Here is a 115343-nt window from a genome sequence, read left to right as displayed (position 1 = left end):
TGGAAACCGTTAACGAAAACTTCGGCTCAAGCGATCTTCAGGCCATTACCGCCAAGATGGTCGACAGCATGTTGACCTTCCCACCGGTTATGGTTTTGACAGCCAACGATCGACCAATCATGTTTGTCGATAAGATTAAAAACAAGACTTCTGAGCATATCGATACCGAATCGGTTACCGATTCGATCAGCAATAAACTACTGCGGTCGGGTAAGTTCCGCTTTATCGATATGACAAAAGTCGATGCGGTACGTAAGCAGTTGGATTATCAAAACAACGCAGGTATGGTAGACCCATCGACAGCGATTAGCTTCGGCCGTCAAATCGGTGCCCAATATATGCTTTACGGCAACCTATCGAGCATAGTTAAGCAAGATGGTAGCACTAAAGATGTCTACTACAAGATGACAATGCGTCTGATGGATCTCGAAACAGGCCTTATCGAATGGTCTGATGAGAAAGAGATCCGTAAAGTAAAGTCTAAGTCTTTCTTAGGTTTATAATCTTTAAAGTTTAATCGGTAGGATTCATCGCCGTGATGACTCACAAGCTCTTTTTAAGATGCCAGTCAGCCCCTGACTGGCATCTTTCTATTTACTCTAACAAGCACCCACTCTCGGCATCCCTATCGCACATAGTGCAAAAATAAGTTAGTGTATCGGGCATAAAAATAATAAGCCTAAGGATCTTTGCTGTGAATCTGCTGCGTGTCTGTTTACTCTCAATGCTCTCTCTCTCTATCATCTCCTGCAGCAGCACAGAAAAATCACAATCAGAGCACCGCGAAACAAACTCCTATATCAGCCAGCAGCAGGCTCAATCCCGCTCAGAAAGAGTCTCCGAGGTGAGTTATCAGCTGGACTTCACCTTAACCGGTCAGAGTGAATTTAGCGGGGTAACACGCGTCAATTTCACCCTCTCTGATACAGACTCCCCCCTGACCTTAGATCTCAACCAGGCCACAATTAAAAGCTTTATCATCAACGGTCATAAGATCTATCCGAGGTACAATGGCAGTTACTTCACCTTGAACCCCGGCCTGCTAATCTCAGGCAGCAACACCATAGAGGTCGCTTACACACGAAAGCACAGCACTAATGGCGAAGGTTTGCACCGCTTCGTCGATCCTATCGATGAAAAGGTCTATCTCTACTCCCATTTCGAGCCCGCTGCCGCGCAGCAGATGTTTGCCCTGTTCGATCAACCCGACCTGAAAGCGAGCTATCAGTTAACCGTCACCGCACCCAAAGATTGGGTCGTTATCAGCGCCATGAAAGAACTGAGCATAACCGCGACGGGAGAGAGTAATCGCTGGCATTTTCCGGCCAGTCCGAAATTGAGTCCCTATAATTTTTCACTCCATGCCGGTCCCTACCATGTATGGCAAGATAACAGTGGTAAGTACCCACTACGCCTCTTTTCCCGTCAATCTGTCGCAGAGCAGGTCACTCCCGAAGATTGGTTTACCTACACCCAACAGGGGCTAACCTTCTTCGACGATTATTTCGGGATCCCCTACCCCTTTAACAAGTACGATCAGCTGCTGGTCCCAGACTTTCTCTACGGCGCCATGGAAAATGCCGCCGCCGTGACCTTCAGTGAAAATTATTTCCTGCATAAGAATAAGATGACCTTAGCTCAAAAACAGAGTTTAGCCGGGGTTATCATGCATGAGATGGCTCATCAGTGGTTTGGTAATCTGGTCACCATGAAGTGGTGGAATGGTTTATGGCTCAACGAGAGCTTTGCCTCCTTCATGGCGACACTTGCCACCGCAGAAGCCACCGAATTCCCCCAGGCTTGGCGCAGCTTCTACGCCAAGGGGAAACAGAAAGCTTACGAACAGGATAGCCGGGTCACGACGCACCCTATCGAAGTGCCGGTACCCACCTCTCAGAGTGCCTTCGATAATATCGATGCCATCACCTATCAAAAAGGGTCTTCGGTACTCGTACAGCTCAACCACCTTTTAGGTGCTAAGGTGTTTAAACAGGGAGTACAAGACTACCTGAAACAGTACAGCTATCAGAATGCGGAGTTGCAAGATTTTATTGCCAGCCTTGGGAACACTGCCAAACGCGATCTCAGCACCTGGAGCGATGAATGGCTCGACCACGGCGGCGTAAACACAATAAAGGCCGAATATAGCTGTGAAGCGAACCGCATCACCTCATTCGCCCTACTGCAGTTTCCCGCAAGCAATGAACTACCAAAATTAAGAGAACAGAGAGTAAAGCTTGGCCTCTTTACCAAGGGGCGCCGGGAGCTTCATAGAAATGTCACGGTTCCCGTCACTTACAAAGGGGCAAGAACCGAGGTCAAACGTCTTATTGGATCCCGATGTCCTGATCTTGTCTATCCCAATTATCAGGACTGGGGCTATGTGAAAGTCATCCTCGATGACAAGTCATTCGAAACCGCCAAACAAGATCTCAACATGATGAAAGATCCTATGCTGAGGTCTATGCTATGGCAAAGCCTGTGGGATAGTGTGACCAGCGGTGTATTGCCACTGGATAAGTATCTGGGCACGGTATTTATTAATCTCCCTCATGAGCAAGATTACATCATCTTAGGTCAGGTGTTAGCCAATCTCTATCAGAGTAAGTCTTATCTTGAGCAGATGCTTCCGATCCATCGAAGCTACACAGGTAAAGTACTTAAAGGCCTGGCACAGATGAGCCTCAGAAATACCATGACAAACGCTGGCAACAGTGACTTTCAGCGCCGTTGGTTCGATGCGTATGTCCAGTTCTCACGTAGTCCACGCGCCTTAGCTCATCTTGAACAGCTGTTGCAAGGCCGAGCGTCGATCCGGGGGTTAACGCTGGATCAGGACACACGATGGAAAATAATTACTCAGCTCAATCGTTATGATCATAACGGCAGCCGAAAACTGCTTGAGAAAGAACAAAAATCCGATTTGAGTGATTCCGGGGAGAAGGCTGCCATTGGGGCGCTGGTATCGCGGCCAGAAGCCAGCATTAAGCGCCGTTGGTTATACCGTATCGAACATGGTCAAGCATTGCCTTTCTCTAAGCTCAGCACCGCCATGTCTCATCTTTACCCTAAAGAGCAGAAAATGTTGAGCGCCGCCACTTCAGAGCAGAGACTTGCCGACTTAGCAGAGATAGACGGGCGCAAAGACCCTGTCTTTATGCGAAGCTATGCCACAAATCTTATCCCGATCCAATGTGACCATGCGGGCATCGCCCTGCTACAGAAAGCTATCGATAAACACACGGAGCTGTCGATGGGGACCAGGCGGGCACTGTTAGAGGCGCACCAAAATGAGGTACGCTGCGTAATCATCAAGGAAAAAATATTGCACTAGGACCTGTTTGTTTTTCGAGCTTGAGTTTAGCTTATATGATGATAAAGTCGTAAAATTCACAATATTATTACGATTACAAGCATCGATACACCTACACAAAAGTGTAATCAACTGATATAAAACAATATTAATTATTGGCACATAGTTTGTATTGTACTTTGTATTGAGTAACTTCAATTACTTCTATTAGATTATATTTGTAATACAAAGACAGAAAAATAAGGAAATCAGGATTATGGGACCATTTGAAGTCATGGCTATTGCCATTGTCGCAGTTTTTGGCGTTAAGGCTTATAAAGAGTTTAATCATAGAAAAACCAGCGTCGATACCAGCGAAGTCGATGCACTAAAAGGTGAACTGGTTAAGTTGCAGGAAAGAGTGGCAACCTTAGAAACCATAGTCACAGATAAGTCTTACCAGCTCGGTGAACAGATAGACAGATTATAAAGGTCTAAGGTCTTAGGTCTTAAACTGAGAAAGCTCACTTCGCCCACAAAAAAGGCCATCACCTTAGGTGATGGCCTGACAAAAGCTTTAAACACTGGCTGTAAACATCAGCCTTAAACGAACAGGTGCTTAATGTTTTTCAGATCGCCCTTACCTTCCGCCAGCTCTTCCACTGAGAGCCCAGAGACTTCATGAGGGAAGACCAACCACTCTTCGGACTCATGGATGTAGTAATCAGGTTTTAGCGGTACAGAAGTATTTTTCGGCTTGTAATACGGGCAGGCAATACGCACATCTTTGGGCATATTAAAGCGCATCAACTCAGCCAGTTTCTCTTTAAGCGCATGGACACTACGGCCAGAATCGAAAACATCATCGACAATCAAGAGCCCATCATCAGCATTCGCATTCTCGACGATATAGTGCAAACCATGAACCTTGATCTGTTTACTCTGCTGGTTAATACCGTAGTAAGAGGAGGTGCGAACAGCAATATGATCCGTTTCAATCTCCTTGAAGTCGAAGTATTCCTGCACTGCGATACCTATCGGAGCGCCGCCGCGCCAGATACCAACAATGAACTGCGGACGAAAACCGCTCTCATAAACTTGCGCCGCTAAGCGAAATGAATCTTCAAGCAACTCTTGTGCTGTAATAAAGCATTTTTCCGACATCAGACCGTCCCCATCTTGTTATATTAGGTCAATTTAGCAGGTGAGAGCGGACATTCCAAAGACAGGAATGTACCGCAAAATAACCGGTTAAAAAATTAACAGGTTAAAGTGTAGGCACCGACCAGATTTTGGAGGCAAATTTTATACTAAAAGTGAGTTTTGTGCTGCAAATAAAGTGAAAAATTAGACACGCGGCGCTATTTTTAACTTTATTATTATCTCTGTACAACCCCCACACCTTTCCATCCATGGAGATAGTCGATGGGATAAACAGGTCCCTGTATAGAAAGCCACCCGAAGGGGTGGCTGGTTAGGAGCTTATTAGTGTAATGATGCGATTAGCTGACTGGCATGATTTGAGGTGAGCCAATTTGGCTGACGGCACTAAATAGCTTATCCATATCTTCACCGAACTCCGTCGATAAGATGGTATCGACGTAATGCCAATCACTGCGCACCTCTTCTGCGGTAAATGTTAGCACCATAAAACCGCGATCACGCAGGTTAGTGTACTTAAGTCCGTCGACCATCTGGGTGATCCCCGCCTCGGTTACCGCCTGTTGATCTTCCGGGATCCCTAAGTAAAACTCCAATCCGGGAGAGGAGACAGAACTGGTCGCAAATTCGACAGCAACGGCATCGCCAGCTGCGTCTGTAAGCTCATTAGCCCAGGCATTATGGGTATCACCCGCTATCACAACAAGATTTAACGCCTTAGACTTAGCCGTGGCTAAGATAACCTCACGCTCATAGGCATAACCATCCCACGCATCTAAGTTATAAGGCACATTTGGCATCTGTAGTAACGCCATCGCCTCAGGCGTTAACTTATGCTGATTGCCGATAAGGAAACTGTACTCGCTGGCGGTTAGAGTTGGATCGCTGGCTTGAGCTCGGGCAGCGAGTTGTGCTATCGCCCCTAACTCGGCAAACTCGGCAATGCTCAACTTCTGCATCGCGATCGCCGCCGGCAGTAACATCTTGCCCATCAATACCTGTTGACCCAACAGTTGCCACTTGCCCGTTGCGGTTAACAGGCTTCCCTGCAACCATTGCAACTGCTCCTGACCTAACATAGATCGATCACTGCTGGTCACATCGGACATAAACCTGGCACTATCCATGGCCTGAGTTGCCGGATCGATATAGTCGACATAGTCCAAAGGCTTATCTCTGGCTAACACACGAGTGTCTAACATATGCAGGTCTACCAGATCGCCAAAACTGAACGAACGGTAGATCTCCTCGTGATTACCTTCTCGCCACGGACGAATTGGTAACCACTCGAAATAGGCTTGCAGCGCCCCAATTTTACGGTCAGCAAAATCCCCTTCGCCTTCGTTATGATTCTCGGCGCCATCGGACCAGGCATCGTTAGCAATCTCATGATCGTCCCACACGGTAATAAACGGCACCTTTGCATGGAGTTTTTGCAAGCTGCCATCGCCACGATACTGGCCATAACGAGTGCGATAATCACTTAAGCTAAATAGCTCGCCTTCTGGCAGCACTTCACGACCTAGCTCGGCCGCATTCTCACTGGCATACTCACCACGGGCATATTCATAGATATAATCGCCAAGGTGGAGCACCGCATCCAGCTCCTCTTGCTGAGCTGCGAGCTCATAAGCATTGAAGTGACCGGCTGGAAAGTTAGCGCACGACATCACCGCCAGCTTAACCGAGTCCACGGCGCCTTGAGGTAAGGTGCGGGTCATTCCCGTTTCGGTGACAGTCTCTCCAGAGGAGAAGCGATAGTAATAACGGCTCCCCGCCGCTAACCCTATGGCATCAACCTTAACCGTATAATCTCGCTCTGCCGTGGTCGTGGTTTCACCGTTTGTCACCAGATCGGTAAAGCCTTCATCGGTAGCCACCTCCCAGGCAACTTTTACCTCACCCTCCGCCTCCGGTGTCACTCGAGTCCAGAGAATGATAGCGCTATGACTGGGATCGCCACTGGCGATGCCATGGACAAAACTGACAGGGCTAACATTGGTATCGTCATCGCTGCTACTGCACCCCATTAAGCCATATGACACAACTGCGGCGCCCACACCTTTGGCCGACATAGCCAGAAAATCCCTACGTGAAAAAGACCGTTTCATTATTATTATTCCTTTATTTTTTAATATCACTTGTAGTGGTAAGAGGTCTAACTTGCCTTTATTTTGTAACATCCATATGACATTTTCGCTACAAGAAAATTATTTAAAAATTATAATGTCGATAAAATTGTCTAATAAATACGTGGAATTAAGGCTATATTGACAGTAGCGAATAGATAAACGGTCAAGGGAGTAATAACGATGAAAGTAAGTGATATTATGAGCACTCAAGTGGTCTGTATTAGCCACAAGGCCAGTTTGAAGGATGCCCATGAGCTGATGCAGAGCCGAGGGGTACGTCACCTGCCTGTAATATCAGAATTTGATTCGAAGCTCGTCGGTATTCTTACTCATAAAAAGATGATTAGTACAGTGATGGCCATGATGCATAAATATGGCGGGAATGCGTTAGACAGAAAAGAGCGGGGACAACTCGTTGAAGACTTAATGGATACCGAGTTTCAAAAACTCACCGAAGATGAGCCCCTCTCTATCGTCGTAGAGTACTTTATCGAGAACAAGCTAGGCTGCCTTCCGGTGGTTGACACTCAAGGTAAGGTAGAAGGTATCGTGTCCTCATCTGACTTCGTCAAACTATGTGCAAGCCTGTTAAAAAACTAATATTATCAAACGACTAAATAATGCACCAACAAAAAAGGGGCTGAAATCAGCCCCTTTTTTTATTGTAGCTTAGTCATAGTTAGCCACGGGTACACTCTTCGAGCAGGTAGGCCAGATGACGATAAGGGACGCCGCTATGTTGAGTCAGGCCGACTTCACACATACGGTTAGCGTAATACCCCTCTTTCACATCGACCGGGATCAACTTCTTAATGTTGCGCAGTGCGCTGGCATTGATCTCTGGCTTATAGAGCCCCTTCTCACCCGCATAACCACAACATTCGATCCCCGCCGGACGGATCACCTGGTTACAACAGGCATCCGCGATTGCGGTCATTTTAGGTTCAACCTTCATGGTTCTGGCGCTACAACCAAGATGCAGTGCGGCGTGAGACTTCTTTTTAATAGTCAGTTTAGGCAACAATTTGTCATGCATAAACTCAACCAGATCCAATATCTCAACCTTCTCAGTCAGCGCTGCATCGCCGCCTAAGGTTCGCTTAGTACATGACAGCGCATCGATGATCACCGGAAACTTTCCGCCTTGTGTCATGGCAGAAACGGCCTGGATCAATTCGAGACGTTTCGCATCGGCATTCTTAAAGTCTCCCTTAGATTCCCACATCTGGCCACAGCAAAGATCGCGCGTCTTCTGTGGGGTGATCACGTTGTATCCTGCTCGCTCCAGTAGCGTCACCACGACTTCCGGCAGCGGTCGCTTATCGGTATCGACAGGTGTAGGCCCGAAGGTACGCCCACCACAAGCTGGGAAGTAGACCACCGTTTCCTGTCCGGGCTTAGCTGCAGAAACCTTAGGAAGTTTGCCACCTTTAGGAAAATCCGGATTCCAGTACGGCACTTCGCTGCTCACCATACGGCCCGCCTTCATCATGGCTCCTGTTATGCCGTCACCGGTGATCTTATGGATCACACCCAACATATCGAAACCGGTACTGATCACGCCATTTACCGCGCCGAAATGATTCGCCTGAAAATCGAGGAACTTTTGCTGACCACTAGTGATGGATGGGGTTCTGAGTTTACGCACCAGCTGACCCATCTTATTATCGACAGGACAGGCTATGGTACACAGCTGGCATGCCGCACAGGTATCGATAACATCATATTTGGCGGAAGCGCGCATTTCATCGGCGGCCTGTTGATCACCACTTTGCTCCAGACGAGCAATCTCACGCAATGTGGCAATACGCTGACGAGGGGTGAAGTTAAGCGCCGAGGTCGGGCAGGTCTTCTCACAGAAGCCACACTCAAGACACTTATCGACAAAGTCATCGACTACCGGGCAGGGCTTAATGTCTTTAACGTGGATTTTGGGATCATCGTTTAAGATGACACCCGGGTTCAGGATACCCTGGGGATCAAATAACTGCTTGATGCTCTTCATCAGAGTATAAGCATCCTCCCCCCACTCCATCTCAACATAAGGCGCGACCGCGCGACCGGTACCATGCTCGGCTTTCATCGAGCCGTCGTACTTGTTAATTACCATCTTGGCAATTTCGTCCATAAAGGCATGGAAATTGTCGATATCACCCTGAGTCGAGAAAGTTGGCGTGATGATAAAGTGGAAGTTACCTGCTAACGCGTGGCCATAGATGCAACCTTCGGGATAACCGAATTTGTGCATTAGCGCAGTAATATCACTCGCGGCGGTAGCCAGGTGTTCAAGCTCGAACGCCACATCTTCGATAATAACCGACGTGCCTTTGGGACGCTCACCCGCAACGATTGGGAACAGACCCTTGCGCATGGCCCAGTACTCGCCGTATACCGCAGCATCGCTGGTAAAGTTGATCGGACGTAGAAAATCAAATCCTTCGAGCTTGGTGATCACATCCTGGGTGTAAACATCCAATATATCTGCATCGTCGGCACGGGATTCGATCAACAGGATAGCTGACTGAGGTGGCAACTCAGATAACCAGTCAGGCATCCCGGGTTTGCCGGTAACGGCCTTGATGGATGGCCAGTCGAGTAGTTCGGCTGCCGCGACACTTTCGCCATTGATCAATGGGATAGAGCGGGCCGCATCTTCCATGTTGTGGAAAACGGCCAGGGCCGAAGCCTTAAATTTGGCTTCATTGACCGTGTGGTAGGTCACCTCGTTGATAAAGGCCAGAGTGCCTTCCATGCCAACCATAAGATGATTGATGATATCAAAGGGATCGCTGAAATCGACTAAGGCATTGATGCCGTAACCTGTGGTGTTTTTGATGGAAAATTTCTTACGAATTCTGTCGGCAAGCACAAGATTGTGGCGCGTAATATGAGCCAGTTGATACACTTCCTCAAGCATTTTCGGATGGGACTTGGCGAATGCGACCTTAGATTTTTTACAACCCGTATCAAGCTCGGTGCCATCGGCGAACAGCAACTTGGCCGACGCTATGGTCTGGTAACTGTTTTGCGCGGTACCACAGCACATGCCCGAGGCATTGTTGGCCACAATTCCACCAACCATGGCCGAGGCAATCGTCGCCGGATCCGGACCAATTTTACGGTTTAGCGGCGCTAACACAGCGTTTGCATCGGAGCCTATGACGGCAGAGCCAAGGGTGATCTGCCTGGCATCGTCGCTGACTTCAATCTTTCTGAAACCATCATGGCCCAGAATAAGCAAAATACCTTCACCAATGGCCTGACCGGCCAGGCTGGTGCCTGCCGCGCGGAAAGTCACAGGTGCATTATGCTCACGGGCAACGGCTAGAGTACGCTTAACTTCATCCATGTTCTCGGCATGAACAACGACTTCTGGAACAATTCTGAAGTAACTGGCGTCGGTTGACCAGGCGAAGCGACGAACATACTCATCCGTCACAGGTTTGTCACCCAGTTGCTTACGTAGATCACTGACTACTGCTTTATAATTTATCGACATTTGACACATCTCTTTATTCGCTATGATTAAGAGCAGTCAAAGCCGGAGTGTGGCTCTGACTGATTGAGTATTACTTTTTAGAAACCACCCCAGAGGAAGGCTATGGTGCCCGCAATCATGGCGTAGGCCAGGGCTACCGGCATAGTCTTACGGATAATTTCTGATTCTCTTCCCGCCATACCTACTACGGTAGCGGCGGCAACGACGTTCATCACACACATCATGTTACCGGCGTTAGCGCCAATTCCCTGTAGTGCCAGTACCATAGCTTGGTTCATGCCAATGCTGTCGGCGACGCTATACTGCAGGCCGGAGAACATCATGTTGGAGAAGGTGGCACTGCCTGACAGGAAGGCACCGAAGATACCGACGACAGGTGCAACCCAGGACCATACCGCGCCCATACTGCCAGCCAGGGTATCGGCTAGGGCGACTGGCATAGAAGCCAGCCCGGAACCGTTGGTGCCCGAGTTCAGGAAGATCTTAACCATAGGCACAGAAGCGCCCAGCGAAATGATGGTTGGAACCATAGAGCGGCACGATACCGTAACAGACTCTTTAATGGCTTTCTTATTCATTCTGAACAGGAAGAAACCCAAGATACACACGACGACGAAGAAGGCGCCTGGTGCATACAGGGTCTTGAATCCGGCACCCAACTCGGTACCCAGCAGGCCGGTCCACTTGACGTTGAAACTCAGCAACCATGATTTTAGCGGGCCAATAACACGAGATAGCACCAACAAGGCCGCCATGATGATATAGGGAGTCCAGGCGGCAAGCTGAGAGAACTGTGTTTTACCTTCAACCTTGCCAGCTCTATAGGATGGTGCTTCGGCAAAATCGTTCCAGGGAGTCTCAGGTAACAGGTAGCCTTTCTTGGCAACCGGGATAACGATAGCCATACCAACCAATGCACCGATAACCGATGGGAACTCGGGGCCGGCAACGAAGTTGATGATCCAGGCCGGTACGGTAAATGCCAGACCCGCAAACAGGGCAAACTTCCAGATGGCAAAGCCTTCGGCGAATGACTTGTTACGACCGAAGAAGCCGGTCAGTAAGGACACCATGACCAGCGGGATAAGCGTGCCGGTCACCATATCAATGGTGATCATATGCATAGCGATGAACTGAGCATAATCGGCAAAGTTGCCACCATGCTGAGCAATCTGTTCGGCGGCCATGTTAACTCCACCAGAAGTCAGTCCCTGCTCCATACCAAAGAGTACAGGCAGACCGATGGCACCGAATGATACAGAGGCTGAGTCGGCAATCAGGGCAACAACCGCTGCGGCAATGGGAGGAATACCCAGCAGTACCAGCAGAGGAGCGCCGATAGCAGCCGGTGTACCAAAGCCGGCACTACCTTCGATAAATGAGCCAAACAACCAACAGATAATGATGACCTGAACGCGGGCATCGGCACTGATATTAGTAAAACCTGCGCGAATGGTATCCATCGCGCCTGAATACTTAAGGGTATTAAGCAAGAACACGGCACCGAAGATGATACTCAATGGTGTCAGTGCGGCAAGTAATCCTTCGACGACGGATGCCGCCAAAAAGGTCGTATCCATCTGCCAGACAAACACGGCCGCCAGGCCGGTTAAAATTGCAGAGATGGGCATCGCCCGTGATGCGGGCATCTTCAGCAATACTAAAAATAGCATTACGCTGATCACCGGCGTTAAACTTGCGAGTAGTTGAATTAAGGTCATGCTTGCCTCTTATTATCCTGTTTTGTTACTTAGCGTTATTTCCAGACACTAACGGATTTGTTGACTCGTTTTTTATTGTCGTTTGCCTTGAGCGGTGACCTAAGATCAGATGCCCGGCAAACTTACTTGTTTATCTGAGGCTAATCATATGGCTTCGCGAGGGCATTTTTTATCCGTGTTTGCACCTAAGGCCACTAAGGGTTTACACGTAGAAGTACCGTTCCCCCCAAGTTCAGGCTTGCGCTTTTGAGGAAAGCGCACCGAGCAACTAGAGTTTTACCCCTACAATACAATAACTTGAAAAGAAACAACTAAGGTGTGAATAGCAAGTTGCAGAGCGTAACCCTAGAGGGTCGGCAATATGATTCAGATCAACTTTGTAACGATTAACCGTGAAGTGTGTTATTTATGAGTGTCGAATTGCGGTCGAGAGTTCACAAAATTACCCAGAAGCGAAAAATTAACATCATCCCATATGGGCAAAAAGTGGGACCAGAGCCAGACTATCTTCCACATTTTTTGATTACCCTCTCCTTTTTAGTGATTTTTGATGAGTCCGACTACATATTTTAAATATTTATGACTGTGAGCGCCTGATTAAGGTGCCGTGGCCAAGTTGAGTTATTTACCCTGTCTTTGATTTAATCCCCCTATATATGGGTATTTGTTGCTACTCGGTGGTTGATTAACTGTTAATATAACCTCCCAGTTTTGCAAAGGTCCTAATATAGAGAATAGAGGAGCAGTAATCAGCGATGAATATTAACCATAAGTTACAGCTAATCACCGTACTTCCACTCATTCTATCTCTGATACTGGTGCTGTTTGTGACTCAAATGCAGTACCGGGAGCTCTCCCAGCAGGTGGTCGACGTTTATCGGCAGAGTATTATTGATCACCGCAAAGAGGAGCTTAAAAATTATCTGGCGATCGCCAACGTGGCTATCCAGCATTTCAAGCAAAATCAGAACAATGACAGCCAAGCGCCTCAACAAACCCAGCAAGATGTTAAGTCTATGCTGTCCGATATGCGCTTCGGTAAAAACGGTTACTTCTTCGCCTACGATCTGAATGGTAAAAGCCTGGTCTTACCCGATCAGGAGTGGCGGGTCGGCAAAAACTGGCTGGACCTAACCGATGACAACGGGGTCCCCTTTATCCAGGAGTTAATCTCAGGAGCGAGAAAAGGCGGTGGTTACCTCACCTACCTGTTTAACCAGCCCTCCAATGACGGTCAACTGGGACAAAAACTTGCCTACGCCGAGGTATTGGGGCAGTGGGAGTGGATGTTTGGTACCGGCGTCTATATTGATGATATCGATGAGGAGGCGGCACTGTTAAGCACCTCTATGAGTCATCATATCCGCAACACCTCCATCATGACTCTGGTGATCGGTACCTTAGCGGTCAGCGCCGTATTTATCGGCGGCATCTTTATGCGTGTGGGTGAGAAACGGCTGGCAAATGCTAAACTAAGAACACTCAACGAACGAATTTATCAGACTCAGGAAGAGGAATGTAAGCGGGTTTCCAGAGAGCTGCACGATGGAGTTAGCCAAACTATTGCCGCGGCCCTTTTTGCTATGGAAACAGCACAGTTGAAAAAAGAATACGGCGGAGACTCCGGGCCGGAGCTGGAGAAGGCAATCACTATGACGCGGCAGATCATGCTCGATATCCGTAATATCTCGCACCAACTACACCCTAGCATCCTCGCAGACTACGGGCTGGGGGCGGCACTAAAAGAGTTGGGCAGTGAATTTTCCTTGCGTACCGGTATCAAAGTAAAGGTGCAACTACTATCGGTGCGCAAGCTTTTGTCAACCGAACTCAGTTGCGCACTTTATCGTATAGTGCAGGAATCACTGACCAATATTGAACGTCACTCGGGGGCAAAAAATGTGCTTATTTCGCAGACCCTCACCCCGGGATGGCTGACCCTGGAAGTTCATGATGATGGCCAGGGCTTTAACTATGAATGCTATGAGAAAAAATCGACCCCCTTTGAGGGAATAGGCCTGAGAAATATGAAGGAAAGACTGAGTTTTTATAATGGTGAGCTTAGGGTGGAATCAGCAATCGGCAAAGGAGTGACGTTGATAGCGCGTATTCCCCAAAGCGAGCTGCGTTATCAAGCCGATAGCACAACAGAGGTGGCATTATGATCCGCGTACTTTTGGTGGACGATCATCCCCTGTTTCGGGAAGGGTTACGGCATCGTCTGGACCTTGACTGCGACATAGAGGTACAAGCTGAAGCAGACAATGGCCTCCAGGCTCTGGAGATCCTAAAGGATACACAGATCGATCTGGTGTTGATGGATATTAATATGCCACAAATGGATGGCATGTATCTGCTTGAGCTGATTAAGGAGCAGGAGATGTCATGCAAGGTGGTGATGTTGAGCATGCATGACAACAAGGAATATATAGTGGCGGCAATGCGCCACGGTGCCGATGGCTATATTCTCAAGGATGTACCCGGTAAGGAACTCATTGAAGCGATTAAAAAAGTTGCCGCCGGTAAGCGCTATTTCAGTGCAGATGTCATAGACACCCTGTCACAGGAGCTCGCCAGTGGCAAACAAGTTCTGGTAACCCAGCGGGAACAGTTAGTTTTACGCTTGATATCGCTGGGGATGAATAATAAACGCATTGCGCAGGAGATGAATGTCAGTGTACGCACGGTCGAGACCCATAAGCGTAATATCAAACAGAAACTGGCTATAGACTGTACGGCCGGCCTGGTGCGTTATGCCATAGATCATGGCTTAGACAGGTAACACGGTTCACGCCCTGTTCTCATGGCCAACCTCTATTGAAAAAAATACCCGAAGCGGGGTCATGCTTCGGGGAAAACATGGCGAACCTGCCATGCTGTGGGAGTTAAGTAGGGGATGTTTTATCCTCATTTATGGTCAGAGGAACAAGGCCAACCATCCCACTGGATGACCTTTCGGAAGTTATTCTCTTGGGGGCTGATGGATGACAGCCAGTTTAAGTACTTTGTTTCCTGCCCTGCTTGCCTTATTGATAGGGGCAAGTGCGCGGACTTTCACAGGGAAAACCAGCGACATAAATTAGATTATGCCGCCCGCTATTAAAGTACGTACTTGGCCGAAAGCTGGATGTAATCAGAATCCGCAGTTTCAGTGGCTGATATATCAGCATCATAGTTACCGAATTCAACGCCCACGCTTAACTGCTTGCTAAGCTGCTGGATCAGGTTGATGCCGTAGTGGTTACGATCAGAGTCAGCACTCACACCATTGAAATCTTCTACTTCAGAGTGGCCGTAGTAAACGGTAGAGCGCAAATCGTCAGTCCAAAAATGGCGATAGGCAACGGTGTAAGCTTGCGTTGTCAGCAGATCACCACTGCCATCGGCATTAACCTTGTCGCCGGCGTTGTGACCTGGTGAAATATAACGACCCGCAGCGCCCGCGTTATAGGCGAAACGGAAATCATCTTTACCAAAGGTATTGATTTTACCGCTTATGCTGTAAGCCAACTGAGTGCCATCGGCATGACCAGCCACACCGTTGTCATCAAAGGTGCGAGCCAGCGCGGCAACGGCCACCTGACCAAAATCGCCTTTGAAAGTGTAACGAGCCACTACATCGGGGATACTCTGATTGTCATCGGTAGCGTTCGCCGGGTTTTCCAGCGCCAGTTCCAGCCCGCCATTGGTGTAACGTATCTGGCCTTGACGAATGAACACCTGACCTACGTGCGCTCCACCAAAGTCCAGCGCCTCGGCGATAGAGGCCAGTGGCATAAAGGTTGACCAAGTCTGGCCGACTTTCCAGTTCTTGTAAGAGATAAAAGCATGACGCATACGCGGCTCGTATGAGTTAGAAACTAATGCGTTACCGTCACTACCATAGAAATCATACTCGAGAAATCCCGCTAACTCGCCATTGGAGTACTTAACATTGAAGCGCGACTCTCTGGCCTGAATGCTGGTTTTATTGGTATCTGGCACGCCTGTACTGGAACCAATCCAGAAGTCTCGGTAAGCTTGGTCGCCGCTGACATTACGCAAGTCGGCTTTGAAGTAGCCACCGAAAGTTAACTTCGAGGTGTCATCAATTTGGACTTCGTAGCCGGCGAAAGAAGGTGCTGAGAAAAATGTAGCTACCACTAACGCTGTTTTAGTTATTCTGTTCATCAAGCTGCCTTTTGGGATCTGTTAATTTTTTGGTTGTTGCTTGCATGAAACGGTCACCAAAGATCCGTGCCAGCAAACTTATTGTTTATCCGCGGCTAACCATATGGGTTTATGGAGGGTGGGGTTATCGGTGTTTGCACCTAAGGCTGCTAAGGGTTTGCACGTAGAAATACCGATTTGGTCGGCTTCAACCTTACGATTTTTCAGAAAATATATTGGAGGGATATTATTTTTAACATTTAAATACATGCAGTTACAAAACGGTTAACCCCATGTGTCAGACCTGGTTACGAATGATAATTTCAGGCGAGTACCAATATGATGCAGATCAAGTTTATAACGATTAATTGTTAAATCTGTTATCGAAGAGTACCGAGAGGTGGCCGCAATATAGCCAAGTGACACTGAAGCTGAAATTCATACCGCAATAGATAGAATGATTTATCAGACCAGGAAAATCGAAAAGAAGGGAGCACCAAGCACCATAGCGATACCGGTAAAGATCATAGTCAGACTGGCAACCACCCCCTCCTCTTTACCAAACTCACTGGCTTTTGCGGCTCCCGCGCCATGTGCCGCGGCTCCGAGTGCTGCGCCTATAGCTAAAGGTGAATTTATTTTCGCCAGCTTAAACAAAGGCTCGCATACCAACATACCGATAATCCCCGTGAGCAGTACCAACATGGCGGTCAACTCTGGTACCCCGCCAAATGCAGACGTGGCTTCCATGGCAAACGGCGTCGACACCGAGCGCACTAAGGTACTTTGGGACAACTCTGGCGGCAGTGAAAATATCTGCATCAATCCCCATGATGAGAGGAGCCCTAACAACAGACCTGTCACCACGCCAATGCCAATCGTTAACGGATAGCTGAAAATCAATTTTCGTTCTCTATATATAGGCACAGAGAATGCGATGGTCGCAGGAGCCAACAGGGCCACCAGCCAATGAGTATATTCAAAATAGGCAGGCAGAGGGATTTTCAGACTAACCACAAACAGAACAATAACCACAGGTACAATCAAGATGGGGGCTAACCACCATACCCTCTTTTTCAGGTACAGCTGTTTAATCAAAAAGTAGCAAGAGAGTGTAAAGACCAAGCTGATCGCCGCTAACATTGACTGGGACATCTATATTACCTCTATCGCTTTTGCTGCATTAAGGCGTTTACTGTTCATCTTAGTTTCAAACCTGAAGACCCTATCGACCACAAATCCGGTACCGAGTAATACACAGACACTGCCAATCACTAATGTGAGCATCAAAGGAGCCGAGTATTGCTCGAATAGGCTTTCATACTTAATAATTGAGATAACAGGAGGAATGAAAAATAGCAGTAACTCACCCGTTAACCATCCCGCGCCAAGTTTGACCGACTTCTCAGGTACCAGCTTTAACCCCATTAACAATAACAGGATAGCGAGCCCCAACACGCTGCCAGGAACAGGAAGTTCCAAATAAACCGAGACCTGCTCCATCCCCCAGGCTAACAGACAAAATAGTCCGATCTGGATCAGTAATTGAAGAACCCCATAACACTTTTTAGTACGTTCAGCTGTCAACAAAGTAAAACCTAAACCTGAAACCTATGCGATAAACAGAGTTTACGCTTGCTAAAAAGATAAAAAAAATGAATATTAAGAATAGAAAGCATAACCAAAGGTAATACAAATGGATCTCAGAGTGATTGGCTACTTCATCGACATCGTCGATTCTGGCGGCTTTGCAAAAGCCTCTGAAAAAATCCATATCACTCAACCCGCACTCTCTAAGGCGATCATTGGGCTCGAGCATGAGTTGGACTTAACCTTGATCGAGCGAGGTAAACGCGGCACCCAACTCAAGCTGACATCCGCAGGTGAAGTGGTCTATCGCCACGGTATCGAGCTCTTAGCTGGAAGACATAGGATGCTCAATGAGCTGGCCTCTCAACGGGATTTAACCTCGGGAGAGCTAAGGCTTGGTCTGGCTCCGCTTGGCAGCGCCGAGCTTTTTGCTCCCGTGATAGCCAAGTTCAAAGACAGTTACCCTAAGATTGAGATGAATCTGTTCGTACGGGGAGGAGTCGAGCAAACCCTCGCGCTTCAAAAAGGAGAGATTGAGCTGGCAACGGGGATAATCTCATTCGACAAAGAGTTCGACGGGATCAGAATCCACGAAGACCCTATGGTCGTCGTCCTGCCCAAGAATAATCTCCTGGCTCACGAAGCCTCCCTTCAGCTTTGCCAAATATCCGACATAGCCCAGATCATGTTCGAACATGATTTTGCCCTTTATGGTCAGGTATTCGACGCCTGTGAGAAAGCGGGCTTCACCCCAAAAAATATCACCCGTGTGAGTCACCCCGATTTTGGTATCGCTTTGGTGGCTGCCGGAGCCGGCACTATGGTGCTTCCCAAGCTGATAGCCGAACGACATAGCGTAAGCGGTGTTGTCCATGTGCCATTGAAAAGCTCCGAGCTGTATTGGGAACTATCCCTATACTGGCAAAAAGGAAAGCAGCTCTCATTCGCAGCCCAAGCTATGCTTAACATGGTGAAAGAGCGGTTTGGTACCCACAAACAAAGCGCTGAAACCTGATAAGCATCGGCTGCTCCGAATGTAGATGACCGAGCAAAATGCCTGACCAATGCCGGGATGGATATCAGCTTCTGAACTTCTGGAATCCGGACACAATCAACAGGGCCAATGCTCCGGCTATGACGCCAAACACCGTATTTAGCAGGCTCGGTGTGATAAAGGCCAGTGTCGGCCCCACTGCGGCTAACTGCTCGACCCACTGGGCAATCGATTCAATCTGCACACTCACGGCATGTAGACCGTGGGTAAGAATCCCCCCTCCCACCATAAACATGGCGATAGTGCCGACTATGGTGAGGCCTCTCATCAGGTGAGGAGCCGCGTTCACAAGCCCACCGCCGAACCAGCGACCGAAACGGGTCAGCAAGCCAGAACCTTGTCTTTGACTAAGATAAAGCCCGGCATCATCTAACTTCACAATACCGGCGACCAAACCATATACACCTATGGTCATCACTAATGCGATAGCAGAGAGGGTAAATACCTGAGTCGTAAAACTACTCTCGGCAACGACCCCCAAGGTAATGGCGATTATCTCGGCCGACAGAACAAAGTCGGTCCGAATCGCCCCCTTGATCTTCTGCTGCTCATAAGCCTTAATGTCATCAATTTCGGGTAACACCTCTTCATCAGAGTGCTCTCCTGACTGCTTAGCTTTCCTCTTTGCATAACTGTGATGCAGCTTCTCGAACCCTTCGAAACAGAGAAAAAGGCCACCAAACATCAATAGAGGGATAATAGCCCAGGGGATAAAGGCACTGATAAGCAGCGCCGCCGGTACTAAGATACATTTATTACGTAGCGAGCCTAGGGCGACGGCCCAGACAACGGGTAACTCTCTATCGGCATTAACGCCCGACACCTGCTGGGCATTGAGTGCGAGATCATCACCTAACACACCGGCCGTTTTTCGTGCTGCAATCTTACTCATTACCGCGACATCATCCAGGATAGATGCGATATCATCCAACAATGACAACAGGCTAGCTCCAGCCATAAATATTCTCCAGATTCCCTTTCCCACAAGCAGACATATCAGAATAACTCTGACTGGGTCTAAATCTACTCCTGCAATCTTTTTTTTGCCACCGTCTTTGGCCTATAGTTAAATTTATAGAGTGCGTGACATTTTACTCCTACTTCCACGGTCTATTAGGTGAATGCAAATTAGCATTACCCACTGATGTATTAAAATGGACTGTTAATCATAAGGATAACCAATGAAATCTCTCGACTTACTCCGCTCTTTATACTCTATGGCATCCGTTGTTGAAGCAAGAGATGCCTACACAGGTGGTCATTGCTGGCGCGTCGCTCAACTCAGTGAACTGGTGGCCATTGAGATGAATCTGGATGAAAGAACCCGTCTGCGTATAGGTTTAGCCGGTTTCCTGCACGACTTAGGGAAAGTGGGGGTTCCCGATGCCATCTTGAATAAGACAGGAAAACTCACCGATGACGAATATGAGGTCATTAAAACTCATCCGAGTATCGCAGCCGAAGTGCTCAAACATCACCCCTTGGGAGATTTAGCGATTAACGGCGCTCTCGCCCACCATGAAAGACCCGATGGTAAAGGTTATCCCAACGGTCTGAGTGAAACTCAAATTCATTTAGATGCCAGTATTATTTCGGTTACCGACGCCTTCGATGCCATGACCTCTTACCGCCCCTACCGCAATGGGATGGGGGTCGATAAGGCTCTCGACATATTGCAGCAACACAGTGGATCTCAGTTCAATAGCAATGTGGTTGAACATTTCTGCTCCATCGATAGGCACGATATCGATGCCATAGTGTTACATAGCGATCACCATACTCCCATGCAGGTCTGCCCTAATTGCGGCCCGGTTGTCGTGGTCTACAAGGAGATGGAGCAAGGCGATATGACCTGCTGCCGTAATTGTGGCGGAGAGTTCAGCTTGTTTATCGAACAGGGTGTCAGAAGCCTCAAGCCAACAGGTGGGGTCGCCACTCCCGAACAGTTACAGCCGACAGCCGATCATAAACTGATTAGTCGTCTCGCCCACCGCGCCCTCCCCCTACTTAAAAAGGATCTGACCTGGTGGCAGAAGTTGGTAGGAACCGCAGGTAGCTCTAGTTAGCTTGCCATTGAGGAATACCGCTTCTCAAAAAAGCCGACCTGGTGGCTACAAACATGCAGGCACCGCCGGTAGCTCTAGTTAACCGAGTTAGCTCGAAAATGAGGGATTAGCACTGCAGTTTCAACCAAGTGAGCGTATAATAACGTCAGAATTTTTGAATATACTCCTTACAGGACGCTACCATGACACAAGATGAGATGAAAAAAGCCGCGGGTTGGGCTGCACTGGAATATGTCGAGAAAGACAGTATCGTAGGTGTAGGAACAGGCTCTACCGTGAACCACTTTATCGATGCCCTGGCAACGATGAAAGCCGATATCGATGGTGCAGTATCAAGCTCTGAAGCTTCTACCGAGAAGATGAAAGCATTAGGGATCCCGGTTTACGATCTCAACTCAGTCGACGAACTATCTGTCTATGTCGATGGCGCCGATGAGATCAACGCTCATATGGATATGATCAAGGGTGGCGGAGCTGCATTGACACGTGAAAAGATCGTCGCAGCAGTTGCAGACAAGTTTATCTGTATCGTCGATAACACTAAAGAGGTGGATGTTCTGGGTGAGTTCCCACTGCCGGTAGAAGTTATCCCTATGGCGCGCTCTTATGTTGCTCGTCAATTGGTAAAACTTGGCGGCGATCCTGTCTACCGTGAAGGTGTTGTCACAGATAACGGCAACGTTATCTTAGATGTGTACAACATGAAGATAATGAACCCTAAAGAACTTGAAGAGCAGATCAACGCCATCGTCGGTGTTGTCACTAACGGACTATTTGCCATGCGTGGCGCAGATGTACTGCTAGTGGGTTCTCCTGAAGGAGTTAAAACAGTTAAATAGACCGTTTTATTGCTTCTCAGAAGTGACTAGATTTTTAGGTACTAGAGCCTAGGAACTTGTTTAGCTAAGCCACCCTTTCGGGTGGCTTTTTTGTACATGGACTGTGTTTACTTGTCGGATAACAAGTTTCAAATATCTTTTTAGATTGGGTTCATTGGGCAGGTTTTGCTATTTGGTTGGCTCTCTGAAACCAAGGCTTCAATTTAATCTATAGCCTGCGGCTCGCCTAATGTGCAAACACTTCTGCGACACGCCGCAAGCACAATCCCTGTGGGCTCTGCGACATCATCCCTGATGTCGAAGGTCACAGCCGCGTTTACACCTGAATGTTCTTCTCTTCGAATTTGGTTTTGTGGAATTCTCAAGCTAACTCATTTCAGGACACCAATGAGCTAGAGATTTGACTCTAGTTTATGAAGTTTTGATCAGGAAAGCATGGCAATCGGATATGAGGTAACGCCGCATTAAGGTGTGAGCAACGCTGCCACCTAGCCTAAACCATTGCACCGTAAACACAAAACCCAACCTTGAACTGAAAGTGCCAAGCGTTGGGAGTCACTCTTAATTGCTTTATTAGAATTACCTTGTTAACGCTCTTATTTGAATTAAGTACTTTTCACCAAACGAAGTAAGCGCCCAATAAGTATTTTTATCTGCTACAGCCCTTTTTTTCTGACCGGTTATCATCAGCCCGAGAGCTTGAAATTGAACATGAATTTGATCTATTAATACAAAAGGTAAAACAATATCTTCATATTTTACTAAGTCTTTAAGTTCTTTAGGGATTGCATGATAATAAGCCAGCTTGATTTTTTCAGCTAATTCTTCTTTCGTGCACTCCCCAGACAAAACTGTACCACAATAGGAAAAAAGCTTATCCCAAGTAACTCCTAAATTAACAGACTCCCTTTCTTTCCTAGTTTTATCCGTGAATAAACCGAATGGAAAAGAATAAATATCACTACCACTTTCCAATTCATCAAAGTTAGCAGGTTTGGGGTCTTTAGATATCATCAGCTCCATTTCAAGCTCGGAAACTTTACTTCTCATTTTTTCCATCTCAGCTAACATTTTTTGATCCGCTGCATATCGACCTGGCACCCAACCATCAGAAGGGTGTTTCTTCTTTAGCTGGATAAGACTTCTGGATACTTTTCCTCCTAAATCATGAGCGGACACCCAAAATTTACAATGCTTTTCTTGTGCTTTACTCCGAAATAAATTTAAACGTTCTTTAGCTAGCTCTGAGGTTTCTACTTTACTTACTTTAAGTTCTTCAATACTTTCATGTACAAAACACATTACGGGTTTGCCTTGAAGAATGGCATAATCGAATTCCATTTCGGTATATCCAATACCTTCAACATTTACTGAACCATATTTTCCAGCGATGATTAACAAATAATAATCGCAATCATCAATAACTTCTTTTATTAAAGACCATGCATCTTCATCAGTGGCAGGAAACAACTCCATCCCTGCTGGAATACAATCTAGCTCCAATAAGGCATGAATAACTTCTTTACGCTCTTCGACTAAATCTTTATAGGTCGATGACACAAAAACTTGATGTTTCCTTTCCACGTTTAAACTCCTTAATTAAATTAGACAAGTAACTCTAACAGCTTATTCAATCGCAGCACGATAACGTTCTTGGCTGCTTGCTCAGTTAGCTAAAACTATCATCTACAACCCATTGCTGCAAAAGGATTATTATGCTCTTCGTGGAGAAAAACACTCAAAACTGTTCGGTATAAAGATGCGTGGGGTTTATGAGGCCTACATAAGACTTTACTGAATTTCACAGTAAGCTGATATTTAGCGGATAAAGCCTAATCTAAGAGAGAAACTTTTCTTTGAATATCCAGGTGTGGATGCGTCTGAGGGTATCGAAAACAGGGCCGAAAATGTTCCAGACATTTTTCGGCATTCCCTACGTCCCTGTAGGTCAGATGTTTTGGCAGATGTAACAAAGCTCAATCGGGGAGAACACCTTCTTGTGAATCATCAAGTGTGGATGCGACTGTGACCGTCCGTGACATGGATGTCACGGCCGAGACTATAGGGATATACTCGTGTCGTGTCACAGAAGTATCTGCACATCCCCTCGCCGGGCAGGCGTTAGATAATCATGAAGGTAAAACCTTCAACCACGTTTCCAATACCGACTCAGGCAGAAGCTAAATCAAAAAATGTAATCAGTCTTCATTCGAAGGCTAAAGATCATCCCTCTCCCAGCTTTACAAACGCTTCCGCGGCTGGGGTCAGGGGTAAATTCTTACGCCAGATCAGCGCCAGATCCCAGGTCAGCATGGGGGACATGGGTTTATAAACCAGTTTAGTTGAGCCTATTTTGTCACAGATGGGCTGAGGCAATATGGCGACGCCGACGTTGGACTCGACCATGGCGCCAATAAAGTCCCACTGACCACTCTGAGAGGCGATATTGAGCTCGACGCCATCCTCCCGGCTCAAACGGGTGAGTAACTTCGCCAGAGAAAAATCGTCGTTATAGAGCACGAAAGGCAAGCCCGCCAAATCAGGCCAGGTGATAGACTCTTTATCTGCAAGCGGGTGTTTTATCGGCAGGCACACCTGCAGAGGATATTCCTCTAATGGCTGACAATGAAACTCCTCGGCATGGGTGGTCGGCAGGGCCGTGAATGCAAGATCTAAACTGTCATTGAGCAGAGCTTCCTCGGCGCCATACCCGCCCAGCTCCTGTATCTGAAGCTCTATTCCAGGGTAGCGACTGCGAAACTCTGACAGCAAGGAGATGATGATCCCCCCCATCATGGGGCATACGCCGAGTCTCAATTGCCCCGTTTTAAGGCCCTTAAGATTATTGAGATCCTCCTGCAATCGATGCCACTGGCCCACTATCTTGCGCGAGCTGTTAACCAGCAGGTTGCCGGCTTCGGTCAATATCACCTTCTGATTATTACGAATGAGTAGCGGTTGCTCAAGAGTATCCTCCAGACGCTTTATCATCTTACTCAACGTGGGCTGAGTAAGATGCAGCTGCTCGGCGGCGCGGGTATAACTGCGGGTTTCCACTAACGTCAGGAAACACTGTAGATTCTTAATCGGTACATTCATGCATATTTGAAATTTACTTGATGGAATAAATTCATTTTACTTATAAACCGTGCTCACGTACTTTGACTTCGATCTTAAATACCGGAGTCATTATGAAAAAATTTGAAGGTTTGTGGGTAAGTGCTTTATTGAGTGCCGCCGCCCCTTTGGCCGAAGACAGTCCATTTCATCAATCACAAAAGCAGAGTGCAGATAAGAGTGGATCGGTGAAGCTTAACGACAAAATCGACGCCATTGCTGCGTAGGCTCTGCCGCCTGACAAAATGCCTGGGGCCTTCGAATGAGGGCCTGGTACATTTTTGTTGGCATTCTCTGGGGCATGTTGAAGATTTAGTCTTTATGCAGAGCCAAAGCTACCAGCAAAAAATATGAAATAATTCAGTGGCCCCGCCAGATACCAACTTCTTCCCTCTCCTCAAACAACTGATACCAGCTTATCAGTCAGCTTGAGTCGTGACCTATCTAGTTCTCTCATCATCTACCGGGCAATAGAATGTACAAATTGGTATAGAATTATCCCTTATCGTAATGCAACTCGCAGATTTTAGAGCTTAAGCGCTAACGTGTCTCTGCCTAAAACGTGTTTGTAACAGAGAACCTAAATCGAAGAGATACCTTTCTCGAAACCAGAATCAGGCGTAAACGCGGCGGTGACCTTCCGTGACAGGGCGAGGTTTCACATAGTGAAACTCACCAAGCGAGAGATAGGGATATCGAACTGGCATTTAAACATGGAGGTTGTTTGTCACGGCAGAGCCCACAGGGCCGAAAATGTTCCCTACATTTTACGGCATTCCCACCATCCATGGCGGTCAGACTGTACTTGCAACGATATCCATATCTAACAACCAGTTCGGCATCCATGCCGCTCGTTCATAAGAACAGAAACCATAGGTTTCTATTCACCGAGTCACCGAAGTGTTTGCGCATAAGCCTGCAGCAAGCAATAGACAACGATGAATTTATGAGTTCAAACATAGGTCACGAACATCAATTAAGTTTTGAGCTAACTAAAAAAGGATAAAGACGGTGTATCCTTACACCGACGAACTACATTGCCTCAATCTGATCCACCATCAACTGCAGGCTCTGATTGCCTCTGAACTCGTTCACATCCAGCTTGTACACCACCCGGGCATGTTTGATTGTTGCATCCGGCCAGGTGGTCAGATCGACGTTGAAGGCGATAGCATCGAGCATGGTCTGGCCACACTCGGTTTCCAACACCAACTTAAGATGTTTCTCACCCACAATGCGCTGCTGGATCACCTTGAAATAACCATCGAACAGCGGCTCGGGGAACTCTTGCCCCCAGGGGCCTGCATTTCTGAGCTCCCACGCTATATCCAGTTTCATCTCATCCGGGGTCAACTCACCATCGGTGACTAATTCGCCGGTTAACAGCTCGGGTTTTAACAGCTCTCTGACACTCTGGTCGTAAGCCTGCTCAAACGCGGGAAAATCTTTCGCCTTTAGGGACAAACCCGCCGCCATGGCGTGACCGCCGAACTTAAGGATCATTCCCGGGTGACGGGTATTAATCAGCTCTAACAGATCTCGCATATGCAGCCCTTTTATCGAGCGGGCCGAACCTTTTATCTCTCCCTCTCCCGCATCGGCAAAGGCAATCACTGGTCTGTGGTACCTGTCTTTGATGCGCGAGGCCAGAATGCCTATCACGCCTTGATGCCAGTCCTCTTGAAAAAGAGCAATCCCCCAGGGAAGCTCCTCTTCATTGAGCTCTACCGATGCCAGGCTCTTTAACGCCTCCTGCTGCATATCGGCTTCCAGATCGCGCCGCTCGGCGTTGAGTCCATCGAGCTCGGCCGCCATTCTTCTTGCTGTCATCATGTCGTCACAGAGCAGGGTCTCGACACCTAGCGCCATCTCGTCCAATCTACCCGCCGCATTGAGCCTGGGCCCGACAGCGAAACCAAAATCAGATGCGACAATACGCGCCGGATTGCGTTTGGCCACCTCCAGTAACGCTGTGATTCCCGCACGGCAACGGCCCGCTCTGACTCTCTGCAGGCCCGCTTCGACCAGAATTCTGTTGTTACTGTCTAGGGCGACCACATCGGCAACCGTGCCCAGGGCGACGATATCCAGCAGTTGCCCCAGATTGGGCACCACCAGGCCTTGCTCCTGATACCAATTACGCTTTCCCAGTTCGGCTCTCAAGGCTGACATCAGATAAAATGCCACCCCAACCCCCGCGATCGACTTACTCGCGAAGTTGCAATCGACCTGGTTCGGGTTAACGATGGCATCGGCATCGGGCACCGTTTTACCCGGCAGATGGTGATCGGTGATCACAACTTGCATACCTAAGGCTTTTGCCGCTTCAACGCCCTCTATCGATGAGATCCCGTTATCTACGGTGATCAATAACTCGGCCCCCTTGCTATGGGCGACGGCGACGATCTCGGGGCTCAAGCCATAACCATAATCGAACCGATTAGGAATGAGGTAATCGACCTTAGTGGCCCCCATCATAGTCAGGGCAAGCATGCAGACGCTGGTCGAGGTTGCCCCATCGGCATCGAAATCCCCCATGATGAGAATTGAACGCTGGGCCTTGATAGCATCGGCAATGATGGCTGCGCCCTCGGCAAGCCCTTTCATGGTATCGGGTCTTAATAAGCGAGCCAGTGTTAACTCACAATCTTCGGCTGAACTACCACGACTGGCGTAGATCTGTTTTAAGAGCGGCGAAAGAGTACTGGGAAGGTGACTATCATCGACCTTAGGACGGCGAACAATCTTATGGATCACTAATTTACTGCCTTATTCCGGGTTATATCGATTGCTTCAGTTCACTGAGAGTGGCGAAGAGCGTAGTGCTGAGAGATATAGCATATCAAACTGGTTTAGCTAAGACACAAAAAAGGCGAGCTAAGCTCGCCTTTTAATAGAAGCAACTAAAATTAATTGGTCGATTCTAATACTCGCAGTAGATCTTTAGGTGGTTGGTAGCCCGGGATCATGCTGCCATCTTCTAAGATAATTGCCGGCGTACCGTTAATACCCAGGCTCTGTCCAAGATGATATTGCTCTGCAATTTTTGCATCACATTTTGCCGTCTTAATGCTCTTACCAGCCTTTGCCTCGGTCATGGCAGTCAGAGGATCGGCTGCACACCATACCGCTTCCATCTCATCGGCATTGGCAGATGGGACGCCGCGACGCGGGAAAGCAAGATAGCGCACGGTAATGCCTAAGTCGTTATACTCATCCATCTGATTGTGTAACTTACGGCAATATCCACAGCTGATATCGGTAAATACGGTGACGACATGCTTCTCGTTTTTAGCCTTATAGACCAACATATTATCTTCGAGTGGCTTAATCATCTTCATACGAGGACCCGCCATGGCCGCCTCGGTCAGGTTTTTCATCCCTTTGTCTAGATCGTATAAGCTGCCGTGAAACAGTTTAGAACCATCTTTAGAGATATAAAGCACACCGCGGTCGGTTAAAGCTTCATATAAACCTGGAATGGGTGACTGCTGAAGCGAATGTACTTCGACGCTTAAGGTCTCAGTTAATTTTTGTTTTAGCTCTGCGCTGTTAGCAATAGTATTGGATTGAGTATTCGGTGCGGCAGCAGCAAAAGGGGCTAATACCACAGCTAAAATCAAAGAAAATGCTCGGGTAAACTTCATTAGATATCCTGTTCTTTGTAGGGTTTACTTATACCCAATCTACTCAGTCATTGCTGCTCGGGTATGTTCATAAAAGATTAGACCTTATTAAGGCCTGAAAAGTTACAATTTCAATGTAAATAAAGCAAATAATAACTGTAAGCAGATTAGTGCGTGCTTACTATACACTATGTATTAGCAAACTATGAAAGCTATCTCTGCGATAAAATCCCATTAATTATTCTTGTATGAGAGTAGGGTCACATTCCGGCCCGGTAACTTAATCCAGTACCTTAACCCAATACCTTAACCCAACAATGGCTTAGCCCCGTGGATGATGCTCAGAGTGTAACTGGCTCAGGCGCGCCTTCGCGACATGAGTATAGATCTGAGTCGTCGACAGATCGCTATGGCCAAGCAATAACTGTACGACACGAAGATCCGCCCCGTGGTTCAGCAGATGAGTGGCGAATGCATGTCTTAAGGTGTGAGGGGACAGCTCGGTAGAGACGCCGGAACGCAGGGCATAGAGTTTAATCCGATGCCAGAATGTTTGCCTCGTCATCATCACCCCACGTTTGGAGGGAAAAAGAACATCGCTTTGCTTCTGCTTTAACAGCTCGGCTCTCGCTCCCTGAAGGTAGTACTCGATATTATCGACCGCAAGCTCTCCCATTGGCACTAACCTCTCCTTGCCTCCCTTACCTATCACCCGAACCAAACCCTGGCGCAGGCTCAGCTGCTCCATTGTCAGACTCACGAGCTCGGTAACCCGCAATCCTGTTGCATAAAGTAGCTCTAACATCGCCTTATCCCGGCACTCTATCGAGTCCTCAACATCGGGCTCAGAGAGTAACCTGTCGACATCGAACTCACTGAGTGATCCCGGGAGCTTACGGGCAATCTTTGGCGATTTGATCTGCGCAGTAGGGTTAATCTCAATCTTCTTACAGATAACCAAGAAACCATAGAAGCGCCTGAGACTACTCACCAATCTGGCACTGCTGGTGCGGGCAAAACCCTGTTCGAAGCGGATATCCAGATAACCCCGGATCCCCTCTTGAGAAACTTCGGTCAATTGTTGGCCAGAGCGCTGAATATGGCGGTCAAAATGATTGAGGTCGGTTCGGTAGGCCGACAATGTGTTATCGCTCAAGCCGCGGCTCGACCACAAGTCATCGAGAAAGAGTTCGATCAGAGGATCGGGGCAATAGGTTTCTTCTCTTGACTCGGTCAATCTGTTTCCTTAGTGATTTAACATACTTGACAGAAATTTTAATAAAAAAGGCGTAGCTGAAAACAGCTACGCCTTATTATATACCCAAGCCACTTCAAAATGCTCGTTTCAGAGCTCCCGTAGGATAGCAGAACAAGGCAGTGATAGAAGGGAATGGTTAGTCCCTTTTCAATATCACTAACGCAGTGCAGGTATTCTACGGGAGCTCCCGAAGGGCAAGGCGAGAAGTAACATGTTTCTGCGTTATGAAATATTGAATTAGAATAACTAGTCCAGCAATTTCATGAAGACCACCACGGATGGTGGGAATGTCGTTAATGCAGGAGCAATTAACGACCTTGAACTCTGTCACTTCTCGACATGCTGAATCCTGCATGTCGAGGTTGTTTGGGTATATATCGCCAGGTTAGTGGCGAAAGGAAATCAGTTCAACAGTGGCTCAGACTTTGGCTTTTTAATGAACAGACAAGCCAGGATAGTCAAAGCGGTCGGCAGTAACCAGGCCATTCCTTCATTATGCAGAGGCATAAAGTCGGTCAGAGTGATATCGAAACCCGCAGCCTTCAGACCATCGATCACACCGAATAACAGAGCAACGCTCAACACGATACGATGAGAAAATTCCGGCATTGGGAACTTCTCGGTCAAGAAGGTGACGGCAACCAAAGCGATAGCCACCGGGTAGATGGTATAGAGTACAGGCACACTGATACTGATCAGTTGTGACAAACCAACATTAGCAACGGTTGCACATATCACACTGATGATAATGACAAATTTACGGTAAGAGATCTTGGTAAATAACTCATTAAAGAACTCGGAGCAGGCAGTAACCAGGCCGATAACCGTCGTCAGACAAGCCAGAGTAACTACGGCAGCCAGTAGTATCTGCCCCAGGCTGCCAAACTCATGATTCACATAATTGGTTAAGATCACACCACCATTATCGGCACCAACGGCGATATCACCGGCTGTCGCACCAAGATAAAAAAGTGAGATATAGACGAATGCGAGTCCGGCCGCGGCAATTAATGCAGCTCTTATCAGATACTTAGTCTGCTGCTTACTATCACTCACCCCTTTCCTGCGAAGGATATCGATGATCAGCATACCGAAGATCAGCGACGCCAGAGTATCCATGGTGTTGTAACCTTCCAGAATCCCTTTGGTTAACGGGCTCGACTGATAATCACCAACGGCTTGACCCACTTCAGCGCCGGGTAAGAGGAATACAGAAGCAGCTAAACCGACCAGCAGTATCAGCATGATAGGGGTCAGCACCTTACCGACACTATCGAGCAACTTACCCGGGTAGAGCGAGAGTAACATGGCGCCACCAAAGAAAATCACCGAATAGATCAGTTGAGATACATTCAGAGTGATCCCTGCCACCATAAAGGTCGCGCTACTATCTTCCAGGAAGGGCTTAAAGCCCATCTCGTAGGCGACAAGCCCGGCACGAGGAGCGGCAAAAGCAGGACCTATAACGATATAGATAGCGACGGCAAAAGCGGTGGCGGCGAACGCTGGCAAAAGCCCCATCACTTTACCGTTTGCTTTCGCTACGGCAACCAGCGTTATCAGAGGTAAGGTCACTGCGGTGATCAGGAAGCCAATCATGGCCAGTGTCATATTCTCACCAGCCAGGAAGCCGGCCAGAGGTGGAAAAATCAGGTTACCCGCTCCTAAAAAGAAAGCGAAGGTCATAAACCCTAACCCTAAGGTATCACCCATAGTCATCTGTTTATTTTGCACTTTTTGCCCCATCATCTTGTGTTTTTTAACGATCTCAAATTATTACGCCCATCACAGGCACCACTAACATAGAGATAAAAAATTGTGTGTAAACTTTCAATTACACGGGTCCGTGGTAAATTTGGCCGATACTTGGCGAGTTTATGAACAGAAGCGGGAATATCTGACGCTAAAATTGTTTAAAACTGGTTTACCTAGCCGAAACGGGGTTAGAAACCAGGTTCCGGAGGCATACTATTACCAAAATCATCAGAGTTTGACAAGGAAACGGCTCAAAACGGGAACAAACAGCATCGAAAACAAAACATTAAAACCACAAGTGCGCAACAAAGATCACTAAGCCCCAGCATTTATGGGCCCTGCACGACCAGATTAACAGTGACGCAACAAATTAAGAGCGCAGAAGCCTACTCCTCATCAGCCTCGCGATAGAGTACAATTCCCGCCAATTTCATACAGCAGTAAATAATCCTGATGGCCTTTACCTTTAAACAGTTTCATATAGACGATTTTGGCTGCGGCATGCCCGTCAGCACAGATGCCGTGATCTTGGGTGCCTGGGCCCCCTTGTCCGATGCGCAAAACATTCTGGATATCGGCGCCGGCAGCGGTCTACTCAGTTTAATGGCGACTCAGCGCAGTAACGCTAAGGTCACATCGATTGAGCTCGATGATACCGCGGTAAACGCCTGCCAAAAGAATTTTGAGGCCTCTCCCTGGACTTCCCGGCTTACAGTGAAGCACTCGAGCGTGCAGGAGTTCAGTAAGCAGCATCAAGAGAGTGAGGAGTCTCTGTTCGACCATATCATCTGTAATCCGCCTTACTTTAAAGGTGGCACCCAATCGCAAAATAGACTCAGGGCCCAGGCTCGCCATACCGATACATTGGATTTTTGTGCGCTACTCGAAGCTATCGGCTCCTTGCTTGCGCCAAACGGCACGGCCAGCTTGATTTTACCCAGCCAGAGTATGAGTGAGTTCGGGCTTGTACTTGCAGACTCCTCGCTTGAGTTTAGTCAGGTGACCGATATCTCAGACTCTCAGCGAAAAACACCACATAGGCATCTCTTCACCCTTTGTCATAAAAGCACCGATGCGTCGGCTAAGCCCAATGAAGGTGCCACTGAACATTTTTGTATCAAGGAGCTCGATGGCAGCTACACCGAAGAGATGAAGCTGTTGATCACCGGATTTTATCTGAAATACTAATGCCAATCGGCGCACTTTAACGACCCTGAGCCCCTTTTCCTCATTGGACTCAACTAATGATTTAAGTTAGTGCGATTAACCTTTATAATGTTCGGCTATTATTTATTGAGACGCTGCACATGCAATTTGAAGACCTCCTGCTTGACCCTATTTTACTAGAGTCATTGAAAGCCATGGGCCATCACAAGCCTACCACCATACAGCAACAAGCGATCCCATTGGCCATGGATCAGCGGGACATTCTTGCGCGTGCACCGACAGGTACAGGTAAAACTGCCAGCTTCCTGTTGCCGGCACTTCAGCATCTTATCGACTTCCCGAGACGCTTTTCAGGTCAGGCCCGAATCCTGATATTGACTCCAACACGTGAACTCGCGAGTCAAATCCACAGATATGCCTCTCATCTGGCTTCCGAATTGGATTTCAATACCGTCATCATCACAGGCGGAGTGCCTTACGGGCCTCAAGAGGATGCACTGAAAGGTAACGTCGATATTCTGGTGGCGACACCTGGCCGCCTGATGGAATACCTCGACAAGGGTCAGTTTAATGCCGAAGAGGTCGAAATGCTGGTCATCGATGAAGCCGACAGAATGTTGGATATGGGCTTCTCTGCCGCAGTCGAAACCCTAGCTATCGAGTCAGTGGGCCGTAAACAGACCATGCTGTTCTCAGCCACGCTAGAGGGCAGTGACGTAGGCCGCTTCTCTCATCAACTGCTGACAGACCCGGTAAAAGTTGAAGCCGAAGCACCGCGCAGTGAAAAGGCAAAGATACATCAGTGGATCCATATCGCCGACAATAAAGACCATAAATTCAATCTGTTATGTAGCATATTGCAACAAGAAGAGACAAAGCGTGCCATCGTCTTCGTTAAGACTCGAGAAGCGGTCGCTAGCCTGGAGGGTTTACTGCAGAAAGCCGGTATTCCATGTAGCTTTATGCGTGGCGATATGGAGCAGAAGCAGCGCTTCCAAGCCCTCGGACGTTTCACTAAAGGTGAAGTGAATGTGTTATTGGCTACCGATGTCGCCGCACGTGGTATCGATGTCGATGACATCACCCATGTGATCAATTTCGATATGCCTAGATCTGCCGATACTTATGTTCACCGTATCGGTCGTACCGGTCGTGCAGGTGCGAAAGGCACGGCAATATCTTTGGTCGAAGCCCATGACATTCGCGTCGTTGGTAAGATTGAACGCTACATGGATCAGCCACTTAAGCGTCGATTCATCAAAGATCTCAGACCTAAAAATAAAGAAGCTAAGCCACCGGGAAAGAACAAAGTAAAACCGACTGAAAAAACTTTCAGCAAGAAAAACAAAAAAAAGAAAAAAAAGTAAGCCTTACATGTAAGCATTTAGTTTCTAATTAAATTTTATTATGAGAGCCGCTATCAGCGGCTCTTTTTTTTGCCTGAAAAGAAACATAGGCAATTCGCGGCTAAAGCCGCTCCTACATGGAGATTGGCGATTCAGGAACCTCAAGGATCTCTTACCCTATAAGCCATCGCTTACAGTTCGTAACATTCATCCCTTCGAGGCCTAAAAATAAAAAAGAGAGTACTTTTAACAACTTCTAACTCATATTTTACGGCTCACCTCAGGCTCCCCTGTAGCAAATGATACATTTTATTTACAAAAACAGATGTATCCCGTCCTTCTACTCTGGTAATTTAGGGCTTAGAAGAATTTCAGCATGGAAAAGCGGGATAACAATGATAAAAACAATACTCAGGAGATTAACTCCCCTCTATATTCTTGTCTTTTTTGGCGTAGCCGCTTGGCTTCTCATTAGTACCAAGGAGGCTCCTGAACAGAAGGAGGAGCAGAAACCAGTCCCAATCGTCGATGTGGTTAAAGTGGAGCAGAAAACAGTCTCCCTGAACCTCCCATCATATGGTGTCGTCACTCCAAAGAACAAGACCCAACTGGTCACAGAAGTGAAGGGACGTTTGCTTACCATCTCTCCCAATTTTGTTGCCGGTGGTGTCGTGAAAAAGGGCGAACAGCTTGCTGCAATTGAACCATCGGATTATGAAGCAGATCTCAATCAAGCCCAGGCCAGCTTGGCCCAAGCGCAAGCAGCTTTAGAGGAGGAGATAGCCCGCGGTGAAGTGGCCAAGAATGATTGGAAAGGCTATGACGGTGGACTCCCGCCAGAGCTGGGGTTACGCCTGCCTCAACTCAAGAAAGAGCAGGCAAACGTTAAATTTGCCCAAGCCTCACTCGCACGCGCTAAGCGTAACCTTGAAAGAACCGTTATTCGTGCGCCTTTTGAGGGGATCATCAAGACAAGAATCGTAGATCTGGGCCAATACGTGACTTTAGGCACTAACCTGGGTGAGCTTTATGACACTCGTATTGCCGAGATCCGTCTGCCACTCGCCAATAACGACCTTGCTTATCTCGAATCGGTGGACAACCCGGATACTCAAGTCACCTTAAGTGCATCTCTTGCCGGAAAAACCGTGACCTGGACAGGAGATATCATCCGTAGCGAAGGGGTGATCGATGCCGAAAACCGTATGGTTTATCTGGTTGCCGAAATTAAAGACCCTTACCTGAGAGAGGGGCGTAAAGAGGGACAGCTACCACTTAAATATGGCAGTTTTGTCACCGCTATCATTAAAGGCCGCACCGTAGATGGCATCGTTCAACTCCCTCGCCATATTGTCCGTAATGGTCAGGTTGCCGTGATCTCAGCCGATAACATCGTTGAGGTTCGTGAAGTCAATGTCGTGCGTACCGATGTCAATAATGTTTATATTAAAGATAGCCTGCAAGACGGCGAGCGTGTCTCGTTAACTAAGCTGACAAATATTTCATCCGGCCAACTAGTCAAAATATTAGGTGAAGCGAGTAAAAATGGCACTAATCTTCCCGAAAGCGATATTGCAAAAGAGCAGCGTTTAGCCGCGGCGGGTGATCAATAATGGCGCCACAAACAGGGATAATGGCTTGGTTTGCCAGAAATACGGTTGCCGCTAATTTGCTCATGGCTTTCCTGATATTCGGGGGGCTATTCAGTAGTTTTTTTGTCATCAATAAAGAGATATTTCCCTCTTTTGAACTGAACTATCTGCAAATTTCTGTTGCCTATCCTGGCGCAGCTCCCCAAGAGATCGAAGAGGGGATCAACATAAAGATTGAGGAATCGATTCAGGATATTGATGGCATAAAAAAAGTCACCTCAGTCGCCGGTGAAGGCGTGGGGTCGGTGACGATTGAGGTTCAGGACAGCTATGATCCTCAAGATATTCTGGATGAAGCAAAACTCAGACTCGATGCCATCTCAACCTTCCCGGATAATATCGAAAAACCTAACATCTTCCGTATCAAACCAGAAAACAATGTTATCTGGGTCTCTGTCTATGGTGATCTCGACCTGCATGAGATGAAGGAGTTGGCTAAGAGTATCAGAGAAGATATCACTTCACTGCCTTCGGTAACTCGTGCAAAAGTCACTGGCGTCCGTGATTACGAGATAGGCATTGAAGTATCGGAAGATAAACTCAGAGAGTACGGGCTTAGCTTCGCCCAGGTAGCTAAAGCGGTGCAAAGCTCCTCAATCGATCTTCCCGGTGGTTCTATTCGGGCACAGGATGGCGACATCCTACTGAGAACCAAAGGTCAGGCGTACACCGGCGAAGACTTTTCTAAAATCGTGGTGTCGACCCGAACCGACGGTAGCCGAATTATGCTGCCACAGGTCGCCACGATTAAGGATGATTTTGAGGAGCGACTGGAGTACACCCGCTTTAACGGAAAACCCGCGGCGATTATCGAAGTCACCAGTATTGACGATCAAAACGCACTGGATATCTCAGCTGAGGTGAAAGAGTATATCGCCGAGCGTAGTAAGACTCTGCCCGCCTCTGCCAAACTTGATACCTGGGGCGACCTGACTCATTACCTCAAGGGACGTTTGAACATGATGTTATCCAACATGTTCTACGGCGCCGTGTTGGTATTTCTGATCCTCGCCCTCTTCCTTGACGTTAAGCTCGCCTTCTGGGTAATGATGGGGTTGCCGGTCTGCTTTTTAGGCACCGCATTATTAATGCCTATCGAACCGTTTTCGATGTCGATTAACCTATTAACCCTATTCGCCTTCATTCTGGTACTCGGTATCGTCGTCGATGATGCCATCGTGATAGGAGAGAGTGCCTATAGTGAAACCGAGCGGCATGGCCATTCCCTCGATAATGTCATTAAAGGCGCAAAAAAGGTCGCCATGCCAGCCACCTTCGGGGTATTAACCACCATAGCGGCCTTTATTCCCATGTTAATGGTATCGGGCCCTCAGGGGATCATCTGGAAATCTATTGGGATGATTGTCATCCTCTGTCTGGCCTTCTCCTTGGTAGAATCTAAGCTGATCTTACCCGCGCACCTGGCTCATATGAAGCCGAAAAAACCGAACCTTAACCCTAATGTCTTTGTGCGTTTTAAAATTGCACTTAACAATAAGGTCCAGCATTTTATCCACCATAAATATCGCTATTTTTTAGAAACCTGTATCAAGAATAGATATAGCGTTGTAGCCGTCTTTATTGGCGTGCTCATTCTTTCTATCGCACTGGTTGTGAGTGGCACGGTGCGTTGGGTCTTCTTCCCCGATCTGCCTTCTGACTTTATTCAAGTTCAGCTGGAGATGGAACCTGGCAGCTCTGAAGAGAATACGTTAAAGGTGGTGAAAGAGATTGAAGATGCGCTCTATACCATGAATCAACAGATAGAGGATGAAGTGGGCTATCCGGTCGTTAAGCACAGCTTTATCGACATGAGCTCGCGCACCTCAGCCTTCATCTTTGCCGAACTCACCAAAGGAGAAGATCGTGAAGTCGATGGGGTGAGAATCGCCAACCTCTGGCGTGAAAACATACCTGAACAGCTCTCGGTCAAGAAGCTTAATATCAATGCCAGCACCAATGATGCAGGCGCCGATATCTCATTCAGGCTCTCTTCCAGTAATTTAGAGCAGCTAGCGTTAGCCTCCGCCGAGCTTAAGCAGAAGCTTAAAACCTATGAAGGTATCTATGACATTTCCGATAACTATTCATCGGGAAGCCATGAGATCCGCCTCAATATTAAACCCGAAGCTGAAGCTCAAGGCCTGACCCTGTCGGATCTAGCCAGCCAGGTTCGCTACGGTTTCTACGGCTTCGAAGCGCAGAGGATATTGAGAAATAAGGAGGAGGTGAAGGTGATGGTGCGCTATCCGCTCGATCAGCGCCGCTCTGTAGGTCATCTTGAAAATATGATGATCCGCACCCCCAGTGGGATCTCAGTCCCCTTCTCTACTGTGGCCGAAATTGAACTGGGGGACTCCTACTCATCGATCACACGTGTCGATGGACGCCGTGCTATATCCATTATCGCCAATGCTGATAAAGATAAGGTAGAGCCATCTAAAATCGTCGCCGAAATTCAGGAGGAGTTTCTACCCTATTTAGAAGCTCAATACCCACAAATTTCGACAACGTTAGACGGTGGCAGTGCAGATGAACAGAGTGCACTAATTAGCTTAGTGCAAGGTTTCTTGTTCGCGCTATTTGCCATCTATGCCTTGATGGCGATACCGCTTAAATCCTATAGCCAGCCATTGATCATCATGGCCGTGATCCCATTTGGTATCATAGGGGCATTGTTTGGTCACCTGATCCAGGGCTTGGCACTCAATATCCTCAGTCTATGTGGCATTGTTGCGCTTGCGGGCGTCGTCGTGAATGACTCGCTCATCCTGGTCGACTTTGTAAATAAGGCGCGTGCACAGGGGCAATCGATAACCCAAGCAGCCGTTGACTCTGGATGCCATCGTTTCCGCGCGATTATCTTAACGTCATTAACGACTTTTGTGGGCCTTGTCCCCATCCTTTTGGAGACCAGTTTACAAGCACAGATCGTGATCCCGATGGCAACCTCACTCGCCTTCGGTATCTTGTTCTCTACTGTGGTGACGCTGATTTTGATCCCCTTGCTTTATATCGTACTCGACGATGCTAAGCGGCTTTTGTCATGGATAGGGAGAGCACTGCGACGTTTCTATATCTGGTGGTGGCAACCAAAACCCGCACATAGCCAAGATGATATGGCTTAAATTCTCTAAGAAAATAGAGATAGAATAAAAGGGAGGCATAGCCTCCCTTTTTCGATCTGACCGACAGTTTAGTTGCGGGAGATCCTATAGACTCATCACTATTATCCATCAGTATTGCTCCTCTCAATGACTCTCTCCAGCTCAATAGCTTCAACAACGGCCCCCACAAGCGAGGCTGAGAATAGCCCGACTTCCAATGAGCTAAGCTCAACACTGGTTTATGATATTCGAAACAGCCGTTACCTCAATATCACGGGGCGCTGCACCCTGCGCTGCCAATTTTGTCCAAAACATAATGGCAGCAAGCAGGTTCATGAATATCAATTAGATCTGAACCATCAGCCAAAAGCGGAAGAGATCATCCCATTGCTGGGCGATGTTGAGCGTTTCGATGAATATGTATTTTGCGGTTATGGCGAGCCAACCCTCAATTTAGACACCCTGCTCACCATAGCCAAAGAGATCAAAAACAGAGGAGGTTATGTCAGGGTCAATACAGATGGTTTAGGTAACCTTTTTCATAGACGTAACATTTTACCGGAGCTCGCGATTTGTGTAGATGCCCTCTCCATCTCACTTAATGCCGATACCGAACAGGCCTATATGGAGCACTGCCGACCTAAACTTAAGCACGCCTATCAAAGTGTCTGTGAGTTTATTCGTCTTGCCCCCGATTATATTAAGAGTGTTCAAGTCTCTGCCATCGACGGGCTCGAAGGTGTCGATATAGAAGCGTGTAGAAAATTTGTCGAGACGAGCGGAGCGGAATTTAAACACAGAATGCTCGGCGTCGTTGGATAGTAAACGATAAGACAAAATACCAGTCAAACCAAATGCAATGGATCTGAATCACATTAATTATCACTAGGTTAGAAGGGTGTAACTGGCAGTGTCTGAAATGTGGATTTATGCTAACATGAGCATCCATAAAATAAACAACATTAAAACTCTAAATGCTGACGCGAAAACTACCTCTGCTTATCGACGCCCAAGGGATCCATTGGTCTAATCAACGATTAATATCTGTTGGTACCCAACTGTGCCTATTGCTGCTTAGCGTCGTATTACTCAGTAACGTCATCATCACCCTGGGTGAGCGCAGATTGCAGGAAGACTGGGCCACTCAGAGATACAGCGAACTTCAGGCTGTAGGGACACTGATCGCCGATAAAGTCTCGTTTCAACAATTCAGAACCCAGATGTTTGCCAAATCTGAACTTCTCAACCGTTACCTGAATATTCCCAACATAGAGAGGCAAGATAAGTTAAAGAGCAATTGGCAGGTTATTACTAAGAATATTCCCGAATTACTGGATATTGCACTATTTGACCCCCAAGGCAGCTTTAAATTTGCCACCACAGATGATTTTAGTCATGATCCCTTGCCCCCCTCTTTGCTCGGTGGCTCCCGTAATATGGGGGGGAACGAAATCTATACTTCTCCACTGGAGTTTAGTCCTATCAATGGCAAGCTTGAACCCTATCTGTATCAACTAGCCTGGCTCGAAAATCCCGATCAGAGTATCAGGGGCTACTTAGTCACCTATAACTCGATGTCAAAAATGCTCAAAAGCATCAAGCCCGCCTATTCAAGCACAGAGTCTCCACTACTGATGTTAGATACGCAGGGACTGGTCTATGCGGGCGCCGATTCACGCCCCTCATTGAAGCGAGTCCCGGATACCATGGGAGGGAGCCTCAAACAAAGTTATCCTGCCCTTTGGCGAAAAATGGCCATGAGTAACTTCGGCCAATTCCACGGCGATAATGCCACCTTTGTTTATCTTAAGGTTGAACTGACAACACAATATGAAACCCGAAGAGAATATTTTCTGGTCTCTTATGTTCGTAACGATGACATTGCTGCAAACTTCTCTCAATGGCGAAGTATCCTTATCGGCGGAGCTACGGTACTCACCTTTCTGGCTTCGATGCTGATCATTCTCAGCCACTCCTATAGACTCGAGCAGCGCTCCAGACAATACAGTATAGAACTGTCAAACAGTCTCTTCCACAGGGATGTAGGCAGCATCATAGTCAACGATAAGAACCGGGTTATCTCGGCGAATCAGATGGCGGCTCAACTATTAGCCCTGCCCAATGATGATCTGTTGGATCGGAGTTTACAGCGGATCTTGCATCTGGAAGATGAAGACTACTCCTTGATAATGAACCAGCTACAACAAGAGAATGAATGGAAGGGTGAATTCGATGCAGGTTCTGAGAGTCAGGCAAAACTGATAGCTCACATCAAAACACAGCATACTCCGGATAAGAAAAACCAATATCTGTTGATCACTTTTGAAGATGTGACTGAGCTTAAAAAGGCACAAGATGAGGCCAACCTTAATCAACTTCTCAATGAAAGCGCGGTTGCAACGGCGTTGATCACAGCAGATGGAACTCTGCAAAGAACCAACACAGCCTTCGACGAACAGATCCAACTTAAAGAGTGCAGCAGCAAAAAGTTAACCGAAATATTGGACCATAATTTAGGCAATAAATGGTCACAGATTTTACAGCAGATCATTCTTCAGGGAAGTTGGAAGGGGCAGGTACTTTGCTCACCCAATAGCGTCGATAGTGCGTGTTTACAAGCGACCCTTAAAGGTAATTTAGACTCGTCCGGTGATATCGAATACATCGTCTGCACCTTCGAGCAAGCGACGCCCAAGGCCAGCATGCATGACAGCGGCGACTTAGTGCCTCACCGCACAACCATCCTAGTTAACCTAAGGGATCTCGACAGTTATTTTAAGTCTCTGACTGAATACAGCAGAGATCACTCCAGCCTCCTGCTTATCGATATCACAGCCGAGAGCATGCTCAGCCATATGAGTGATATTGGTCAATTGGAAAGCCGCCAGAAAGAGGTAGAGATACAACTTCTCAGAGAGCTACCGACAGGCTACCAGATGTCCCATTGGCAACTGGGCAAGTTAATCATCATACTGCCGGACACCGATGCCGATAATGCCCATCACTTCGCCATAAAATCTATGAGTAGTCTCAACGATATGGGATTAGGCGAAGGTATCTGTATGGGCATCGCCGCCTATCAGGATAACCAAAGTCTGGAGCAATACCTGAGTAATGCAGAGGTGGCGCTCAAACGCGCGAAACAAACGGGCGAACAGCGGATCTGTCAGGCATTTACGAGACTGAGTTGATTCCTGGTTCCTAGGAAATAGAAACTAGGAACTCGTTCGACAACTTAATCCATCTCCGGGATCCCATCGGGGAGATCACTTTGGCTCACATCTATTATGGTCGAGCGATTCATGGTGATCTTGTAGCGAGCATATTGAACCTCATCCTTATCATCTCTGACAGCCAAGATCATGTTTATCTGATATCTACGCTCGACAGAGTCATTACTGATTTTGCCATCTTGCTCTCTATAGATTTTGGCTTTACCACGCTCAAGATAACGTGCAAATGGCGCAAGGCTGAAGTTCACCTGTTCCTGAATCGTAGTGTATCCGGCTAAAAAATCTTTCTGTGTCACCCTGGTGTGTATGCCGTAATGCAGCACTTCAGCATCGAGTTTATTCTGGCTATGACGCCTCTTCAAAATCTCAGAAACCTTAGCAGGCAACTCCGCCGATTTCATAAAGTCCATCCAGACGAGTTGTTTCGCAATCGGAGCCTGACTAGTGGTATCCCTGAGAATGCGACTCCATTTAGGACGCCCTTTCTGAATCACTCGCCATAGAGCGTTACGGATATCTTCCTTAAATATTTCTCGAAATCCATAAATAACCGCTAGTGTCAGCACCAATGCTATCGTAAGCCCACTGAACACGCCCTGAGCCTTAATAATCAAGGCGGAAACGACCAACATCACCATAGCCGTGGCAAAGCCTGTGGTCATCTTCTTCAGGCCAACACCTAATACCTTAAATTCATCTTTTAATACTACGCCCTGTTGAATTAACCGCCTCAGTAATAGCATCTTATTAGAGATACGATTCGGATCTTCAACTGTGTGGAGTGAGTTATATCGTTTCGACTTTCTATGCTCATGTTCAGAGCGACACAAGCCGATGACATTCTCGACGATTTCGCTGAATTCGCTGCTTCTTGGCGCTCTCGATAACAGCTTCAATAATCGCTGTTCACAGAACCAGGAGAGGTAGTTATCTGCATTTTCAAAATACGATTTCCACTTAGGATCGCTGGGCTCATTACGACGGAACTTCTTCAGCAGTTGAATAACCAGCTCATAAAGGGCATTAAGTGCTCCATAAAACTCCTCAGCATCCTCTATCTGCCCCAACTCCTTGCTGTCTGTTTCGATGGCGACCGCAAATTGGTAAGCAAACAGGTTCAGATAGAGACGAAACTCTTCAACCGTACGCTTCTTCTGACTCGCGAAACGACTCTGCACCAAGGGAAGGTGTAAGGCGGAGGAGTAATATGAACGACGACCGGTAATGGCTGAGTGGTAATACTCCTCCTCATTGAGGCTATGTGGGCCAATACCCATCTCTTTAGGGAGAAAAAAATAGAGATCCAGACGTCGGTTAGCGCCCACCTTCATCTGGTGGATAAACTTAATAGAGAGAGATTCTTCCTGTTTGACTCGAATTTTAGCCACTGAACTCCTGAATATTGAGAAATTAAATCAAATAGTTACTTTTATTATAGCCTATCAGGACCGGTTGTTCTTTCAGATTTGACGCTGTGGCTCCTGAGAGTCACAGCAATATCGAGAAGCTTAGAAGCTGCTCATCAAACATTAAGATTCGACAGCGTCTGATGACGAGTGCCTCAGGCGACTAATGCACCAGACGACAGCCACAGACCGTATTACTAGGTTGAAACAGTACGATGGCATAATCCTTCTGCTCATCGAGATCTAATGTTTCAATACTCAGATTGTGCATCCCCTTATTATCCAGGTTAAAGGAGCTGACATAGGAGAGGTATTGCATATGCTCAGGCTGGCGCTGATCATCATTGACCTCGGACTCCTCTTTAGTCTTCACAGAAAAAGAGTACCTGTGGGCATCGCTATCGTATTTTAACAGATTCCCCTTCATGCGAATGTTACCCGCCAAGCTGCCATCTAAGTTGAAGTATCGGTAATTAAACTGTGCCTGCTTCCCCTTAGCAATCACATCGACGAGTAGATAATGACGTCCCTTATCGCTATCGCCCTTATGTCTATCGAATAGCTCAGAGCTGCAATTTAACATCAAGGTCTCGCTCGGGTTCAGATAACGATAGCTGATAGAGATACTGATTATCAGCAAGACTAAGATGATTGAGTTGACTCCCCAGAGTAATTTTCTATTCACAAAGCGCCACCTCATCTAACCAAGCTTCAGAGATAAATTGTTTCTGTTGGCGAAAGTCAGATAACTTAAGGTTTCTCACCACCGACTGGCCCAACTTCTCCCCTCTCATGGTGATATTAAACACCTGCTCATCATGGGATAAAGATAGATAGATATCTTGCCAGGGCGCCGAATAACACCCTTTGAATCCGGCAGAAAATTGCGTGATAACACTCATCAATGACTCAGTATTTGTCTTCGATTTAGAGTAACTGATTAAGTTTATCTGTTGACCGGACAAGAGAGTTATCGGAGTAACATTGTATGGTTCGGTAGTCGAACCACACTTTGAAAACTGGGTAACGAGTCCTATGGATGCGAATATACAGACAATCATCAAGGCCAGGATCAAGCCACGCTTGAGTTTGACCATCTGTGCCCATTGGGTACGTTTAGCTTCGCCCCGTAGCCGATAACCTTTACTCTTTACCGTTTCAATCAACTGCTCGTGTTCCGGCCCCAAGAAAGAGCGCAACATAAATACGGCGCGAGTCACGGAAGAATCACTTAAAGGGGGGTGCTCTTCATCGGCAGCACCTAATTTCTGCTTCGCAACAATCCTGTTACGATTGGCAATAAGTAACTTAAGTACTTGTAACTCGGCCCTGGGTAAGTGCCAAACATCGCCATTTTCCAGATTCGTTAGTTGCGCTCGCTCAATATCAAACTGACAACTGCCCAATTGCATATATCTAGATTCCTTAACAGATAACAATTAAATCATATTCAATAAAACTAATAATTTCTGTGATCCCCCCTATCTCCTATAAAAGTTCGCTAAAAAATATACACTTAGCGGCAAGATGATGACAATTTTGCGAACAAAATCACACTGTTGAATAGATGAAGAAGACTCTGAGTTTATATTCACAATGGACAAATTAACATGAATTTAACAAATATAGTGATCTGCACCTGTTTCACCACTGTAAAACCGATGTTAACAGCCACCTTCAATCTATAAATCACATCATTCCTGCTCTCATTTGATTCAAAAGATTTTTCTAATCAACCTCAATATTCATATGGCGAAGATCACACTATTTATAAATCTGACGGCGCAAACTTAACTCAAGTCAAACGGCGGCGAAGTCAACCCAGGCAGAGCCACTTTAAGTAAGTAAGCCATACAAAAATAACGCTTATTAAGTAAGGAATGATTATGACTATTAACAGACGACAAGCATTAACAAAAATCATCGGTATCAGCACAGCGGCCGCAGGTGCGACGCTTATGGGTACTTCGGCTTTCGCGGCGACAGATGAAGCCGGAAACTACAAATTAGCGCTAAAAGAAACGCTCAAGTATGTGCCACTCGACCCAATGACAGCGGCTAAAATCGCCTATGAAACACCTGGTGGCTGTATGCACCAAATTTTCCACTCTCTTGTTACTATGTTAGCCGACTCAGATAGTGAAGATAAAGCCAAGTTCGATTCTATTCCAACGGCACTGGCCGGATATGGTTGGGCAGGTATTATTGGCCAGGGCACCGTCTGCGGTAACATCAACGCAACCGGTATGCTGGTGAATATCCTTGGTGATATCAATGGTCAAAATGGGGCGGTTATCGGCTCATTATTCAGATACTACGAGAATACCGAACTACCTCTCTCATCTCCTGAGTTCGTCGCCGGTATCGGCTCTACTGCCGAGAAGACAACAGATGAAGTTGTCACCTCTTCTGTAGCAAACAGCATCCTTTGTCACTCATCTATCAGTAACTGGTCTAAGGCTTCGGGCAAGACCTTCGCCCAGAAGGGTGAGCGCTGTAAGCGTCTGTCGGCTTCTATCGCCTACCACCTTGTAGAGCTATTGAACCGCGCCTATGACGGTGAGGACCTGAGTGTCCTTCCTGAGGCTAAGCCTTCAGAAGAAGCACAAGCCTGTCAGAGTTGTCACGGCGTAGATTCAACGATGGGCTCAGCTGCCAGCGTTAAAGCAGATATGGAATGTACAACTTGTCATACTGGCCACTTCAACTAGAGGAGCGCGTCATGAAATATAAATTATTAAGCGTACTCTTAACCGGAGCGCTGCTGACTACAGGCTGTAGCAGTGACGATAACGATAACGATACTGTATTGCCTGAAGAGCCGGTATTGCCACCGGTAGCGACAACGATAGATGTTAATGAGGCTGCTACCATAGGGTTGAAACTAGCAACTTTTGATGGTGTAAGCGGCGCCTTAAGCTTTAGCCTCAGCGATGCCGATGAAATGGCTATCACTAACGCTAAAGACTATCGAATTGTCTACTTTGGTTTTCCCGACCATGATGATAAGTCAACTAAACCTAAAGCATGGAAACGTTGGCACCTGAGCAAGTCTTATCAGTGCGACAGTGAAGCCAACGAGTGCGAAGGCCTGCTGACAGAGACGGAAACGAAAGGAACCTACACCTTCGAGGCTCCGGGACTAGATTGGGATAGCGGTGCAACTCCTGGTGCGGTACAGAAGTATAAAGTTGCTATTGAAATAAAAGGAGCGTTAAGCAGCAGTGAGTTGGAGCTTCTTCCACCACCAGCTGTATAAGAGTAAATGTTTTAATGTGTTCCACCGATGGGAATTGGAGCTGCTTTACATAGCATGGTGTTTGTCGCCATCGCGAGCCTGGGTTCATCACCATGACTTAGTGTAAAGCAGTTCCCCATCGTTAAACGTTAGCCGCCTTTTATCATCAAATTGGCGACATATTAATTAGATTGCTATCGTCCCCACTTTGGAGAGGTATCCCCTCTCCTTTTTTTGTGCTCATAAATCCCTTCACTAATACAAAATACATTAACTGAGCCTAAAATAAGTTAACAGAGACAAAAGTGAGTTAACTGAGACATAAGTTGAAGCCGTCAGTCTCTCACAATTCTGGGCAGGCATATGCTTAAGGTCATAGGTCACGAGTCATAGTACATGGAGCATAAGCTATTGCTCATCACTCACATCCTTCTCTTTACAACCACAATATGAATTAAAGCATTGGCTGAACGGCTTAGTGAAGACTTGGCCCAATGCCCACAAACCAGATGCGATAAACTTGGGGGCTACGGAGATCATGGCTTTCGACTGCATTAAAGAATGACTTAACACCTTCTCGAAAGCTCTAGAATATGGAGCAAATACCAATCCGTATAAAGATGTGATCGCTCAGCGAGCGATTTAGCGCTTCTGAGGTAAGGTAACGAGTGAGGAACATAGTTATTCTACGTTTAAGCTCGTTAACACAGCATCAGGTGCGCTAAAACTCGCCTTTCAGGAGTGTTTTTGGCTGCCTACTTCTACGTTGAATGACTTTAGAAGGGATCACCATTCCCTCATTCATTCGCCTTGAATTAGTTTGCCAAAAAGACTCTGAGTAGATCACTTTCTTATACCGATTGGTATCATGCCTAACATCCAAGCCATTACAGGCAATGTTTATCGCGGTGTATGCTTCTGATGGAGTATTAAAAATAAAGGGGGGCTGGGAAGCGGCGCAGAGAGAATATAGCAATGAGTAAGTTAATTTAGCTCACAGGCCCAGATGCCATTACCGGGGTGAAACTGAATGATCGCATTGCCTTGCACTGCATTCATATCCAGTACATGGATATCGAGTGGGATAGAGTCGGGAGTATCTCCAGAGAGCGCGTTGCGACTATAATCGATGAGCCTGCTCATCCGCTCCGGAAAGCGGGGTGGAGAGATATGTGAAAGCAACTCGCCACTATCTAGTGTCAATCGATAGGTCATTGTCTCAAGGTCGAGATCGAGAAGTGTTCCTCTCATGATGATGCTGCTCTGTTCGATCTCCTCTTCGAGAAACCGGTACTGAAGTTCCATCCGCTTTCCTTTAGTGGTGATATCGATAACAACGTCCGTGGGTCTATCCTCGATGGTATTGTAGATATTCGCTCTGCAGGATGCGGTGAGGTTCTCGCCATTCATCACGTAGTAGTTAAGTCCCATACAGAAGCCGACAATCATCAAGAAGGTGATGATAAGTGGCCAGATTTTAACTTCATCTCTAAGGCTACCGGTAAAGCGATTAATCACAGATCCCAACTTTTTTTAACCAGGCATGATTGATGAAATTCCACTGTCCATCTATTGGCACTATCTTCAGAGTCTTCATTTCGGCTTTTCCACCAGTATCATTTCTAAGCGCAATACTGATAACGCCATTTTCCGGGTTATCAGAGGAGACAGATAAAAAAATCTGTCGCCACGTCGTAACAGAGCAGGTTTCGATAGACTCTATAAAATGATTATTCTGATAAAAATAGGCTAGTTCCTGCTCCTCTGAACTAAAGGATGGGAAATAGGAGAGGGTACCGGATTGTGTTGTCAGCACATGTTTATTTTCGGGCTTGATATCCACTGCAGGCTCAAAAAATGAGTAGATCAGAACTATCAATAATAAGATTTGAGCAACCAATATGCTGTAGTGCTTCTTAGAGATGCTTCTAAAAGGTGTAGAGGAAAGCTCGCCTGATTTAACCGAAGGCTTATTATGTAAGACATAACCTTGATCATCGACGCGTTCGATCAAGGAGGCATATCGCTTCTCAAGGTAAAAACAGATCCGCTCTATAGATTCGGTTAATATCTCTACCTTACGATTTTCGACAGGCATCCCCTGCAGTAATTCCTGAATAGAGAGCACCTTACCGCGATGTTTAACCAGCATCTCCAGCACAGAGAATTCAACTGCAGACATTTTCCAACTGGTGTCATTAATCAGATTGGACAAAGTCTTTCGACTCATATCAAACCAACAGCAACCAATTTGCATTTATCTGCCTCAAATCAAGTATATGGCAAAACATTGTAACCATTCCTAGCACGTCAATCTGTGATCGCAATAAGTTATGCATGAGCAAAGAGCAAATTCGTGACAAGGAACACGTTAATACTTTAAAATTAACAAGATAGCTATAGCTGAAAGGTTACATCGGTTAACTAAAGGTAAATAAACAGGGGGGGTAAAACTCATATTCAAGCTTAATTTTTACAATAAAAAAGCACCCGAAGGTGCTTATCAGATGTCACTTAGTATGACTTAAAATGCATACAGCAAGGTCATATTAGTTTCGGTATCTGTGCTTTTCTTATCGTCTAACGGCTCACTGTTATAACGGACAATAACGGCAAACTTCATCGCCAGTGCTCCGATAATGTTAGCTGTGATAGAAGTTTCCGAACGCCCCTCTAAACTGTCACCATAGTCAGCCACAAACATCTGCTTAAACTTTGAAGACTCTGTTATCTGCTTCTCAAAGTTAACCACACCATGAGCAACCCAGCTATCCTCAGTTTCGTAACCGGCAGCCGCAGCGCTTTCATCGTCCAGACGTTTATACTGATAACCCGGACCGACTTCAACATTGAAAAGGGTCTTGCCTGTATCGATAAATTTATGACCATAACCGGCAGAGACTGTAGATTTTGAATCGAAACCGGTAAATGGGTCTATCTCATGGTTACCGTTAACGAACGTATAGCTCTTTTCATCGAACTTATAATCCGCCTGAATTAAGCCGTAGTAACGCTTACCCGTCACCTCACCGGTGTCCTCTTTATATAAAGCTTCCAACAGGTACTGGTTTTCCCAGTTACCCAGTTCATGCTTCATATCAAGACGGCCTTTAACCGATGTGGTTTCGGTATTACCGGTAGTCAGCGTTGCACCCAGCTCGGCATCTCCGCCGAATGTTTTATCGCCTTCGACAAAGTTAGCACCCGCTTGAGCAGCAAAAGGTGCAGCCATTAAAATAGCAGATGCAATAAGCAATTTTTTCATTTTTATACCACTCCGAAAGATCATATCCCTTAAAATCGGCGCAATATTAACACTCACAAAACAGAAATGAAAATGCTTGATACAGTTCAAATATGACTTACTCACGAACGACACCTATCATATTGATAGTGCGGAATAAACTAAAAGTGACAGAAATAAAAATACCCGCACTAGGCGGGCATTTAAGATAAGTTGTCTTTTAGATTAGAACGACTTATTTAATCTGCGGATCAAGTTCACCTGACTGGTATGCTTTATACATAGCCTGCAGTGACTTAGGCTTAATCTTAGAGCCCATGCCGGCACAACCAAAGGCTTCATAGCGCGTAGTACAGATGTCAGCCATCGCTTCCATAGACGCCTTAAGGAATTTACGTGGATCAAATTCACTTGGGTTTTCTGCAAGGAATTTACGCACAGCTCCCGTAGATGCCAAGCGCAGATCGGTATCGATATTGACCTTACGAACGCCATGCTTGATACCTTCAACGATCTCCTCTAGAGGAACACCGTAAGTTTCAGGCATCTCACCACCGTACTCATTGATGACCTTGAGCCACTCCTGAGGTACCGATGAAGAACCATGCATCACCAGGTGAGTGTTAGGAATACGCGCGTGGATCTCTTTAATGCGGTCGATACGCAGTACATCGCCGGTAGGTTTACGGCTAAACTTATACGCACCATGACTGGTACCAATGGCAATAGCCAATGCATCGACATGAGTATCGGCAACGAAACGCGCTGCCTCTTCAGGTGTGGTTAGCATCTGGTCCATGCTCAAAATACCTGCAGCACCGATCCCATCTTCTTCACCGGCTTCACCCGTTTCAAGGCTACCCAAACAACCGATTTCACCTTCAACTGAGACACCACAAGCGTGAGCAAAAGCTACCGTCTTGCGGGTAACGTCGACGTTATACTCATATGAAGCAGGAGTCTTACCGTCTGCCATCAATGAACCGTCCATCATTACCGATGACATGCCTAACTGAATCGAACGCTGACAAATATCAGGATCGGTACCATGGTCCTGGTGAATACACACAGGGATATCAGGGTACTGCTCAAGTGCAGCGGCCATCAGATACTTAAGAAACTGAGGACGAGCATACTTACGTGCACCTGCCGAAGCCTGAACGATAACAGGGCTATCGGTCGCCTCAGCAGCTTGCATGATGGCACGCATCTGCTCAAGGTTGTTTACGTTAAAAGCGGGGACGCCATAACCATGTTCTGCAGCATGATCTAGCATTTGACGTAGGGAAATTAAAGCCATTTTTTACTCCAATAATAGGGTGATTGGCATCACCGAGGTCACTATCGTTTGGATTGATTTTTATATGCTTTAACCCATGAAAATGAATGAATAAAAGATCTGAAATCTCTTATCCCCACCTATAAAAGTGGTTCATTAACACGAGTAAAAGCACGGTTTTTTTTATTTTGGTTTAAACTATTTTGCTGATTTTTATTATTTTTTCAGCTGTTTACTTGCTCTGTATTTGCTATTCGCCGCGAGACTCAAGCATAGCAACGGCTGGCAACTCTTTTCCTTCGAGGAACTCGAGGAATGCACCGCCACCCGTTGAGATATATGAAACTTTGTCTGCAATATCGTACTTATCAACAGCCGCTAACGTATCACCACCACCGGCAATCGAGAATGCATCAGACTCAGCAATCGCTTGAGCGATACGCTTGGTACCTTCACCAAACTGATCGAACTCGAATACGCCGACAGGACCATTCCATACGATGGTTCCTGCATTCTTTAATATTTCAGATAATGCTTCTGCGCTATCAGGACCGATATCGAAGATCATATCGTCGCTGGTGACTTCACTAACGTCTTTAAGTGTCGCACTCGCTGTTGGGCTAAACTCACCGGCTACAACCACATCGGTCGGTACCGGGATATCGCCACCACGGCTCTGAGCGTTAGCCACAAGACGCTTAGCTTCTTCAATCAGATTGGCTTCGTAAAGTGATTTACCCACTTCGTGTCCCGCTGCTGCAATAAAGGTATTCGCGATTCCGCCACCAACAACAAGCTGATCTACGATGCCGGAAAGGCTCTCGAGAACGGTAAGCTTAGTCGACACTTTTGAGCCACCAACGATGGCAACTAATGGACGAGCAGGATTATCCATCGCCTTACCCAGTGCTTCAAGCTCACCGGCAAGTAGCGGACCCGCACAAGCCACAGGGGCATGCAGACCGACGCCATGAGTCGATGCCTGTGCACGATGAGCGGTACCGAAGGCATCCATCACATAGACATCACATAGTGCGGCTAGTTTCTTAGCTAAAGCTTCGTCGTTTTTCTTCTCACCGACATTGAAGCGAACGTTTTCAAATACAACAAGTTCGCCCACATTGGCTTCGACGCCATCGAGGTAATCGTTAGCCAGACGCACCGGGCACTCTAGCGCTTTGGTCAGGTAATTAACGACAGGTTGCAGTGAAAACTCTGCATTGAATTCACCTTCAGTCGGACGACCAAGGTGAGACATGACCATAACGGCGGCACCCTTCTCGAGTGCAAGCTTGATAGTAGGCAGTGCAGCACGAAGACGCGCATCACTGGTCACCACGCCGTCGCTGACTGGTACATTAAGATCTTCACGAATAAGCACTCGCTTACCTTGGAGATCTAACTCTGACATATTGATAATAGCCATTTTATGTTTCCTCAAATGTTTAAAATTAAAAGTTAAAGGTTAAAAATAAACTGGTTTCCTGAACGCCGGGACACAACACCAAGCCATCAGGTTAAAAATTTAGGTTCTAGGTTCTAGGTTCTAGGTTCTAGGTTCTAGGTTCTAGGTTCTAGGTTCTAGGTTCTAGGTTCTAGGTTCTAGGTTCTAGGTTCTAGGTTCTAGGTTCTAGGTTCTAGGTTCTGCATAATACCAAAGCTATAATGCTTTCACTCGTATCTGCTTTTCCTAGTACCTTTTTTTAAGCTCTTATCGCCTTTATCATCTCTAAACTGGTATCTAACATGCGGTTAGCGAAGCCCCATTCGTTGTCGCACCATAGGAGCAGCTTCACTAAATGGCCATCACTGACTCGGGTCTGAGTACCATCGACTATGCTGGATCTTGGATCGTGGTTAAAATCACACGATACTAATGGCTCATTAGTATAGCCTAAAACGCCCTTATAGAGGCCTGTAGAGGAAGTAGAAAGCACCCGATTTACGTGAGCAATGTCAACTCTTGATTCCAGAGTCACAGAAAGATCGATAGCTGTGACATTGATCGTGGGTACCCGCACCGAAATAGCTTCAAATTTATCTTTCATCTGAGGCAATATGCGCTCGATTCCTCTGGCTAACTTGGTATCGACCGGAATAATTGACTGACCTGCAGCGCGCGTTCTTCGCAGATCGACATGATAGGCATCGATCACTTGCTGGTCATTCATCGCGGAGTGAATCGTCGTTATGGCTCCGCTTTTCACTTTAAAGTGTTCATCTAACACTTCGATGACAGGCACAATACAGTTTGTTGTACATGAGGCATTGGAGACCACTGTATGCTCTGCTTTAAGAAGGTGGTGATTGACCCCATAGACAATCGTCGCATCGACATCGCTCGAGGAGGGGTGACTTATCAATACTTGTTTCGCACCGGCATGGACATGAGCTTCACAGCTTGCTCTGTCGGAAAACGCTCCCGTCGCTTCATAAACAATATCGATATCCATCTCCCGCCACGGGAGCTGACTAGGATCACTTTCATGTAAAAGCGTAATGGCATCATCACCGATAACCATTTTATGGCCGTCAGCATCGAGAGCAGCCTGAGATTGAAAGCGTCCGTGGGTCGTATCGTATTGAGTAAGATGAAGCATGGCTTCTGGTGTTGCGAGTTCATTGATGGCCACGATCTGAATCTGATCGCGTTTACCCGACTCGTAAAGAGCACGAAGAATTGAACGACCGATACGGCCATATCCATTGATTGCGACTCTGATCATTAAACTAATTCTATCCTTTCATACTCATTTTTTGATACAACAACGGCCTACCTTCCTAGGTAAGCCGTTATAACATGTGCATAGAGACTTAAAGAAACTGAAAGTCTGAAGTGCTCAATATTTTCGTATCTTTATCAGCAAAGGGATGCACTTAGTTATCAAGCTTGATAATCAAAGTGCATCACGATTTGCTTTGGCTAAAACTGATTAAAGGACTTTTTAAAATCTTTTTCAAAGCCCTTTAATTTGAGCTCTTTAATTTAGAGTCCTTTAGCCGTTTCAACTACATTCTCGACAGTAAAGCCAAAGTGCTTCATCAACTCTCCACCCGGAGCCGACTCACCGAACGTAGTCATACCAACCACAGCGCCACCGAATCCAACGTACTTATGCCAGAAATCGACGTGAGCCGCTTCGATAGCAACACGCTTAGTCACAGTGCTTGGCAGTACTGACTCTTTATATGCCGCATCTTGCTTATCAAACTCGTTAGTTGACGGCATAGACACTACACGTACCTTCTGACCCTGTTCTGTAAGCACTGCAGCTGAATCGATAGCTAACTGTACTTCAGAGCCTGTAGCGATAAGGATCAGATCCGGAGTACCGGCGCAATCGACTAAGACATAGCCACCTTTCGCCACATCCGCTAACTGCTGAGCGCTACGTGGTTGAGCCTTCAGGCCTTGACGGCTGAAGATCAATGATGTTGGCGCCTCGCGACGTTCAATAGCGTTCTTCCATGATACAGCCGTTTCAGCAGCATCACATGGACGCCACACAGTCATATTCGGAGTCATACGCAGGTTAGCCAATTGTTCTACAGGCTGATGAGTAGGACCATCTTCCCCCTGACCAATTGAATCATGGGTATAGACGAAGATGTTTTGAATGCCCATCAGCGCAGACATACGTACCGCGTTACGAGCGTATTCCATAAACATCATGAAGGTCGCACCGAAGTTGATGAAACCACCGTGCAGTGATACACCATTCATGATGCCGCTCATACCGAATTCACGTACACCGTAATAGATGTAGTTACCCGCGGCGTCATCTTGAATACCTTTAGAACCAGACCAAAGTGTCAGGTTAGACCCTGCCAGGTCAGCCGATCCGCCTAACATTTCAGGTAAGATAGCTCCGAATGTTGCGATAGCATTTTGTGATGCTTTGCGGCTGGCAATGCCTTCCGCTTTATCCTGACACTCTTGAATGAAAGCTTGTGCCTTCGTTTCGAAATCAGCAGGGAGCTCGCCGGTAATAACACGACGTTCATATTCACTGGCCAATTCAGGGAATTCAGCCTTATATGAGGCTAGCTTTTCATTCCACGCAGACTCTCTGGTCGCGCCAATATCTTTTGCATCCCAACCCGTATAAACATTTTCAGGGATTTCAAATGCGCCATGCTCCCAGCCAAGGAACTCACGAGTCGCTTGGATTTCAGCATCGCCTAATGGTGCGCCGTGACAATCGTGGCTACCAGACTTGTTTGGTGAACCAAAACCAATTGTTGTCTTACAGCAGATCATTGTTGGCTTATCGGTAACAGATTTAGCTTCTTCGATCGCCGCGCGGATAGCATCACTATCGTGGCCATCGACGTTAGCAATCACATGCCAGCCATATGATTCGAAACGCTTAGGCGTGTCATCGGTGAACCAACCTTCGACGTGTCCGTCGATAGAGATACCGTTGTCATCCCAAAATGCGACCAGCTTACCCAGACCTAAAGTGCCGGCCAGTGAACAGGCTTCGTGGGAGATACCTTCCATCAAACAGCCATCGCCAAGGAAGCAATAGGTGAAGTGATCGACGATGTCGTGACCCGGGCGGTTAAACTGAGCAGCCAATGTCTTCTCAGCAATAGCCATACCTACAGCGTTACTGATACCGGCGCCTAATGGACCTGTCGTCGTTTCAACACCCGGTGTGTAACCATATTCCGGGTGACCAGGCGTTTTAGAGTGAAGTTGACGGAAGTTTTGCAGCTCTTCGATTGGCAATGCATAACCCGTAAGGTGAAGCAAAGAGTAGATAAGCATTGAGCCGTGGCCGTTTGATAGAATGAAACGGTCGCGATCAACCCATTCAGGGTTGTTTGGGTTGTGCTTAAGGAAATCATTCCATAGCACTTCAGCAATATCCGCCATCCCCATTGGTGCACCTGGGTGACCAGATTTGGCTTTCTGAACGGCATCCATAGTTAATGCGCGGATAGCGTTTGCGAGTTCTTTGCGAGATGACATGCTCTCTCCTGCTTATTATTGGGGGGTTGCGGGCAATTGTGGACGCATATTTTCCCCTACTAGGCTGTGTGACGCAATTAAAATTCGCTCATATCGAAAATATTCAACACTTTCTTAATCGTAGTCAGTAAAACTAAGGTGAATTAATACCGTAACAACAAACTGTTAGCTTTTTTTTCAGGACGTTGAGTGAAAAGTCATCGGATCTCTTTTACTCGAAAAATTGAATAGGTAATCACAAACAAAGTTTATGATTAATAGACAGCCAAGCAAAAAATGAACAACCACTTAAATAACAAAGAGATAATAAAAACAGATGCCCAAGTTATCCTGAGCTTATGACAGGAATACTGAGCCTTACTCCACAAAATTTATCGAAAAGGGTGTCATCCGATCTGTTTTCAACTAAAATGGCCGTCTAGATGTAGATACTTCTACACACTTCATATTGTTTAACGACGAGATTTACCACCATGGCAAAGCACCTGTTTACCTCTGAGTCGGTCTCAGAAGGTCATCCTGATAAAATCGCCGATCAGATTTCTGATGCGGTACTAGACGCAATCCTAGAGCAAGATCCAAAGGCTCGTGTTGCGTGTGAAACATACGTAAAGACCGGCATGGTCATGGTTGGTGGTGAAGTCACTACTTCAGCCTGGGTTGATATCGAAGAGATCACCCGTAAGACGGTTCGCGAAATTGGCTACACTCACTCAGACATGGGCTTCGATGCCGATTCTTGTGCTGTATTAAATGCCATTGGTAAGCAATCGCCTGACATCAACCAAGGTGTTGATCGCGCAGATCCTAAAGAACAAGGTGCCGGTGACCAGGGTCTAATGTTTGGTTATGCCAACAATGAGACTGAGCTGCTAATGCCTGCCCCTATCACCTATGCTCACGCATTGGTTAAACGTCAGTCTGAAGTTCGTAAAGCTAAGACACTGCCTTGGTTGCGCCCCGATGCAAAAAGCCAGGTAACGTTTGCCTACGAAGACCACAAGATTGTTGGCATCGACGCTATCGTACTGTCGACTCAACATTGTGACAGTGTTAGCCAAGCCGATCTGATCGAAGGCGTGATGGAAACTATCATCAAGCCAGTTCTTCCGGCGCAATGGTTGAACAAAGATACTAAGTACTTTATCAACCCTACCGGTCGTTTCGTTATCGGCGGTCCTATGGGTGATTGTGGTCTTACGGGTCGTAAGATTATCGTTGATACCTACGGCGGCATGGCTCGTCACGGTGGCGGCGCATTCTCTGGTAAAGATCCTTCTAAAGTTGACCGTAGTGCCGCGTACGCAGCCCGTTATGTAGCGAAGAACATCGTTGCTGCCGGCCTTGCCGATCGTTGTGAACTACAGGTCTCTTACGCTATCGGCGTAGCTGAGCCGACTTCTATCAGTATCGAAACATTCGGTACCGGCAAAGTTTCTGAAGAGGCGCTAATCGCTCTCGTTCGTCAGCATTTCGACCTGCGCCCTTATGGCCTGACTGAGATGTTAGATTTGGCTCGTCCTATCTACCAGTCAACGGCAGCATACGGTCACTTCGGTCGCAATGAGTTCCCGTGGGAACGCACCGATAAAGCCGAAGCCCTTAGAGCCGATGCTAAGCTCTAATCAGCATTAAGCTATAGTCAGCGTTGAGCTAACAGTTAAGAAGCCGCCTTTGGGCGGTTTTTTTATGCCTGAAAGTTAGCGGGGTTGTAGCATGAGCTCAATTAAGTTCCTATTAAGCTGAGGGCCATTATACTTCGCCCGCTATACCACACAGGAAAGCCAAGACTGGTATTTGTATTGATATCACCTATTCGATAGAGTGAATTGATACAGCAAAATATCAACAAGATTCAGTAACAGAAAAGGATAAGCCATGGATCTCAATAGCGGTAAATTCATCATAGCGCTACTGCTAATAGGCACCTCACTCTATTGGGGCGAGTCCTGGTTATCTGAGCCCCCTGAGTCTGGTGATGTCAGTTCGAGTGAGGTCGCTCCTGTCGCCGCTACGGCTTCAGGCAAGGCGATAAACTTAAGTTCGGCTGAAAATATTTTGATTCAGCTGGCGCAAAACCGTCCAACCGAAGCGGCCAAAGATGTCAGACTAGGTTCGTTGGACGATCTTATGGCCCTGTTCGACTCGCTCGATTACAACACTCAAAGCTGGATTGAAGGTAATCGTGAAGTCCCACGCCTCACCTTCGAGCGGGTCAGCGACAGTTGGCATAAGACCTCCAATGAGATCCCCGTACAACAGAAGAAGATGGTGTTCTTTCGTCTGATGGCCCCCCTTATTTTGGTTGCCAACGAAAACATTCTATTAGAGCGTCAGATAGTCGAAACGGCTCAACTCAGCGACAAAAAGCTGCAAGCAATCGCGATCAAATACAAGGTGCTCACGAAGCAAGCAGCCCCCCTGAATGAGGGCCAGCGTCAAGCTTTGTTAGCGCGAGTCGATATCATGCCGCCTTCTCTGGTACTGGCCCAAGCCGCAGAGGAGAGTGGATGGGCAACATCCAGATTTACCTTAGAGGGGAACGCCTTCTTTGGCCAATGGGACTTCAGTGGAAATGGGATGGTGCCCAAACAGCAACGTAAAGAGCTGGGGAACTATGGACTGGCACGGTTCGATAGCCCACTGGCATCGGTTGAAGGTTATATGGTTAACCTCAACACTAATAATGCCTACCAGAAACTGCGCCATCTTCGCGCAGAACTCAGGCAGAACAAGCAAGCTATCACAGGAGTGTTACTCGCAGGTACCCTGGACAAATATTCTGAGCGAGGCCAGGCCTATATCGACGGGATCAGAGAGATGATCCGCTATAACCAGCTGGATCAGGTAGACCAGGCTTACCTCAGTAGCGCCGCTCCTCTTCATCTGATTGGTAAAAACCAATAATTTAGTTGGCACTATACTCTCCGCCTGACTGGTAAAAACCAGTGTTCCAGAAGGCACTACAGCCTTCATCTGATTCGTAAAAACCAATGATCGAGTAGGACACTATAGCCTTCGCCACAACGCCCTGCTGATCATCCTGACTTTGGTCGGCAGATTCATTCGGTTCAGATTGGTTGAGATGATCCCTTTGGTAAAGCGGGTCTTCTTGCTGTAATCAATATTCACATCGAGTACCACTGGAATATTCTCTTCAGACAAGGCCAGTGCTTCAGCTATCTTTTCACTTATCTCCTCATTGCTCTGCAGTCGAATGTACCGGCATCCCGCAGCCTCGACTAAGGCCTTAAACTTAAACTCGGGGAGTACAGTACAGGTCTCGGCATTGTAAGGGACTTTCTGCGCCTGGGAGATCTGAGCCAGCTCGCCGTCGTTAAAGATGGTAAAGATAGCCCCGATGCCGAGAGAGGATGCAGTAAAGAGCTCGGCCTGGGTCATCATAAATGCCCCATCACCTATGATGCCGACCACCTGCTTATCGGGGTTAGCAAGCTTAGTGCCTATGACAGCAGGGATCGCATAACCCATACAGTTAAAATCTGTGGGGCTGAAAAAATGCTTAGGAAGATAGCAAGGCATGAGCTCGGCGGTTAAAAAAGTATGGTTCCCGTCATCGGCAACCACATAGGCATCGTCATCGAGCGATGCTCTTAGCTGCTGAAAAAATGCCCCCGGATTGACTCTGTCGCCACTGTCGTGAGCTAACCACTCATCCATATAGCTCTTCTTATCCCGCTTGATTGCCTGTTCAATGACAGCGGCATCTTTCGCCCTGATATGCGTTTTTTGGAGCTTCTCCAACAAAGCGGCTAACACTGCGCCCGCATCTCCCTCGATGGCAACTTTGGCAGGGTAATTAGCGTTAAAAACGTCCGGATTAATATCGATATGGATCAGATTTTCCGGCACGGTCACCCCAAAGCTTCCCGTGCCAATCTCTGCAAAACGGGTACCTATGGCGAGCAGACAATCACACGCTTTAAAGGCATTGGTCGCAGCCGGAACCGCGGCGGGGCCAAAACCCATCCCGGTATGAAGCGGATGTTTGGCGGGGAATGCGCTGAGTCCCTGCAGGGTTGTCGCAACCGGAGTGCCAAGTAAGGCGGCAATCTGCTCGGTACATCCACTCGTCTCTACGCCCCCCCACCCCACAAATATGGCTGGATTTTTTGCGTTAGCTAATAGCGTTACCGCTTGAGTCAATTGAGCATCGAGTGAATGACTCAATGACTTTACCGGCGCCCGGTAGACTGGTAGGTCTGAGACCTCCCCCTTATCGAGCTGAAGGTTCACGGGGATCTCCACAAACACAGGCCCGGGTTCGCCATCATTGGCAAGTCTGAAGGCTTCAAAAAGTGTGGCTACCACCTCCTGATGACGAGTCACTTTAAAGGTTTTTTTCGTGATGGGCTCGAGCATCTTATGCTGATCCATGTCGTGCAGCTGGTAGGAATATTTCGAGTCGGTTCTCACGCCGCCGCTGATGACTAACATAGGGATGCCATCTAACGACGCTTCCGCAATACCGCTGGCGGCATGGGTGGCTCCGGCGGCGGGAACGATAAGTAATGTACCAGTACTATCGCTGCTTCTGCTGACGGCATCGGCCATAAAGGCCCCATGGCCCTCATGGGTCACCAGCACAGGTTCGATGCTGTCAGATTGTGCCAATTCATCATATATTTCAGTGTTATGCACACCAGGGATACCGAAGGTGTACTTAATATTTAGTTGCTCCAGTGCATAACGAACAAGCCAGGCTGCGGTTTTTTTCAATGTAATATCCTCGTTTTTTGTTTTTATTATTTATGACTGTCGATAATCGCAGCCGCCGCATTGCGGGCCGTTAAGATACAAGCCGACAGGAATGTTCCCTCTAAAGAGCGAACCCCGTTGGCACCGCCGCCACCAAACCCAGCGGCCTCGCCGACACAATATAAACCCACAATGGGCTCGCCTTGCCGATCCAGTACCTGGCTGGATAAGTTAGTCTGTACCCCACCAAGGCTCTTACGGCTAATCAACTTAAGCCTGATGGCAATAAGCTTATCTCTCTTTCCCGTTCCCACCGACAAGATAGGTCCGGGTTTACGGGTTCGCAACCTATCGGGCCTCCATTGTCTGGCATGGTTAATACGTCTTAGCTGCTCATCATTTTGCAACCGGGTATCGACCGTTCGTTGATCGTACAGAGTTATCTCTCGCGCCAAATCTACACTATCGATATAGCTTTGCTTTGTCAGGAGGTTCATCTTATGCGTCAGGTCATCGAGTGTGTCGGCACAGATGAAATCTTCACATTGCTCCGCCAACTCTTCCACTAAGCGGTGATTACCGAACAATATCTCATTGAGAAAGCTGAATATTTTTTTATCTCTGATCGAAGGGTTATGCTCAGCCCCCGATACCGCCAACTCTTTCACGGCTATGGTCCAGTTCAATACCTGCCAGGTCCAGGGCTTACTCTGCCTTGCGACCTGCCGACACAGATAGTGAGTGTCGAACCCGGTAACCAGAGGTTGTGGACCTATTCGCCTTCCAAGGTGATCGAGCCACAGGGCTGATTTACAGGGAATCAAGCTTAGACCATGCCCCTCAAATTCTGCCTGAGGATGTGCGATTCCAGCCGCATAATTCCACATCTTATCGACATGAGTTACCCGAGCTCCCAGTGCCTCAACCTCGTCATGAAGCAGGCCATCGGAGATGGGGTTGGCACCATTTAACAGCGTCTCTGGCACCTCTTCCCATGGGACATTCCAGTTTTGTTTCACCCTTTCACTGCTGCCATTGATACCACCGCAGGCAATGACGATATGAGAGGCTGAGATCGAAAAAATAGCCTTGCTCTGTTCATTTTCAACTTCTATGCCGACGACGGCCCCCTCATCATTAATGGGGCGCACAACCTTATGTCGGTAAAAAATATCGAGCTTTCCCTGTCTGATATAGGGGGCCAACTTAACCATTATGGTCTCTACTAACTCCCTGCCTGTCCCCCACAGCACATGATACCGGGGCACTGAATTACCGGGGACAAATAACCCTCGCTCCACCCAGTTAACCGCAGGCAAAAACTTCAGACCCAAGTGAGTTAACCACCGATAGACCTTTTCATTATTATGTTCGGCATACTCTTTTGCCCAAGCCTTAGGCCAGATATCACCTTCACCAAATTCGGCAAAACTGTGCCAATCCCGAAGCAGAAGGGTCGAGTCGTCGTGGATATTCATCTGCCTTTGCTGAGGGGTTCCGGACAATGCCATGCCACCGAATGCCCACCTGGCCAGGCCACCGATCCTCTCCGGAGTATCACGGTCGACAAGATAGACTGTCTGCCCATGCTCGAGTAATTCGAGAGCCGTAACCAGACCAGCGACACCGGCTCCGGCGATGACTGTATCGCATTGATAATTTTCAGCTTGTCTCATTCTCTTACCAGCTGCTAGCATATGGATGATATTTATACTGTTATGAATAGCACCTTCTGGCCATAGTAAAAATTACCTAATGGGTTAAATATGAAAAAAGTGTCCCCCGACAAGTTTATCAGTCGGCTCTATCGGGAGTCGTCGCGAGTATCACTCGAGGATTTTCCGGTGTGGGCATTAAGTTTTCTGCGACAGGTCATCAATTTTGATGGCGCTATCTGGGGAACGGGGCATGTCTCTACCAAGGCTTTCCATACACAAACCGCCATCGATATCTCGAGTGATATCTTCGACCAGTTGAAGGCGAACTTAGCCATCAACCCTATCTTTGAAACGCTCTTTTCGACTCAGGGAGGAGCGGTAGATATGCGTGATGTACTCCCGGATGAAGAGTTCTATGACTCCGCGCTTTATCACAACTGTTTCAAACCATTTGGCATTGAACGAATACTAAGCTCGCTGCATATTGATGAGCGAAGCGGTATTTTTACCTTGCTCACCCTCTACCGTTACAACCGGGAGGAAGGCTTTACAGCCGATGAGAAAAACATTCAGAATCGATTACTCTATCACCTGCTCAGCGCCGCTTCTCATCGACAACTTTTAGCTCTGAATGAACAGGAGAAAGACCTGAGCGATCACTGCTGCGCCATCTGTGATTGCGAAGGTATCTATCATAGTGTCGATTCAAGTTTTCTCGATACCTTAGAGTCTCACCTGCAAACACCCACACAGCAGAAGTTTCCATTCCCAATAGCGACACAGGATAACCGGTTCACCGAAGGAGAACTTCAATTCAACCAGACCCGAATGGGCGATCTCTACCGGATATCCCTACGGATAAAGAATCAGCTCGATGAGCTCACGACGAGAGAGAAACAGATCGTTGCAGGGGTTTGCAAAGGAGGGACTTTCAAACAGATAGCCCGGGATCTCGAACTGTCACCCTCAACCGTTTCTAACCACCTGTACCGTATCTACATGAAGTTAGGGATACATACCCGCAGTGAATTGATACTGATTGCCAACAACTGCGAATTTTCCCAGTACGACTAACCGTTGATAAGCCATCAATACCAGAGCCCAACTAGTAAACAGGCCCAAAAGGGGATAGTTTAAAGGCTCAAGGCCGCCTATTCGCAGTGATCGAAATGGGCACTTTCCATACACATAAACGACACTTGTTGCATCGTCATTACCGGAACATTAAGCTCCCTTAGTGATGACATCTCGATTTCGCTCTCCTCCTCACAACTGAGTAGAGCCGGGCTTGCTGCATAGTCATTGATTCGACCGCAATCGATCCATACCCCCTGCCATTTGACACAATAGAACACCTCGAGGCCAACATCCGATTTACGCTGTGCTTCATAGGCGACAGGCTTTAGCTCCGGTGGTTCTTCGCTCGAATGATTCGCGGACACTTCGGCGCTTAACACAGATACCACTAACTTAAGGTTATCGAACGCAGATAGAGTGACACCAACGTAGGGAGCCAGTAGGCGTTTAAGTTGCTCGTGCATGATAAACTCCTATTTATTTCGCCGCTAAAGCAAGCAGGTAATAGTCTCTGTCATCGAAGGTAAAGAAATCCAGCACCTGCATCGATGCCTTATTGGTATGAGCCGAAAATGATACCAAGTTATCTTCAGCGATAAACGTCAGCATAAACTGAAACCTGGGCTGAACCTGTAACTTAAGGTAGTTAACCATGGCCTCAAAAATCCCCTTACCTCGACAGGATTTTTTAATCCAAATGGGGCCATATTGACATGAGTTCGCTTTAGTTATTTTAGTACCGCCGACAGTGAAGTCGCCTAGTCTTCTCAGAATATTCCGGTACACAGGCCAGGATTCAAAGAATCGCCACCCACCAGCAATAACATAACCGACAATTTCCTTCCCTTCGCCATTATCCTGTTCGGCAACGACTATCCAATGCTCTGAAATAAGCAGTTTAAGCTCGGCCGAGCCAAACGTTTGCCCATCTAATCCATATGATTGCTCTGAGCCACTCAACTCATCGTTAAGGTTGGTTTGTTCAAGTTCTTGAAGCTGATTGAGATCGCCAAGATGAGCTAATCTGATATTCATCACTCTACTCTAGATTTGATAATGTAAATTTATTGAGATAGGGCTGATTATACCAGCCCTAGCCCACATTTATAACGCTTTCACTATCCCCTGTTTCTGCTGCCAATAGTTTGCATAAATCCGATATGGCTACCACACTTAACTAAATATCCACAGACCTTGGCCAGGGTTCCCATGCTTCCTGAAAATGTCGATACAAGTATCAGTTTACTTGAGAGTGACAATACCCAACTCAATTTAGTTCGCTGGATGCACCAATGTGAATTGATGAAACGCTATTATCAAGCCGATGTCGTATTTGTTATTCAAGAAACCAGCAGTGGTTTCGAGGTTATCGTCAGCTCCATCAGTCAGAACCGCTTATTAACCACCGGCACTCTCTTCGAACCCGATGATAAAATATTCCAGCGCCTGGTTCACTCACAGCCAGAAGGGTTGAATATCGACCTGACCAATCAAAAGAAATTAATTTTGCCGGATGTGTTTGCCAATGCGGACAATATGCTGACCCGCCCAATCTTATGGCCCGACGGGACTCACTTCGGTTGTATTTGCGTGCTCAACACCAGAATATCCTCAAATGAAACAAACTCCTTTATGCTTGAGCCTTTTCAAATATTATTGCAGCAAGAGCTCACCCTCTATTGCCAAACTCAGCGTATCGAGTCGCTATCGATGAGAGACAGAGAGACAGGCATGCTGAATAGGTATGGCTTTATCATGATGGCCCCGCGGCAACTCAGCCTCGGTCGGCGTTTTGGCGCATCCGCTGGCATAATATTTTTCGAGCTGTACCCAACGCCCCCTTTAGAACATATCGAGGATAAACATAACCGCTTATTAGGTTCCATTATCCAGGATACGATACGAACCGCAGACATAGCGGCGCACTATAGTGAGACACAATTTGTTGTTCTGGTATTTGTGGATTCGGAGCGCGACCTTATTCACATAGGTAAACGCGTAGAAAAACTGCTTTTTCAACAAAATGATAAGCTCAATGTAGACTCAAGCTGTAATTATTTCACCCCTGATTCGTCAGTAAAACTAGCTCCTATGCTGGAAGAGTCGAAAAAAGGACTCAAATCTGAGCTCCACAAACTTGAGGCGGCCCAAGTTAAAGCCAAGGCTTCACAAGAGACCCAAGCCGAACACAGAGAGGAGAATGATCGGATTAGCCACTAACAACTGTACAAAGTATGCACTTACCTCAATTTTAACTGCAACTCATCCGATGAGCATTTGAATGTGGATCTTTTTCAAAGAAACAACAAGTTTACATTTAGGTAACCACTTAAGTTGGGTATGCTAACACCAAGTTTTCGTTTACAACAAAAGTCTGACTGATCAATTTTTAAAGTCAGGGCACGGGTTATAAACGAGTCAGCATGAAAACACCATTAAGTGAGAAAGCCTATGTTAGCCCAAAGCACACATCACCTACTTTGGCTAAGGGAGCAAGATCATCCGGCTATTAGCCTGCCAAGGTGGCAACAACAAGTAGAGTTATTAAGTAATTTTTACCAATCCCAGGCTTGCCTGATCCTTCAAGTGGTCAACGATAGCGTTCAAATTGTCTGCGCCCGTCAGAGTCAAAACTTCCACTTAAACGGAGGCACAGGCTTTGAAGATGCCGGCTTGTTAGCCGTGATCCATAACTACGATGGCTACAACCTAACTAAGTCCTCAGGGGCTGACTTTACTTCTGAGCTTTCTCAATTTAATCAGGTGTTATCCCGCCCCATATTTTGGCCAGATGGCGAGCTATTCGGTTGTATCTTGGTCTGTGACCCGCTGCAGGCTAAATACCGTGAGCGATTAACCCCTCTCGTCGAAACTGCAACCTCATTGATCCAGGGTGAATTGAAGCATGTCTTTCTCATGCAGCAGGTAAAAATGCTCTCGGTACAGGACGAGCAAACCTGTATGCTCAACCCTTACGGTTTCAGCTTAATGGCTCCAAGGCAACTCAGTCTAAGCCGACGTTTTGGCTCCCACGCCGGGATCATTTTAATCGAAGAGATGATGAACGAGTCACCCGAGTCTTCCAAGGACGATGAGGGACAGAGAATACGCATGCTGGCCAGGATCATTCACGACAACCTCAGAGATGCCGATGTGTCAGCCAGAGTAGGTCACCGGCAATTTATCATCCTCTGCTTCATCGATAATGAATCTAATCTCGATGCCCTTGTTTCCAGATTGAAAAAGCAGATAGCTAAAGAGGATCCAAACTTAAAACTTGTTACAGGACAGAGTTACTTTACGCCAGATATTCAAATCAGTCTGGATCCTATGCAGGCAAAGGCTAAAGAGAACTTAAACATGAACAAACTTGAGCATCAGAAAACGACCCGCTAGCCCTATACTGAGTAGCCCTATATTGGCTCGTCTCGTTTCTTATCCTGTTCCCTTGCCCATTGTATAAAAATGACAATGGGAAAGGGTGACATCATCACCAAGCCTAAACCGATTAAACTCGATACCAGTACCATCCCGCTTATCACTAATGCCATGTCTGTAAATAAGTAGGCTAAAACTCCAATGATAAACATGAATAATCCTACCCAATGCATCACCTTTAAGGTTTTCATTGCTCTTTTAACTCCAAAAAAAGACTTATCGCTTTTTATATTGCACTAATATTGTCACAATATGGTGAATATTAATTTGGATCCCAGTAATGTCTATAAAATCATATGCGATTGCCGCAGCTCTCCTCGGTTTAACCGCCTGCCAAAGTACCATTGAAACTCAGCCACAAGATATTGCTCTTCAGGGAAGCTGGCATATTGAGGTGGTCACTGAAAAACCTGTTATCGATTACAGCCCGGCTCAACTCACTTTTGCTCCAGACGGCAAATTGACAGGCAATAACAGCTGCAATAACTTCTTCGGCCAATACTCGATTGATGGTAATAAGATAACGCTGACTCCTGCAGGCAGTACAATGAAAGCCTGCGTCGATGCATTAATGGATCAAGAGCGCAGAGTGATGGCAGCCATGCCTGAAGTTGCCTCCGGGGAGCTTGCCAAGGGTAAGTTACTTCTTAAAGATGCAGCAGGAAACACCCAGTTAGTTTTAAGTAAGATATAGCACTGACGCCCCTATTTAAGAACATTAAAAAAAACCGCCATTCGGCGGTTTTTTTTCTCACGATTTGATTAAGAGACTCTGCTCTGCATTAATTTTGTCTCAATCTCCCGGCAACTAGGCGCGCTCCACTCCCTTGAACTTGGTGTTCATGGCCGCTTCATCATTTTGTATGGCTAACTGCTCCGCTATCAATGCACTCTGTTCCATATCTGCATTATAGTGAGCGACATTAAGCTCACCTTCCGATTTAGCGATAACAGTCGTCGCCACTAAATCACCAGATACATTTACAACGGTGCGTGCCATATCCAGGACCCTATCGATACCAGCGATTAACGCAACCCCTTCGAGAGGTAAGCCGACGGTGGTCAGCACAAGAGTCAACATCACCAGACCCGCACCAGGTACACCGGCTGTACCAATAGAGGCCAGCGTAGCGGTTAAAATGATGGTGATGTAATCCACCCAGGTCAGGTCGATGCCAAAGGCCTGCGCAACAAACAGGGCTGTTACCCCCTGATAGAGTGCCGTTCCATCCATGTTGATGGTCGTCCCCAGTGGCAAAACGAAACTGGAGATCTTCTTGTTAATCCCTAAAGACTCACTGGCGCATTTCATGCTGGCTGGCAGGCTGCCAGCGGAGCTTGATGTGGTGTATGCCACTGCCAATGCGTTACTGATCCCCTTAAAAAACTGCACAGGATTGAGCTTAGCAAATACACTCAGCACCACACTGTAAAAGCCCACGACGTGTATGAAACAACCGATATAGACGGCAATAATGACTTTTATCAACGGCAGCAGCATCTCAATACCATACTCACCCGCCACCCATGCCATTAAACCAAACACCCCATAAGGCGCCAGCTTCATGATCATATCGGTTAACTTGTACATGGCTTCGGCTAAACTTTCAAACACCTTAATAGCCGGTTTTCCATGATCGCCGATCAACACTAGAGAGATACCTAAGGCGACCGCAAACACAATCACTTGCAAGATCTGTCCACTCGCTAAAGCAGCAATGGGGTTAGTCGGTACAATATTAATTAAGGTCTCCATCACTGAGGGCACTTCTTTGGCCACAGTAAGACTTGCATCGGCCTGCATTCCCAAGCCTGAACCTGGCTGCATAAAGTGTCCGACCGCTAGCCCTAAGGTGATTGCTATCGAAGTGGTACCGAGATAAAAAACAAATGATTTAAAACCGATCCTTCCCATCTTAGCGGTATCTTGCATGGAGGTGACCCCCACAATAAGAGAGCAAAATACCAGCGGAACTATCAACATCTTAATGGTATTAACAAAAAGCGTGCCTATCGGCTTTAGTACAACCGCTTGCTCACCTAAACCGAGTCCCGTGGCAATACCTAAAAGCATACCGATAAGAATTTGTAGCCAAAGAGGCACAGACATCCAGCGTGACCAGACACGGCCAACGATCGACGATTTTTGTTCAGACATTATTTTCAACCTTGAGTGTAGAAAGCGATAGAGTTTTGGATGCGTCAATTTGAAGAGGCGAGCCATTAAATCCGCTCGATAGCGAAATTTACAGGGCGACTAATGGATCAAACTAAAACGGGGCGAGATTTTACCATAGCCAGTAATAACCGAGAGTGATCAATATCAAGCAGAGAAGGCTTGCAACTCCTACCAGACAAGGAAAGTTAAGCGTCAGCCCATTACAACGTCAAGTGTGTAACAAACCAGAAACAGCATAGGTCAGGAATGACAATAAGTATAAAACAAACGTCTAAATATTAAGTAGAGTCATGCATCAAGCATCGAAAAAACCTTTGCTACCCTCATCATCAAATTTCATTTTATGTAGTGCAGCCGGAGGTTGTTCTCTCTCAATTAAATAACTCCAATAGGCATCATCGAAACCGCGAAATAGCTGATCGGTTCTGCCTTCAGATTTTAAAATTAACCACCACCATACCAGCCCCCACAGACCAAAAGTGAGTATAGTCAGCGCAAAGTGAACCACTTTATTCCTCTCATAACCAGGGGAACGCGCTTCATGGCTCCGATAAACGACTCGCTCATGACTGTTATTAACCACTCGCTCATGGCTGTTATTTATCAATTTTCCTGACAAATTACGATGTACACGGTATTTATGATGAGTCGCGGCCATAATCGCCTCCAGTTTTCCTCTCTACTAAAAAGTTTAGCAGAGTTAGACTTTAGTCGAATAAAAAAGACCAAATGACCTAGGGCCTGTTTATCTTTCGAGCTTGAATTTTGCTCAATCTCAATGGGTTTAGTGCAAGGCATCGAGCGATGACGCCTAATGAGTTAAGCGAAAAGCTCGTAACACAGCAATAAGCTCATTGAGATGAGCCAGTAGGGCAGCGTTTGTTGGCCATTTCTACTGCGTTATCGCTTATTTATGTAGAGTAACTACATCACACAAGCTACGCCTTGTATAAACGGTCAACAACTCGCTGCAAAAGCAACCATGAAAGGTCAACAGGCCCTAAAGTCCAAGCCAGCATAAAAGCTAAACAGGCGGTTATGGAACATGGTAGAGTATTCGAAAAAAATGGAGTCGATAATGAAAATAAGAAAAGGCCAACAGTCAGACCTTAGCGCTTTAATTCAGTTTAATCAGGCCATGGCCATGGAAACTGAAGAGCTTGCTTTAGATAGTAACTTACTAAATAAAGGCGTGAATACCTTACTTAGTCATCCCGAAAAAGGTTTCTATCTGGTCGCTGAAGCAGACAATGAGATCGTCGGTTCGCTCATGGTCACGTTCGAATGGAGTGATTGGAGAGCTAAGGACTACTACTGGATCCAGAGCGTCTACATTCGTCCTGAAAATCGTCGTCAGGGGATCTATGGAAAACTCTATCAAGCGGTAAAAGATATTGCAGAAGAAAATGGTGGAGCCGCGAGTTTCAGACTCTATGTCGAAAAGGAAAACACCAAGGCTCAACAGACATACCAAGCTCTGGGCATGGAGCAAAGTTACTATCTGATGTACGAAGAGAAGTAATTAAAGTATCCAACTGCCGGGTTTAAAGCCTAGGTTCTAGAAACTAGAACCTAGGGGCATTTTTAAGCACAGATGCTGGTGACCTTTATCGCTAAACCACCTTGACTGGTTTCACGATACTTAACATGCATATCCTTCCCCGTCTCGTACATGGTTTCGATCACCTTATCCAGGCTCACTGTGGGCTCACTGTTACGGCGCATAGCCATGCGAGATGAGTTGATAGCCTTAACAGATGCTATCGCATTACGCTCGATACAAGGTACCTGCACCTGGCCGGCTACCGGGTCACAGGTTAAGCCCAAGTTATGCTCCATACCGATTTCTGCTGCGATACACACCTGAGAAGGGCTAGCCCCCATGATCTCAGCTAAACCAGCGGCCGCCATCGAACAAGCAACACCAACTTCTCCCTGGCAGCCCACTTCGGCACCGGAAATCGAAGCGTTACGCTTATAGAGCGAACCGACTGCAGAAGCGGCAAGATAGAAGCGCGTATACTCTTGCTTGCCCATAGGCTGAATAAACTTATCGTAATACGCCATTACCGCAGGAATGATACCCGCAGCGCCGTTGGTTGGAGAGGTCACAACACGACCGCCAGCGGCATTTTCTTCACTGACCGCAAGGGCAAACATATTAACCCAGTCGATAATAACCATAGGATCTGAAGAGAGGCGCTCACCAGTAACCAGTTGACGATAAAGTGCAGGCGCTCGGCGTGGGACTCTCAAAGGACCGGCAAGCACCCCCTCAGTCTGACAACCTCTTTCGATACCCGCTTTCATGGTATCCCAAACGGCACCAAAGCCTTCATAGATGGCCGCTTCGCTGTGGAAAACCTTCTCATTTTCCATCATCAGCGCGCTAATACTGAGCCCTTCACGCTTACAGGTCTCAAGCAGCTCTGACGCATAGGCAAATGGGTAGGGAAGGATCACTTCATTAGCCGCAGCCAGTCCGAAATGCTCTTCATCGACAATAAAGCCACCACCCGTCGAATAGTAAGTCTTACTAAATGCACAAGTATCCCCAATCCAGGCGTGCAGTGACATACCATTTTCATGCAATGGAAGCGCATGTTCATGGAATGTAACTGAACCTTGTGGAAATGCGACATTGAGGGCTTCTTCACCTAAAGGTAAGGTTGAAGTCAGCTCAATCTGACGTATATATTCTGGAATAGACTCGATATCGACACTCTCGGGAAGGTTACCTCCCAAGCCGACTAAGATGGCGGTATCGGTATGGTGTCCCTTGCCCGTCAGGGAGAGTGAACCATAGATATCGACACTCACGCGAGTGATCTGTTTCAACTCACCGCGTTGACGTAACTCATCGACAAACTCTTTGGCGGCCTTCATCGGCCCGACAGTGTGTGAACTCGATGGACCCACACCTATCTTAAAAATATCAAATGCGCTAAACATAATAAACAACCTCTAAAAAAGCAGGAAAGGGTCAGTACTAAAACAGTACTGACCCTATAACAAGCATGATGAATGACTTAGAAATTAAGACAACATGCCGAATAGAATTGCCGTCATGGCTAACAGGCCTGCAATGACAACGAAGATGTTACTGATACGACCGCGATAAGCTTTCAGTGCCGGCACTTTGTAAACAGCATACATTGGCATCAGGTAAAGAATTGCGGCGATGATTGGACCACCTAACGCTTCAATCATACCTAAGATGCTTGGGTTGATGATGGCGACACCCCAAATGGTGAAGTACATGAAGCCAAGAATAAACTTATCCACTTTCTTACCAGAGACTTCTTTCTTACTGCTGGCCAGTTGCTTAGTGATAAGTCCTTTCAGACCTTCAGCAGCACCCATGTAGTGACCGAAGAAAGAAGACAGAATTGCAATAGTCGCAATGATAGGACCAAAGTAGCTCACAAAACCGCTCTCATGAACGTTTGCCAGATAAGATAGGATCGCTAAGTTCTGCTCTTTAGACTCTGCAAGCTGCTCGGGGCTTAGGGAAAGCACACAAGAGAAGACGAACAGCATCACGAAACCAACCAACATCATAGTTGTATTACGTAGAATCACATCGGCTTTATTTGATGCATTCTTACCGTGCTCACGCTTCAAAGAGACAGAGAACTGTGAAATGGCAGGAGAATGGTTAAAAGCAAACACGAGTACCGGAATGGTTAGCCAAACTGTACCTAAGAACTCTCCGGCAGCAGGCACCTGTGTCAGTGCATCCATCTTCCAGCTAGGAATAAGGTAGAAAGACATAAAGGCCAAAATTGCAACCAGTGGGTATACCAGGAATTGAGTCACTTTCAACATGAACTTCTCGCCGGAAACCATCACCGACATCATACCCAAGATAAGCACACCCGATAATATCCAACGTGGAGGTGAAGCCATTCCAAGTTGGTTAACGATGAAACTATCGATAGTGTTGGTAATACCGACACCATAGATCAAAACGATTGGGAAGATAGCAAAGAAGTAAAGTAAGGTTATCGCCTTACCGGCCCCAACACCAAAATACTCTTCAACTACGTGAGTGATATCGCTGCTCTCCCTCTGTGAAGAACAGACAAATCGAGACAAACCACGGTGAGCCAGATAGGTCATAGGACCGATGATGACCGCCATCATGACCAACGGCCAAAAGCCTCCCATACCGGCATTAATTGGTAGGAAAAGAATACCTGCACCTACCGCGGTGCCAAATAGACTCAACATCCAAGTTGTATCCTGACGTGTCCAACCCTGACGGCCAGCTTCTTGCACTTGGGTATTAATCGCTTCTTCTTGCATAAATATTACCTTTGAGGTGCTAATGACACCTTTGGTGTTCTTGGTATAAACAGTAACTTCGAGATGAATCGCTCACTTCGAAGTAAGAGCAAATTTCGGGGCAAGAATATAGATATGAAATCGTGAAAAATTGATCTAGAACCGGGTTTTGTAATCAAATTTCAGAACAAGCTGATATTGGGATCAATGTCTAATTTATGATGTTCTAAATTTTCATGTTACATCCACTTGAGCAACCTGGTTGAACCTGGGGTTAACATGGGAATCACATGTATTACCTATCGGTGATATTCTGGAATCAGAGATTTAACCCCGAGTTACGAGCGACATCGCAGAAACGGAGTATTTCGAGAAGCCACCCAGCAATCAAACCGTAAAGCTTGAGATAAATCACAGTTGTTTTCGCTATAAAAATAGACAGGGCTAGCGATACCCTCTGAAATAAGTTTTCATATAAAAAGTTCAACTAGCAGACATCGCTTTTAGTGACACTTTTAGTGACGGGGAGTAGTATATTTTTCAAAGAAGACCTAACCCCATGTTTTAGCTATGACTCACTCGAGTCAGACACGATAATCGACAAATAGGAAAGAGATAAACATGCAAGAGATCGCCAATCTGAAGAAAATAAGGGTGCTGATTGGTTCGACCAATCCGGTAAAGATCAATGCTGCCAAAGTGGCCATTTGTCAGATCTTTCCGGAAACACATATTGAGTGCATAGGTATTCACGCTCCCTCCATGGTTCCCGACCAGCCAATGACCGAAGTGGAAACCCGACAGGGTGCAATCAACCGAGTCACCTACTGCCAATCATTAGTCAATTCAAACGTTCACTCAGCAGAGCTGTTTGTTGCGATGGAAGGTGGAGTCGATAACTTTGAACATGGCCCGGCAACGTTTGCCTATATTGTTGTTGCCACAGCCAATCAAGTTTCCGTCGGTCGCAGCGCACTCTTGCCACTCCCCTCATGCATCTACCGCTCATTAGCCGCAGGTGAAGAACTTGGCGATGTCATGGATAGACTATTTAATACCAAAAATATTAAGCAACAAGGTGGGGCTATAGGACTATTGACTAAAGGGCACGCAACCCGTGAAAGTATCTATACTCAGGCACTCATCCTTGCCATGGCTCCACTATTAAACCCTGAGCTATATCAAGACTAATACCAATCAGTAATGACTTGCATTTTTACCGGTAACTCCCTAGTTTAGAGATAGAGTGTTTAGAGATAGAGTGTTTAGACTGAAATTATTTAGCTCATCGCCATATGCTATTCACCAGGACCGCCTTCAAGAAAAATCTGATTCGCAAATCACTTGCATTCTTTCTCATTACCCTCTAGGTTAGGCATTTAGATGTTAGTCGCAACTAATCAAGAGGGTTGGGTAGCAGTGTTGAATAGCAAAAGTGATATTTTTAGCAAAGACAAGGCTGAGCAGGTACAGGGCTCTGGCCTTAGAACACTATCGAGACACTTAGTCAGGCAATTAGGCATGCTCAATTCGGCGTGTGGCGATCTGCCACTCTCTCCGGTTCAAGCCCACGCGTTGATCGAGCTCAGGCATCAGGCAATTCCAATAAAACAACTCGCCCAAACACTCAACATAGATAAGTCTAATGCCAGTAGAGCCATCACAAACTTGGTGGAAAAAGGGCTTGCGCAAACTAAGAGCAACCCCAAAGACAGCAGAAGTTTACTCGCCCACCTGACCCCCCAGGGGAAAAAGTTGCTTCACAAGCTGGATCTGCAGCAAAACATTGTGTTCGAACAGATCCTGTCGCAACTTTCAACCGAAGAGACAAAACAGATAGAGAGTGCAATAACCCTATATCACAAAGCGATTTGCCGCTCTCAAGCTCAACAGGGATTGACCATCCGCGAGATAAAGCCAAAAGATGATGAAGCTATGGCTCAGATCATTCGCGAAGTATCTGCCGAATATGGTCTCACTGCTGACAAAGGCTATGGTGTATCAGATCCCACTCTGGACTCCCTCAGCCAGGAGTATCGAGCCGAAAATGCCTGCTACTGGGTGATAGAGGAGGATGGTGTATTACTGGGCGGCGGGGGGATTGCACCACTAAACGCTAAAGCGAACCCTGTTGAAAGTGATGGTATTAAATCAGAGCCTGAGTCAAAGAGCGCTTTCGAAGATGGAGTTTGCGAGCTTCAGAAGATGTATTTTTCACACCAACTTCGCGGTAAGGGGTTAGCGAGACGCCTCGCCTATCAGGCGATCGACTTCGCTCGTGAACGCGGTTATCACTCCTGTTACTTAGAGACCACTGCTTGCCTAAATGAAGCCGTTAAGCTGTATGAATCAATTGGCTTCGAACATCTGCAGTCTCACCTAGGCAATACCGGCCATGACGCCTGTGAAATGCCGATGTTATTGAAGTTAACGAAAAACTGAGACGACGCTTCGCTATATAAACCAATGCGATGCCCTAAGGGCTAATCGACGCTTCGCTGCAGAACCTAAGACGACGCCCTTCGGGCTATTGAAAAAGACTAAAGCTTGCGAAGCCGTCGAATGGGCACCGCCGCCTTCCAATATATCTAGTCTTTCCCCCAAAACCTTGTTAGCCTCAAATGATTCTCGTTGCGCAATTTGCGCCAAAATAGAGTGGAGATTTTATGGAATATAGACGTATCCCACATTCCAGCCTTGATGTAAGTGAACTCTGCTTAGGTACCATGACTTGGGGTGAGCAGAATACCCAACAGGAAGCTTTTTCCCAACTCGACTATGCCATAGGTGAAGGGATCAACTTTATCGACACGGCAGAGATGTATCCGGTCCCTCCCAAGGCAGAGACTCAGGGAGAGACAGAGCGAATATTAGGTAACTACCTTAAGAAAAGTGGCAATCGTAATAATCTTGTCATCGCCACTAAGGTCTCGGCCCCCGGTGGCAAGAGTGACTATATTCGACCGAATATGGCCCTGGACTGGCGTAATATTCATGAAGCGGTCGATGCCTCACTGGAACGACTTCAAATCGACACCATAGACCTATATCAGATCCACTGGCCGGACAGAAACACTAACTTTTTCGGTGAGCTCTCTTATCAACAGATCGATGATAATGAGAAACAAACCCCTATCATAGACACGCTTGAAGCATTGGCCGACTTGGTCAAGTCAGGAAAAATCCGCTACATAGGCGTATCCAATGAAACGCCTTGGGGTCTGATGAAGTACCTGCAGTTGGCAGAAAAGCACGATCTCCCCCGTGTCATTAGTGTCCAAAATCCCTATAACTTGCTAAACCGCAGTTTTGAGGTGGGCATGGCAGAGATAAGCCATCGAGAAGAGGTGCCACTTTTAGCCTACTCACCTATGGCATTCGGGGCACTAAGCGGTAAATACCTCGATGACCAATGGCCAGAAGGCGCACGACTGACCCTGTTTAAACGCTTTGCACGCTATACCGGCAGTCAGATGGCACTCGAAGCGACCAAGGCTTATGTCGAGTTGGCTAGAGAGTTCCATATGAGCCCAGCCCAGATGGCCCTGGCATTCGTTAACTCACGTAAATTTGTCGCCTCCAATATCATTGGCGCAACGAGTATCGAGCAGTTAAAGGAGAACATCGACAGCATCAATACCTGTATCTCACCCGAGTTACTTATTCGTCTGGATGAGCTGGCTCAGATTTATAGACTACCTTGCCCGTAAAAAGTAAGAGTAAAGACAGTTATAAGCTTTGAGTTATAAGCAGAGTCAAAAGCGGAGTCCTGAAACATACTCCGGCTGATTAGATAAAATGCGACGAGTGACTCATTAAGAGTCAAACATAAAAGCCACTTGCAATAGGCGTTGAGATCTCCGAAGATCACAACGCCTTTTTTGTTATGAACTAGCGGATTAAACCATGGACTTTACCCAGCTGCGTGCTCAATTCCCTACTCTCGAGCAGACCTTAGAGGGGTATCCACTGTGCTACCTGGACACGGCGGCCACCAGCCAGAAGCCCAAGCGAGTCCTGGATGCCATGGTTCAATATTATGAGAAAGATAATGCGAACGTTCACAGAGCCGCGCATCAACTGTCAAGCAGGGCCACGAGTCAATATGAAGCGGTGCGTGACACTCTTAGGCGCTTCATCAATGCAGAGCGCCGGGAAGAGGTAATCTTCACTCACGGCACCACCGAAGCTATCAATATGGTGGCCTATGGATTAACGACTCAGATTAAAAAGGGCGACCTAATCCTAATCGATACCGCGGCCCATCACGCCAATATCGTCCCTTGGCAGCAGTTGGCCCAGCGTACCGGCGCAATTGTCAAACCCATTCCTCTGACTGAAGATTGCCGCTTAGATGAAACAGCCTATGACACCCTGCTGCGAGACAAGCCAGCGATTGTCGCACTGAGCCATGTCTCTAACGCCTTGGGGACGCTCAATCCGGTTAGCTCCCTGATAGCTCGCGCCAAACAAGCCGGCGCGCTCACTTTAGTCGACGGCGCGCAGGCAATTGCTCATCTGGCTGTCGATGTCCGAAGTATCGATTGTGATTTCTACGTGTTCTCCGCCCATAAAATGTATGGCCCGACGGGGCTTGGCGTGCTTTATGGCCGTTATGAAATATTAGATACCCTTGCCCCCTTGATAAGCGGCGGTGAGATGATCAAATCCGTCAGCTTCGAGGCAACCGAATTCAACATTCTGCCGAACAGGCTGGAAGCGGGAACACCGCCGATCGCCGAAGTGATAGGTCTGGGCGAAGCCATTGCCTTTATCGATGAACTGCCGAGCGTTGAAACAGCCAGGCAGGAAAGTGAGTTAATCTGTTACTTACAATCACAACTCGAGCAGTTAGGCGACATCACCCTATATGGTGCTCATAAGGATAATATCGGTGCTGTGGCATTTAATCTGGCAGGGGAGCATCATCAGGACGTAGGGATACTATTAGATCAACAGGGTATCGCGGTTCGTTGTGGTCATCATTGCGCCATGCCATTGATGCAGAGTCTGCAGATCAAAGGCTGCTGTCGAGCGTCGGTCGGCGTCTATACCAGCAAAGATGATATCGACAACTTTATCACCGCACTCACATCGGTAAAAGAGTTGCTGTTATAATAAAATTTCAGGTTCCAGGTTCCAGGTTCTAGGTTCTAGGTTCTAGGTTCTAGGTTCTAGGTTCTAGGTTCTAGGTTCTAGGTTCTAGGTTCTAGGTTCTAGGTTCTAGGTTCTAGGTTCTAGGTTCTAGGTTCTAGCAAATTATTTTAATTAACAGCATTCAGGTCAAGTATGAGTCAAGCTGCACAGCCCGCCACAGAAGCTTTTTTAGCACTGAAACTCGACAGCAGTGAGATATTACCTCTGTTTGAGAACGCCAATAATTGGCAAGAGCGCTATCGTCAAATAATGCTGCTTGGGAAAACTCTGCCTAAGCTAGGCGAGGAGTTTCGTATAGAACAGGCTCAAGTCAGAGGATGCGAGAGTAATGCCTGGCTGTACCACCAAAAGATCGACAACAAACATTATTTCCTGGCCGACAGCGATGCCCGTATCGTAAAAGGATTGGTTGCTCTGCTGCTAGCCGCTTGTCATGGTAAAAGCTCAGAAGAGATAGCCAATTTTGATATAGAGGGCTACTTTGACCAGCTAGGATTAACGGGTCAACTTAGCCCGTCTCGCACCAATGGATTGTTCGCCTTGGCCAAGGCGATTAAGGCGTCAGCTTAGAAGCGAATGGCGCCCAATCGTTAGCCAATTTTTGTCATCTCGCTGATAACAAAGCTTGCTACCGCCCCCTCAACGGCTTTCAGGTATGCCTCAATATGACCACTAGCAAGGTGAGTCTGCAATAGTACCTTGCTTTCCCAGCCTTCATAAAACACAAAGAGTTCAGGGCGTTCGTTATCTTGATGCAGATCGTACTGCAGACAGCCTTGCTCCTTACGTGTCGGCTCAATCAGTTTCAGCAGCTCAGATCTCACGAGTTCCACTCGATCTTGTTTCGCTTCGATACGGGCAACAACAGTTAATACACTCATAATTCACTCTCTATACTTGTTCGAATTAGCAACAATTATAGAGAGCCACACTCAAAGATAAAGACACCAATATCCAGCACACTTTCAAAATATTTTTGTCAATAAAGAGTTGTTAGTCTTCCATAGTTAAAACAGAAGTTATAACTTCTGTTTTAACTCTTCATAGAAAGCCAGTGCTTCCTTATTACCAAGCTTTGCAGACATTTTTGCATCTCTGGCTGCAGCCTGAATATTACCTTGATGAAAGTATGCTCCACTGCGCTCAAGGTAGGCTTGATGATCTTTTGGGTATAAATTGAGGTAGATATCCCAGTAATAGATTATTTGTTTCCAATCCCTCCTCTTAATTAGCAGCCAATCCATGGAAAGGTAATATTGGTATTCATGAGGGTTATGCGTTATCGCTTTCTTCAGATCTTCCACTGCTGAGTCATATTGCTTTAACTCTATGTAAGCGAGTGATCGACTGTAATAATGCAAAGCATTGCTTGGCTCTTTTTTTATTGCATCATCAAGTTGGTCTAATGCCTTACTACGCTTGAATGCCACCGCTTTACCCTCACTCTGTTTAGCTAGTAAGGTTTCTATTCGCTGACGGTGCTGCTTAAGATCTTTATCATTTGGCATAAGTTGAGCGGCACGCTCAAAGTCACTCAAGGAGTTACTATATTGTTTCATTGCGCTATAGATTTTTCCGCGCCAATGGTAATACTCTCCGTACTCTCGACTCATACCAATAGCACGGTTTAGATCATCTAAAGCTTCTTGATACTTCCCTTGCCTATACCGACTCTTTCCACGATTTGCCAGCACTTCATCGTTATCTCCGTAAAGCAGTGCACGATCAAAAATACTCTCAGCTTGATCATAACGTTTCTGCAAAGAAGCTAGCTGACCAGCTTCCAGAAAGATGAGACCTTGTAGTTGAGTCAACTTTGGATTGTCTCTGATGAATTCAGAGCTCTCTTTAAAAAACAGCTCCATCTTCTCAAATGAGCCCCCCCATCTGGGGGTAAGCGTTCGCAAATAGATTGCTCGGACATAATATGATGCGGGTTTTATCTCAAGTGCTTTTTTAGCGATGATGGCAACTTCAGATTCATCGCCTAAACTATTGGCCATGGCAATCTGTAACCCATAGCTCACCATGGAGTCAGCGAAAAGATTCTGCACCAGTTCTAGCTGTTCTTTAGCTTCTAACATCACCTCTTTCATATTTGTAAGCTGATCTGCACTGGTATCTTTAATTGCCTTAGTGCCTCTGGCACGCCAAGCCGCGCCGTAAAAATATTCGGCCTTGGCTAAGTACCCATAATATTGACTGGGGTCATAAGTTATCCATTCATCCAATAAGCTAATGTAAGCATTGCTATCCAACCTGAAGGCTTTATAAGCGGTAAAGAGCTCTAGTTCCTTGTCATAGCTTAATTCGCTAGCTGACTGCAGATCTTCCAGCACAATATTAAGATATTCATACTTACGCTGACGCAGCAACTGTCTAATCGTTAAGGTGATCCCCTGAGATTGGCTCATACTTTGAAACCAACGAGTAGACTTAGACACTAACCGCTCTGCGGCTCTGCTTTCGGATATATGTTTTGATTGATTTGAGGGAGAGTCTGTTTCTTTAGGCTGCTCGACTGGCGGCTTATCACTAAAATGTACGACACCATCTTCGTCCACCCATTTATAAACTTGAGCGAGTGCTGAAGGTAGATAGAGCCCTAACAAAAAGCATGATAAAAGAAGTGAATGAATAGTTTTTAGTGTCATGGGTCATTCCTTTGACTAAGGTGCGATCCTACATCCCTAATATATTTAACTTATCAAGCCATTAAAACAGGTTCAATCTTTATCCCAACCAAAACATGACTCCACTTTATTCAATGTCTTGATACAAGCACGGGAAACAACAGGTTCCCATGCTTGGTGAAGGTAATCTATCTTCGGTTAGGGCGTATTTCTAGTTTCACGCTGGAACCATGATGTATCTCTTCAAGTTCTGCAGTACCTAATCGGAAATTCTTTATATTACCGTCTTGTATAACCACTCGCTGACGTCCATCTAAGTATTCAATGCTAATTTTAACCCCGTCACGACTATCGGAAACCACATCTCCAACTATGGCTCCACCAATAACCCCCACCGCAATGTCGCCCCAGCTATCCCCCGCTACCGCACCAGTCACACCACCAATCATGGCACCAGAGCCCGCACTGCTGGATCCTAAATCGATATGTTCAACCGCTGTAATATAGATAGTCTCAGCTAAAGCCGATAAAGATGTCATTGAGAGTAAAGCTGCGATAAGTAGTTTCTTCATCATATTCCTTATTTGGTTAATTCATAGCGTGGGTCATATGCCCAAGGCCTACACAAACAATTGCCTGCTGCGGCATAATCTAATTAAGAAAGGGTTACTACGCATTACTAGGAGACTTAGTCGAAGATAGCTGGTTGAAAAGAACTCATTGAAGAGGGCTCGTTGAATAGGGCCTCCCGAATAACCATAGACCCAGGTTTAGACAAGGTTCTGAGCCCAGATCTCTAACGGACTCAGATATAGATGCAAATTAATCTCCCATCCATGGCTCACAATAGAAAAAAATGTCACTATCGGCCTCAAGCAAACTCAATCTCAGAGATAACTCACCACCTATGCTCACCACTTTAGCCATTCAAAATTACCGCTCTTTACGTGAGATAAGAGTGCCTCTTAAACAACTCAATCTCGTCACGGGGGCTAATGGTAGCGGTAAGTCAAATCTCTATAAAGCGCTGCGTTTACTCGCACAAACAGCCCAGGGCGGAGTAGTTAATGCCCTGGCGTTGGAAGGTGGGCTGGATTCCAGCTTCTGGGCCGGGCCAGAAAATGTGACTAAAGGAATGCTCGATGGCACTACCGCTATCGAACCCACCGTTCGTCAACAAGCTAAACGCCTCAAACTGGGGTTTGCCGGCGATGAATACAGTTACCTTATCGAGCTAGGGCTTCCTAAGCCTGACTCGACAACCCTGTTTGGTTTAGATCCCCAGATAAAACGTGAGTCTATCTGGGTCGGTAATAAGTATCGTCCAGCCTCTGTACTGGTTGAACGCCGGGGAGCTTTGGTGAAAAACAGGGCCGAAAATAGCGGTCAAGCGGGCTGGCAGGTGTTAAATTTACATATGCAGCACGGTGACAGCATCTTCACCGAGCTTGCCGATCCCGAGCGTACGCCGGAGGTCATCAAGCTTAGAGATAACATCAGAGCCTGGCGCTTCTACGATCACTTTCGAAGCGATAGTGATGCGCCGGCACGTAAGCCTCGACTCGGCACTCGCACACCGGTATTGCATCACGATGGCAGGGATCTGGCTTCGGCTATTCAAACGATATTTGAGGTGGGTGACAGAGCAGGATTCGATGAGGCGGTTAGCGATGCCTTCCCCGGCGCCAGAGTGCATATCGAATATGAATCTAACGGCATGTTAAACGTGCGATTTAATCAAGAGGGGCTGTTACGCCCGCTCAATGCGGCTGAGCTCTCCGACGGGACACTCAGGTACCTGCAGCTCGTCGCTGCCCTGTTAACGCCCAGGCCACCCGAGCTGATGGTGCTCAATGAACCGGAAACCAGTTTACACCCGGATCTGTTACCCGCACTATCTCGTCTGATAGCCAAGGCATCACAACAGTGTCAACTATGGGTCGTCTCTCACGCCAACCGTTTGATCAACGCCCTCAATGAATTCGAACACTGCAATCTGATTGAACTGGATAAGCAGCTGGGGCAGACGGAGATAGTCGGTCAGGATATTTTAAGCAAGCCCAGCTGGAACTGGCAGAGCCGCACTTAACCACTGCCTCAAGGGCAAGAGAGGAAGAGCCGGGAGCTGCTGGTAACTCCTGGCTCGTAGCTCGTAGCTCGTAGCCCGTAGCCCGTAGCCCGCAGCTCCTAGCAATAATCCCCTATAGCGAGAAGTTTGCGATCGTCTTCTGAATACCGACCACATCGGTGCCCTTCTTAAGCTCTTTAACCAAGGGATCTTTCTGACCCGAGATCCATAACTTAAGCTCAGAGTCCATATCGAATCGGCCGGCAGTTTCAACTTCGAAATGGGTGATAGCCTTATAGGGAATGGAGTGATAGCTGACTTTCTTGCCCGTCATCCCCTGCTTGTCGATCAGGATGAGTCGTTTATTGGTAAAGACAAACATGTCCCTGATAACCTTATAGGCTAGGTGCAGCTGCTCGTTATCGCCCATAATTGGATTTAACTCTTCGGCTAGCTCCTCTAAATTAACTTCAGATGCATTCCCCATCAGTGAATCTAATAATCCCATCTTTCTTCCTTAAAAAGTGTTTGGCCACCTTGGTGCCCATCTGTATTGGATGAGTCTCAAGATAGCACATTCCGTTGGGGTTAATACCAATCGGTATAAGAGAATCAAAAAGCGTGAAAGTTTAACTGTGAACCGGATGGATTTTCGGAGCGATAAAAGCTGAGAAGAGTCTTAAGAATAGACAAATACAGTAAGATCAGAACAACCTATGGGGACACTCAAAGAATCACCATAGGTTGCCTTACGTTCGACAAGCCTAGCCTCTGCCGTCGCTCTTCACCTGGCGATTGGCGCCGACCACCATCATTTCACACTTAGGGCAGTCGAAAACCAGCTTTAATACATCTTTACCTATCTCAAGTACCATAGGATCAGCCTTTATGCCAGGCACCTCTTTTGGACAGAGGTTGAAGTTGAAGCGCAAGCAGTGTTTAGTCACCATCAATGGGACCTCTTCGGTGATACCGTTCTTCTCATAGGTATCCTCAATCTCAATCACACCATGCTGCTGATAGAAATCTTTCGATTTTTGATTGGCCACATTAGCCAGGTAACTAAGGTGCTTGGTCGGATACATGGCGTTTTGATTATGCTTCCAAGGCTGTGGCCTTTGATACTCATCGACTCGTGCTTGCTCGAGCGCCGCTACCGCATCACGGCGAAGTCCGTTAATCACCGAGGCAGGCGCAAACCAAACTTGCTCAGTCTCGACAGTGATCTCACGGGCAACAAAATCGGTACTGCCAAGTTTTCCTAACTGTTTACGTAGCTTTGCTCCAGCGCTTTCTGGTTCATTGGCAGCCTGTTTATCTAAAGCCAGAGTCACCACGCCCTGATGACCATAGATATCTGTCATTGTCAGCATGATGCCATCTGCGGTGTCTGTCAGCTTAATATCGACTTCGATAGAGCGCTTCGATGACTCTTTGGCTAACACCGCCTCGAAAGCCTGATCTCGGTTACGATAGATAGTCATACCCACTTCAAGATCGCCTGGCACAGCCAATACATGCAGTTTATTACCTTCGGCGCGATTGAGTCGTAACCCTCTCAGCTTATCATCGGACTGCTTGGCACTGGCATAGTTGGCGGGGAAGTAACATAAGCCATCACCATTATTAAAACTATGGGTAGAGTTAACCTCGATGTAATCTTTGCCTAAGGCCTTAACGGTGGCGACCTCTTCACCGATATATTTTGGTGAGCGAAAATCACTGACCCCCTGACTGCGCTCATGAACAAAGTAATCCGTTCGTCCACGGTTAAAGGTCTTCTCCGGATTTGGAGTGAAGTTATGCACGCTGCGCCCATGTGATGAGGCTTTCAATTCCGGACGTCGGGCGATGATCTTGTCCAACTCCTGCCTGTAATGGGCGGTCACGTTTTTCACATAGTTGATATCTTTGAGTCGGCCTTCAATTTTAAATGAGCGCACACCGGCATCGATCAAGGCTTCAAGGTTATCGGTCTGATTATTATCCTTTAGCGATAGCAGATGCTCATTTTCGGCAAGTACCTCGCCCTGACGGGTCTTAAGCTCGCCCGGAAGACGACACATCTGTGAGCATTCACCTCGGTTAGCGCTGCGATTACTGAATGCATGACTTAAGTTACACAGACCACTGTAAGCCACACACAGGGCTCCATGAATGAAGAACTCGAGTTGCATCTTGGTATGAGCGGCCACTTCGCGTATCTGACTCAGCCCCAGTTCGCGAGCCAGTACGACCTGAGAGAAACCAACCTGCTCAAGAAAAACCGCTTTTTCGGCGGTGCGGTTATCCATCTGGGTGCTGGCATGCAACGCGATAGGAGGAAGGTCGAGCTGCAGTACCCCCATATCCTGTACGATGAGGGCATCGGCGCCGGCTTCATAGAGCTGCCAGATCAACTTTTCAGCATCGGCCAGCTCATCATCCATCAAGATGGTATTGAGGGCGACAAACACCTGAGCATGGTATTTATGGGCAAAACTGCACAGCCTGGCGATATCTTCCACGCTATTGCCCGCCGTTGCACGAGCGCCAAAATCAGGGCCACCGATATAGACCGCATCGGCACCATGAAGAATCGCTTCCATACCAAATTCGGCATTTTTAGCCGGGGCAAGCAGTTCTAATCGGTTCGATATATGCGAGATATCATCGGGGGTAAAGATGGCAGCTTTGCTCATAAAAAGTCACTCAAAAGGTTAACGCGTAAATTTTGGTGGGATATTATAGCAAAGAAGTTTACTCGATTGGGATTAGCTAATATAAATTCATTTTTTAACCAAAGAAAGATAATACGAACTCACCCGGCTTTGCTCAGTAATGCACTGCTAACCATACAGTTTCGGTCTCTTCGCTGGTCCAGCTCACCCTATGTTTTCTATGTGCCTCAATATCGACATAATCACCCGCTTGCAGGTGTATAAGCTCACCATGCTCAAACTGTAACTTGGCTTCCCCCTTCAACACCATCACCCACTCGCTTCTATCTTGATCGTACCATTGCCCCTCAGGAGTCACATGAGCCTTAGAGATAATACGTTCGATTAACACCTTGTCGTTGCCGCCGATCTGCTCGAACACTTCCATAGAAAGGTCTGATGGAAGCTCACTCAAAATATTACTCTTATTCATATTTCCTCAATATCAAACTCATCATTGAATAGGCTATGTTAACGGTAAAAGACGTAAAACGATTAAAGAAAGATGGTGATCTCATCAAGGGATTTTTTCTGCATTGAGTGAGCCGGAATCGTCGCCCCTTTATCCGGATATCCGACGACAATCAGCATTCGCTGTATTCAACAAAACCCTCCAGAGGAAAGTGGGCTTCAGTTTCTGTCATCTCTCTTCCTTGTATTCTTATACTCTGTTTACCATAACTCAAAGAGAGCAAAAAACCAGCAAATAAAACCACAGCAACTTTTAGCGAGTAAGTCTGTACATTTTTCCTTCGCCGCTTTAGTGTTAACATTAAACAAACGAAACTCACACCTAAGGTTTACACTGGCTTCAACTATGCGGCGTGTTACTCTCACACTCATATCCACATTACTAGCAATATTATCAAGCCTATTGCCAGTACTCGCTGCACCTTTAGATACGTCAAACGTGTCTAAACAACCGATAGGTAGAGAGCTCCTCTTCTTTCAAGAGCAGCAGCCGCTCTGTGTTAACTCAGCCTTATCAAACTATCTGCAAGGGGGTTTTACAGCCTCTCATTCAAGGGTTCTCAGCTTCGGTATTGGATCTAAACCCGTCTGGTTGGCCTTTGATGTTGAAAATCCACTAACCTTCCCGGTTAATAGGCGGATCCAGATAGCGACATCCTGGCTGGACAGTGTCGACATTCACTATATTCCGACACAAACTACCGCATACAGTCAGATTTTGACTCAATATTCTGGTGATAGAAGTTCTTTCACCGACCGCAATTTAAACGATAGGTATTTCAGCTTCGACCATGACTTCACACCGGGAAAAACGACGGTATTAATTCGTATAGAATCTCCTGATCCTATGGTGTTGCCGATATACTTTTCAAGTCTGGATACAGCACTGGATAGATCCCAATTCCAAAGTTATAGCTATGGCTTCCTCTATGGTGCAGTACTCTGCCTGCTTATCTACAACCTGATGTTATTTATCGGGATGAGAAGCATCAGCTACCTCTTATACTCGATGTTTTTATTTGGATTTCTATTGATGAACTTGTCCTATACAGGCCATGGTTATCAGTGGCTATGGCCTGAGTTCCCACGATGGCAGCAGTGGGCAAACCCGGTATTGATGATGCTGTTCAATGTGACTGGCCTGCTGTTTGCATTACGTTTTCTGCGGGTAAAATCCTTCCTGCCGGGCACCTATAAACTCACCAAGCTTATCTGCATCCTGTTCCCTCTACTCCTGCTTATGGCCTTCATCGCCGACGATCAGGTTCTTGGGCTCATTTTTGCCTTCGACTTTATGCTTCTATTCTCATTTATGATGATACTGCTTGGTATCATGGCATTTAATGTCGGCAACCCAAGCGCTAAGGTATTTTTACTGGCATCGACATCTTCGATGACAGGTGCCGCCGTCACAGGTATGGCGGTTTGGGGCTTTATTCCATTTACTGACTTAACCTATCGCGCCGCGGAAATCGGCATTATTATCGACATAGTGTTATTGGCATTGGCGCTGGCTGTCAAATTTCGCGCCACAGAAAGAGAGAAGCTCATTGCCGAACATCAGGCCAAGATCGACCCTCTGACAGGACTCAAAAATCGCCGGGCCTTCTATGAGATAACTCCATCTTTCTGGAAGCAAAAGAGGACAAGAGTTGGAGTATCGATGATCATTATCGACATTGATTATTTCAAGGCCATCAACGACACATATGGTCATACTGTCGGTGATGAGGTTCTTGTTCAATTTGCAACACTATTGAACAAGAATCTCAGGCAGCAAGATATCGTAGCTCGCTGGGGAGGTGAGGAGTTTATTCTATTGCTTCCCAAGACTCGGCTCAAAGAGGCTTCGACTATCTCTAAACACCTGTGTGAGAGCATTTCAAAGCATGCATTTATTGCTGACCGTAATGAACTTCAGGTAACCGCAAGTATAGGGCTGGCACACGGGAGTCCGGCTCAGTTCACCTTAGAGCAACTGATTTCACTTGCCGATCAGCAACTCTATCGGGCCAAACAACGCGGAAAGAATCAAATAAGTTATGAAAATAGCCCAGATGTCCCAGGCGGAACTTGTAATTGACTAGGGAAGTTTAGCCATCAGCTTCTGATTTTCATTTTCGATATGCTTATAAAAATCACGGTCTGACAATTTTGATGCTGCGGCCTCATCGATCACCAAGACGGCGTCGGTGTGCAGTTGCAACGCAGAGGCGGGGCACGCGGCCATCAAGGGCCCTTCCACCGTAGCCAAAATGGCATCGGCTTTATTCTCACCCGTTGCCAATAACACCACCTTCTTAGCATCTAAGATAGTACCAATCCCCATAGTAATCGACAGGTGAGGCTGGTATTCATCATCGTGAAAGAATCGGGCATTATCTTCGATAGTGGCCTTGGTTAATGTCTTTACACGAGTACGTGACATTAAGCCTGACGAGGGCTCATTGAACCCTATGTGTCCATTACGGCCTATACCCAGCAACTGAATATCGATACCGCCGGCGGCTTTTATCTTCTCCTCATAACCCACACAGGCTTCGAGTGGATTCTCGGCATCTCCGGGTGGAACGTAAGTTTGTGCCTTAATGATATCGATATGGTTAAACAGCTGCTCATTCATGAAATAACGATAACTTTGTGGGTGTGTCCCCTTCAGCCCCAGATATTCATCGAGATTAAAGCTGGTCACATCCTTAAAAGAGATCAACTCAGCATCACATGCCTCGATCAGACCTCGATATAATGAGACCGGTGTCGATCCTGTCGCCAGGCCTAAAACAGAATTCGTCTTCTTTTGTAATTGCTTAATAAAGATATTAGCGCCATAAGCAGCGACTTCGGCACTATCTTTTAAAATGACGATTTGCATAATTTCAGAACCACCCACACCCAGTTAGACACATAACCAATACTTTATAACATTACTATAACCTCAAATGACAACGCTGTCATTACTAATTGTAAATCGAGTGACAGACCCTTAACCCAAGGTGGTAACAAACGATTTAGAGAGTTCCCCATTATCTTTAATTCGCTCACGGCTCCCCTCCTATTCTCTGTTCAGGTTATACTCTGTGCAGCTCTAAACAGATGACTAAACCATAGATGCCTGAAAATAAACCGCTACCAACGAATAACGATACCTCTTATGAGTTCAATACTGAGTGTCTGTCGATAAGGGATGCTTCTCAACCCCATCACCACTATAAAATTTTCAAGCCCTATGGCTACCTGAGTCAATTTGTACCGGAAAGAAGAAAGAGTAAAAAACTGCTGGCAGAACTAGCCCTATTCCCAGCCGGCACAATGGCAATCGGCAGACTCGATCATGACTCTGAGGGGCTACTGTTATTGACTACCGATGGCATGGTCAGCCACCAGGTTCGCAGTAAAAAAGTAGAAAAGGAGTATTATGTGCAGGTTGATGGCGACATCGATGACGCCGCAATACTGAAGCTACAAACCGGGGTCGAGATTGGCATCAAAGGCGAAAAATATCTCACCCTGCCCTGCAAAGTTTTTAAACTGGAGAATGAACCCGAATTACCGTCTAATGGACGTAAGCCTCGTGATCCTAAGCATGGGCCAATGAGCTGGGTATCGATCACTATAGGCGAAGGAAAAAACCGTCAGATAAGAAAAATGACGGCGGCGGCTGGTTTTCCAACTCTTAGGTTGGTCAGAGTGAGAATTGGCAATATTCATCTCGATAGGATGCAGTCCGGCGAAGTCATTCTACTGAAAAACCCTGAGAGTATCTGAAGCCTTAGCATCTAAACTGTTGTAACAGGACTCTTGTGATCAGTACAAAAATTGCTGCAACGCTTCGGGTAACTGAGGCCTGCTATAGAGGTATCCCTGCACTTCATCACAGCCGCTTTCACGTAAGAAATCGGCTTGTTCCTCAGTTTCAACTCCCTCCGCAATAACTTGTAAATTCAAGGCATGGCCCAGGGCAATCACAGCCTTAGCGATGGCGGTGTTATTAGCGTCAGAAGGTATATCCCTGACAAAGGACTGATCGATTTTTAACTTATGAATAGGCAGTTTTTTCAGGTAATTAAGTGAAGAATAGCCGGTACCAAAATCATCGACAGAGAGCTCAATGCCTAAGTCACCTAACACCCTGAGATCACGAATAGCCACTTCGGGATCCGACATCATAAAGCTCTCGGTAACCTCAAGCTCCAACGACTGAGCAGGAAAGCCTGTCTCATTCAGGATCTGTTTGACCTCTTCAACAAATGAGCTCCGCTTTATCTGTTGACCGGCGATATTCACCGCAATACGACCAAATGTTTTGCCCTGCTCGATCCACTTAACGCCTTGCAGGCATGCGGCTCTCAGCACCCAGCTGCCAATAGCATTAATCAGACCTATTTTTTCCGCGATGGGAATAAATACCCCAGGAGAAATATCGCCTAAAACAGGGTCTCGCCACCTAAGTAAGGCCTCGAAACCCACAGTTTTAAGACTGTTAAAGTTAAGTTTCGGCTGGTAAACCAGGTGGAAGTTCCCCTCCTCCAGAGCCATATGCAGTGCACTTTGCAGCTTAAGGTGCTCTCGTGACTCTAAGGTCAGCGACTCGGTATAAAAAGCATAACTGTTACGACTGTCCTGCTTAGCCCTGTGTTTAGCAGCATCCGCATTTCTTAACAGTGTATAACCATCCTTACCATCATGGGGGTAAACAGAGACGCCCATACTGGCAGTCAACCTGACCTGATCGTTCTCCCCGACAGAAAAAGGCTGTTCGAACGCTTCCCTTAACTTACTCAGGGCTAAAGTGAGCTCTTCACTGCCTCCGCCCCCTGGAAACAACACGACAAATTCATCGCCGCCAATACGCGCCAGTGTATCCTCGGCGCCTTTTTGAGCCGTTAACCTGTTGGCCAGCTCCACCAAGATTTCATCACCCATAAGATGACCGAAACTATCATTGATCTGCTTAAACAGGTCCACATCGATAAACACGATAGCCAACTGAGAGCCTTGATACTGAGCATGACGGAGCTCCTGCTCAATCTGGGCAGTTAACGTCATCCTGTTAGGCAGGTTGGTTAAAGGATCATGGTAAGCAAGGTGGGCCAGCTGCTCTTCATTTTTCTTCTGCGCCGAAATATCTGTAAACACGGCAACGAAATATCGCACCAACCCATCATCACCAAGCATCGAGCTAAGGGTAACCAACTGCGGGAAGATGGCGCCATTCTTGCGTCGATTCCAGATCTCACCGTGCCATCTCCCCTTGTGCAACAAACCTGTCCACAGGTCATCATAGAAGGCTTTATCGTGTCGACCGGAGCTGAACATGCTGGGATTTTTACCTAACACCTCCTCCCTCGAATACCCGGTAATTTCAGAGAAAGCCCCATAAGTTTCTATGATCTTGCCATCCCGGTCGGTGATCATCACCCCTTCGACAGAGTTTTCAAATACCCGTCCGGAAAGCTCTAACTGCTCTTGTACAGCCTTATGTTGAGAGATATTTCTGGAGAGTCCTATGACCCCCTTAAGGCAACCATCATCTGTCACCACAGGAACTTTTGCGGTCTCTAACCAGTATCTATCGATTTCGGCATGTTGTCCCTCACACTCACCAGCCGTGATCTGCTCGCCCTTATTAATGGCTTCCGTATCGGCTTGAATAAACTCTTCAGCTAAATCGGCAACAAATAACTCTTCATCCGTCTTGTTCATGATCTCTTCACGGGTTTTCCCCCATGATTTTTCGACGCTTCGGTTGAAAATGACGTAACGTCCTTCAATATCTTTCATCCAAACATGTTCTTTCAAACTATCGATAAAGAGCTGTAGATCGATAACATCCCCGTTAGAGACACGACCTCTAACCTGAGATTCTTGGCAACGATACTGACGATAAAGCTCAGCCAGTTGTAGTTCTATATTGTCCGCAGTAAGCCGTGCAAGTTGCTTGGTTTGTACTAAACAATCCGTCGGTCCCTCGGCTTTATCGGTTTGTTCGATTAAGTAGAAAGAGAGCTCACCAAAGATGGCTTTCGATGGCCATAGTAAGGCAATAGAGACCCTTTCACTGGTTTCCTTAATATTGAGAGAAATGGCTTCGTAAGAGGCGGTGTCTTCATCTTTTAGCCCTGCACTGATTTTCGCACATAGTTGATTCTCTGCATCCACGACACTCAATACGCCCACGCAGTGAGAGATGCGGGTAATAAGGTCAATTGACGCTTGCCATTTTAGCCAAGTATCTTGAGGAACGTTAATATCAATCATGAGGAAACCAACTTAAACAATGTCTTACTTAAAAACAGATAAATGACGATTAACAGCAGTACAAACCAATGATTATTACTCTTTACACTATAAAAATAGGAGTGAAACTTCAACTAAGAAAAGAATAATAGGAATATTTCAAATATCAGCGGGAAGCAGAAAAGAAAAAACCAGCGATTAAGCTGGTTTTCTTTTATAAGCCTTCCCACAATCACTAAGCAATATCTCTAAGCAATAGTGCGAGGCTTGAACTCAACTAGATGCTACCCCTGAGGACGCATAGCCGGGAACAGGATCACGTCACGAATCGTGTGAGTGTTCGTAAATAACATCACCAGACGATCGATTCCGATACCTTGACCCGCAGTTGGTGGTAGACCGTGCTCTAGCGCAGTAATGTAATCTGCATCATAGAACATAGCTTCATCATCACCGGCATCTTTTGCATCGACCTGTGCCTTGAAGCGGTTGTCTTGATCTTCTGCATCGTTGAGCTCAGAGAAACCATTAGCGACTTCACGGCCGCCGATGAAAAACTCGAAACGGTCAGTGATGAAATGGTTATCGTCATTACGACGTGCAAGCGGTGAGATATCCGCAGGGTAACCGGTAATAAAGGTAGGCTGCATAAGCTGAGTCTCAGCGGTTTCACCGAAGATCTCTTCAAGAAGCTGACCACAGGTCCAGAACTTCTCGATAGTCATGCCCAGGCTCTTAGCCAGGTTACGCATAAATTCAACGTCTTTCACTTCTTCGTAAGTCATAGACTGAATAGTGGCGTTGTCCGGGTTGTACTTCTTGATTGCATCCAACATGCTTAAACGTGCATATGGACCACCAAAGTCAACAACATGCTCACCGTATGGCAGTTTTGGAGAACCACACAGTTCGGTGGCAATAGAACTTAGCATCTCTTCGGTAAGATCCATCAGATCTTTATAATCTGAATACGCCATATAGAATTCCATCATAGTGAACTCTGGGTTATGGCGTGGCGACAAACCTTCGTTACGGAAGTTACGGTTAATTTCGAACACACGCTCGAAGCCGCCAACAACAAGACGTTTAAGGTAAAGCTCTGGTGCAATTCGAAGATACATAGCGATATCGAGTGCATTGTGATGCGTTTCAAACGGACGAGCCGAAGCGCCACCAGGAATGGTGTGCATCATAGGCGTTTCAACTTCCATGAACTCTTTCTTAACCATGAAGTTACGAATAGCAGAAACCACCTTTGAGCGCATTATGAAGGCTTCACGAGACTCTTCATTAACGATCAGATCGATGTAACGCTGACGGTAACGCGTCTCCTGGTCAGTTAGACCGTGGAACTTTTCAGGCAATGGACGTAGCGCCTTTGTCAGCAACTCATACTCTTCCATGTTCACATAAAGATCGCCTTTACCCGACAGGTGAAGCTGACCAGTCACGCCGATAATGTCACCAATATCTAAGCCCTGGAACTTAGCTTTAAGATCTTTTTGAACATCTTTTCCGGCATAGGCCTGAATGCGTCCACTGACATCTTGAATGACCAGGAAAGGACCACGCTTTGCCATGACACGGCCAGCGATACTGCGCACAATGCCCATGCCTTCAAGCTCTTCTTTGGTGTTATTACCAAATTCAGCCTGAATGTCTGCCGCTTTGTGTTTACGATCGAAGGTATTCGGGTGACCATTTGCAGGGCAGTTTTCACGAATGTGCTCAAGCTTGGCACGTCGCTCTGCAATTAATTTATTCTCATCTTGTACTTGTTCAGTCATCTTCTTCTCTCGTAAATGTTACAGATCACACGTTAAAATTAATTAGTTAGCTAATTCAGCTAAATATCACTTATAAGCCAGATTTCAGGCTGGCTTCGATAAACTTATCCAAATCGCCATCGAGGACACTTTGGGTATTACGGCTCTCTACGCCGGTACGCAGATCTTTAATACGTGCATCATCGAGTACGTATGAGCGGATCTGGCTGCCCCAACCGATATCAGACTTAGAATCTTCGGCAGCTTGTTTGTCGGCATTTTGTTTGAGCATCTCTAACTCATACAACTTGGCTTTAAGCTGTTTCATGGCAGCATCACGGTTCTTATGCTGCGAACGGTCATTCTGGCATTGAACCACGGTATTCGTCGGTACGTGAGTAATGCGAATCGCCGATTCTGTTTTGTTGACGTGCTGTCCACCAGCACCCGAAGCACGGTAAGTATCTATTCTCAGATCTGACGGGTTAATATCGATCTCAATCGAATCATCAATTTCCGGATAGACAAATACTGAACAGAAAGAGGTATGACGCTTACCCGAAGAGTCAAATGGTGACTTTCGCACTAAGCGGTGTACCCCGGTTTCCGTTCTCAAAGAACCGAAGGCATATTCACCGGTAAACTTGATGGTTGCACCTTTAATACCGGCCACATCGCCATCGGTAACTTCAATCAGTTCAGGCTTATAGTCATGGGCATCGCCCCAACGAAGGAACATACGTAGCACCATATTGGCCCAATCCTGAGCCTCTGTGCCACCCGAGCCGGATTGAATATCCAGATAACAATCTGCAACATCATGAGGACCGGAAAACATACGACGAAATTCGAGTTCTTCGAGTCGTTTCTCCAGACCGTCGAGTTCTGTACTGGCATCATCGAAGGTCTCTTCATCATCCTCTTCGACTGCAAGCTCAACTAAGTCCTGAACATCTTCCAGACCCGAGTCCATGTCATCGATAGTCTTAACAATGACCTCTAAAGAGGAACGCTCTTTACCTAAAGCCTGGGCATTTTCCGGATTGCTCCATACTTCAGCACTCTCTAATTCCGCACAAACTTCTTCCAGACGCTCTTTCTTAGCATCGTAGTCAAAGATACCTCCGGAGTAGAAGGGTGCGCTCGGCAAGGTCTTTGATTTTAAATTTAACCGGATTTACTTCAAACATAACTCTTCTACTTAAAATAAGTTGGGCAGAGACTGCAAACCCGCTATTTTAACTCAATAGAGGCATTTCGACCAGAGCATGTAGGAGATGAATTGCGGTTATTTCAACCTTTATTTTCACTCAGTTAAAATTGCTTCCCTAAGCACCTTTTCTCTAATTCCCTCCTTAATCAATAGCTAATAAAGGCACAAACCTTAAATCTCCTGTCTATACTTCCAACATGACCGAAAATACTCCCACATGCTGCTATCACGAAGATGAAGGCTTTTCCTGCTCAGAACCCGCAGGAAGCTCTGGATTGTGCTATTGGCATGACCCTAAGATCATTAAAAATAAGCCTGAGGATATCCATAATTTAGAGCTGTTCGCCCGAAATGGCGGCATGCTCAGGGGCTTGGCACTTAAACGTGCCAAACTGCCCGGCATAGATCTGGTTAGGCATCATCAAAAAGTAGGTTTCGATATGACTCACGCAGAGTTATATCGTGCCGACCTTCAAGGTGCACATCTATTCAACCTCAATCTTCATAAAGCCAGTTTAATGAAGGCGGATCTCAGAGACTCGAATGTTCACTGCGCAAACTTAGTAGGGACTAATCTATTGGGTATCAAGTGGAATGGCGCCAAGATTGAGAACATCACCACCGGGACAAAATTAAAACAAGAAACGTTAGCCTTGGAAGCCGTACGTGTGGGTGAAAAAGAGATAGCCAGAGATTATTTTGAGCAGGCAGAAGAGATCTATCGCGACCTTCGTAAAGCCGCCGATCGCGAGGGGCTGTTTGCAATGTCGGGTGACTATATCCGCAAAGAGCTCACCATGCGCCGCCATCAAATGCCCAAATATAGCTTCCACCGAATTATCTCAAAAATGATCGATCTGTTCTGTGGTTATGGTGAAGCACCGTTACGGGTGATTGGGTTTTCAATGGGCCTGATTATTGTCTGCGCTATTTTCTATCTTTTTACCGGCTTGAGTTACGACGGCAAGATACATGTATTCCAACTGAGCAATGACTTTGCCAGCAATTTATACCTGTTTTTCAACTGTATTTACTACTCGGTGGTGACCTTTACGACTCTGGGATACGGTGACTTTACCCCTATCGGATTCTCCCGAGCCATTGCAGCGATAGAAGCATTTACCGGCAGTTTCACCATCGCCCTGTTCGTGGTGGTATTTGTGAAAAAGATGACAAGATAAAGAGGGAACCAGATTCTGGCCTTGGATTGTACTCTCTGCTCATGACTCCTGGCTAAGCCTTCGCTGCCGCCCTCCCAAGATCTGGATCACATTGCGAATCGAGACACTCGACCAAACCCCGCAATCTACACACACTTTGTGAAGGTCTTTGCAAAATTAGTATTTGATAATACTGCTTAGACCTGATCCACAATGAGCCATGGTTATACTCATTGGAATTAAAAATGACCTCTTTATCGCTCGCGCTTTGCAGAGCACTCCCTCCCTACACATAAAGAGACCTCATTGTACCAACAAAGAAATGCCAACTAAGAAACTTGCTCCTGATAGCTAATGAATAACGAAGGCTGATACGATGAAAAAGCTGAAAATCGATGGTACCTTGCTATCGGCTCATCCCGAAGAACTCCTGATTGACATAGCAAGAGATGCGGGGATAGCGATCCCCAGTCTTTGCGAGCGGCCAGGCACGGGTAAACACAAGAGTGGCAGTGAAGAGAAAAGCCACTGCAACCTCTGTGTAGTTGAGATCCATTCTCAAGAGACGACTACAGAGGAGGAGGCCAATCCCTCAACCGTAAGGTCCTGTGAAACGACATTGGGTGAGCTTTGTGCCAGTGCCGCAACCGACATGAGCGCAGGCAGCGAAACTCAGATTGAAGTTGTCACTCAATCGGCCTACCTTAGCCAGCAGCGACAAGCCTCGTTGACAGAAATATTAAGTGACCACTTTGCAGACTGTGAGGCCCCCTGCCAACAAGCCTGCCCGGCAGGCGTCGATGTACAGTCATACCTGTTTCATATCGCACAAGGCAACCATAAAGAAGCCGTAAAGGTGATTAAGCAGACCCTGCCACTCCCTCTGTCTATCGGCAGAGTATGCCCCGCATTTTGTGAAACCGAGTGCAGACGAGGCCTGGTTGATGAGCCTGTAGCAATAAGACAGCTCAAGCGACATGCTGCAGACCTGGATATCGAAGACAGCGAGAGCTATGTGCCACCTAAGTCTCCGGCAACAGGGAAAAAAGTCGCCATTATAGGCAGTGGACCCGCAGGTATAACGGCCGGATATTATCTGTCCAATTCGGGACACGATGTCACCATCTATGAGTCAATGCCAAAAGCCGGCGGCTGGTTACGCTACGGAATTCCTGAATACCGTCTCCCTAAGGCGATACTCGATAAAGAGATCGACCTGCTGTGTAAAAACGGTTTAAACATCCAGACTAACATCAGGCTGGGTGAGCAGATCCACCTTAAGCAGCTTGTCGATGATTTCGATGCAGTATGCTTAGCCATAGGCGCACAAAAAGCAGTACCGATGAACTATCCGGGTATCGATCTTGAAGGTTGTTACTTAGGTGTCGACTATCTAAAAGATCACTGCACAGAAAAGCGCTACAGGACAGGAGATAAGGTGGCCGTGATCGGAGGGGGAAACACCGCCATAGATTGCGCGCGAACCGCAAAGCGTGACGGAGCCGATGTGACCCTCATCTATCGTCGCACCCGTGACGAGATGCCTGCCGAGCCTTTTGAGATCGAGGAAGCCGAACACGAAGGGATTAATTTCCATTTCCTGACAAACCCCATAGAGAATCACAGTGATCTCCATGGAAGAGTAGAGAGTGTCACCCTGGAAAAAATGGCATTAGGGGAACCCGATGCGACAGGAAGAAGGGCTCCCATCGCTACCGGAGAGCATTTTACCCAAGCCTTCGATACCGTTATTCCAGCCGTTTCACAGATGCCGGATATGGAGTTTCTTAAACACCCGGAAAGTCAGCTCACCACAGGGAAGCTGGCTCTTACCCGCTGGAATACATTCGAAGGTTGCGATCATACTATGTCGGCGGGCCTGTCATCAGGCATCGATAAACTCTTTGTATTAGGTGATTCCAGAACGGGACCGGCTACGGCCGTCGCAGCGGTGGCCGACGGCAGAAAAGCCGCTCAGGCTATCGAAAAGTTGCTGACACAAGGTCTGGCCTGTGAGCTTAGCCCGAAGCAGTTCAATGCCACTAAATCCGGTGACAACACTGAGTTGTCGTCGGCACTTTATCCTGATATAAAGCAACGACCTAAGGCCAAGATGTTAGAGCTCGGCCTGCAAGAGAGAAGCTTTAATTTCAATGAAATTGAACTCGGCTTCGAGCCCGATCAGGCGATGCAAGAGGCAGCCCGATGTCTTGAGTGTGCATGCCAGGCCAATACCGACTGTAAGCTGCGCGACTATGCGACCGAATACAAGGTTGATTCCACCTCCCTCACCAATAGTGAACCGGCGGACGCACCGAGACAATTCAGTATCGATACCAGCAGCCCTTTCATTACCTTCGATGCTAACCGCTGCATCAGCTGTGGTGCCTGTGTGGAAGTTTGTCAGGGTCAGGATGGCCATAATGCCATCAGCTTTGCGCCCGATAACTATCAGGCTCTGCCAACCGAAATTGCAGTCCAACAGTGTAAACGCGCCCCTCGTGCAGGCTTTAGCGCTTCGATGAATGACAGTGATTGTGTGCAGTGTGGTAGCTGCGTTCAAGTCTGCCCAACTGGAGCCCTGGTCGATGCGCGGGATAAAACTCAGGGAGTAAGGATTGAGCTGAAGCAGGTATCGACCATCTGTACCTACTGCGGTATAGGTTGCAGGCTTAATATGCATGTCGATGAAACCGAAAATAAAATTAAGCGGATCACCGGCGATACCCGCTCAGTCGTCAATGAGGGGATGTTATGTGTCAAGGGCCGCTTCGGTTTTGACTTTATCTCCAGTGAACAGAGGCTGACTCATCCGCTCATTCGAAAAGAGGGAAAGCTGGTTCGAGCTTCCTGGAGTGAAGCTTTCGATTATATCGGCAGTAAACTCAGTCCCATTATCGAAAAACATGGCGGTAATGCGCTGGCCGGACTCGCCTCGGCCAAAGCGACAAATGAAGATAACTATCTATTTCAAAAGCTATTCAGAAGCGTTATCGGCACGAATAATATCGACCACTGTGCCAGATTGTGTCATGCATCGACCGTTACCGCCCTCTATGACAGCTTAGGCAGCGGAGCCATGAGCAATGATATTCCGGGCATTAAAGAGTCCGATCTGATCTTCATATTAGGCTCCGATACCAGCAACGCCCATCCAATCATCGCCTCACGGATTAAGACGGCTATTCGTGACCATGGTGCCAGACTAATCGTTGCCGATCCCAAGCGAGTAGATATTGCCGATCACGCTCGCCTCTACGTCAAACAGAGACCCGGCACTGACATCATGCTGCTCAATGCTATCATGCAGCAGATCATTACCAATAACTGGCACGATCAGGCCTATATTCAGGACAGAGTCGATGGATTTAGCGCCCTTTACGACGAGGTGATGAAGCCAGACTATAACCTAGGCAATGCAGAACTTATTACCGGCGTTGATGCAGCAGATATTGTCGCTATCGCACAGATGATAGGAACTGCAGAGAAGACGGCGGTCTATTACGCCATGGGGATCACCCAGCATACTTCAGGCCATGACAATGTCACCGCAATTTCCAATCTGCAGTTGCTCTGCGGGAACATAGGTGTTCGTGGCGCAGGCATTAACCCACTGCGAGGTCAGAGTAATGTTCAGGGAGCATGTGACATGGGCGCGCTACCGAATTATTTCAGCGGTTATCAAAGAGTCGATGATCCTCTGGTGCAGCGTCAATTCAGACAAGCCTGGAACAATCAGGAACTCCCCAACCGGGAGGGCATAGCAGCAACTGAGATGATGCTTTCAATTCTCAAGGGAGATCTGAGAGCACTCTACATTATGGGTGAGAACCCGGTACTGAGCGATCCCGATCAGACTCATGTACTCGAAGCTTTGCAGGCTGTAGAGTTTATGATTGTGCAAGATATCTTTCTGACTGAGACCGCCGAGCTTGCCGATGTGGTACTCCCGGCCCTGACGTTCGCAGAAAAAACAGGACACTTCACCAATACCGAGCGCCGGGTACAGCAACTGCAAGTAGCAGTAAAAGCTCCGGGAATTGCTATGGACGACTGGCAGATAGTACAACAAGTTGCCAACCGTTTAGGCGCCGACTGGCACTATGAAGATGAGAAAGCGATATGGCATGAGATAACTCAGGTTACCCCTCAATACCGGGGGATTAGTTGGGACTCAGTCGACATTAACACTGAACATGGCATCAAGGGAGTTCAATGGCCCTGCCCGACGCAGAACCATCCAGGCACTCCTGTACTGCATACCAGCCAATTCACCCGTGGCCGGGCACAAATGAGGCCTGTAAGCCATACGCTTCCCCCGGAGATGCCGTGTAGCGAATATCCGCTTATCCTTTCAACCGGCCGCTTACTCGAGCAATTTCACACCGGAACCCTCACTCGAAAGACGGCGGGACTGGATGAGCTTGGTGCACCAAAGGTGATGATATCTGTCTATGACGCTGAGATATTAGGGATTAATAATGGCGATATGCTAACGATCTCATCTCGCCGTGGGGAGATTGAAATCGCGGCCTTTGTGACTAAACGAGCCCAAGCGGGAGTGTTGTTTTTACCCTTCCACTTTGCAGAAGCGGCAGCCAATAAACTGACCATCAATGCACTCGATCCTATCGCAAAGATCCCCTCGTTTAAGATCTGTGCCATCAAAGCGGAAAAGCTTGAACCGGCAATGGGGTAACGCATTTCAGAGCGTGACATAAACCATCAGCAAAAAAGGGAAGCTAATCGCTTCCCATTTTTTTGTCACAAAGCTTAACGACTACACCTTAAACTGCCCGACCAGATCGCCCAGGTTATCTCCCTCCTGCGCCAGCTTCTGACTCACACCAGAGGTACTCTGACTCGAACTCATCAACTCATTGACGATATCCTGAATCGCAAAGACGTTACGATTAATCTCCTCGGTCACTGAACTTTGCTCCGTTGCTGCGGTAGCGATCTGCGTACTCATATCATTTATCGACGTCACGGCCGATGTCACCGCACCCAAACTCTCAGAGATGGCTCTTGATGACTCAACCGAACGCAAACAACTCTGCTGACTCGCATCCATGGTACTCACAGCTTGTGAGACAAGGTTGTGAAGTTCACTAAGCATCTCATTAATCTCTAATGTGCTGGCCTGAGTCCTGCTGGCCAGGCTGCGAACTTCATCGGCAACCACGGCAAAACCTCGCCCCTGCTCACCGGCTCTCGCCGCCTCTATGGCTGCATTTAACGCCAATAGATTAGTTTGCTCGGCAATACCACCAATCACGGTTAAAACACTATTAATTTTCTGAGATTGTTCACGCAGGGAGTTAATATGCTCGGCAGCCGTGTCTATTTCAGCCATTAGTGACGATACTTCGGTTAATGAAGTATCAACACAGTCCTGAGCCGTGGTCACATCTCCGGTTGCGGCGAGTGTTGCTTCAGCCACTTGAGAAGTATTTTGTGCTACCTCACTCGCGGTCGCTGACATCTCGGTGATAGCAGTGACCACCTGATCAGTCTCATTGTTATGGTTAGCCAACTGCTCAGCCATCACCTGTGTCTGTGTATTAATATCATCTGCGCCACTCTTGACCTCTAGGGTGACATTGGCGACATCCCTGATGATCCCCTGCAGCTTGTCGACAAACAGGTTAAATGCCCGGCCAAGCTGCGCAATCTCATCACGCCCCTCAATATCGAGTCGCTTAGTAAGATCTCCTTCCCCTTTGGCAATATCTTCTAAATTGGTCACCATATTTCTTATGGGGTGTACCATACGTTGCGCCGCAATAAGCACGCCCACTACTGTCAGCAAACCTAAAACCAAGGTAATAACCAGTATGGTTATCGCTTTACTCTTCATATGTTCGGTGAGCGTTTGTTGGAAACCGGAGATCTCCGCTTCGATATCATCCATATAAGCCCCGGTACCTATCATCCAGTTAGTATTGGGGATCATCGCGGCATAACTCACCTTAGGCACCAACTCGGTTACACCGGGTTTTTTATGGTGATAGTGGAAAATGCCATCGCCACTTCTGGCGGCATCCAGCAGACCGACTATGACTTTCTTGCCATTGGGATCTGTCATCCCAATATTATTCATCCCCTCTTTCTCAGGCGTTGCACCGTGAAAGATGTTGATCCCCTGCTCATCATAGATGAAGAAATAGCCCGACTTACCGAAACGAACTTTACGCAGTGCAGCTTTCGGATCTCCTCTCTCACCCAGGGATAGTTGGTAAGCCACGATTTGGACGGCTATCTCAACCTCCTCTTGAAGCTGGTGCTGACGACTCTCAAGCAACTTTTCTCTGAAAGAGACAATATCTTGCTCTAAATTACTCGACTCAATCTGGTAAGAGAGGGCCATCAAACAGGTAAAGACTAACACCAAAGGAAGCAGTGCGAATAACAACAGTTTATTTTTCAAACTCATGTTTAGCATCTCTATACTCTCCCCACATGAACTTTTTTGTAATAAATACCCATAGTGAATAAAGTATAGATGATATGTACATTTGGTTATGTTTTAAGCAAAGATATTCAGTCTTAAGAATGAGGATTCGAAAGAAACCAGAGCTGTACGAATTAATACAGTGGCATTTTATCTACATTATCGAGAAGGACTCTCTTTCCTAAAAGCCTTTCAACCCAGGTAACCACCTCTTTCGAGGTTGCTCTGAATGTCGTTAGCTTTCCGCCATAAAGGCTCAATATTCTTGGGTGGGAGATGCGCTGTAATTGCAATATTTCTCTCGGACTCTCAAATGCACTACCACTGTGTTTGGGTAAGACTCTTACACCACAGAAAGTCTCGACAATCAGCGCCTCAAGTTTTTCCACACTGCCTGAACCGGGAAAATAATGCCGATAGATACCCAGCAGGTAGAATTGCTCTTCACGAGTTGGCTCAGGTTGATGAACTAAGCACTCAATGCTTGTTTCTGTTGTTCCCAGTAAGGTCTTTCCCTTCCATGGCATAACAAACACAACCCTTTCATCGAAACATGACTCTAAGTACAAAATCCCATCGGGCGGAGAGATATCGAGTAGGAGATGGGTTCCTTGAACCAGCTCAACCTCCTCTTTCACCATAGGGGGAGCGACGCAGTCCAGAACCTCATTAACCCAGGGACCCGCTGCATTGATAACCGATGAAGCCTGTACCACGAACTCCTGATCCAGATGTGTATATTTCACCTCACAATCATCAGGCCTATGGGTTATTGATTCACAGGTAGCATCTTGTAATACCTTTGCTCCCAATGACTCAGCACTTTTAATCACGGCTTGTGTTAACGCTTTATCATCGGTTTGCGCATCCCAGTATTGAAATACGGCCCTTAACCCCTGGAGCTTTAATCCTTTGATCTTTGACCATTGGACTGCGGGAAGACTCTTGAAACGCCCTAAAGGATCGAACTCGCTAAGTAATGCATAGAGACTCAATCCGGCCCGGACAGTCCACTGGTTGCGATGGCTATTGCGATAGACGGGAATGTAGAAAGGAACGGGCTTAACGAGAGTGGGGGCAAGGGTAAGCAAACGTCTGCGTTCGGCCAAAGATTTTCGAACTAAAGGAAACTGTCCGGTCTCCAGATATCTCAAGCCACCATGGATAAGCTTACTGGAATTAGCCGAAGTTTGTCCTCCCACCTCCCCTTTCTCCAGTAGCAAGACACTGAAACCTGAAGCGACAGCGCACTGAGCGATACCAGCCCCATTGATTCCACCACCAATAATGATCACATCCACTTTTCCCACGACATCTCCTTATGGAACCCGACACTAAGCAAAGCAGGCTTACACTCAAGATAGCATGAACTTTAAGCATTAATACCAATCGGTATAACTCAACTGTTATGACTTTTCGACCGCAAGTTCATGATAGACCTGATCACATAAGCTTTTAAGCTGCACTAACGACTCCATAGGTGTTCCCACTTTACAGCGCATTAACTCAGGAATTTCCATTGCAGACTCTCTTAAAGATTCCCCATCTTGCGTAATATGCAGCACCCTGACTCTTTCATCTTTTTCACTTCTTCCACGGCTAATCAGCCCCTTTCCCTCTAACCTTTTAAGTAGAGGAGTGAGAGTGCCTGAATCGAGGTGAAGTTTATCGCCTAAGGTTTTAACGCTGATCCCTTCATGCTCCCAAAGAACCAACATGGCCAGATATTGCGGATAAGTAAGATCGAGTTTATTGAGTAGAGGTCGATACGCCCTCACCATGGCATTTACTGCACTATATAGTGAGAAACAGACTTGATTATCCAGTGACAATGGATTGCTATCTTTTTCTGTAGTCATATTGAAGTAAAGATGTTGATTCAGTTGTGCACAATATACTTCTATCTAACCCGTAAATCGATCACTTTGCCCAAAAAACACCTCTCTTTTCGAGAAATAATGTAAATTTTCAGCCCACTTTTCATCTTCTTCGAAGCCATGCATCTACCGCCAAAAAAAACTTTCACTTAAAGAGGGTACTGATTCAGACTGGTGTGAGTGCCTGTCAGCTTTCTGACTCCTACAATAACAAGATAATTAACCTCATCAACCGATAGAAATTCTCATCTTCCTTTAAATTGATTTTCCTCCTGCATTAGCTTAAATTTGCGCCTAAAATATGGAATACACTTAGCAAAAAATGGTAAGCCAACACTCACATACCAGATAATTGCTTCAATGGAGTTGAAAATGAAAGCAGAAATCGCTGTTTTATTTCTGATGTGCACATGGAATGTTGCCGCGCAATGCGACAATAATATTTACCTGACCTCTATCCCCTATGCTAAAAATAGCTCCTACTTTCCATCTGAATATTCGAAGAAGCTGGATGCAGTGCTTGAACAAACCTCGGCCAATAAAGGGTATCTGTTACTCGAGTTTCAAGTCACAGAGCAGGCAGATAACGAGAGTAAAAAATACAATATGTGGCTCGCAGGTCGCAGGATAAACAGAGTAAAAGAGTACCTGACAACCTTGAGCTATCCCTCACCTATCGTCAGCAAAATACTAACGGCGAGCACTCACGATAGACGTGATGTCAGTATCAGCTGGTGCAAGCTTTCAGAAAATCAGAGCTCGACTGCTATCGCCGCTCATGGCAAGCGGAAGGTCTCTGAAAGCGATCTGAATCACGCCCCGGACTAACATTAATCGTAGCGATGTGACCAAAATCAGCTTCATCCACCCCGTATCCCATCATAATAGATACCAGATCCTGTGGTTAATAAACACAAGTACAGTCGTGCTTAGTTTCCGAAAAGGATTAGGCACGACTTTGGAGTGAGCGACTCACAAACCCCGAATAAGTTTAATATTTTTTTATTAAACAAGCCTCAGTTCCCAAATCCGAATGTTTCGAGATTTAGGTTGCAACTATTGAACACAAATTTATCTATTAAGCTAACAAAGCGTAAAATATTAGCATATTCCATTATTCTCGATTGAGACCATCCCATGGGAGGGAACATGGCCAGAACCATACTATTGCTTATTTTTTTCTGCCTCAGCTCGTTTTCCACAGCCAGTTATGCTGTACCTACAACTTCAGAGGCAACCCCGCCTCAAACTTGGCATTATGTGAATGCAGATGGTGAACTCAAGGTAAAGCTCTACTTTTTCTGGTCTAAGACTTGCCCTCACTGCGCCGAAGCCCATCCATTTATCGACTCACTTCCCCAAAGATACCCCTGGATAGAGCTGGAGTCCTATATGGTTTCAGAGCCAGGCTCTATGAATAAATGGAAAGAGATCTCAGCATTAACTGAGACAGAGGCAAGATCGGTTCCCTATATGGCATCGTGTGAAAAAGCGGTGATTGGTTACAGCAGTGAAGCGGTTACGGGGCAGTATTTGCTTCAAAACCTCAAGACCTGTTATCAATCTTTAGGCGGAACACTCGATCCTAACGAGACTTATCAGCCGGTCGCCTCAACGGCAACAAAGGATGCCCCTCTTTTCGGCACTTGTAGTGATAGCAGTGGAGATGAAGCTGGTGCTGGTACATGCGATCTGGGGTTAGCAGAACCCCAAGCTCACACCAGCTCAGTTCAACCGGTAGAGCTGCCCCTGATTGGGGTGGTAAACCCGGAGCAGCTGTCCCTGCCTCTGTTGACCGTTGTACTTGCTGGCGTGGATGCCTTTAACCCTTGTGCCTTCTTCGTACTCCTGTTTTTGCTTTCGATCATGGTCAATGCAAAGAGTCGAACACGCATGCTCATCGTCGGCGGAATATTCGTTTTCTTCTCAGGCTTTATCTACTTCCTCTTTATGATCGCCTGGTTGAATATATTTGAGCTGTTAGGCGCTGGCAGCGATGGTGGAATGATTATTCTCGGAGCGGGTATCCTGGCCCTTATCGCCGGTATGATTAACTTGAAAGACTACTTCTATACCAAGGGGGAGGTATCGCTCTCCATGTCGGCAGAAAACCGAACCGGGCTTATCAAACGGATGGGGAAGCTCACCAATGCCAGTTCAATGGCGGCAATGATAGCCGGTACCGTTGTCCTGTCCATTCTCGCCAACGCATATGAGCTACTCTGTACCGCTGGATTCCCGATGATATATACCAGTGTACTGGCAATGCATGAGTTACCGGATATGGAACGATACCTCTACTTAGCTTTTTATAATATCGTCTATGTCATTCCACTGGCGGCTATTGTTATCGCCTTCAGCGCAACCTTAGGCAAGCGCAAGCTCACCGAAAAGGAAGGACAAACTCTTAAGCTGATGTCAGGCATCATGATGGTAGGGCTCGGCGGAACGCTAGCAGCAGATCCCACCGCTCTGCAGAATGTCGCACTTGCTATCGGTCTTATCCTAAGTTCGATTCTGCTTACATTCGTCATCACGATGACAAGAAAGACATTGGCAAAATCTAAGGGTTAAAGCTCTGCTTTAATGCTTTTTAACTGCTAAAAAAGGGTGCCCTTCGTCCGGCACCCTTTTTGAGCATTAATCGGATGTTCAAAATATTCGTCCGCTCATATTAAAGTTTCCCCATATACGGCCGATAAACACCTATCTAGATAGTAGGAGAGCAGCATGGCAGTAACAATCGGTACCCCCAATTTAGAACCTAATATGAGCAATGGAAGTGTCGGTGTGAAGGTGGCTCAGCTGGCCAAGGGACAACAGGAAGCCGAAGGTGAGATTGCGCTCCAACTCATTCAAGCTGCACTGCCTGAGACTCCGGCAGCGCCTGTCGGAAATTCAGGACACAATGTAAATATCAAGGTATAAACAGGTAATGAAAGCTCAGTCATAGAAGCCGTTGACCAGCTATAGGTGAACGGTTTTTTAGTTTCCCCCCCATAAAACCAGCTTATGGCATTCACCACTGCCCCGGTAATATCCCCCAAGAGATTAACCTTCAACGTATCGGTCCCTGCCCGTTGATTTAGCTCTATAAAGTAAAGTATCGGCTTTAGAGATAAAATCATCGGCGCTCATCCCCTCCCGCCATTGACATACGCCCTGTGAGACGGTGATATAATGCCCTAACTCTGAATCGGGGTGGTCTAATTTTATGCCCGCAAGTTTATCTCTGACTTTTTTCGCAATCTGGCAACCACCACTCAAACCGGTATCGGGAAGCAGTAACACGAACTCCTCCCCCCCATACCTGGCAGCGAGATCTCTCGGGCGGTGACAGATAACGGCTAGCACCTTAGCGACCTCAACCAGACATTCATCCCCCACCTGATGACCAGAGCTATCATTGAGACGTTTAAAATAATCTATATCGATAAGGATAAGGCTCAAAGGGTGATTGTTTCTCTCTGAAGCCCTGATCTCCTGTGACAGTATCTCATCGAAATGACGACGATTGCTGATATTGGTTAAACCATCGACCAGTGCCATCCTTCTGAATTGCTTTAACAAATATTGTTTTTCCACATCCCGGACGATCGCCTTCTTGAACCAGGAATACAAGACTTTCTGCCCCGTCACTAATATCGCCAAGATACAAAACAGTTTCGTCACCGGAAACAGTGGGTTTGCAGGTATTTCAATGAACCGAATAAAGAAACTAGATAGCATCAGAGGCAACACTGCCATGAACATGACTCTTCTATCGGGAAATAGTGCGATCGCAAAAGTCAGCACTAAAACGTCTACTAATGCCTCAACACCTGTCAACGAGGCGTGTCCTGCATACATCTCCCCCCCAGTATAAAACAGTTGCCAGATCACAAATATCCAGGCCGCTTCTAACATGAATAGATAGATGTTCAGCCCCCTATTTGAGATTTCGATACCCTTAAAAATCCAGCTCACCGCAGTACCGATTAAGGCAACAACCACAACAGGCGAAAGCAAAACACTAGTCTCTCGTATGCTGAGCATTGGAGAGGGTTGCATAAGCATATTCACTAAGAAGACTGTGGCTAAGAAAAGTGATATCAAAGCCGCCGACATAGCTCCCTTGACTAAATAGAGATGGGACTCTTTTTTTAGCTGAGGCTCAAATGATGGAATAGTGATGTTAGAAGCGATGGTTTTACACCCTTTAAAAAAACTCGTTAAACCATGATTTAATCTGTTGTTTTTTAATCAGACATGAAGTCATTATAGGCAGGTTAGAAAAAACAGCCAAACTAAGCTGTTTATTATCTAACGAGTGTCTGTAAAACAAAATAAGCCAACTTTGATAGCTGGCTTATTTAAGGTTAAAGCGGTGATAACTGTTAGGCGGCAACCTGTTCCTGCTCGGGTTCGCTATGCCTGATAAGGTAATCAAAAGCACCGAGAGAGGCAGTTGCGCCACTGCCCATGGCAATAATAATCTGCTTGAAAGCCGAGTTAGTTACATCACCGGCGGCAAAGATACCAGGCACGGATGTTTCACCTTTACCATCGACGATGATCTCGCCTCTGACGGTCAGATCGATAGTGTCCTTTAACCATTCAGAGTTCGGTATCAAGCCAATTTGAACGAAGATACCGGCAAGCGCTACATGATGAGATTCACCCGTTGCTCTGTCTGTATAATTGAGACCGTTGACACGCTTACCATCACCATTGACCTCGGTTGTCATCGCCTGAGTGATGATCTCAATATTACCCATTGAAGCCGCTTTACGCTGCAAGACCTCATCGGCTCTTAACTTAGTGTCGAACTCCAGCACGGTGACATGCTCGACGATATTAGCCAGATCGATTGCCGCTTCTATGCCTGAATTACCACCACCAATAACGGCGACACGTTTACCTTTAAACAGCGGGCCATCACAATGCGGGCAGTAAGCCACACCTTTACCACGATACTCCTGCTCACCAGGTACATTCATTTCACGCCATCTTGCGCCCGTCGCCAGAAGTACAGTCTTACTCCTGAGCACCGCGCCATTCTCCAGCTCCAGTTCGAACAGTTCACCGGACTTAAGGCTTAGCGCTCTTTGGTTATCCATGATATCGACATCATATTCATGAACATGGGCCTCGAGATTTGCCACCAGCTTAGGGCCTTCGGTGGCCTTAACTGAGATAAAGTTTTCAATACCCACAGTTTCGGCAACCTGGCCACCAAATTTGTCGGCCACGATCCCGGTGCGCAACCCTTTACGTGCCGCGTAGATAGCAGCCGATGCTCCAGCCGGGCCACCACCAACGACTAAGACTTCGAAAGGCTCTTTTTCCGCCAGAGCCTCTGCCTGACGGGCTACGGCTCCGGTATCAATTTTATTTAAAATTTCAGTTAAGCTGATACGCCCTTGAGCGAAGAGTTCACCATTAAGATAAACAGAAGGTACGGCTAAGATATCTCGCTCAAAGACCTCTGTTTGAAACAGAGAACCGTCGATCATCACGTTGGTGATATTCGGATTGATCGCCGCCATCATATTGAGTGCCTGCACAACATCCGGGCAGTTCTGGCAACTCAGAGAAACATAGGTTTCAAAATGGTATTCGCCCGACAATGCCTTTATCTGCGCAATAATCGCATCATCCAGCTTTAATGGGTGACCACCGGTATGAAGCAGAGCTAAAACAAGAGAGGTAAACTCGTGCCCCATAGGCAGGCCGGCAAACGTAATATCTGTCATGCTCTCTGCATTAGTCACTTTCATCGATGGCATACGCTTGCCTTGGGCTTCAGAAATGCTAACTAATGGTGACAGACTCTCAATGTCCCGGGCTAATAATCTGAGCTCTTGGGCTTTAGGGCTGTCATCTGCAGACACGACAAGTTCAACTGGGCGCTTGAGGTTTTGCAGATAGGTGTTCAGTTGATTTTTAAGATTCGCATCTAACATGATAACTCCTAAAAATTGATACTACTCTCTTTGAGTATCAATGAATAAAATGGGATATAAAAATGACAGGCTCGGTCATAGCAGGGGGGTTGTCCGAGCCGGTTTGGAGATGAAATATCACTGAAGTGAAAGTTAATCAGTCACTCAAGTGGCCGGTAGTTTGGAGGTATATACTGGGTATATCTACCGGCTAATGGTTTATTTAGATCTTACCGACCAAGTCAAGTGAAGGTGCAAGAGTCTCAGCACCTGGCTGCCATGCTGCTGGACAAACTTCACCGTCGTGAGTAGCAACATACTGAGCCGCTTGGATTTTACGAACAAGTTCAGCCGCGCTGCGACCAATACCCAGGTCATGAACTTCACTGACTTTGATTTGACCTTCAGGGTTGATAACGAAAGTTCCGCGAAGTGCTAAACCATCTTCTTCAATCATCACGCCGAAGTTACGTGTGATAGCACCCGTTGGGTCACCAATCATTGGATACTGGATCTTGTTGATTGTATCTGAAGCATCGTGCCACGCTTTGTGGGTGAAGTGTGTGTCGGTCGATACAGAGTAAACTTCAACACCCATCGCCTGCAATTTCTCGTAGTGGTCAGCCATGTCACCGAGCTCTGTCGGACATACAAAAGTGAAGTCAGCAGGATAGAAGAAAACAACTGACCATTTGCCTAACATGTCTTGCTCAGTAACTGGTACGAACTCACCTTTGTGGAATGCTGTTGCAGAGAATGGTTTGATTTCGGTGTTTATGATTGATTGATTCATTTAAAGCTCCGTTAGAGGTTATTAATTCTGTCGACTGACCCTGTATCTGTTTGTCAGTTCGTTTTCGATGTGAAGATAATAACCAAGAGCATTAATTAAAGATAACGAGTAAAACCTATTATCCTAATCGGTTTTTCAGAACAACTGAGTTTAATGAACAGTTTGACGAATAAACAGACACAAACATGCACTTTATGACTAAAAAACAATTGAATTGGTATTATTCCCAAATATCGAAGCGTGTCAAAGAACGTCCCAGGGTAAAATCCAATTGCTGTGACAAACTGTGCGCCTTGGTTTTTAACCCACTGCTGCTGATCTCTCTTCGATTCTTACCCGCAAGCACCACCCAGTTTCCGCCGCCAGTCAAGCAGGCCCTAACCTCGCAGAAATGTTTCTGTAGCAGGCTCAGCAAAACGCGGTTTTGGCTATGTTCCTTCCAACAATTGAGCACCAGAAACCCGTCGGACTTGATCAATGATGCCGAGTTTTCGATAAACGCTTCCGACAACTGGCTCTCATCCACACCGTCGGCACCATAAATGTCGGCAAAGATAACATCGGCCTTTTTATGATCACCTTCCTGAAGAAACTGTGCAGCATCTTGATGGATGACGGTGAACTTCTTGCCAATCGGTAATTGAAAAAAGCGTTTAGCCAGCTCAATCACTTTTGATCTCAGCTCAACCGCGGTGACTTTAATACCGGTATCGAAATGACGAAGCGCATGGATCAAACCACCACCACCAAGACCCAAAATAATCACGCGCTTAGGCTTTATAAATAACAGGACTAAAAGCATGGCTTGCAGATAAGTATGCTGAGGAATATGAGGCTCAAGCTTAAGTAGCTTACTCTGCTCATCGTTGTCACCAAAGGAGAGAACACGCATATGTTTATCATCTAAGACCAGCAATGGCCCATGTTCATCTTCACATCGGTGAAGTACTTCTAAATCTGTCATGAGGTCTCCAAAAATTCGGCGTGTATTATGCGCCAAAACAGCTAAATTACAAAATTTCCGGCTCCCTCAACTCGTCTAAAATTAACTGTTCACGGAGAGCAACAAGCGTTAACTGCATGGCCAAAAGTGATGAACAAAAGCACTGGTTCTATCAATAAAAAACCAAATGAAACAGATTTGATAACAGCCACGCAAAACAACACAGCAATCATCACCAAATTTCAACCTGACATTGTGAACCTGCTCCCCAACATTAAAATTTTTGTCATTACAATCTTGCCACTTTCCCATCAACGACTCTCGAAAACCTGGAATATGATGAAAAACCCCCTTATTTCGCTCACTCTCGCCGCCCTATTAACCAGCCAACTGACAGGCTGTATGGGGCAGATGGGGCTCAGCGCGATGCTTACAAAAGGTAATTTGAGCGCAGTAGATAACCGCTATGGCAGAGCCGGACTATTCGTCTTGCTTAGCCCAGTCTATGGTTTAACCGCAACCGCAGATCTATTTATCTTCAACAGCATCGAATTTTGGACAGGAACCAACCCCATCACCAAACGCTCTCCAGCGGTTGTTGATATGCCGGTAGAAGCGATTTTTAAGGTTAATTCACATTTAAATAAAGAACTCACGACAGCGCCACTTCCAGAGGTGAAGCTGACCAATGCCACCATGGAAGCAACCGATGAAGAGACTTTAGTAATGACTTTGACCTTCGATGATGGCAGTCAGCAACAGATGTCAGGACATAAACGAGGGGAACAGGTCGATTTCTATCTCGATAATGAGTTTATCGCCAGAGTCAGTGTCGATGAGTTGGCCAGCTACTCCAGTCCGGCAAAGGCGTAGGAGTATCTCGATTAGGGCCACACTGCGTGGCCCTTCATTAATATATTAAATACTCTCGATGAAAAAATGGCTTAATGACTTAAGCAAGCGATGGAAGAATGCCACAAACTTCTGATACATCTGCATTGCCAATAAACAGTGAGTGAAACTTACTTAAGCAGACGATGGAAGAATGCTACAGCTCCCTGATACATCTGAATGGCTAGTGCAGGATCATGACGAGCCTCACCATCACGCATAAAGGCATGTTGTGCGTTAACCTCGAGCCAACTGAAATTCCTGTCAGTTTTTTCAAGGTTGGCATAAACCAGCTTACGCCCTTCGCTTGATACATGGGGATCTTGCTTACCCCACACCATGGTCAACTCTCCCTGAATATCTTCTGTTCGGGAAAGCGAGTCATTCCCCTTCTCACAAGGGATGGTATTAGAGTGAATATCCGTAGCATAAAGACAGAAAGCCGCAGAGATATCCGGATTAATGGCAGCACGATATGCTAAGTGGCCACCAATACAGACCCCCATACTTCCCACATAGCTGGTACAAAAAGCCAGACTTCTCGCGAAGTGAACCAATGCCTCGGTATCACTATCATGATGCTCCAGTGGTTTGGCAAACTTATCTTCATTGCCTTTATCTTTGCCTGCATCATCATAGGCTAAGACTGTACCTATGGGGTTCAACTCATGAAACACTTCAGGAACAAGCACCACAAAGCCATGTCCGGCCAGCAGAGTGGCAGCTCTTGCGATGGGCGCCGTCTGCTGAAATATCTCTGAATAGAAAATAATGGTGGGAAACTGCCCTTCTGCGCTCGGACGATACAGATAGGTACGCATCGTTCCGGTAGCGGTGGGAATATCGTGGATCTCTTGAGTGACCATCATAATGTTAAACCCTCGGCTGATAGATTAATCATTAATCTATCAGCCAAATATCAAGATGTCAGGTAAAACTATTCGATGAACCTTGTTTTAAAACAGCTCGTTCGGACAGGTCTCCCCTTTAACTAACTGCTCCACATTCATCAAGCTCGTATAGGCAATCGAATTTAGCGCCTCTTGAGTCAGGAAGGCTTGATGGCCCGTGAAAATCACATTATGGCAAGCCGATAATCTTCTAAATACATCATCTTGAATGATCTCATTCGATTTATCTTCGAAGAAAAGTTCTTTTTCATTTTCATAAACATCTAAGCCAAGCGAACCCAACTGACCAGTTTTAAGTGCTTCCATGGCATCAAATGCGTTAAGTAACCCACCCCGGCTGGTATTTATCACCATCACACCAGGCTTCATCTTCTCGAAGCTTTCTTCACATAACAGGTGATGATTAGTCGGAGTCAGAGGGCAATGAAGGCTGATAATGTCGCAAAGCGGATACATCTCATTTAGCGAGATATAATCGATGCCTAAATCTATCACGGCCTGATTAGGAAATGGATCATGAGCCAGCACTTTACAACCGAAGCCCAGTAAAATCTTGATTGTGGCTAAACCGATTTTTCCTGTGCCTATCACTCCCACTGTGCGGTTATGCATATTAAAGCCGACTAAACCTTCTAATGAGAAGTTCGCATCCCGGGTTCGTTGATATGCCTTATGAACTTTACGGTTCAGAGTGAGCATGAGAGCTATAGTGTGTTCTGCCACGGACTCAGGAGAGTAAGCGGGCACATTTACCACCCTGAGCCCTAATCTTTTGGCGGCATCTAAATCGACATTGTTGAAGCCGGCGCAGCGCATCGCTATTATTTTAGTGCCATTCGTGGCAAGTTCGACTAACACCTCTTCACAGAGTGAGTCGTT

General features: G+C 46.7%; 93 protein-coding genes (2 of these 93 running past the window's edge). 40 read left to right on the top strand and 53 right to left on the bottom strand.

Annotation, left to right across the window (positions count from 1 at the left end; all coding sequences use genetic code 11):
- The 3 genes from lpoB to SSED_RS04695 all read left to right on the top strand — a co-directional run.
- Positions 1 to 503, top strand: the 3' portion of a protein-coding gene (lpoB, locus tag SSED_RS04705; protein ID WP_190273192.1) for a penicillin-binding protein activator LpoB. The gene continues 91 nt to the left of window position 1, outside the view; the window shows 503 of its 594 coding nt (coding positions 92-594); the start codon falls outside the window, past its left edge; the stop codon is at positions 501 to 503.
- 191 nt (positions 504 to 694) lie between these two features.
- The gene (gene pepN, locus SSED_RS04700; RefSeq protein WP_012141260.1) at positions 695 to 3334 is read left to right on the top strand and encodes an aminopeptidase N; all 2640 of its coding nucleotides are present in this window, start codon (positions 695 to 697) and stop codon (positions 3332 to 3334) included.
- A gap of 235 nt (positions 3335 to 3569) precedes the next feature.
- The gene (locus SSED_RS04695; RefSeq protein WP_012141259.1) at positions 3570 to 3782 is read left to right on the top strand and encodes a hypothetical protein; all 213 of its coding nucleotides are present in this window, start codon (positions 3570 to 3572) and stop codon (positions 3780 to 3782) included.
- Between the two features lie 113 nt (positions 3783 to 3895).
- On the opposite strand, the gene SSED_RS04690 is transcribed toward SSED_RS04695, so the two are convergent.
- Together SSED_RS04690 and SSED_RS04685 are read right to left on the bottom strand one after the other, a co-directional pair.
- Positions 3896 to 4456 (bottom strand): phosphoribosyltransferase, encoded by a 561-nt coding sequence (locus tag SSED_RS04690; protein ID WP_012141258.1) that lies wholly within the window; start codon positions 4454 to 4456, stop codon positions 3896 to 3898.
- A gap of 338 nt (positions 4457 to 4794) precedes the next feature.
- On the bottom strand, positions 4795 to 6564 hold the full coding sequence (locus SSED_RS04685; protein WP_012141257.1) for an alkaline phosphatase D family protein: 1770 nt from the start codon (positions 6562 to 6564) through the stop codon (positions 4795 to 4797).
- Between the two features lie 201 nt (positions 6565 to 6765).
- Between SSED_RS04685 and SSED_RS04680 the strand changes: the two genes are divergently transcribed.
- Complete coding sequence (locus SSED_RS04680) at positions 6766 to 7185, top strand: CBS domain-containing protein (RefSeq protein ID WP_012141256.1); 420 nt, start codon at positions 6766 to 6768, stop codon at positions 7183 to 7185.
- 79 nt (positions 7186 to 7264) lie between these two features.
- On the opposite strand, the gene SSED_RS04675 is transcribed toward SSED_RS04680, so the two are convergent.
- Both SSED_RS04675 and SSED_RS04670 read right to left on the bottom strand, forming a co-directional pair.
- On the bottom strand, positions 7265 to 10084 hold the full coding sequence (locus SSED_RS04675) for an FAD-binding and (Fe-S)-binding domain-containing protein (protein WP_041421541.1): 2820 nt from the start codon (positions 10082 to 10084) through the stop codon (positions 7265 to 7267).
- A gap of 77 nt (positions 10085 to 10161) precedes the next feature.
- Positions 10162 to 11805 (bottom strand): L-lactate permease, encoded by a 1644-nt coding sequence (locus tag SSED_RS04670; RefSeq protein ID WP_012141254.1) that lies wholly within the window; start codon positions 11803 to 11805, stop codon positions 10162 to 10164.
- 755 nt (positions 11806 to 12560) lie between these two features.
- Between SSED_RS04670 and SSED_RS04665 the strand changes: the two genes are divergently transcribed.
- Both SSED_RS04665 and SSED_RS04660 read left to right on the top strand, forming a co-directional pair.
- The gene (locus tag SSED_RS04665) at positions 12561 to 13970 is read left to right on the top strand and encodes a cache domain-containing protein (protein ID WP_012141253.1); all 1410 of its coding nucleotides are present in this window, start codon (positions 12561 to 12563) and stop codon (positions 13968 to 13970) included.
- Positions 13967 to 14587 carry a response regulator gene (locus SSED_RS04660; protein ID WP_012141252.1) on the top strand — a complete coding sequence of 207 codons (621 nt, stop codon included), beginning with the start codon at positions 13967 to 13969 and terminating at the stop codon, positions 14585 to 14587. Before SSED_RS04665 ends, SSED_RS04660 begins: the two co-directional genes overlap by 4 nt.
- 317 nt (positions 14588 to 14904) lie before the next feature.
- Here SSED_RS04660 and SSED_RS04655 read toward each other — a convergent pair whose 3' ends face one another.
- The 3 genes from SSED_RS04655 to SSED_RS24810 form a co-directional block, all read right to left on the bottom strand.
- The gene (locus SSED_RS04655) at positions 14905 to 15975 is read right to left on the bottom strand and encodes a DcaP family trimeric outer membrane transporter (RefSeq protein WP_012141251.1); all 1071 of its coding nucleotides are present in this window, start codon (positions 15973 to 15975) and stop codon (positions 14905 to 14907) included.
- A gap of 444 nt (positions 15976 to 16419) precedes the next feature.
- Entirely contained in the window at positions 16420 to 17109 is a 690-nt protein-coding gene (locus tag SSED_RS04650) for an LrgB family protein (RefSeq protein WP_012141250.1), read from the bottom strand.
- Positions 17110 to 17544: a CidA/LrgA family protein gene (locus SSED_RS24810; RefSeq protein ID WP_012141249.1), complete on the bottom strand. Its 435-nt coding sequence runs from the start codon at positions 17542 to 17544 to the stop codon at positions 17110 to 17112. It abuts the gene before it with no gap.
- A gap of 106 nt (positions 17545 to 17650) precedes the next feature.
- Here SSED_RS24810 and SSED_RS04640 point away from each other — a divergent pair, with 106 nt between their 5' ends.
- On the top strand, positions 17651 to 18559 hold the full coding sequence (locus SSED_RS04640) for a LysR family transcriptional regulator (protein WP_012141248.1): 909 nt from the start codon (positions 17651 to 17653) through the stop codon (positions 18557 to 18559).
- A 64-nt stretch (positions 18560 to 18623) separates the two neighbouring features.
- Here the strand turns inward: SSED_RS04640 and SSED_RS04635 are convergent, their stop codons facing one another.
- Positions 18624 to 19556: a DUF808 domain-containing protein gene (locus SSED_RS04635; RefSeq protein ID WP_012141247.1), complete on the bottom strand. Its 933-nt coding sequence runs from the start codon at positions 19554 to 19556 to the stop codon at positions 18624 to 18626.
- Between the two features lie 223 nt (positions 19557 to 19779).
- Between SSED_RS04635 and SSED_RS04630 the strand changes: the two genes are divergently transcribed.
- On the top strand, positions 19780 to 20664 hold the full coding sequence (locus tag SSED_RS04630; RefSeq protein ID WP_012141246.1) for an HD-GYP domain-containing protein: 885 nt from the start codon (positions 19780 to 19782) through the stop codon (positions 20662 to 20664).
- Positions 20665 to 20846: 182 nt separating this feature from the next.
- The gene (gene rpiA, locus SSED_RS04625) at positions 20847 to 21503 is read left to right on the top strand and encodes a ribose-5-phosphate isomerase RpiA (RefSeq protein ID WP_012141245.1); all 657 of its coding nucleotides are present in this window, start codon (positions 20847 to 20849) and stop codon (positions 21501 to 21503) included.
- 203 nt (positions 21504 to 21706) lie between these two features.
- Here rpiA and SSED_RS24805 read toward each other — a convergent pair whose 3' ends face one another.
- A complete protein-coding gene (locus tag SSED_RS24805; RefSeq protein WP_185826767.1) occupies positions 21707 to 21868 on the bottom strand; it encodes a hypothetical protein in 162 nt (53 codons plus the stop codon).
- Positions 21869 to 22082: 214 nt separating this feature from the next.
- Positions 22083 to 23087: a DUF4062 domain-containing protein gene (locus SSED_RS04620; RefSeq protein ID WP_012141244.1), complete on the bottom strand. Its 1005-nt coding sequence runs from the start codon at positions 23085 to 23087 to the stop codon at positions 22083 to 22085.
- 441 nt (positions 23088 to 23528) lie between these two features.
- Here SSED_RS04620 and SSED_RS24800 point away from each other — a divergent pair, with 441 nt between their 5' ends.
- A complete protein-coding gene (locus tag SSED_RS24800) occupies positions 23529 to 23687 on the top strand; it encodes a hypothetical protein (RefSeq protein ID WP_190273191.1) in 159 nt (52 codons plus the stop codon).
- 39 nt (positions 23688 to 23726) lie between these two features.
- On the opposite strand, the gene SSED_RS04615 is transcribed toward SSED_RS24800, so the two are convergent.
- Complete coding sequence (locus SSED_RS04615; RefSeq protein WP_012141243.1) at positions 23727 to 24602, bottom strand: LysR family transcriptional regulator; 876 nt, start codon at positions 24600 to 24602, stop codon at positions 23727 to 23729.
- Between the two features lie 92 nt (positions 24603 to 24694).
- On the opposite strand from SSED_RS04615, the gene SSED_RS24795 reads away from it, so the two are divergent.
- On the top strand, positions 24695 to 24847 hold the full coding sequence (locus SSED_RS24795; protein ID WP_190273190.1) for a hypothetical protein: 153 nt from the start codon (positions 24695 to 24697) through the stop codon (positions 24845 to 24847).
- A gap of 805 nt (positions 24848 to 25652) precedes the next feature.
- Here SSED_RS24795 and recJ read toward each other — a convergent pair.
- The 4 genes from recJ to brnQ all read right to left on the bottom strand — a co-directional run bounded on the left by recJ (position 25653) and on the right by brnQ (position 31250).
- Entirely contained in the window at positions 25653 to 27377 is a 1725-nt protein-coding gene (gene recJ, locus SSED_RS04610) for a single-stranded-DNA-specific exonuclease RecJ (RefSeq protein WP_012141242.1), read from the bottom strand.
- Between the two features lie 152 nt (positions 27378 to 27529).
- Positions 27530 to 28267: a bifunctional protein-disulfide isomerase/oxidoreductase DsbC gene (dsbC, locus tag SSED_RS04605; RefSeq protein WP_012141241.1), complete on the bottom strand. Its 738-nt coding sequence runs from the start codon at positions 28265 to 28267 to the stop codon at positions 27530 to 27532.
- Positions 28268 to 28568: 301 nt separating this feature from the next.
- Entirely contained in the window at positions 28569 to 29483 is a 915-nt protein-coding gene (xerD, locus tag SSED_RS04600; RefSeq protein WP_012141240.1) for a site-specific tyrosine recombinase XerD, read from the bottom strand.
- 423 nt (positions 29484 to 29906) lie between these two features.
- Complete coding sequence (gene brnQ, locus SSED_RS04595; RefSeq protein WP_041421973.1) at positions 29907 to 31250, bottom strand: branched-chain amino acid transport system II carrier protein; 1344 nt, start codon at positions 31248 to 31250, stop codon at positions 29907 to 29909.
- A 462-nt stretch (positions 31251 to 31712) separates the two neighbouring features.
- On the opposite strand from brnQ, the gene SSED_RS04590 reads away from it, so the two are divergent.
- The 6 genes from SSED_RS04590 to SSED_RS04565 all read left to right on the top strand — a co-directional run bounded on the left by SSED_RS04590 (position 31713) and on the right by SSED_RS04565 (position 41722).
- Entirely contained in the window at positions 31713 to 32447 is a 735-nt protein-coding gene (locus tag SSED_RS04590) for a tRNA1(Val) (adenine(37)-N6)-methyltransferase (RefSeq protein WP_012141238.1), read from the top strand.
- Between the two features lie 119 nt (positions 32448 to 32566).
- The gene (gene srmB, locus SSED_RS04585) at positions 32567 to 33793 is read left to right on the top strand and encodes an ATP-dependent RNA helicase SrmB (protein ID WP_012141237.1); all 1227 of its coding nucleotides are present in this window, start codon (positions 32567 to 32569) and stop codon (positions 33791 to 33793) included.
- A gap of 374 nt (positions 33794 to 34167) precedes the next feature.
- The gene (locus tag SSED_RS04580) at positions 34168 to 35385 is read left to right on the top strand and encodes an efflux RND transporter periplasmic adaptor subunit (RefSeq protein WP_012141236.1); all 1218 of its coding nucleotides are present in this window, start codon (positions 34168 to 34170) and stop codon (positions 35383 to 35385) included.
- The gene (locus SSED_RS04575) at positions 35385 to 38552 is read left to right on the top strand and encodes an efflux RND transporter permease subunit (RefSeq protein ID WP_012141235.1); all 3168 of its coding nucleotides are present in this window, start codon (positions 35385 to 35387) and stop codon (positions 38550 to 38552) included. The genes SSED_RS04580 and SSED_RS04575 overlap by 1 nt, the downstream gene beginning before the upstream one ends.
- A 126-nt stretch (positions 38553 to 38678) precedes the next feature.
- Positions 38679 to 39353 (top strand): TatD family nuclease-associated radical SAM protein, encoded by a 675-nt coding sequence (locus SSED_RS04570; RefSeq protein WP_012141234.1) that lies wholly within the window; start codon positions 38679 to 38681, stop codon positions 39351 to 39353.
- A 152-nt stretch (positions 39354 to 39505) separates the two neighbouring features.
- Positions 39506 to 41722: a PAS domain-containing protein gene (locus tag SSED_RS04565; RefSeq protein ID WP_012141233.1), complete on the top strand. Its 2217-nt coding sequence runs from the start codon at positions 39506 to 39508 to the stop codon at positions 41720 to 41722.
- A 44-nt stretch (positions 41723 to 41766) separates the two neighbouring features.
- Here SSED_RS04565 and SSED_RS04560 read toward each other — a convergent pair whose 3' ends face one another.
- The 3 genes from SSED_RS04560 to SSED_RS04550 all read right to left on the bottom strand — a co-directional run bounded on the left by SSED_RS04560 (position 41767) and on the right by SSED_RS04550 (position 44582).
- On the bottom strand, positions 41767 to 43152 hold the full coding sequence (locus SSED_RS04560) for a hypothetical protein (RefSeq protein ID WP_012141232.1): 1386 nt from the start codon (positions 43150 to 43152) through the stop codon (positions 41767 to 41769).
- A gap of 181 nt (positions 43153 to 43333) precedes the next feature.
- Positions 43334 to 43855, bottom strand: coding sequence for a hypothetical protein (locus SSED_RS04555; RefSeq protein ID WP_012141231.1), 522 nt, complete (start codon positions 43853 to 43855; stop codon positions 43334 to 43336).
- Positions 43848 to 44582 (bottom strand): winged helix-turn-helix domain-containing protein, encoded by a 735-nt coding sequence (locus SSED_RS04550; protein WP_012141230.1) that lies wholly within the window; start codon positions 44580 to 44582, stop codon positions 43848 to 43850. Before SSED_RS04550 ends, SSED_RS04555 begins: the two co-directional genes overlap by 8 nt.
- Before the next feature lie 474 nt (positions 44583 to 45056).
- Here SSED_RS04550 and SSED_RS04545 point away from each other — a divergent pair, with 474 nt between their 5' ends.
- Together SSED_RS04545 and SSED_RS04540 are read left to right on the top strand one after the other, a co-directional pair.
- Positions 45057 to 45881, top strand: coding sequence for a cytochrome c3 family protein (locus SSED_RS04545; RefSeq protein ID WP_012141229.1), 825 nt, complete (start codon positions 45057 to 45059; stop codon positions 45879 to 45881).
- An 11-nt stretch (positions 45882 to 45892) separates the two neighbouring features.
- Positions 45893 to 46429 (top strand): hypothetical protein, encoded by a 537-nt coding sequence (locus SSED_RS04540; RefSeq protein WP_041421540.1) that lies wholly within the window; start codon positions 45893 to 45895, stop codon positions 46427 to 46429.
- A gap of 963 nt (positions 46430 to 47392) precedes the next feature.
- On the opposite strand, the gene SSED_RS04535 is transcribed toward SSED_RS04540, so the two are convergent.
- The 7 genes from SSED_RS04535 to tkt all read right to left on the bottom strand — a co-directional run bounded on the left by SSED_RS04535 (position 47393) and on the right by tkt (position 55909).
- Positions 47393 to 47926 (bottom strand): hypothetical protein, encoded by a 534-nt coding sequence (locus SSED_RS04535; RefSeq protein ID WP_012141227.1) that lies wholly within the window; start codon positions 47924 to 47926, stop codon positions 47393 to 47395.
- Complete coding sequence (locus SSED_RS04530; protein ID WP_190273189.1) at positions 47919 to 48638, bottom strand: helix-turn-helix domain-containing protein; 720 nt, start codon at positions 48636 to 48638, stop codon at positions 47919 to 47921. The genes SSED_RS04535 and SSED_RS04530 overlap by 8 nt, the downstream gene beginning before the upstream one ends.
- 294 nt (positions 48639 to 48932) lie before the next feature.
- Positions 48933 to 49673, bottom strand: a complete 741-nt coding sequence (locus SSED_RS04525) for a DUF481 domain-containing protein (RefSeq protein ID WP_012141225.1) — start codon at positions 49671 to 49673, stop codon at positions 48933 to 48935.
- Between the two features lie 214 nt (positions 49674 to 49887).
- Entirely contained in the window at positions 49888 to 50952 is a 1065-nt protein-coding gene (fba, locus tag SSED_RS04520) for a class II fructose-bisphosphate aldolase (RefSeq protein WP_012141224.1), read from the bottom strand.
- A 229-nt stretch (positions 50953 to 51181) separates the two neighbouring features.
- Positions 51182 to 52357: a phosphoglycerate kinase gene (locus SSED_RS04515; RefSeq protein ID WP_012141223.1), complete on the bottom strand. Its 1176-nt coding sequence runs from the start codon at positions 52355 to 52357 to the stop codon at positions 51182 to 51184.
- 277 nt (positions 52358 to 52634) lie between these two features.
- Positions 52635 to 53657 carry an erythrose-4-phosphate dehydrogenase gene (epd, locus tag SSED_RS04510; protein ID WP_012141222.1) on the bottom strand — a complete coding sequence of 341 codons (1023 nt, stop codon included), beginning with the start codon at positions 53655 to 53657 and terminating at the stop codon, positions 52635 to 52637.
- Positions 53658 to 53917: 260 nt separating this feature from the next.
- Positions 53918 to 55909, bottom strand: coding sequence for a transketolase (gene tkt, locus SSED_RS04505; protein ID WP_012141221.1), 1992 nt, complete (start codon positions 55907 to 55909; stop codon positions 53918 to 53920).
- A 473-nt stretch (positions 55910 to 56382) separates the two neighbouring features.
- Here tkt and metK point away from each other — a divergent pair, with 473 nt between their 5' ends.
- Positions 56383 to 57534, top strand: coding sequence for a methionine adenosyltransferase (gene metK / locus SSED_RS04500; RefSeq protein WP_012141220.1), 1152 nt, complete (start codon positions 56383 to 56385; stop codon positions 57532 to 57534).
- 253 nt (positions 57535 to 57787) lie between these two features.
- A complete protein-coding gene (locus SSED_RS04495) occupies positions 57788 to 58816 on the top strand; it encodes a glucosaminidase domain-containing protein (protein WP_012141219.1) in 1029 nt (342 codons plus the stop codon).
- Positions 58817 to 58918: 102 nt separating this feature from the next.
- Here the strand turns inward: SSED_RS04495 and SSED_RS04490 are convergent, their stop codons facing one another.
- Positions 58919 to 60649, bottom strand: a complete 1731-nt coding sequence (locus SSED_RS04490) for a thiamine pyrophosphate-binding protein (RefSeq protein ID WP_012141218.1) — start codon at positions 60647 to 60649, stop codon at positions 58919 to 58921.
- Between the two features lie 26 nt (positions 60650 to 60675).
- On the bottom strand, positions 60676 to 62304 hold the full coding sequence (locus SSED_RS04485) for an FAD-dependent oxidoreductase (RefSeq protein WP_041421971.1): 1629 nt from the start codon (positions 62302 to 62304) through the stop codon (positions 60676 to 60678).
- Positions 62305 to 62394: 90 nt separating this feature from the next.
- Here SSED_RS04485 and SSED_RS04480 point away from each other — a divergent pair, with 90 nt between their 5' ends.
- On the top strand, positions 62395 to 63360 hold the full coding sequence (locus tag SSED_RS04480) for a response regulator transcription factor (RefSeq protein WP_012141216.1): 966 nt from the start codon (positions 62395 to 62397) through the stop codon (positions 63358 to 63360).
- Positions 63361 to 63437: 77 nt separating this feature from the next.
- On the opposite strand, the gene SSED_RS04475 is transcribed toward SSED_RS04480, so the two are convergent.
- Together SSED_RS04475 and SSED_RS04470 are read right to left on the bottom strand one after the other, a co-directional pair.
- Positions 63438 to 63827: a hypothetical protein gene (locus SSED_RS04475; protein ID WP_012141215.1), complete on the bottom strand. Its 390-nt coding sequence runs from the start codon at positions 63825 to 63827 to the stop codon at positions 63438 to 63440.
- Between the two features lie 13 nt (positions 63828 to 63840).
- The gene (locus SSED_RS04470; RefSeq protein ID WP_012141214.1) at positions 63841 to 64398 is read right to left on the bottom strand and encodes a GNAT family N-acetyltransferase; all 558 of its coding nucleotides are present in this window, start codon (positions 64396 to 64398) and stop codon (positions 63841 to 63843) included.
- 174 nt (positions 64399 to 64572) lie between these two features.
- Between SSED_RS04470 and SSED_RS04465 the strand changes: the two genes are divergently transcribed.
- A complete protein-coding gene (locus SSED_RS04465) occupies positions 64573 to 65583 on the top strand; it encodes a GGDEF domain-containing protein (protein WP_012141213.1) in 1011 nt (336 codons plus the stop codon).
- A gap of 231 nt (positions 65584 to 65814) precedes the next feature.
- Entirely contained in the window at positions 65815 to 66759 is a 945-nt protein-coding gene (locus SSED_RS04460) for a nucleotidyl cyclase domain-containing protein (protein WP_012141212.1), read from the top strand.
- 17 nt (positions 66760 to 66776) lie between these two features.
- On the opposite strand, the gene SSED_RS25135 is transcribed toward SSED_RS04460, so the two are convergent.
- Positions 66777 to 66992 (bottom strand): hypothetical protein, encoded by a 216-nt coding sequence (locus tag SSED_RS25135; protein WP_012141211.1) that lies wholly within the window; start codon positions 66990 to 66992, stop codon positions 66777 to 66779.
- An 89-nt stretch (positions 66993 to 67081) separates the two neighbouring features.
- Between SSED_RS25135 and SSED_RS04450 the strand changes: the two genes are divergently transcribed.
- The gene (locus SSED_RS04450; protein ID WP_012141210.1) at positions 67082 to 67495 is read left to right on the top strand and encodes an META domain-containing protein; all 414 of its coding nucleotides are present in this window, start codon (positions 67082 to 67084) and stop codon (positions 67493 to 67495) included.
- A gap of 114 nt (positions 67496 to 67609) precedes the next feature.
- Here the strand turns inward: SSED_RS04450 and SSED_RS04445 are convergent, their stop codons facing one another.
- Together SSED_RS04445 and SSED_RS04440 are read right to left on the bottom strand one after the other, a co-directional pair.
- Positions 67610 to 68959, bottom strand: coding sequence for a dicarboxylate/amino acid:cation symporter (locus tag SSED_RS04445; RefSeq protein WP_012141209.1), 1350 nt, complete (start codon positions 68957 to 68959; stop codon positions 67610 to 67612).
- A gap of 316 nt (positions 68960 to 69275) precedes the next feature.
- Positions 69276 to 69638 (bottom strand): DUF4234 domain-containing protein, encoded by a 363-nt coding sequence (locus tag SSED_RS04440; protein WP_012141208.1) that lies wholly within the window; start codon positions 69636 to 69638, stop codon positions 69276 to 69278.
- Between the two features lie 420 nt (positions 69639 to 70058).
- Between SSED_RS04440 and SSED_RS04435 the strand changes: the two genes are divergently transcribed.
- A complete protein-coding gene (locus SSED_RS04435; protein ID WP_012141207.1) occupies positions 70059 to 70502 on the top strand; it encodes a GNAT family N-acetyltransferase in 444 nt (147 codons plus the stop codon).
- A gap of 62 nt (positions 70503 to 70564) precedes the next feature.
- On the opposite strand, the gene SSED_RS04430 is transcribed toward SSED_RS04435, so the two are convergent.
- Together SSED_RS04430 and SSED_RS04425 are read right to left on the bottom strand one after the other, a co-directional pair.
- Positions 70565 to 71932 carry an L-serine ammonia-lyase gene (locus SSED_RS04430; RefSeq protein WP_012141206.1) on the bottom strand — a complete coding sequence of 456 codons (1368 nt, stop codon included), beginning with the start codon at positions 71930 to 71932 and terminating at the stop codon, positions 70565 to 70567.
- 84 nt (positions 71933 to 72016) lie between these two features.
- The gene (locus SSED_RS04425) at positions 72017 to 73288 is read right to left on the bottom strand and encodes an aromatic amino acid transport family protein (RefSeq protein ID WP_012141205.1); all 1272 of its coding nucleotides are present in this window, start codon (positions 73286 to 73288) and stop codon (positions 72017 to 72019) included.
- Between the two features lie 600 nt (positions 73289 to 73888).
- On the opposite strand from SSED_RS04425, the gene yjjX reads away from it, so the two are divergent.
- The 5 genes from yjjX (at position 73889) to SSED_RS04400 (ending at position 78994) form a co-directional block, all read left to right on the top strand.
- A complete protein-coding gene (gene yjjX / locus SSED_RS04420) occupies positions 73889 to 74458 on the top strand; it encodes an inosine/xanthosine triphosphatase (protein ID WP_012141204.1) in 570 nt (189 codons plus the stop codon).
- Positions 74459 to 74650: 192 nt separating this feature from the next.
- Positions 74651 to 75709, top strand: a complete 1059-nt coding sequence (locus tag SSED_RS23880; RefSeq protein WP_012141203.1) for a bifunctional helix-turn-helix transcriptional regulator/GNAT family N-acetyltransferase — start codon at positions 74651 to 74653, stop codon at positions 75707 to 75709.
- 224 nt (positions 75710 to 75933) lie between these two features.
- Positions 75934 to 76977 carry an NADP(H)-dependent aldo-keto reductase gene (locus SSED_RS04410; RefSeq protein WP_012141202.1) on the top strand — a complete coding sequence of 348 codons (1044 nt, stop codon included), beginning with the start codon at positions 75934 to 75936 and terminating at the stop codon, positions 76975 to 76977.
- A gap of 196 nt (positions 76978 to 77173) precedes the next feature.
- Complete coding sequence (locus SSED_RS04405; protein ID WP_012141201.1) at positions 77174 to 78385, top strand: cysteine desulfurase; 1212 nt, start codon at positions 77174 to 77176, stop codon at positions 78383 to 78385.
- 171 nt (positions 78386 to 78556) lie between these two features.
- Complete coding sequence (locus SSED_RS04400) at positions 78557 to 78994, top strand: SufE family protein (protein ID WP_012141200.1); 438 nt, start codon at positions 78557 to 78559, stop codon at positions 78992 to 78994.
- Positions 78995 to 79014: 20 nt separating this feature from the next.
- Here the strand turns inward: SSED_RS04400 and SSED_RS04395 are convergent, their stop codons facing one another.
- The 3 genes from SSED_RS04395 to SSED_RS04385 all read right to left on the bottom strand — a co-directional run bounded on the left by SSED_RS04395 (position 79015) and on the right by SSED_RS04385 (position 81629).
- On the bottom strand, positions 79015 to 79305 hold the full coding sequence (locus SSED_RS04395) for a putative quinol monooxygenase (protein WP_012141199.1): 291 nt from the start codon (positions 79303 to 79305) through the stop codon (positions 79015 to 79017).
- A 138-nt stretch (positions 79306 to 79443) separates the two neighbouring features.
- A complete protein-coding gene (locus tag SSED_RS04390) occupies positions 79444 to 81078 on the bottom strand; it encodes a DUF4124 domain-containing protein (RefSeq protein ID WP_012141198.1) in 1635 nt (544 codons plus the stop codon).
- 167 nt (positions 81079 to 81245) lie between these two features.
- On the bottom strand, positions 81246 to 81629 hold the full coding sequence (locus SSED_RS04385; RefSeq protein WP_012141197.1) for a hypothetical protein: 384 nt from the start codon (positions 81627 to 81629) through the stop codon (positions 81246 to 81248).
- 335 nt (positions 81630 to 81964) lie between these two features.
- On the opposite strand from SSED_RS04385, the gene SSED_RS04380 reads away from it, so the two are divergent.
- A complete protein-coding gene (locus tag SSED_RS04380; RefSeq protein WP_041421969.1) occupies positions 81965 to 83146 on the top strand; it encodes an AAA family ATPase in 1182 nt (393 codons plus the stop codon).
- A 112-nt stretch (positions 83147 to 83258) separates the two neighbouring features.
- On the opposite strand, the gene SSED_RS04375 is transcribed toward SSED_RS04380, so the two are convergent.
- From SSED_RS04375 to SSED_RS04365, 3 genes are all read right to left on the bottom strand, one after another.
- Positions 83259 to 83633, bottom strand: a complete 375-nt coding sequence (locus tag SSED_RS04375; RefSeq protein ID WP_012141195.1) for a PH domain-containing protein — start codon at positions 83631 to 83633, stop codon at positions 83259 to 83261.
- 256 nt (positions 83634 to 83889) lie between these two features.
- Complete coding sequence (locus SSED_RS04370; RefSeq protein WP_012141194.1) at positions 83890 to 85806, bottom strand: peptidase U32 family protein; 1917 nt, start codon at positions 85804 to 85806, stop codon at positions 83890 to 83892.
- Between the two features lie 133 nt (positions 85807 to 85939).
- Positions 85940 to 86257 (bottom strand): cupin domain-containing protein, encoded by a 318-nt coding sequence (locus SSED_RS04365; RefSeq protein WP_012141193.1) that lies wholly within the window; start codon positions 86255 to 86257, stop codon positions 85940 to 85942.
- 477 nt (positions 86258 to 86734) lie between these two features.
- Here SSED_RS04365 and SSED_RS04360 point away from each other — a divergent pair, with 477 nt between their 5' ends.
- Positions 86735 to 88378, top strand: a complete 1644-nt coding sequence (locus SSED_RS04360) for a sensor domain-containing diguanylate cyclase (protein WP_049772102.1) — start codon at positions 86735 to 86737, stop codon at positions 88376 to 88378.
- Here SSED_RS04360 and nagB read toward each other — a convergent pair whose 3' ends face one another.
- On the bottom strand, positions 88379 to 89167 hold the full coding sequence (gene nagB / locus SSED_RS04355; RefSeq protein WP_012141191.1) for a glucosamine-6-phosphate deaminase: 789 nt from the start codon (positions 89165 to 89167) through the stop codon (positions 88379 to 88381).
- Positions 89168 to 89403: 236 nt separating this feature from the next.
- Between nagB and SSED_RS04350 the strand changes: the two genes are divergently transcribed.
- Entirely contained in the window at positions 89404 to 90060 is a 657-nt protein-coding gene (locus tag SSED_RS04350; protein ID WP_012141190.1) for a pseudouridine synthase, read from the top strand.
- Positions 90061 to 90099: 39 nt separating this feature from the next.
- Here SSED_RS04350 and SSED_RS04345 read toward each other — a convergent pair whose 3' ends face one another.
- From SSED_RS04345 to prfB, 3 genes are all read right to left on the bottom strand, one after another.
- Positions 90100 to 92553, bottom strand: a complete 2454-nt coding sequence (locus SSED_RS04345) for a sensor domain-containing protein (RefSeq protein WP_012141189.1) — start codon at positions 92551 to 92553, stop codon at positions 90100 to 90102.
- A 263-nt stretch (positions 92554 to 92816) separates the two neighbouring features.
- Positions 92817 to 94319, bottom strand: coding sequence for a lysine--tRNA ligase (gene lysS / locus SSED_RS04340; RefSeq protein WP_012141188.1), 1503 nt, complete (start codon positions 94317 to 94319; stop codon positions 92817 to 92819).
- A gap of 70 nt (positions 94320 to 94389) precedes the next feature.
- Positions 94390 to 95488 (bottom strand): peptide chain release factor 2 gene (prfB, locus tag SSED_RS04335; RefSeq protein ID WP_190273188.1). Its coding sequence is split into 2 segments (ribosomal slippage): positions 94390 to 95412 and positions 95414 to 95488, totalling 1098 coding nucleotides; the frame shifts between segments, so codons are not numbered across the junction.
- Between the two features lie 220 nt (positions 95489 to 95708).
- Here prfB and SSED_RS04330 point away from each other — a divergent pair.
- Together SSED_RS04330 and fdhF are read left to right on the top strand one after the other, a co-directional pair.
- Positions 95709 to 96692 carry an ion channel gene (locus tag SSED_RS04330; RefSeq protein ID WP_012141186.1) on the top strand — a complete coding sequence of 328 codons (984 nt, stop codon included), beginning with the start codon at positions 95709 to 95711 and terminating at the stop codon, positions 96690 to 96692.
- 355 nt (positions 96693 to 97047) lie between these two features.
- A complete protein-coding gene (gene fdhF, locus SSED_RS04325; protein WP_012141185.1) occupies positions 97048 to 101370 on the top strand; it encodes a formate dehydrogenase subunit alpha in 4323 nt (1440 codons plus the stop codon).
- 81 nt (positions 101371 to 101451) lie between these two features.
- On the opposite strand, the gene SSED_RS04320 is transcribed toward fdhF, so the two are convergent.
- The 3 genes from SSED_RS04320 to ohrR form a co-directional block, all read right to left on the bottom strand.
- Positions 101452 to 103116: a methyl-accepting chemotaxis protein gene (locus SSED_RS04320; RefSeq protein WP_012141184.1), complete on the bottom strand. Its 1665-nt coding sequence runs from the start codon at positions 103114 to 103116 to the stop codon at positions 101452 to 101454.
- A gap of 143 nt (positions 103117 to 103259) precedes the next feature.
- Positions 103260 to 104435, bottom strand: a complete 1176-nt coding sequence (locus tag SSED_RS04315) for a glycerol-3-phosphate dehydrogenase/oxidase (protein ID WP_012141183.1) — start codon at positions 104433 to 104435, stop codon at positions 103260 to 103262.
- Positions 104436 to 104531: 96 nt separating this feature from the next.
- Positions 104532 to 104984 (bottom strand): transcriptional regulator OhrR, encoded by a 453-nt coding sequence (ohrR, locus tag SSED_RS04310; RefSeq protein WP_012141182.1) that lies wholly within the window; start codon positions 104982 to 104984, stop codon positions 104532 to 104534.
- Between the two features lie 390 nt (positions 104985 to 105374).
- On the opposite strand from ohrR, the gene SSED_RS04305 reads away from it, so the two are divergent.
- From SSED_RS04305 to SSED_RS04295, 3 genes are all read left to right on the top strand, one after another.
- Positions 105375 to 105830: an OmpA family protein gene (locus SSED_RS04305; protein WP_012141181.1), complete on the top strand. Its 456-nt coding sequence runs from the start codon at positions 105375 to 105377 to the stop codon at positions 105828 to 105830.
- 321 nt (positions 105831 to 106151) lie between these two features.
- A complete protein-coding gene (locus tag SSED_RS04300; RefSeq protein ID WP_012141180.1) occupies positions 106152 to 107576 on the top strand; it encodes a TlpA family protein disulfide reductase in 1425 nt (474 codons plus the stop codon).
- Positions 107577 to 107732: 156 nt separating this feature from the next.
- Positions 107733 to 107930 carry a hypothetical protein gene (locus SSED_RS04295; RefSeq protein WP_012141179.1) on the top strand — a complete coding sequence of 66 codons (198 nt, stop codon included), beginning with the start codon at positions 107733 to 107735 and terminating at the stop codon, positions 107928 to 107930.
- Between the two features lie 123 nt (positions 107931 to 108053).
- Here SSED_RS04295 and SSED_RS04290 read toward each other — a convergent pair whose 3' ends face one another.
- The 4 genes from SSED_RS04290 to SSED_RS04275 all read right to left on the bottom strand — a co-directional run bounded on the left by SSED_RS04290 (position 108054) and on the right by SSED_RS04275 (position 112683).
- Entirely contained in the window at positions 108054 to 109109 is a 1056-nt protein-coding gene (locus SSED_RS04290; RefSeq protein WP_012141178.1) for a GGDEF domain-containing protein, read from the bottom strand.
- Between the two features lie 269 nt (positions 109110 to 109378).
- Positions 109379 to 110947 (bottom strand): alkyl hydroperoxide reductase subunit F, encoded by a 1569-nt coding sequence (ahpF, locus tag SSED_RS04285; RefSeq protein WP_012141177.1) that lies wholly within the window; start codon positions 110945 to 110947, stop codon positions 109379 to 109381.
- 202 nt (positions 110948 to 111149) lie between these two features.
- Entirely contained in the window at positions 111150 to 111719 is a 570-nt protein-coding gene (gene ahpC, locus SSED_RS04280; protein ID WP_012141176.1) for an alkyl hydroperoxide reductase subunit C, read from the bottom strand.
- Positions 111720 to 111939: 220 nt separating this feature from the next.
- Positions 111940 to 112683 carry a spermidine synthase gene (locus tag SSED_RS04275; RefSeq protein ID WP_012141175.1) on the bottom strand — a complete coding sequence of 248 codons (744 nt, stop codon included), beginning with the start codon at positions 112681 to 112683 and terminating at the stop codon, positions 111940 to 111942.
- A 318-nt stretch (positions 112684 to 113001) separates the two neighbouring features.
- Between SSED_RS04275 and SSED_RS04270 the strand changes: the two genes are divergently transcribed.
- Complete coding sequence (locus tag SSED_RS04270) at positions 113002 to 113535, top strand: DUF3332 domain-containing protein (RefSeq protein WP_041421965.1); 534 nt, start codon at positions 113002 to 113004, stop codon at positions 113533 to 113535.
- Between the two features lie 149 nt (positions 113536 to 113684).
- Here SSED_RS04270 and SSED_RS04265 read toward each other — a convergent pair whose 3' ends face one another.
- Both SSED_RS04265 and SSED_RS04260 read right to left on the bottom strand, forming a co-directional pair.
- Positions 113685 to 114422: a dienelactone hydrolase family protein gene (locus SSED_RS04265; RefSeq protein ID WP_012141173.1), complete on the bottom strand. Its 738-nt coding sequence runs from the start codon at positions 114420 to 114422 to the stop codon at positions 113685 to 113687.
- An 87-nt stretch (positions 114423 to 114509) separates the two neighbouring features.
- Positions 114510 to 115343 carry the 3' portion of a 2-hydroxyacid dehydrogenase gene (locus SSED_RS04260; RefSeq protein WP_012141172.1) on the bottom strand. The gene runs 156 nt beyond the window's last position, so the window shows 834 of its 990 coding nt (coding positions 157-990); the start codon falls outside the window, past its right edge; its stop codon occupies positions 114510 to 114512.

The organism is Shewanella sediminis HAW-EB3, assembly GCF_000018025.1.
GTDB lineage: Bacteria > Pseudomonadota > Gammaproteobacteria > Enterobacterales > Shewanellaceae > Shewanella > Shewanella sediminis.
The sequence above is the reverse complement of the archived record's forward strand: the minus strand, read 5'-3'. Positions and strand labels throughout refer to the sequence as shown.

What these genes read in the sequence shown, in the direction of transcription:
- SSED_RS04695 (WP_012141259.1), top strand. Translation starts at nt 3,570, where the DNA reads ATGGGACCATTTGAAGTCATGGCTATTGCCATTGTCGCAGTTTTTGGC.
- SSED_RS04690 (WP_012141258.1), bottom strand. Translation starts at nt 4,456, where the DNA reads ATGTCGGAAAAATGCTTTATTACAGCACAAGAGTTGCTTGAAGATTCA.
- SSED_RS04685 (WP_012141257.1), bottom strand. Translation starts at nt 6,564, where the DNA reads ATGAAACGGTCTTTTTCACGTAGGGATTTTCTGGCTATGTCGGCCAAA.
- SSED_RS04680 (WP_012141256.1), top strand. Translation starts at nt 6,766, where the DNA reads ATGAAAGTAAGTGATATTATGAGCACTCAAGTGGTCTGTATTAGCCAC.
- SSED_RS04675 (WP_041421541.1), bottom strand. Translation starts at nt 10,084, where the DNA reads ATGTCGATAAATTATAAAGCAGTAGTCAGTGATCTACGTAAGCAACTG.
- SSED_RS04670 (WP_012141254.1), bottom strand. Translation starts at nt 11,805, where the DNA reads ATGACCTTAATTCAACTACTCGCAAGTTTAACGCCGGTGATCAGCGTA.
- SSED_RS04665 (WP_012141253.1), top strand. Translation starts at nt 12,561, where the DNA reads ATGAATATTAACCATAAGTTACAGCTAATCACCGTACTTCCACTCATT.
- SSED_RS04660 (WP_012141252.1), top strand. Translation starts at nt 13,967, where the DNA reads ATGATCCGCGTACTTTTGGTGGACGATCATCCCCTGTTTCGGGAAGGG.
- SSED_RS04655 (WP_012141251.1), bottom strand. Translation starts at nt 15,975, where the DNA reads ATGAACAGAATAACTAAAACAGCGTTAGTGGTAGCTACATTTTTCTCA.
- SSED_RS04650 (WP_012141250.1), bottom strand. Translation starts at nt 17,109, where the DNA reads ATGTCCCAGTCAATGTTAGCGGCGATCAGCTTGGTCTTTACACTCTCT.
- SSED_RS04640 (WP_012141248.1), top strand. Translation starts at nt 17,651, where the DNA reads ATGGATCTCAGAGTGATTGGCTACTTCATCGACATCGTCGATTCTGGC.
- SSED_RS04635 (WP_012141247.1), bottom strand. Translation starts at nt 19,556, where the DNA reads ATGGCTGGAGCTAGCCTGTTGTCATTGTTGGATGATATCGCATCTATC.
- SSED_RS04630 (WP_012141246.1), top strand. Translation starts at nt 19,780, where the DNA reads ATGAAATCTCTCGACTTACTCCGCTCTTTATACTCTATGGCATCCGTT.
- rpiA (WP_012141245.1), top strand. Translation starts at nt 20,847, where the DNA reads ATGACACAAGATGAGATGAAAAAAGCCGCGGGTTGGGCTGCACTGGAA.
- SSED_RS04615 (WP_012141243.1), bottom strand. Translation starts at nt 24,602, where the DNA reads ATGAATGTACCGATTAAGAATCTACAGTGTTTCCTGACGTTAGTGGAA.
- SSED_RS24795 (WP_190273190.1), top strand. Translation starts at nt 24,695, where the DNA reads ATGAAAAAATTTGAAGGTTTGTGGGTAAGTGCTTTATTGAGTGCCGCC.
- dsbC (WP_012141241.1), bottom strand. Translation starts at nt 28,267, where the DNA reads ATGAAGTTTACCCGAGCATTTTCTTTGATTTTAGCTGTGGTATTAGCC.
- brnQ (WP_041421973.1), bottom strand. Translation starts at nt 31,250, where the DNA reads ATGGGGCAAAAAGTGCAAAATAAACAGATGACTATGGGTGATACCTTA.
- SSED_RS04590 (WP_012141238.1), top strand. Translation starts at nt 31,713, where the DNA reads ATGGCCTTTACCTTTAAACAGTTTCATATAGACGATTTTGGCTGCGGC.
- srmB (WP_012141237.1), top strand. Translation starts at nt 32,567, where the DNA reads ATGCAATTTGAAGACCTCCTGCTTGACCCTATTTTACTAGAGTCATTG.
- SSED_RS04580 (WP_012141236.1), top strand. Translation starts at nt 34,168, where the DNA reads ATGATAAAAACAATACTCAGGAGATTAACTCCCCTCTATATTCTTGTC.
- SSED_RS04575 (WP_012141235.1), top strand. Translation starts at nt 35,385, where the DNA reads ATGGCGCCACAAACAGGGATAATGGCTTGGTTTGCCAGAAATACGGTT.
- SSED_RS04570 (WP_012141234.1), top strand. Translation starts at nt 38,679, where the DNA reads ATGACTCTCTCCAGCTCAATAGCTTCAACAACGGCCCCCACAAGCGAG.
- SSED_RS04565 (WP_012141233.1), top strand. Translation starts at nt 39,506, where the DNA reads ATGCTGACGCGAAAACTACCTCTGCTTATCGACGCCCAAGGGATCCAT.
- SSED_RS04550 (WP_012141230.1), bottom strand. Translation starts at nt 44,582, where the DNA reads ATGCAATTGGGCAGTTGTCAGTTTGATATTGAGCGAGCGCAACTAACG.
- SSED_RS04545 (WP_012141229.1), top strand. Translation starts at nt 45,057, where the DNA reads ATGACTATTAACAGACGACAAGCATTAACAAAAATCATCGGTATCAGC.
- SSED_RS04540 (WP_041421540.1), top strand. Translation starts at nt 45,893, where the DNA reads ATGAAATATAAATTATTAAGCGTACTCTTAACCGGAGCGCTGCTGACT.
- SSED_RS04530 (WP_190273189.1), bottom strand. Translation starts at nt 48,638, where the DNA reads ATGAGTCGAAAGACTTTGTCCAATCTGATTAATGACACCAGTTGGAAA.
- SSED_RS04525 (WP_012141225.1), bottom strand. Translation starts at nt 49,673, where the DNA reads ATGAAAAAATTGCTTATTGCATCTGCTATTTTAATGGCTGCACCTTTT.
- fba (WP_012141224.1), bottom strand. Translation starts at nt 50,952, where the DNA reads ATGGCTTTAATTTCCCTACGTCAAATGCTAGATCATGCTGCAGAACAT.
- SSED_RS04515 (WP_012141223.1), bottom strand. Translation starts at nt 52,357, where the DNA reads ATGGCTATTATCAATATGTCAGAGTTAGATCTCCAAGGTAAGCGAGTG.
- epd (WP_012141222.1), bottom strand. Translation starts at nt 53,657, where the DNA reads ATGATCAGAGTCGCAATCAATGGATATGGCCGTATCGGTCGTTCAATT.
- tkt (WP_012141221.1), bottom strand. Translation starts at nt 55,909, where the DNA reads ATGTCATCTCGCAAAGAACTCGCAAACGCTATCCGCGCATTAACTATG.
- metK (WP_012141220.1), top strand. Translation starts at nt 56,383, where the DNA reads ATGGCAAAGCACCTGTTTACCTCTGAGTCGGTCTCAGAAGGTCATCCT.
- SSED_RS04495 (WP_012141219.1), top strand. Translation starts at nt 57,788, where the DNA reads ATGGATCTCAATAGCGGTAAATTCATCATAGCGCTACTGCTAATAGGC.
- SSED_RS04485 (WP_041421971.1), bottom strand. Translation starts at nt 62,304, where the DNA reads ATGAGACAAGCTGAAAATTATCAATGCGATACAGTCATCGCCGGAGCC.
- SSED_RS04480 (WP_012141216.1), top strand. Translation starts at nt 62,395, where the DNA reads ATGAAAAAAGTGTCCCCCGACAAGTTTATCAGTCGGCTCTATCGGGAG.
- SSED_RS04475 (WP_012141215.1), bottom strand. Translation starts at nt 63,827, where the DNA reads ATGCACGAGCAACTTAAACGCCTACTGGCTCCCTACGTTGGTGTCACT.
- SSED_RS04470 (WP_012141214.1), bottom strand. Translation starts at nt 64,398, where the DNA reads ATGAATATCAGATTAGCTCATCTTGGCGATCTCAATCAGCTTCAAGAA.
- SSED_RS04465 (WP_012141213.1), top strand. Translation starts at nt 64,573, where the DNA reads ATGCTTCCTGAAAATGTCGATACAAGTATCAGTTTACTTGAGAGTGAC.
- SSED_RS04460 (WP_012141212.1), top strand. Translation starts at nt 65,815, where the DNA reads ATGTTAGCCCAAAGCACACATCACCTACTTTGGCTAAGGGAGCAAGAT.
- SSED_RS25135 (WP_012141211.1), bottom strand. Translation starts at nt 66,992, where the DNA reads ATGAAAACCTTAAAGGTGATGCATTGGGTAGGATTATTCATGTTTATC.
- SSED_RS04450 (WP_012141210.1), top strand. Translation starts at nt 67,082, where the DNA reads ATGTCTATAAAATCATATGCGATTGCCGCAGCTCTCCTCGGTTTAACC.
- SSED_RS04445 (WP_012141209.1), bottom strand. Translation starts at nt 68,959, where the DNA reads ATGTCTGAACAAAAATCGTCGATCGTTGGCCGTGTCTGGTCACGCTGG.
- SSED_RS04440 (WP_012141208.1), bottom strand. Translation starts at nt 69,638, where the DNA reads ATGGCCGCGACTCATCATAAATACCGTGTACATCGTAATTTGTCAGGA.
- SSED_RS04435 (WP_012141207.1), top strand. Translation starts at nt 70,059, where the DNA reads ATGAAAATAAGAAAAGGCCAACAGTCAGACCTTAGCGCTTTAATTCAG.
- SSED_RS04430 (WP_012141206.1), bottom strand. Translation starts at nt 71,932, where the DNA reads ATGTTTAGCGCATTTGATATTTTTAAGATAGGTGTGGGTCCATCGAGT.
- SSED_RS04425 (WP_012141205.1), bottom strand. Translation starts at nt 73,288, where the DNA reads ATGCAAGAAGAAGCGATTAATACCCAAGTGCAAGAAGCTGGCCGTCAG.
- yjjX (WP_012141204.1), top strand. Translation starts at nt 73,889, where the DNA reads ATGCAAGAGATCGCCAATCTGAAGAAAATAAGGGTGCTGATTGGTTCG.
- SSED_RS23880 (WP_012141203.1), top strand. Translation starts at nt 74,651, where the DNA reads ATGTTAGTCGCAACTAATCAAGAGGGTTGGGTAGCAGTGTTGAATAGC.
- SSED_RS04410 (WP_012141202.1), top strand. Translation starts at nt 75,934, where the DNA reads ATGGAATATAGACGTATCCCACATTCCAGCCTTGATGTAAGTGAACTC.
- SSED_RS04405 (WP_012141201.1), top strand. Translation starts at nt 77,174, where the DNA reads ATGGACTTTACCCAGCTGCGTGCTCAATTCCCTACTCTCGAGCAGACC.
- SSED_RS04400 (WP_012141200.1), top strand. Translation starts at nt 78,557, where the DNA reads ATGAGTCAAGCTGCACAGCCCGCCACAGAAGCTTTTTTAGCACTGAAA.
- SSED_RS04395 (WP_012141199.1), bottom strand. Translation starts at nt 79,305, where the DNA reads ATGAGTGTATTAACTGTTGTTGCCCGTATCGAAGCGAAACAAGATCGA.
- SSED_RS04390 (WP_012141198.1), bottom strand. Translation starts at nt 81,078, where the DNA reads ATGACACTAAAAACTATTCATTCACTTCTTTTATCATGCTTTTTGTTA.
- SSED_RS04385 (WP_012141197.1), bottom strand. Translation starts at nt 81,629, where the DNA reads ATGAAGAAACTACTTATCGCAGCTTTACTCTCAATGACATCTTTATCG.
- SSED_RS04380 (WP_041421969.1), top strand. Translation starts at nt 81,965, where the DNA reads ATGCTCACCACTTTAGCCATTCAAAATTACCGCTCTTTACGTGAGATA.
- SSED_RS04375 (WP_012141195.1), bottom strand. Translation starts at nt 83,633, where the DNA reads ATGGGATTATTAGATTCACTGATGGGGAATGCATCTGAAGTTAATTTA.
- SSED_RS04370 (WP_012141194.1), bottom strand. Translation starts at nt 85,806, where the DNA reads ATGAGCAAAGCTGCCATCTTTACCCCCGATGATATCTCGCATATATCG.
- SSED_RS04365 (WP_012141193.1), bottom strand. Translation starts at nt 86,257, where the DNA reads ATGAATAAGAGTAATATTTTGAGTGAGCTTCCATCAGACCTTTCTATG.
- nagB (WP_012141191.1), bottom strand. Translation starts at nt 89,167, where the DNA reads ATGCAAATCGTCATTTTAAAAGATAGTGCCGAAGTCGCTGCTTATGGC.
- SSED_RS04350 (WP_012141190.1), top strand. Translation starts at nt 89,404, where the DNA reads ATGCCTGAAAATAAACCGCTACCAACGAATAACGATACCTCTTATGAG.
- SSED_RS04345 (WP_012141189.1), bottom strand. Translation starts at nt 92,553, where the DNA reads ATGATTGATATTAACGTTCCTCAAGATACTTGGCTAAAATGGCAAGCG.
- lysS (WP_012141188.1), bottom strand. Translation starts at nt 94,319, where the DNA reads ATGACTGAACAAGTACAAGATGAGAATAAATTAATTGCAGAGCGACGT.
- SSED_RS04330 (WP_012141186.1), top strand. Translation starts at nt 95,709, where the DNA reads ATGACCGAAAATACTCCCACATGCTGCTATCACGAAGATGAAGGCTTT.
- fdhF (WP_012141185.1), top strand. Translation starts at nt 97,048, where the DNA reads ATGAAAAAGCTGAAAATCGATGGTACCTTGCTATCGGCTCATCCCGAA.
- SSED_RS04320 (WP_012141184.1), bottom strand. Translation starts at nt 103,116, where the DNA reads ATGCTAAACATGAGTTTGAAAAATAAACTGTTGTTATTCGCACTGCTT.
- ohrR (WP_012141182.1), bottom strand. Translation starts at nt 104,984, where the DNA reads ATGACTACAGAAAAAGATAGCAATCCATTGTCACTGGATAATCAAGTC.
- SSED_RS04305 (WP_012141181.1), top strand. Translation starts at nt 105,375, where the DNA reads ATGAAAGCAGAAATCGCTGTTTTATTTCTGATGTGCACATGGAATGTT.
- SSED_RS04300 (WP_012141180.1), top strand. Translation starts at nt 106,152, where the DNA reads ATGGCCAGAACCATACTATTGCTTATTTTTTTCTGCCTCAGCTCGTTT.
- SSED_RS04295 (WP_012141179.1), top strand. Translation starts at nt 107,733, where the DNA reads ATGGCAGTAACAATCGGTACCCCCAATTTAGAACCTAATATGAGCAAT.
- SSED_RS04290 (WP_012141178.1), bottom strand. Translation starts at nt 109,109, where the DNA reads ATGTCGGCGGCTTTGATATCACTTTTCTTAGCCACAGTCTTCTTAGTG.
- ahpF (WP_012141177.1), bottom strand. Translation starts at nt 110,947, where the DNA reads ATGTTAGATGCGAATCTTAAAAATCAACTGAACACCTATCTGCAAAAC.
- ahpC (WP_012141176.1), bottom strand. Translation starts at nt 111,719, where the DNA reads ATGAATCAATCAATCATAAACACCGAAATCAAACCATTCTCTGCAACA.
- SSED_RS04275 (WP_012141175.1), bottom strand. Translation starts at nt 112,683, where the DNA reads ATGACAGATTTAGAAGTACTTCACCGATGTGAAGATGAACATGGGCCA.
- SSED_RS04270 (WP_041421965.1), top strand. Translation starts at nt 113,002, where the DNA reads ATGAAAAACCCCCTTATTTCGCTCACTCTCGCCGCCCTATTAACCAGC.
- SSED_RS04265 (WP_012141173.1), bottom strand. Translation starts at nt 114,422, where the DNA reads ATGATGGTCACTCAAGAGATCCACGATATTCCCACCGCTACCGGAACG.